Source organism: Abiotrophia sp. (assembly GCF_057275535.1).
Genome location: NZ_DBHIRJ010000003.1, coordinates 139,379 through 229,471 on the forward strand (window position 1 = coordinate 139,379; position 90,093 = coordinate 229,471).

The 90,093-nt window shown below is 47.8% G+C and carries 85 protein-coding genes, 1 pseudogene and 1 other annotated feature (1 of these 87 running past the window's edge); of the genes and pseudogenes, 21 read left to right on the forward strand and 65 right to left on the reverse strand.

What is annotated here, in order from left to right; genetic code table 11:
- The 8 genes from ACO53F_RS03300 to ACO53F_RS03335 form a co-directional block, all read right to left on the reverse strand.
- A protein-coding gene (locus ACO53F_RS03300; protein WP_485137295.1) for an FtsK/SpoIIIE family DNA translocase crosses the window boundary here: on the reverse strand, positions 1-2,646 show its 5' portion. The gene continues 6 nt to the left of window position 1, outside the view; 2,646 of the gene's 2,652 nt are visible here — the first part of the coding sequence; the start codon lies at positions 2,644-2,646; its stop codon lies off the left edge, out of view.
- A gap of 158 nt (positions 2,647-2,804) precedes the next feature.
- Positions 2,805-3,563: a type I methionyl aminopeptidase gene (gene map / locus ACO53F_RS03305; RefSeq protein WP_070755060.1), complete on the reverse strand. Its 759-nt coding sequence runs from the start codon at positions 3,561-3,563 to the stop codon at positions 2,805-2,807.
- Positions 3,564-3,582: 19 nt separating this feature from the next.
- Positions 3,583-4,344, reverse strand: a complete 762-nt coding sequence (locus tag ACO53F_RS03310; RefSeq protein ID WP_485137296.1) for an acyl-ACP thioesterase domain-containing protein — start codon at positions 4,342-4,344, stop codon at positions 3,583-3,585.
- Between the two features lie 12 nt (positions 4,345-4,356).
- A complete protein-coding gene (locus ACO53F_RS03315) occupies positions 4,357-4,605 on the reverse strand; it encodes a hypothetical protein (protein ID WP_023391973.1) in 249 nt (82 codons plus the stop codon).
- 22 nt (positions 4,606-4,627) lie between these two features.
- Positions 4,628-5,980 (reverse strand): glutathione-disulfide reductase, encoded by a 1,353-nt coding sequence (gorA, locus tag ACO53F_RS03320; protein ID WP_485137297.1) that lies wholly within the window; start codon positions 5,978-5,980, stop codon positions 4,628-4,630.
- Positions 5,981-6,085: 105 nt separating this feature from the next.
- The gene (locus ACO53F_RS03325; RefSeq protein WP_485137298.1) at positions 6,086-6,625 is read right to left on the reverse strand and encodes a GNAT family N-acetyltransferase; all 540 of its coding nucleotides are present in this window, start codon (positions 6,623-6,625) and stop codon (positions 6,086-6,088) included.
- A 23-nt stretch (positions 6,626-6,648) separates the two neighbouring features.
- Entirely contained in the window at positions 6,649-8,403 is a 1,755-nt protein-coding gene (locus ACO53F_RS03330) for an ABC transporter ATP-binding protein (protein WP_485137299.1), read from the reverse strand.
- On the reverse strand, positions 8,400-10,145 hold the full coding sequence (locus ACO53F_RS03335; RefSeq protein ID WP_485137300.1) for an ABC transporter ATP-binding protein: 1,746 nt from the start codon (positions 10,143-10,145) through the stop codon (positions 8,400-8,402). Before ACO53F_RS03335 ends, ACO53F_RS03330 begins: the two co-directional genes overlap by 4 nt.
- Positions 10,146-10,585: 440 nt before the next feature.
- Here ACO53F_RS03335 and ACO53F_RS03340 point away from each other — a divergent pair, with 440 nt between their 5' ends.
- Complete coding sequence (locus ACO53F_RS03340; protein WP_485137301.1) at positions 10,586-11,626, forward strand: DUF1189 family protein; 1,041 nt, start codon at positions 10,586-10,588, stop codon at positions 11,624-11,626.
- A gap of 46 nt (positions 11,627-11,672) precedes the next feature.
- Here the strand turns inward: ACO53F_RS03340 and ACO53F_RS03345 are convergent, their stop codons facing one another.
- The 8 genes from ACO53F_RS03345 to gndA form a co-directional block, all read right to left on the reverse strand.
- Positions 11,673-12,539 (reverse strand): ROK family protein, encoded by an 867-nt coding sequence (locus tag ACO53F_RS03345; RefSeq protein ID WP_485137302.1) that lies wholly within the window; start codon positions 12,537-12,539, stop codon positions 11,673-11,675.
- Positions 12,540-12,555: 16 nt separating this feature from the next.
- Entirely contained in the window at positions 12,556-13,842 is a 1,287-nt protein-coding gene (locus ACO53F_RS03350) for a DEAD/DEAH box helicase (RefSeq protein WP_485137303.1), read from the reverse strand.
- The gene (locus ACO53F_RS03355) at positions 13,842-14,912 is read right to left on the reverse strand and encodes a Gfo/Idh/MocA family protein (RefSeq protein WP_485137304.1); all 1,071 of its coding nucleotides are present in this window, start codon (positions 14,910-14,912) and stop codon (positions 13,842-13,844) included. Before ACO53F_RS03355 ends, ACO53F_RS03350 begins: the two co-directional genes overlap by 1 nt.
- Before the next feature lie 22 nt (positions 14,913-14,934).
- On the reverse strand, positions 14,935-16,296 hold the full coding sequence (locus ACO53F_RS03360; RefSeq protein WP_485137305.1) for an MATE family efflux transporter: 1,362 nt from the start codon (positions 16,294-16,296) through the stop codon (positions 14,935-14,937).
- Positions 16,297-16,318: 22 nt separating this feature from the next.
- A complete protein-coding gene (locus ACO53F_RS03365; RefSeq protein ID WP_485137306.1) occupies positions 16,319-18,022 on the reverse strand; it encodes a M3 family oligoendopeptidase in 1,704 nt (567 codons plus the stop codon).
- A 161-nt stretch (positions 18,023-18,183) separates the two neighbouring features.
- Positions 18,184-18,681 (reverse strand): methylated-DNA--[protein]-cysteine S-methyltransferase, encoded by a 498-nt coding sequence (locus ACO53F_RS03370; protein ID WP_485137307.1) that lies wholly within the window; start codon positions 18,679-18,681, stop codon positions 18,184-18,186.
- Between the two features lie 52 nt (positions 18,682-18,733).
- Positions 18,734-20,425: an arginine--tRNA ligase gene (gene argS / locus ACO53F_RS03375; RefSeq protein ID WP_485137308.1), complete on the reverse strand. Its 1,692-nt coding sequence runs from the start codon at positions 20,423-20,425 to the stop codon at positions 18,734-18,736.
- A gap of 352 nt (positions 20,426-20,777) precedes the next feature.
- Positions 20,778-22,223, reverse strand: a complete 1,446-nt coding sequence (gene gndA, locus ACO53F_RS03380) for an NADP-dependent phosphogluconate dehydrogenase (RefSeq protein WP_070755075.1) — start codon at positions 22,221-22,223, stop codon at positions 20,778-20,780.
- 191 nt (positions 22,224-22,414) lie between these two features.
- Between gndA and ACO53F_RS03385 the strand changes: the two genes are divergently transcribed.
- Both ACO53F_RS03385 and ACO53F_RS03390 read left to right on the forward strand, forming a co-directional pair.
- Entirely contained in the window at positions 22,415-22,567 is a 153-nt protein-coding gene (locus ACO53F_RS03385; protein ID WP_143227627.1) for a DUF4044 domain-containing protein, read from the forward strand.
- 23 nt (positions 22,568-22,590) lie between these two features.
- Positions 22,591-22,944: a winged helix-turn-helix transcriptional regulator gene (locus ACO53F_RS03390; protein ID WP_291427665.1), complete on the forward strand. Its 354-nt coding sequence runs from the start codon at positions 22,591-22,593 to the stop codon at positions 22,942-22,944.
- Positions 22,945-23,018: 74 nt separating this feature from the next.
- Here ACO53F_RS03390 and queA read toward each other — a convergent pair whose 3' ends face one another.
- The 20 genes from queA to mreB all read right to left on the reverse strand — a co-directional run bounded on the left by queA (position 23,019) and on the right by mreB (position 40,955).
- Complete coding sequence (gene queA, locus ACO53F_RS03395; RefSeq protein WP_485137309.1) at positions 23,019-24,053, reverse strand: tRNA preQ1(34) S-adenosylmethionine ribosyltransferase-isomerase QueA; 1,035 nt, start codon at positions 24,051-24,053, stop codon at positions 23,019-23,021.
- 8 nt (positions 24,054-24,061) lie between these two features.
- Positions 24,062-25,090, reverse strand: a complete 1,029-nt coding sequence (gene ruvB / locus ACO53F_RS03400; protein ID WP_291453904.1) for a Holliday junction branch migration DNA helicase RuvB — start codon at positions 25,088-25,090, stop codon at positions 24,062-24,064.
- 13 nt (positions 25,091-25,103) lie between these two features.
- On the reverse strand, positions 25,104-25,691 hold the full coding sequence (gene ruvA, locus ACO53F_RS03405; protein WP_485137310.1) for a Holliday junction branch migration protein RuvA: 588 nt from the start codon (positions 25,689-25,691) through the stop codon (positions 25,104-25,106).
- Positions 25,692-25,696: 5 nt separating this feature from the next.
- Positions 25,697-26,134 (reverse strand): peptide-methionine (R)-S-oxide reductase MsrB, encoded by a 438-nt coding sequence (msrB, locus tag ACO53F_RS03410; RefSeq protein WP_485137311.1) that lies wholly within the window; start codon positions 26,132-26,134, stop codon positions 25,697-25,699.
- The gene (gene mutL / locus ACO53F_RS03415; RefSeq protein WP_485137312.1) at positions 26,131-28,113 is read right to left on the reverse strand and encodes a DNA mismatch repair endonuclease MutL; all 1,983 of its coding nucleotides are present in this window, start codon (positions 28,111-28,113) and stop codon (positions 26,131-26,133) included. Before mutL ends, msrB begins: the two co-directional genes overlap by 4 nt.
- A gap of 31 nt (positions 28,114-28,144) precedes the next feature.
- On the reverse strand, positions 28,145-30,727 hold the full coding sequence (gene mutS / locus ACO53F_RS03420) for a DNA mismatch repair protein MutS (protein WP_485137313.1): 2,583 nt from the start codon (positions 30,725-30,727) through the stop codon (positions 28,145-28,147).
- 18 nt (positions 30,728-30,745) lie between these two features.
- Positions 30,746-31,546, reverse strand: coding sequence for a TIGR00282 family metallophosphoesterase (locus ACO53F_RS03425; protein ID WP_485137314.1), 801 nt, complete (start codon positions 31,544-31,546; stop codon positions 30,746-30,748).
- Positions 31,547-31,658: 112 nt separating this feature from the next.
- Positions 31,659-32,168, reverse strand: coding sequence for a pantetheine-phosphate adenylyltransferase (gene coaD / locus ACO53F_RS03430; RefSeq protein ID WP_485137315.1), 510 nt, complete (start codon positions 32,166-32,168; stop codon positions 31,659-31,661).
- A gap of 12 nt (positions 32,169-32,180) precedes the next feature.
- Positions 32,181-32,747 (reverse strand): 16S rRNA (guanine(966)-N(2))-methyltransferase RsmD, encoded by a 567-nt coding sequence (gene rsmD / locus ACO53F_RS03435; protein ID WP_485137316.1) that lies wholly within the window; start codon positions 32,745-32,747, stop codon positions 32,181-32,183.
- Positions 32,744-33,127 (reverse strand): YlbG family protein, encoded by a 384-nt coding sequence (locus ACO53F_RS03440; RefSeq protein ID WP_485137317.1) that lies wholly within the window; start codon positions 33,125-33,127, stop codon positions 32,744-32,746. Before ACO53F_RS03440 ends, rsmD begins: the two co-directional genes overlap by 4 nt.
- Complete coding sequence (locus tag ACO53F_RS03445) at positions 33,117-34,388, reverse strand: FtsW/RodA/SpoVE family cell cycle protein (RefSeq protein ID WP_485137318.1); 1,272 nt, start codon at positions 34,386-34,388, stop codon at positions 33,117-33,119. Before ACO53F_RS03445 ends, ACO53F_RS03440 begins: the two co-directional genes overlap by 11 nt.
- 162 nt (positions 34,389-34,550) lie before the next feature.
- The gene (gene rpmA / locus ACO53F_RS03450; protein ID WP_070755088.1) at positions 34,551-34,841 is read right to left on the reverse strand and encodes a 50S ribosomal protein L27; all 291 of its coding nucleotides are present in this window, start codon (positions 34,839-34,841) and stop codon (positions 34,551-34,553) included.
- Between the two features lie 13 nt (positions 34,842-34,854).
- Positions 34,855-35,199 carry a ribosomal-processing cysteine protease Prp gene (locus ACO53F_RS03455; protein WP_485137319.1) on the reverse strand — a complete coding sequence of 115 codons (345 nt, stop codon included), beginning with the start codon at positions 35,197-35,199 and terminating at the stop codon, positions 34,855-34,857.
- A gap of 5 nt (positions 35,200-35,204) precedes the next feature.
- The gene (gene rplU / locus ACO53F_RS03460) at positions 35,205-35,513 is read right to left on the reverse strand and encodes a 50S ribosomal protein L21 (RefSeq protein WP_023391944.1); all 309 of its coding nucleotides are present in this window, start codon (positions 35,511-35,513) and stop codon (positions 35,205-35,207) included.
- Positions 35,514-35,548: 35 nt separating this feature from the next.
- Positions 35,549-35,620: a sequence feature (ribosomal protein L21 leader region), on the reverse strand.
- Between the two features lie 107 nt (positions 35,621-35,727).
- The gene (locus tag ACO53F_RS03465) at positions 35,728-37,245 is read right to left on the reverse strand and encodes an ABC transporter permease/substrate-binding protein (RefSeq protein ID WP_485137320.1); all 1,518 of its coding nucleotides are present in this window, start codon (positions 37,243-37,245) and stop codon (positions 35,728-35,730) included.
- Positions 37,238-37,969, reverse strand: coding sequence for an ABC transporter ATP-binding protein (locus ACO53F_RS03470; RefSeq protein WP_485137321.1), 732 nt, complete (start codon positions 37,967-37,969; stop codon positions 37,238-37,240). The genes ACO53F_RS03465 and ACO53F_RS03470 overlap by 8 nt, the downstream gene beginning before the upstream one ends.
- Positions 37,966-38,409, reverse strand: a complete 444-nt coding sequence (locus ACO53F_RS03475) for a MarR family winged helix-turn-helix transcriptional regulator (RefSeq protein WP_485137322.1) — start codon at positions 38,407-38,409, stop codon at positions 37,966-37,968. Before ACO53F_RS03475 ends, ACO53F_RS03470 begins: the two co-directional genes overlap by 4 nt.
- A gap of 119 nt (positions 38,410-38,528) precedes the next feature.
- Positions 38,529-39,071 (reverse strand): rod shape-determining protein MreD, encoded by a 543-nt coding sequence (gene mreD, locus ACO53F_RS03480; protein ID WP_298076872.1) that lies wholly within the window; start codon positions 39,069-39,071, stop codon positions 38,529-38,531.
- 2 nt (positions 39,072-39,073) lie between these two features.
- On the reverse strand, positions 39,074-39,910 hold the full coding sequence (mreC, locus tag ACO53F_RS03485) for a rod shape-determining protein MreC (protein WP_023391938.1): 837 nt from the start codon (positions 39,908-39,910) through the stop codon (positions 39,074-39,076).
- Positions 39,911-39,932: 22 nt separating this feature from the next.
- Positions 39,933-40,955, reverse strand: coding sequence for a rod shape-determining protein MreB (gene mreB, locus ACO53F_RS03490; protein ID WP_485137323.1), 1,023 nt, complete (start codon positions 40,953-40,955; stop codon positions 39,933-39,935).
- A gap of 182 nt (positions 40,956-41,137) precedes the next feature.
- On the opposite strand from mreB, the gene radC reads away from it, so the two are divergent.
- Positions 41,138-41,833: a RadC family protein gene (radC, locus tag ACO53F_RS03495; RefSeq protein ID WP_485137324.1), complete on the forward strand. Its 696-nt coding sequence runs from the start codon at positions 41,138-41,140 to the stop codon at positions 41,831-41,833.
- Between the two features lie 211 nt (positions 41,834-42,044).
- On the forward strand, positions 42,045-42,248 hold the full coding sequence (locus ACO53F_RS03500) for a cold-shock protein (RefSeq protein ID WP_023391935.1): 204 nt from the start codon (positions 42,045-42,047) through the stop codon (positions 42,246-42,248).
- Positions 42,249-42,343: 95 nt separating this feature from the next.
- Here the strand turns inward: ACO53F_RS03500 and ACO53F_RS03505 are convergent, their stop codons facing one another.
- From ACO53F_RS03505 to zapA, 15 genes are all read right to left on the reverse strand, one after another.
- On the reverse strand, positions 42,344-43,663 hold the full coding sequence (locus tag ACO53F_RS03505) for a bifunctional folylpolyglutamate synthase/dihydrofolate synthase (RefSeq protein WP_485137325.1): 1,320 nt from the start codon (positions 43,661-43,663) through the stop codon (positions 42,344-42,346).
- A gap of 85 nt (positions 43,664-43,748) precedes the next feature.
- Positions 43,749-46,391: a valine--tRNA ligase gene (locus ACO53F_RS03510; RefSeq protein WP_485137326.1), complete on the reverse strand. Its 2,643-nt coding sequence runs from the start codon at positions 46,389-46,391 to the stop codon at positions 43,749-43,751.
- 338 nt (positions 46,392-46,729) lie between these two features.
- Positions 46,730-47,407: an MgtC/SapB family protein gene (locus ACO53F_RS03515; protein WP_303886048.1), complete on the reverse strand. Its 678-nt coding sequence runs from the start codon at positions 47,405-47,407 to the stop codon at positions 46,730-46,732.
- 110 nt (positions 47,408-47,517) lie between these two features.
- The gene (gene atpC / locus ACO53F_RS03520; RefSeq protein WP_023391930.1) at positions 47,518-47,964 is read right to left on the reverse strand and encodes an ATP synthase F1 subunit epsilon; all 447 of its coding nucleotides are present in this window, start codon (positions 47,962-47,964) and stop codon (positions 47,518-47,520) included.
- A gap of 13 nt (positions 47,965-47,977) precedes the next feature.
- On the reverse strand, positions 47,978-49,435 hold the full coding sequence (gene atpD / locus ACO53F_RS03525) for a F0F1 ATP synthase subunit beta (RefSeq protein ID WP_070755098.1): 1,458 nt from the start codon (positions 49,433-49,435) through the stop codon (positions 47,978-47,980).
- Between the two features lie 3 nt (positions 49,436-49,438).
- Positions 49,439-50,380 carry an ATP synthase F1 subunit gamma gene (gene atpG / locus ACO53F_RS03530; RefSeq protein ID WP_023391928.1) on the reverse strand — a complete coding sequence of 314 codons (942 nt, stop codon included), beginning with the start codon at positions 50,378-50,380 and terminating at the stop codon, positions 49,439-49,441.
- Between the two features lie 22 nt (positions 50,381-50,402).
- On the reverse strand, positions 50,403-51,923 hold the full coding sequence (gene atpA, locus ACO53F_RS03535; protein ID WP_023391927.1) for a F0F1 ATP synthase subunit alpha: 1,521 nt from the start codon (positions 51,921-51,923) through the stop codon (positions 50,403-50,405).
- On the reverse strand, positions 51,924-52,481 hold the full coding sequence (locus ACO53F_RS03540) for a F0F1 ATP synthase subunit delta (RefSeq protein WP_485137327.1): 558 nt from the start codon (positions 52,479-52,481) through the stop codon (positions 51,924-51,926).
- Positions 52,478-52,990 (reverse strand): F0F1 ATP synthase subunit B, encoded by a 513-nt coding sequence (gene atpF / locus ACO53F_RS03545; RefSeq protein ID WP_485137328.1) that lies wholly within the window; start codon positions 52,988-52,990, stop codon positions 52,478-52,480. The genes ACO53F_RS03540 and atpF overlap by 4 nt, the downstream gene beginning before the upstream one ends.
- A gap of 39 nt (positions 52,991-53,029) precedes the next feature.
- Positions 53,030-53,245: a F0F1 ATP synthase subunit C gene (atpE, locus tag ACO53F_RS03550; protein WP_023391924.1), complete on the reverse strand. Its 216-nt coding sequence runs from the start codon at positions 53,243-53,245 to the stop codon at positions 53,030-53,032.
- A gap of 34 nt (positions 53,246-53,279) precedes the next feature.
- Positions 53,280-53,999 (reverse strand): F0F1 ATP synthase subunit A, encoded by a 720-nt coding sequence (atpB, locus tag ACO53F_RS03555; RefSeq protein ID WP_035364204.1) that lies wholly within the window; start codon positions 53,997-53,999, stop codon positions 53,280-53,282.
- A gap of 396 nt (positions 54,000-54,395) precedes the next feature.
- Positions 54,396-54,707 carry a thioredoxin gene (gene trxA / locus ACO53F_RS03560; protein WP_485137329.1) on the reverse strand — a complete coding sequence of 104 codons (312 nt, stop codon included), beginning with the start codon at positions 54,705-54,707 and terminating at the stop codon, positions 54,396-54,398.
- Between the two features lie 74 nt (positions 54,708-54,781).
- Complete coding sequence (locus ACO53F_RS03565; RefSeq protein ID WP_485137330.1) at positions 54,782-57,136, reverse strand: endonuclease MutS2; 2,355 nt, start codon at positions 57,134-57,136, stop codon at positions 54,782-54,784.
- A 20-nt stretch (positions 57,137-57,156) separates the two neighbouring features.
- Positions 57,157-57,720, reverse strand: coding sequence for a CvpA family protein (locus ACO53F_RS03570; RefSeq protein WP_485137331.1), 564 nt, complete (start codon positions 57,718-57,720; stop codon positions 57,157-57,159).
- A 30-nt stretch (positions 57,721-57,750) separates the two neighbouring features.
- Positions 57,751-58,089 (reverse strand): cell division protein ZapA, encoded by a 339-nt coding sequence (gene zapA / locus ACO53F_RS03575; protein WP_485137332.1) that lies wholly within the window; start codon positions 58,087-58,089, stop codon positions 57,751-57,753.
- A gap of 166 nt (positions 58,090-58,255) precedes the next feature.
- Here zapA and ACO53F_RS03580 point away from each other — a divergent pair, with 166 nt between their 5' ends.
- Positions 58,256-59,167, forward strand: coding sequence for a DMT family transporter (locus ACO53F_RS03580; protein ID WP_485137333.1), 912 nt, complete (start codon positions 58,256-58,258; stop codon positions 59,165-59,167).
- A 126-nt stretch (positions 59,168-59,293) separates the two neighbouring features.
- Here the strand turns inward: ACO53F_RS03580 and ACO53F_RS03585 are convergent, their stop codons facing one another.
- From ACO53F_RS03585 to ACO53F_RS03625, 9 genes are all read right to left on the reverse strand, one after another.
- Positions 59,294-62,257 carry a Spy0128 family protein gene (locus ACO53F_RS03585; protein WP_485137334.1) on the reverse strand — a complete coding sequence of 988 codons (2,964 nt, stop codon included), beginning with the start codon at positions 62,255-62,257 and terminating at the stop codon, positions 59,294-59,296.
- A 281-nt stretch (positions 62,258-62,538) separates the two neighbouring features.
- The gene (gene rnhC / locus ACO53F_RS03590; protein WP_485137335.1) at positions 62,539-63,498 is read right to left on the reverse strand and encodes a ribonuclease HIII; all 960 of its coding nucleotides are present in this window, start codon (positions 63,496-63,498) and stop codon (positions 62,539-62,541) included.
- A gap of 168 nt (positions 63,499-63,666) precedes the next feature.
- Positions 63,667-64,410, reverse strand: a complete 744-nt coding sequence (locus ACO53F_RS03595) for a class I SAM-dependent methyltransferase (protein WP_485137336.1) — start codon at positions 64,408-64,410, stop codon at positions 63,667-63,669.
- Positions 64,411-64,521: 111 nt separating this feature from the next.
- Positions 64,522-66,123, reverse strand: a complete 1,602-nt coding sequence (locus ACO53F_RS03600) for an ATP-binding cassette domain-containing protein (protein ID WP_485137337.1) — start codon at positions 66,121-66,123, stop codon at positions 64,522-64,524.
- Entirely contained in the window at positions 66,120-67,718 is a 1,599-nt protein-coding gene (locus ACO53F_RS03605) for an ATP-binding cassette domain-containing protein (RefSeq protein ID WP_485137338.1), read from the reverse strand. Before ACO53F_RS03605 ends, ACO53F_RS03600 begins: the two co-directional genes overlap by 4 nt.
- A 474-nt stretch (positions 67,719-68,192) precedes the next feature.
- Complete coding sequence (gene rpsD / locus ACO53F_RS03610; RefSeq protein ID WP_023391913.1) at positions 68,193-68,801, reverse strand: 30S ribosomal protein S4; 609 nt, start codon at positions 68,799-68,801, stop codon at positions 68,193-68,195.
- 290 nt (positions 68,802-69,091) lie between these two features.
- Positions 69,092-69,793: a 5'-methylthioadenosine/adenosylhomocysteine nucleosidase gene (locus tag ACO53F_RS03615; RefSeq protein WP_485137339.1), complete on the reverse strand. Its 702-nt coding sequence runs from the start codon at positions 69,791-69,793 to the stop codon at positions 69,092-69,094.
- Positions 69,794-69,813: 20 nt separating this feature from the next.
- Positions 69,814-70,311, reverse strand: a complete 498-nt coding sequence (locus ACO53F_RS03620) for a hypothetical protein (RefSeq protein WP_485137340.1) — start codon at positions 70,309-70,311, stop codon at positions 69,814-69,816.
- On the reverse strand, positions 70,304-70,885 hold the full coding sequence (locus ACO53F_RS03625; protein WP_485137341.1) for an NUDIX hydrolase: 582 nt from the start codon (positions 70,883-70,885) through the stop codon (positions 70,304-70,306). The genes ACO53F_RS03620 and ACO53F_RS03625 overlap by 8 nt, the downstream gene beginning before the upstream one ends.
- A 169-nt stretch (positions 70,886-71,054) precedes the next feature.
- On the opposite strand from ACO53F_RS03625, the gene ACO53F_RS03630 reads away from it, so the two are divergent.
- The 8 genes from ACO53F_RS03630 (at position 71,055) to ACO53F_RS03665 (ending at position 77,005) form a co-directional block, all read left to right on the forward strand.
- Positions 71,055-72,086 (forward strand): 5-bromo-4-chloroindolyl phosphate hydrolysis family protein, encoded by a 1,032-nt coding sequence (locus tag ACO53F_RS03630; protein WP_485137342.1) that lies wholly within the window; start codon positions 71,055-71,057, stop codon positions 72,084-72,086.
- The gene (locus ACO53F_RS03635) at positions 72,086-73,324 is read left to right on the forward strand and encodes a toxic anion resistance protein (RefSeq protein WP_485137343.1); all 1,239 of its coding nucleotides are present in this window, start codon (positions 72,086-72,088) and stop codon (positions 73,322-73,324) included. The genes ACO53F_RS03630 and ACO53F_RS03635 overlap by 1 nt, the downstream gene beginning before the upstream one ends.
- A 118-nt stretch (positions 73,325-73,442) precedes the next feature.
- Positions 73,443-74,003: a hypothetical protein gene (locus tag ACO53F_RS03640; RefSeq protein WP_485137344.1), complete on the forward strand. Its 561-nt coding sequence runs from the start codon at positions 73,443-73,445 to the stop codon at positions 74,001-74,003.
- Positions 74,004-74,012: 9 nt separating this feature from the next.
- Positions 74,013-74,276 (forward strand): hypothetical protein, encoded by a 264-nt coding sequence (locus ACO53F_RS03645; RefSeq protein ID WP_035364200.1) that lies wholly within the window; start codon positions 74,013-74,015, stop codon positions 74,274-74,276.
- Between the two features lie 167 nt (positions 74,277-74,443).
- Positions 74,444-75,049, forward strand: coding sequence for a hypothetical protein (locus ACO53F_RS03650; RefSeq protein ID WP_485137345.1), 606 nt, complete (start codon positions 74,444-74,446; stop codon positions 75,047-75,049).
- A gap of 14 nt (positions 75,050-75,063) precedes the next feature.
- Complete coding sequence (locus ACO53F_RS03655) at positions 75,064-75,666, forward strand: hypothetical protein (protein WP_485137346.1); 603 nt, start codon at positions 75,064-75,066, stop codon at positions 75,664-75,666.
- Between the two features lie 20 nt (positions 75,667-75,686).
- Positions 75,687-76,325 carry a hypothetical protein gene (locus ACO53F_RS03660; protein WP_485137347.1) on the forward strand — a complete coding sequence of 213 codons (639 nt, stop codon included), beginning with the start codon at positions 75,687-75,689 and terminating at the stop codon, positions 76,323-76,325.
- A gap of 17 nt (positions 76,326-76,342) precedes the next feature.
- A complete protein-coding gene (locus ACO53F_RS03665) occupies positions 76,343-77,005 on the forward strand; it encodes a hypothetical protein (RefSeq protein WP_485137348.1) in 663 nt (220 codons plus the stop codon).
- Between the two features lie 536 nt (positions 77,006-77,541).
- Here ACO53F_RS03665 and ACO53F_RS03670 read toward each other — a convergent pair.
- The 3 genes and pseudogenes from ACO53F_RS03670 to ACO53F_RS03680 form a co-directional block, all read right to left on the reverse strand.
- Positions 77,542-78,378 (reverse strand): endonuclease/exonuclease/phosphatase family protein, encoded by an 837-nt coding sequence (locus ACO53F_RS03670; protein WP_485137349.1) that lies wholly within the window; start codon positions 78,376-78,378, stop codon positions 77,542-77,544.
- Positions 78,379-78,454: 76 nt separating this feature from the next.
- Positions 78,455-80,086, reverse strand: a pseudogene (locus tag ACO53F_RS03675) (PTS transporter subunit IIBC); the annotation flags it as partial.
- A 273-nt stretch (positions 80,087-80,359) separates the two neighbouring features.
- The gene (locus ACO53F_RS03680; protein ID WP_485137350.1) at positions 80,360-81,553 is read right to left on the reverse strand and encodes an acetate/propionate family kinase; all 1,194 of its coding nucleotides are present in this window, start codon (positions 81,551-81,553) and stop codon (positions 80,360-80,362) included.
- Between the two features lie 194 nt (positions 81,554-81,747).
- Here ACO53F_RS03680 and ACO53F_RS03685 point away from each other — a divergent pair, with 194 nt between their 5' ends.
- Together ACO53F_RS03685 and crcB are read left to right on the forward strand one after the other, a co-directional pair.
- Positions 81,748-82,677, forward strand: coding sequence for a hypothetical protein (locus ACO53F_RS03685; RefSeq protein WP_485137351.1), 930 nt, complete (start codon positions 81,748-81,750; stop codon positions 82,675-82,677).
- Between the two features lie 92 nt (positions 82,678-82,769).
- Positions 82,770-83,132 carry a fluoride efflux transporter CrcB gene (gene crcB / locus ACO53F_RS03690; protein ID WP_485137352.1) on the forward strand — a complete coding sequence of 121 codons (363 nt, stop codon included), beginning with the start codon at positions 82,770-82,772 and terminating at the stop codon, positions 83,130-83,132.
- 50 nt (positions 83,133-83,182) lie between these two features.
- Here the strand turns inward: crcB and ACO53F_RS03695 are convergent, their stop codons facing one another.
- On the reverse strand, positions 83,183-83,383 hold the full coding sequence (locus tag ACO53F_RS03695; RefSeq protein ID WP_298076838.1) for a cold-shock protein: 201 nt from the start codon (positions 83,381-83,383) through the stop codon (positions 83,183-83,185).
- 238 nt (positions 83,384-83,621) lie between these two features.
- Between ACO53F_RS03695 and ACO53F_RS03700 the strand changes: the two genes are divergently transcribed.
- From ACO53F_RS03700 to ACO53F_RS03720, 5 genes are all read left to right on the forward strand, one after another.
- Entirely contained in the window at positions 83,622-84,308 is a 687-nt protein-coding gene (locus tag ACO53F_RS03700; RefSeq protein ID WP_023391893.1) for a response regulator transcription factor, read from the forward strand.
- On the forward strand, positions 84,298-85,290 hold the full coding sequence (locus tag ACO53F_RS03705) for a sensor histidine kinase (RefSeq protein WP_485137353.1): 993 nt from the start codon (positions 84,298-84,300) through the stop codon (positions 85,288-85,290). Before ACO53F_RS03700 ends, ACO53F_RS03705 begins: the two co-directional genes overlap by 11 nt.
- Before the next feature lie 125 nt (positions 85,291-85,415).
- Entirely contained in the window at positions 85,416-86,174 is a 759-nt protein-coding gene (locus ACO53F_RS03710; protein WP_023391891.1) for an ABC transporter ATP-binding protein, read from the forward strand.
- Between the two features lies 1 nt (position 86,175).
- Entirely contained in the window at positions 86,176-88,221 is a 2,046-nt protein-coding gene (locus ACO53F_RS03715; protein WP_485137354.1) for an FtsX-like permease family protein, read from the forward strand.
- Between the two features lie 12 nt (positions 88,222-88,233).
- Positions 88,234-88,422 carry a hypothetical protein gene (locus ACO53F_RS03720; RefSeq protein WP_485137355.1) on the forward strand — a complete coding sequence of 63 codons (189 nt, stop codon included), beginning with the start codon at positions 88,234-88,236 and terminating at the stop codon, positions 88,420-88,422.
- 51 nt (positions 88,423-88,473) lie between these two features.
- Here ACO53F_RS03720 and trpB read toward each other — a convergent pair whose 3' ends face one another.
- Positions 88,474-89,685, reverse strand: a complete 1,212-nt coding sequence (gene trpB, locus ACO53F_RS03725) for a tryptophan synthase subunit beta (RefSeq protein ID WP_314943288.1) — start codon at positions 89,683-89,685, stop codon at positions 88,474-88,476.
- Positions 89,686-90,093: the final 408 nt, after the last annotated feature.

The window sequence follows — 90,093 nt, forward strand, 5'->3', positions numbered from 1 at the left end:
TGCTTGGACAAAAACTTGACGAGGTTTAGACCCGTCTTGTGGCCCGATAAAGCCCTGGGCTTCTAAATCATCAATCAGACGCGCAGCCCGGTTGTAACCTATCCGGAACTTACGTTGCAATTGCGAGATAGAGATGGTCTCAAGACCCCGAATCAGCTCAACTGCCTCACCAAAGTATTCATCATCAGAGGCGCTCGCTGCTCCGCCAGTCTCATCATCGGATACCATCATGGTTTCATCATACTCTGCTTCCTGTTGATTCTTAACAAATTCCGTAATCTTCTCAACTTCAGAGTCAGAGATATAGGCCCCTTGGACCCGAACAGGCTTGTTCTTACCCATAGGCTGGAAGAGCATGTCCCCACGACCAAGTAATTTTTCCGCCCCGTTACTATCCAAAATAGTCCGGGAATCAATACTTGAGGAAACAGCAAAGGCCAAACGGGAGGGCACATTGGCCTTGATAATCCCGGTAATGACATCGACAGAAGGCCGTTGAGTGGCAATTATCATGTGGATGCCGGCCGCCCGCGCCATTTGAGCCAGACGAATAATGGCCGATTCCACTTCATTGCTGGCTACCATCATGAGGTCGGCCAACTCGTCAATGAAGACTACAATCTTAGGCATGGCTTCATAGCCAGTCCCCTGCTCTTTGTTATAGTTGTCTACTTGTTCATTATAACCATCAATGTTCCGCACACCCGTCGCCGCAAAGAGTTCATAACGTCGTTCCATTTCCTGAACCACTTTGTTGAGGGCTTGGGCGGCCTTACGTGGATTGGTCACCACCGGCGCCAACAAATGAGGCACCCCATCGTACATGGTTAATTCAACCTTCTTAGGGTCAATCATGAGGAATTTAACCTCATCTGGCTTAGCCTTCATCAGCAAGGAGGTGATGATGACGTTCATCCCTACCGATTTACCGGAACCCGTTGCCCCGGCAATCAGCAAGTGCGGCATCTTGCTCAAATCAGCCAAACAAACCACGCCTGAAATATCGCGTCCTAGTGGCACTTCCAAAATGTGCTTGCTTTCTAGAGCTGCATCAATGATTTCCCAGAAGGAAACAGGACTAACCTGGGTGTTTGGTACTTCAATCCCAATCAAAGACTTGCCCGGAATTGGGGCTTCCATGCGGACATCGCGAGCCGCCAATGCTAAGGCAATATCATCAGATAAGGAGACAATCTTGCTGACCTTAACCCCGATGGCTGGCTGAATTTCATACTTGGTAACAGACGGGCCTAAGTTGGCCTTAACTACCTTAGCCTGAACGCCGAAACTCTCGAAGGTCCGCTCTAACTTGGCGATGTTTTCATTAATACGGGCGTATTCTTCCGACTGGTCAACAGGCGGTATTTTCTTAAGTAGGTTCTTACCAGGCAATTGATAAGGTTTATGAGCCCGCGCTTTCTTAGCGGCCACTGGCGCCTGAGGGCTTGCTTGTTCCGCCATTTGATCTAATTGGCTGTCCAAGTCATCCCGCGTTAAGTCAGCTCGTTCATGGGCTTGGGCCTGCCAATGGCCGGCAGCGGCATCTGCTGCTGGCGCTAGTGGCTTGCTAGGTTCAAGTTCTGGTTCAACCGACGCTAAATCTGATACTGGAGCTGGCTCTATATCGAAGACATTGTCTTCTGATTCCCAGTCCGCCTCCGCTTGATGCGCGTTGGCTATAACGATTGGCACCGTGTCTTCTTGGGCGCCTTGGCCTTCTAGATAATCTAAATCTAAGACAGGGGCCTGAGCTCTGCTAGGCTCCTCTCCTTCCCAGTTAACCACTGGTCGACGTCTGAGACGATTAGGTAGATTGTAATCCGCACCGTCTAATTCCGGCTCCTGATCTTCCTCTTCGACAAAGCCGAAGAAACGCTCAGATAGTGATAATTTACGACTAGACGACTTGCTTGGCACTTGTGGTGCAGCTTCCCAGACATCTTCTGAATAGGAAACTTGATTAGTTGGCTCTTCCTCGATCCCTTGACTTGGAGGGAAGAGGCGCCGGCTGAGACCTTGAATACCTGTCCTTATACGAGCAAACAAGCCCTGCCAAGCTTGCCATGGCAGATTGAGCAAGAGGGAGAAGCCTGCTAGGAAGAGGATGACAACCAGCAGGTAGGTGCCCCATTTACCAAAGAGGTAACCAAAGGTCGCATAGGTCATGGCACCCAGCATGCCGCCCCCCATTGGGACGCGGACTTGGCCCATCAGGATCTCATTGCGGAAAATCTGGTAGGTCATAGAGAATATAGATTGTGGCAGTGGTTCCTGACCGATAAATTGGTTGACATGCAGTAGGCTAGTTAGAGCCGTCAAGGTCATGGCACCGCCTAGAAAATGCTGGAGCCGGACCACAAAGAGTTGGCCTTTGACTAGCATATAGAGGCCTAAGGCCAAGATGGGCGCTAGTAGTAGCGCATAGGTCTCCCCAACTAGCAGTCGGAAGCCATTAACAATCAGAGCGCCTAGCGCCCCCCATTGAAAGAGCCCTAGCAGAGCTACAAAACTTATCATAATTCCCAGAATCAAATAGGTGGTATGTTCAGAGAGATTTAGGGCATGGTGCTGACGACTTGCTTGGGTCTTCTTACCAGGTCTTGAGCCTGTTTTTTTCTTGGTGGTCGTCTTTTTCTTCGGCGCCATAGGGTCCCCTCCTTCATCAATTAGTAAAAATGTTCATCACCCACTATTATAGCATAAATTCCCTTAAATTTCATGATTGAGCCCGACTTATCTAAGCAAAAAAGAGGGGAAATTAATCCCCTCTTTCCAACTATCTATTAAGCCCCTAAACCAGCAAGTTATCCTTCAGGCACTTGTTGGGTCAGAATACGTGGTCCTTCCTTAGTAATAACTAAGGAATGTTCATACTGGGCACAATTTCCCCCATCGCGGGTACGTGCCGTCCAACCATTATTATCCATCTTCATTTGCCAAGTGCCCGTCGTAATCATTGGCTCAATGGTGATAGTCATGCCTTCCTTGAGGCGCAAGCCCTTGCCCTTGGTCCCGTAATGTGGGATACCTGGTTCTTCGTGGATGGTTGGACCAATGCCGTGGCCGATAAAGTCACGGACTACCCCGTAACCCTTAGCTTCAGCATAAGTTTGAATAGCGTGGCCGATATCCCCAATGCGATTGCCGACTTGAGCCGCTTCAATCCCCTTATAGAGAGCTTCCTTGGTCACTTCCATAAGGGCTTGATTCTCAGGGCTGACCTGACCGACTGCATAGGTCCAGCAAGAATCTGAAATAGCCCCTGCCAAATCCACACAGAAGTCTACTTTGACAATATCGCCGTCCTTAAGCACATAGTTGGATGGGAAACCATGGCAGATTTCGTCATTAACACTGGTACAGGTCGCGTATTTATAACCTTCATAGCCAATTTGAGCGGCTACTGCCCCAGCAGCTTCAATCTTGTCTTGAACAAACTTGTCTACTTGAGCTGTCGTTAGACCTGGTTTAATAAAGTCACGCAACTGGACATGAATGCCCGCCAAAATCTCGCCTGACTTAGCCATAGCATCGATTTCACGCGGTGATTTTAAGGTAATCATGGATTAGATACACTCCTTCTTAGGCTAAGTCCACTGGCTGGTTCCAGACAAACTGAACCAGGCAGGCAACTTTATCCTTACTTAGATTATAAATTTGATGGTCGGTCACCCATTGCTGGTCGCCCAAAGGGACCACCTGGCTTCGAATCTCCACTTGGTCGCTAGGCAGGAGCTCACTGCCGTACTTGATATAACAGCTAGAGTATGGCGCTTGACTAGCTAATTGGTCTAGGGCCCAGCCAATGTAGACCAGATTGTTAACATGACCATTTTCGTCGATGACCTCTGGCGTAATAGCTAAAGGCGACGTCTTACTTTCTTGAACTTGGTCCCCTTGCCATTTTACCGGATCAAAATGAGCTGGCTCTTCTTCTGCTATGACCAAATTGGCCTCTTGGAAAGACTCAATTGGTAAGCGCACAATCCGGCGCTTATCCAAGTCTAAGATGACATATTGGGCTTCCACAATGGCCAGCAGCCGGTCCCCTTCATAGAAACGAAAGCGACGATTACAGAAGAAACGATTGGCTTCGCAGAGCAAGGTCTCTACTCTTAAGTCTTCCTGACCCTGATATCGATCCGCTAGCTCCAATCGGTATTGAGTAACAATCCAAGATTGGGTCTCACTGACAAAGGCATAGTTGAGTTGGGTCCGAACCACTTGGTCATGGGCGCCAGAGGTGATAAGGGCATAACGAATCATGCGCTGGGGTTCAATAATCCCCTGCTTATGGACTATCTCTTGACGTGGGAAAAACTTAGAAAAGCGGGTTTGAACCATCGATACACCTCTTTATTGCTTGCTTGAGACCGTTAAATTAACCAGTAACCAGGCTAGACCTAGGAAGAGCCCTGCCCCCAAGAAACTTGGGATCGGCGCAAATCCGTAGATGGCAGGCCCTAGCTTGAACCAAAAATAATTACCAATCCAGGCACCAATTAGGCCGGCTACCATAAAGCGACTTCTGCTTTCGGGTAACTCATGGTAGAGTAAGGCCATGAGCCAGCCCAGGAAGACGCCAACTAATAAAGATATTACCATTATCTCGCCTCCAGCTCAAGTCTTAACGCATGGTAACAAACTCTTCCGAACCTGTCGGGTGAATAGCGATTGTCGCATCGAAGTCCGCCTTAGTCGCCCCCATCTTAATGGCCACCGCGAAGCCTTGCAACATTTCGTCTACCCCTTCGCCAATGGCGTGAAGGCCGACAATCTTCTCTTCAGGGCCTTGGCAAACCAACTTAAACTTAGAAGGAACATTGAGCCCGGCAGCCCGTTGATACATGGAGTTGAACTGGCTAGTGTAGATTTTGAGGTTGTCTGCCCCGAATTTAGCTTCTGCTTCTTCTTGAGTGTAACCCACTGTGGCGATGGCCGGGTGGGAGAAGACAACTGTTGGAATTTGGCTGTAATCAATGGCAGCTGAGGCTGCCCCATTGAAGAGGTACTCTGCTACGTGACGGCCAGCGCGGATAGCGACTGGCGTCAAGGCTGGGCGACCGATTACATCCCCTACTGCATAAATATGTGGGACGGCTGTCTGATGTTGATCATTGACTTGGATAATGCCACGTTCATTGACTTGAATGTCGGTATTTTCCAAGCCTAGGGCGTCGGAATTAAGGGCCCGACCAATGGCTGCAATGACCCGATCCACTACTAAGACTACTTGACCTTGAGACAAACATTCAATCTTGCCATCCTGGCGACGACGATAGGCGTCAAACTGGGTATGAGCGTGTAAAGTTGGGCCATGTTCTGCCATGGTATCCAACAAGGCTTGGCTAAGCATGGAGTCAAATTTACGTAATGGGCGGTCATAGCGGACGACTAAGTGAGATTCTACCCCCAAAGCATGTAAGACACCGGCCAACTCTACAGCAATATAACCTGCGCCCACAACGGCAACTGATTGAGGCAGGTCTTGCCATTCGAAGAAGGAATCAGACGTATCCAAGAGCTCGTGGCCTGGCACTTGCGGCACCGCTGGACGGCCACCTGTGGCAATCATAAAGTAAGCAGCTGAATAGTTTTGACCGTTAACTTGAACCGTATGATTATCGACGAATTTAGCATAACCCTTGATGTAATCAATGCCATTATTCAATAAACCACGCTCATAGCTAGCGCGGGCATTGGCCACATAGGTATCACGAGCCTTAACAAATTCCTGGTAGTTAAATTGATAGTGAACATCTTGGAAGCCATAGCCTGGCCCTACTTGGTTCATGACATCGGCCATGTGAGCCGCATACCAGGTGATTTTCTTAGGCACACAGCCTTCGTTGACACAGGTTCCTCCTAAGCGTTTGCCTTCAATCAAGGCTACCTTGGCGCCGTACATAGCCGCGCGATTGGCTGTCGCCACACCGCCGCTACCGCCACCAATTACAATTAAATCATAGTTTGCAGTCATGCAAATACCTCCTCATAATCTCTACCCTTCTATACTACACCATTTGATCCAAAATCCCTTCTATAATGCTCAAAAAGCGGGAGACAGGCTCCCGCTTTCTATCAGCTATAAGTCAATCCAATAACGACACAAGAGATTGCCGTCTGGTTCCGTCACCATATTTTCCAAAATCCCGCCATTCTTCTCAATAACACGTGCTGAACCCAGATTGGATTGGTCACAGGTAATCAGTAATCGCCGGAGCCCCTCTTGACGAGCCTTATCTAGAGTTAAGGTCAAGAGTTGGGTGCCATAACCCTGGCCCCAGCAAGCTGGCGCGATTGAGTAACCGACATGACCACCGAACTGACGTAAATAGTCCGTTAATTCAAGCCGCAAATTACTTAGACCAACCAAGCGATCACTGGCACCATCCTGAGTGGTCGGCTCCATCACTAACCATATTTTGGCTGGCGCATAGCCCTCGGGAAGCGTCTCAGGTTTGGTCAGGGCCACTTGTCTTTGATGCCAAGCTGCCATATCGTCATAGTTTTCAAGGTCGCCACAGCCATGGGCGACTAATTTAAGATTTAGATAGGCCTGACGATAGGCTGCTAGTGCCGGATAATCAGCTGGACTAATCTCCTTAAGATATAAGTTACTCATGGTAAGCCTCCTTTTCACCGTTACTAGCCATTTGCTTGTTGCAACTGCATACGATACATTTCAGCATAGCGTCCGCCTTGGGCCAGCAAGGCTTGATGATTGCCACGTTCCACAATCTGGCCTTCATGCAAGACCAAAATTAAATCAGCATCTTGAATGGTCGACAGACGGTGGGCAATGATAAAGGTGGTCCGTCCCTGGCTCACGACCTTCATGGCATGTTGAATGATTTCCTCTGTTTCTGTATCGATATGAGACGTTGCCTCATCCAGAATCAAAATCTTAGGATCCGCTGCCAAGGTCCGGGCAAAACTAATCAGTTGGCGTTCGCCACTGGAATAGGTAGCCCCTTTTTCAAAGACAGGAGCCTGAATCCCTTGAGGCAGGCGGCTGACCATATCCTTGGCCCCAACCCGTTCAAGGGCTTGCCAGACGGCCGCATCATCAATGGTCTCATTCCCCATGGTCACATTAGAAGCGATGGTTCCGGTGAAGAGATAAGGGTCTTGAAGAACAATCCCCATTTCCTTGCGGACACTTTCACGGGAATAATCGCTAATGGCTTGTCCATCAATGAGAATCTGACCTTCTTGAGGATCATAAAAACGGAACAAGAGGTTAATCATGGAACTCTTACCCGACCCCGTATGTCCCACCAGTGCAACGGTCTGACCTGGTTGAGCTAGCAGATTCAAATCCTTCAAGACAGGTTGGCCCGCCACATAGGCAAAATTAACATGCTTGAACTCGACTTGACCTTGAGTCACTACCAAGTCTCGGTCTAGCTCCACTTCCTGCTCCGCATCTAGTAATTCTAGCACCCGTTGGCCGGTTGCTACCGATTGTTGAATCTGGGAGAATTGACGGACAAAGTTATTGAGGTTCATGAAGAGACGATCCAAGTAGTTAATATAGATAAAGAGCTGGCCGACGGTTATGGCCAGAGACTGATTCAAGAATTGATAACCCACCACAGCCAAAATTAAGGCAACAAAGGACCGATTAAGCAATTCACCCAAGCTCCAAGAGACCGTGGAGTCCACGCGAATCCATTTTAGGTCCGCCTGATACATCTGCTCCACCACCGCTTGGAAACGCGATTTGAAGCTAGGCTCAATGTGTGAGAGCTGAATCATAACACTACCATTCATGGTTTCATTGACCTGGGAATTGACCTCACTCTGAGCTTCGAAGAAAACCTTCATGGCCTGGGACATCTGCCGGCTGTAGAGGACATACCAGAAGTAAAAGAGTGGCAAAAGCAATAAGAGGGCCAAGCCAATGTAGAAATTCATGCTGAAGATAAAGGCATAAATAATAAGCACTTGAGCCAAATTGAGAAAGGCCTGGGACATAATCCCCCCATAGAAGTTTTTTCTTAGGGTCTCTGTGTCATTAATAATGCGAGAGGAAATCTTACCGGCTGGCTTGTCATCAAAGTAAGAAACCGGCAGGTTCTGCATAACATCAAAGGCCTTATTACGGATGAACTCGACAACTCGGTTGGCACATGACATCAAAATCACAGTAGCAAAATAGCCGATAATCGAAGCTAAAGCAATTAACCCCACATAAAGACCTAGATGATTGACTAAGGCAGGAAAGTCCAACTCCTTAGCTTGACTGACGACAGGAGTGAGCACCTGGTCAATGACTTTTTGAATTTCTAGCGGCGCATAGTTTTGGATGATGGTAGCCCCGCCTAAAAGGACTAGGCCTAGGACAAAGAGTCGCCATTCCTCTTTGACAAATTTAGCCAATCTTAATGGGATATTCATACCATCACCTCCTCTTCTTTGTCTTCTTCACTTAAGCGTTGGCGCCATGCTTGTTCAGCATACCAACCACCTAAGGCCATGAGGTCTGCTGCGCGCCCCTCTTCTACGATACTGCCTTGATCCAAGACGATAATCCAATCGGCATGCTCCACGGCAGACAGACGATGGCTCGTAATAATATTAGTCTTACCCGCTCGTAGGGTTTGGATATTTTCAATAATAATACGTTCGGTCCTCGCATCAACTGCCGATAAGGCATCGTCTAAGATGAGGAGCTCTGGTTCCTTGATCATAGCGCGGGCAATGGAAATGCGTTGTTTCTGACCGCCCGAGATAGCCACCCCCTTCTCCCCAATCAGGGTATCATAGCCATCCGACATACGTTCTAAGTCTTGGCTAAAGGCCGCAATCGCAACCGCAACATCCACTTGCTTCTGACTTGCAGTCGGTTTACCAAAGAGGATATTCTCTCGGACAGAACGGGAAAAGAGTAAATGTTCTTGGGGCACATAGCCAATTAGGCTCTCAATATCGTGACGGATATAATCGCTAATAGGTCGATCATTGACTTGAAAATCACCCTGGCCAACGGGATACTGGCGTAGGAATTGGCGGACCAAAGTCGTCTTACCACTCCCTGTCTTACCGACAATCCCAAGGGTTTGGCCTTTCTTAAGACGCAGATTAATATGGCTTAAGCTATCTTGATGGGCGCCCTGATAACGGAAACTATAATCCGCTAGGGCTATTTCCTCTAAGTCCCTTAGGGGCTGACGACCATGATTATCCATGTCATCGTCCTCTTGCAACAACTCCTGAATCTTACCGTGGCTGACCTTAGCATCTTGATAGATCACCACTAAGTCCGTTAAAGACCAAAGTGGCTCAGCCAGTGAGACAGAATAAAGTTGTAGCGCAATGATCTGACCCAAGGTCAAATGCCCAGCCGCCATTTCCAGTCCCCCTACACCAATAACTAGGGCAGCAGTCAAGGACATAATGGTAATCGATAGGCGACCAAAAGCTGCCTGATAGTACATTATGCGGTCAGCCTTACTTGCTAAGTCCCGTGTCTTAGCTCTGAAGCCTTGACTAGCCTCTTGCTTATTGCCATAAGCACGTGTGACGCGAATGCCCTCTATTACCTCCAAGACTTCATTACTGAGAGCGGCAACTGCATCACGTTGTTGCGTGACAGCCTCATCTTGTTTCCTGGTTAAGAAAATAAAGGGTAAGATAATGAGACTGGATGGGATAATGGATAGAAGCGTCACCTTCCAAGAAATAGACAGCATAATGGGAATAATAATGAAGTAAGTCCCTGCTGATAACATAAAGCTCATAATACCATAACCCATGAACTCCTCAATGACTTTGACATCAGAAGTGAAGCGAGTCATCATGTCGCCTGAACGGAACTTCTCAAAAAATTGAATTCGCATGCTGATGATCTTCTGGTAGAGATTGAGCTTGACTTCCTTAATATAGAAAGCCGATTGACTAAAGAGTCGACTCATCCATAGGTATTCAGATGTATATTGAGCTACTGCCACCACCAGGATAATACCAACGAAGAGTGCCAGGCTCTGACCCGTCAACGAGTGGTCGGCCATGGCATCAATAATGGCCTGAGTCACGCGCGTAGGAATGACCCACAAGATATAGTTGGCAATGATGGAAAGCAGAATAATCAGGTAAGTCATCGGATAACGTTTAATAAATTGCCACATGGCAGCTAACATAAAAATCCCCCTTAATTTAGACAGATAGATAGGTAAAATCCCCTAATAGACGCACAAAAAAGACCCTAAGATGGACAGTACAAGGCACAGAATCTAGTCCTGGTCCTTGCCACTCCAACTTAGCGTCTTATAGTATTTTATATTCTTGGCTACAAGGCCTAGTAAGGCACTTTATAGCATGACGTCTAAAAGGAGTGGGTGTTGTTTAGCTTGTTTGGTTTTAGCTACTAAGATCATGACACATACTCCTTTCTTTCATTTTTTCTTACTTTTCTAGGATACCACAGGCTTATCGTATTTGTAAAGCCTTTCTTGAAATTATTTTACAAACATCCTTAGTCCTAGGCCCCTTCAGGTAGCTTGGCTTGCAATATGGTGTGGCTTTCGGTAAACTAAGCCTGTATAAAGCAATTTCTAGATTAATATAAAGGATGACCACATTGAAACAATTAATTGCCATTATCTTTTCTTCCTTGCGAATGCCCCAACAAATCTTCGGGCTTTCCAAGGTGCCCTTTAAATTCTTCCGTCGTCTTAGCCGGCTGATTATTCTCTGGCTAACTGTCACCTCTGTCCTGGTGACCCTCAAGCCACTCAATCAACTCTTTGACGATGTCAAAGCCAGCTCATCTAACCTACCCGATTTCCATATTGTCGACGGTAAGCTAGAGCTCGCCCAAGACCAAAAGCCTGTCTACTTCCAATCTCAATCTTTCCAATTGGTTGTCGACGATACCGTAACTGTTAGCGGGCCCCAAGACCAACCTACTATCCCAACGGACATTGCTAGCCGCCTGTCCACTAAGTCCATGGCTAGCTTCTTCCTCTTCAAGGATCGCGCTTTCGGCCAAATAGCCGGTCGTATGATGCAAATCACGGACCTTTACAATGCCAACTTTAACAAGCAAGTCGCCAGCCAAACTTTAAACTCCATTGAAAATTACCGCTGGATCTTTTATTTGTCCCTTGCCATTGTGGCTTGGATTATCTCCTGGTTACTCTATTGGTTTATAGTCCTACTTATTTCTTACTTGGCTCACTTCACTACCCTACGGTCCAAGTCCTTCAAACTCTTTAGCCAAACTATGCGCCTAGTGATTCAAGTGACCTTTGTTCCCTTCCTTATCTATGGCCTCTTACAAATCATTATGCCTCTAGGCTTTGTCTTCTTTGTCTTCTTGGCCCTCTATACAGTGGCCTTCATTTATTACGCCCAACAGCGTTTTATGATGAGTCTCTTCTCGGCCTTCAATAGCCAAGCCTTCAAGGAAGGAATGCAGGACTTACAAGAAGATGCCAATAAGCTAAGTCCTGAGGAAATGAACGAACGTTTCATGTCCTTAATCCAAGAAGCTAGACAAGAGCGTCATGCCCAAGGTGAAGATGGAGATGAATTGGCAGATGTCAATCCTCAAGATCACACACCTCAAGATGACCAGCCGTCACAAGATTCTTCTGACCAAGATCAAGATAATAAATAATAAAAAGCTAGGACCTCAAGTCCTAGCTTTTTATGTCTTAAGTGCTTTACTTGGCTTCTAAGAGTTCCTTAGCCAATTCGTAACAGCCGGTAATGCCGGCATTATCTTCCAAAGCAGGTGGCACGATGAAACCTTCTAATTCTGGCAAGGTCACATAGTTCTTGTTAAGAGCTACCAAATGTTCGCGAATCATTGGGAAGAGTTGGCGTTGCTTCATGACCCCGCCACCCAAGATAAAGCGTTCAGTACTCAAAATCAAATAGTAGTTGTAAAGTGCTTGAGCAATGTAGTAGGCTTCTAAGTTCCATACTTCCATCTCATTGCTGAGTTCAATCCCCTTCTTGCCCCAACGTGCTTCAATCGCTGGCCCAGCAGCCATGCCTTCTAAGCAGTCGTGGTGGAAAGGACATTTACCTTCATAGTGGTCCTCTGGATGACGTTTGAGGCTGATGTGACCTGCTTCAGGATGGGCAAAACCGCTAATAATCTTACCCCCGACTACAACCCCAGCACCCACACCGGTCCCGATGGTGATATACATGCAGTTTTCTACGCCACGTGCTGCCCCTTGCTTCATTTCCCCGTAGGCTGCTGCATTGACGTCAGTGGTCCAAGCCATTGGCACATCAAATTCCTTCTTGAAAGCACCCAAGAAATCAAAATGTTGCCATGGCAATTTAGGCGTATTGGTGATATAACCGTAGTCCTTACCATTAGGGTTAGCCCCGATTGGACCGAAAGAACCAAAACCAAAGGCCTTAATCCCATTATATTTCTTGAAGAAGTTAATCATGCTTGGCATGGATTCAGATGGTGTCTCAGTAGGGACACTCAAACGTTCAATCAAAGTCCCATCCATTTCGAAGACAGCGCAGACACATTTTGTACCGCCTAATTCAATTGCTCCAATCATCTTACACACTCACTTTCTATGCTTTTGCTTTTCTTTTACCCTTGTTCTTACTGTCGCGATGCCGGTCTTTTTTCTTCTTAGGCTTGGTCGCGGCAGCTGCCTTAGCTTTGCGGGCTGGTTTAGCGCCAGTCTTAGGCTTGGCCTTTGGGCCCTCTAGCCTTTGGGCTTCCTGCTGGCCAGAGCGTTCTTGGGGCCCTACTAATTGGCCTTTGAAGGTAATACGCTCTGATAGTTGGTAAGGGCTGGCTGCTAAGAGCCTTTCTAGATCGCGTAATTCCTGTTCATTAACTAAAGACAGAACTGTACCGGATTTACCCATACGACCTGTGCGGCCTGAGCGGTGAACATAGGTATCCAGGCTCTCCACTCGGTTGTAGTGGATGATATAAGGCAGGTTAGGGATATCTAAGCCCCGCGCCGCCATATCGGTAGTCAGCAAGTAAGTCACCTTGCCCTGCTGGACTAGGCGGAAGGCACGCTCGCGCTCTTGCTTGGACAGTTGGCCATGCATGACTGCTACCTTAATGCCTTGAAAGACTAATTTAGCCGCCACCGTTTCTAGGTCATGCACCTGTTCGAAGAAGACCAAGGCCTGCATATCTGCAACTTGGGCTAGACGCTTGAGTTGTTGGACCTTTTGTCGGTCATGCGTCAAGACATAGACATGGTCCACTTGCCCAGACTGGCTGACCTGGTCGCTCTCTACCTGATAGAGGGGAATGCCAGATGCCACCAAGTCAACCAAAGGCTGACCATAGGTAGCACTAATCCAAGCTACTGTCACATCTCGCATAAGGGACTTTCTAATCTGATGAAGGGCCCCTTCATGCTCGGCTTGCAGTAAATAATCTGCCTCATCTAAAATCAAGTAACGGACCTGATGAACCTTAAGTTTACGGGTTTGGTTGGCTAATTCTAGGAAACGACCTGGCGTTGCCACGATAATTTCTGGCTTAGCCTTAAGGGCTTCCTGCTGACGCTTAAAGTTGGCGCCCCCTACCACTAATTGGACTTTTAAATCTAAATGACGTCCCCAAGTTTGGGCCACGCCAGCAATTTGCTTGGCCAGCTCTTGTGATGGCGCCAAAATCAAGGCCTGTAGCCCCTGCCCTGCTTGCAGTTGTCCTAAGACTGGCAAGAGATAGGCCAAGGTCTTACCACTCCCCGTAGGCGAAATAGCCACCAGGGATTGGCCTTGCGCTAAAGGTCCCATAATTAGATTTTGAATCGCGGTGGCTTGTTGATAGCCCGCAGCCTGCCATTCCTGGGCAAGGGCTGGAGCAAGTTCTAGAGTCTCTGACATCAGAGGCTTACCTCACTTTCTTGATAGGCCTCTCCCTCAAAAGGAAAGGCGAGTTGGGCCGATTGTCGCATGGCTTGCATGACTTGGGCCACCTGATAACTTAAGAGGGTCCAGTGGCGATAAAGTTCATTAGCTGGACTCTTTTCTTCTAGGCCCCGATAGCCTCGCAAGACTTGGCCGAAGGCTTCGAGTTCTCCCACCGTATCGTGCTTAGGCTGATATTGACTGATGACTGCTGTCTGCCCCTGGCTATTGGCCAGGCTGACCGTCTGAATACGGGTAATATCCTGAATGGCGATGACCTCATTATCCAGATAGATTTCACTGGCTTGTGTGGAATGTACCGCCTTAGAAACTAGGAGACTGACCTGAAACTGGTCATAATAGAGAATAGCATTACCAAAGAGGTCCACCCCATTGGCTCCTTGAACAGCTGAATACTTAAGGCGCTGAGGCATACCGAAGAGATCCACAATGACATAAAGGGGATAAATCCCCAAGTCCATCAAGCTACCTCCTGCCATAGCCGGATTGAAGATATTAGGAGCCTCCAAGCCCTGAGCCTGACTATCCAAATAGGCCGGATAGCGGCTAGAGTACTGTCCTAGAATAAAATTAGCCCCTAGGAAAGGCTGCTTAGCATCTTGGCGCTTGTTGGCCACCAGTTGCTTAAGCCGTTTATAGTTAGGGTTGTGGATGTGGAGGACCGCCTCAAATAATAAGACGCCATGGGCTCGGGCCAAGGTATGGGCCTCCTGCCACTGATCCACATTAGCAAACATGGGCTTTTCAACCATGACATGTTTGCCAGCTTGGATGGCACGTTTGGTCTGTTCAAAATGGGCCCCATTGGGACTGGCTATATATACCAAATCTAGCTCAGGGTCTGCCCAGAATTCAGCCAAATCATCACAGTAATAGGTCGCACCAAAGCGCTGGGCTAAATCCTTAGCCTTGTTTTTTTGGCGTGAATAGACGCCGTGGAGCTCATAAACCTCTGGTAGCAGACTGAGGGCTTCTAAGAAGCGCTCTGTAATCTGAGAGGTCCCGATGGTGCCAACTCGAATCATGGTGTCCATCCTTTCTATTTTTTTAGACTTGAATTGTTTTCCATTTGCCTTGACGATAGCGCCAGGTAATGAGGAAGGAGCGAATTGTTTGGTCGCCAATTACGGCTATCCAAGCACCTGCCAAACCCCAGTTGGCATAGTTGACCAAGATATAGGACAGGCAGACCCGGATACAGAAGACCGAGAAGCCCGTGGACAGCATAGGAAAGAGGGTATCCCCCACCCCACGCAAGGCCCCCACTTGAACTAATTGAACCAATTGGAAAGGCGTGAGTATCGCCATACAGATAAGTGGAATCGCGACCAAGCTAACAACATCCGCTTGTTGGGTGTAAATCTGGCCCAAGACATCCCGTCCTAGAAAGAAGACGGCACTCATGGCTAAGCCAAAGTAGAGGCCAAATCTGGCAGTCTTACGGCCATAGGCATCGGCTAAGGCCACATCACGCGCTCCTAAGGATTGGCCTACTAGGGTAGAGGCCGCAATCCCCAAGGCCATACCCGGCGTAATGGAGAAAGATAAGATATTAAGGGCAATTTGATGGGCTGCCATGACGACCGTTCCCAGTGAAGCCACAATCTTAGTGTAAAGAATCAAACTAGACCGTAGCAGGACTTGTTCTCCCGCCGACGGAATCCCAAAGCGGAAAATAGCAGCAAAAGTGCTGGCTTCCAATTTCCAATCCTTGAACCAATCAACCTGGATGGCTGACCGGCCACTAGAAATATAAAAGAGCAAACCTAAGCCCGAGCAGACATTGGCCACCAAGGTCGCAATCCCCGCTCCTGTAATGCCCAGTTCTGGTAGTCCAAAATAACCATTGACCAAACTAAAGGCCAAGGTCACATTAATGGCATTGGCTATGACGTTAATCCGCATCGGGATTTGAGTCTCCCCTACCCCTCGAATAGAAGACGATAGGAGGGCCGCCAAACAGTTAAACCAGAGGCCAATCATGACCAAGCGATAGTAGATTAACCCCGCTTCTTGAGTCAGGGCATCTGCTCCCAAAAAATCCATCATGGCTTTCTGGAAAATTAGGACAGAGGCTACGAAGAAGGTCGATAAGGCCAACCCCAACATGAGGTTATGCTTAAGAATACGACCCAGTCGATGGAGCTCCTTAGCGCCATAGGCACGGGCAATTAAGGTTGTCCCCCCTACCCCTAGCGCCTGCACGACAGCAAGGATAAAGAAGAAGGGTTGGTTGGACAGTCCCACAGCCGTTACATTGACATCGACCGGATAGAGTCCGCCCGCATACTGGCCCAAGACCACCATATTAACCATCCCGAACAAGGAGGTAAAGGTGACCTCAAGTAAGATGGGCCAAGATAGGCTGAGGACCTGACGGCTGATCTGCCGATCTTGCGATTGTTCCATTAGAGAACCACCTTTCTAGCGACTAGGCTTGGAAAGCTGATTCCGGAATATCGTCTAGATATTGTTCAATGGCTTGAACCGTTTCGACTAGGCTACCTGGTTCAAATGGTGATTTAAGATTGGCTTCCGCCACAATCTTGAGGAAGGACTTGGTCCCACCGGTCCGGCAGATGTTGAGGTAATCAGTCCATACACTTGGATCATCGTCAATCTGGCTTCGTTTCCAGAATTGGAAGGCGCAGACTTGAGCCAAGGTATAGTCGATGTAATAAAATGGGCTGGCAAAAATGTGGCCCTGACGGAACCAGAAGCCCCCACGATCTAAGAAGGAATCTGCTTCATACTGTTTCCAAGGCACATATTGACGCTCCAAACGACGCCATGTTGCACGGCGCTCAGCAGGAGTCATTTCAGGATGTTCGTAGACTTCATGTTGGAAGTGGTCCACTAAGACACCGTAAGGTAGGAAGATTAAGCCACCAGATAAGTGGGTAAACTTGTATTTGAGGGTTTGTGAGCCGAAGAAGAGTTCCATCCAAGGCCAAGCCAGGAATTCCATGGACATAGAGTGAATCTCACAAGATTCAAAGGTTGGCCAGACGCATTCTGGCGTTTGAATCCAACGGGATTGGAAGACTTGGAAGGCGTGCCCTGCTTCGTGGGTCAAGACATCGACGTCAGCAGCCGTCCCATTGAAGTTAGAGAATATAAATGGTGCTTCATAATCTGGCAAGTAGGTACAGTAACCCCCGCTAGCCTTACCTGGTTTGGTTACCAAGTCTAAGAGCTCGCGATCAACCATAAAGTCAATAAACTCACCTGTTTCTGGCGAAAGTTCATGGTACATCTTAACCCCAGCGGCCAAAATTTCTTCTGGCGTCCCTTGAGGCATGGCATTACCAGTCTTGAATTTATACTCCAAGTCGTAAGGTTTGAGACTTTCTAAGCCTAAACGATCTGCTTGACGTTGGTAGAGTTTGTTTACCACAGGCACCACGTGCTCCAAGATTTCTTGGCGATAAACTTCTACTTGTTGACGGTTATAGTCTAAGCGGTTCATGCGCAAGTAACCTACTTCAACGAAGTCCTTGAAGCCCAAGGTCTTAGCGATTTGGTCGCGAACCTTGACTAATTGATCATAAATACGGTCAAATTCAGCTTCATGGTCATTATAGAAGGCGCTGACCAATTCAGAAGCTTGACGACGGACCTCCCGGTCTGGATCTTGGGCAAACTTAGCCATACCTGGCAAGTTGTAGGTTTGACCTTGGAACTCAATCTCAGCAGAAGCTTGAAGCTTGCTGTATTCGGTGCTGAGCTTGTTCTCTTGTTGCAGTAAAGGAATAATCTCAGGACTAAAGACCTTGAGGCTGTTCTCAGCCATTGGGAAGAAGGTCTCTGGTAGGTAGTTTTCTAATTCACTCCGCCACTTAGAGCCTAAGACCGCCCGGTAATAAGCCGTATCCCATTCACCAATAATTGGAAAATGCTCGTCCCAGAAGGCTGTTTCTTCTTCGTAGAAGCTATCCTTGGTATTGATGCTGTTACGGATGCTTACCAAGGTTGATAAGGTCCCTAAAGTATTTTGGATTTCTTGAATATGTTTGGTGGCTTTGAGGGCAACTTCCGCCTCTTCTGCCTTTTCAATCAGTGAAATTTGATTAAAAAAATCTTCTTTCAGAAGGTCTAGATCAGGACGCTGATACTCCAATTCTGAAAATTTCATGGTATCACTTCTTTCTATTTACAGTTAGCTTCATTATAGCACAAAACCAGCCTTTAGGTCCTATATTTTTGCATAATCAGTGCCAAAATATACACACTCTATGGGCTCAAAACAGAAAAAGCCCAAAAGCGGCTAGCTTCTGGACTTTTAGCTGGACTCATTTATTTCTTAGGCCCAGTCCCTTCTAAGTTCAAGAGATAGGTCTTCATGTCTAATCCACCACGATAGCCTCCCAGACTGCCATCGTGAGCCAAGACCCGGTGACAAGGCAGGAGAATGCTAAGGGGATTCTGGCCCACTGCATTGGCAACGGCCCGCACCGCCTTAGGCCTGCCCAGGGCTTGTGCTAATTCCTTATAGGAACAAGTCTGACCATAGGGAATCTGAGCCAAGGCCCGCCAAACTGCCTGCTGAAAGTCGGTTCCCTTAATAAAGTCATAGGCTAATTCTAGGGGGGCTTGACCACTAAAATACTGATCCAAGGCTAGGCAAATCTCAGGCAGCTCCTGCTCCTGCCATTGGTAGCGACCTTTGGGATCTAAGTCAGCTTGACAGTCCGCCAGAGACTCGCCAAAGGCGCCAATATAGACTAGATGCCCTTGATGGGCAACGACTGGAAGCTGACCTAAGGCATGGTCATAGAGGCAATAGCTTAACATCTTGTCATCCTTTCTGAGCAAAAAGAGGCGACTGGCGCCCCTTTTACTTTGCTTACATTTTGTCTGGCGCGTGAAGGCCTAAGAGATGGAGTCCATCCTTGAGGACTTGAGCCACAGCTGCTACCAGGGCAATCCGGGAAGCAGTGCCGGCATCTTGGTCTAAGATGCGACTATTAGCATAATATTTATTGAATAATTGTGCCAACTGTACTAAATACTTGGCCACGACGGATGGCTCGTAACGGTCACCCGCCTGACGGATAATGCGTGGATAGTCTGCTAATTTCTTAGCTACTTCCCAAGCATAGTCATCCGATAGGTCAAATTCAGCTGACAAGTCGACTTCTTGCCCGTACTTGGACAAGATGCTGCGAGAACGGGCGTGGGTGTATTGAACATATGGTCCAGTTTCCCCTTCAAATTGGACGATTTCTTCCAGGTTGAAGTCGAAGCTATTCATCCGCTCTGTCTTGAGGTCATGGAAGACAACGGCCCCTACCCCTACTTGACGAGCAACTTGGTCCTTGTTTTCCAAACCTGGGTTCTTGAGCTCAATTTGTTGACGAGCTAGGCTAATCGCTTCCTTAAGCACTTCTTCCAAGAGGACAATCTTACCTTTACGGGTAGACAGCTTCTTCCCATTCAAGGTAATCAAGCCAAATGGCACATGGGCCATATCTTTTGCCCACTCATTGCCCATCATCTCTAGGACGGTTTGAAGTTGCTTGAAGTGAACACTTTGCTCGCTCCCCATGACATAGAGGTTCTTAGCAAAGTCATAGGTCCGCTTACGGTAGTAGGCAGTCGCCAAGTCACGTGTCAGGTAGAGGGTCGAACCGTCTGATTTCTTAATCAAAGCAGGTGGCAGCGTCTCATCTTCCAAGTGAACCAAGGTAGCACCATTATCAACCGATAAGAGGCCTTTTTCTTCAAGGAGCTCCACGATTTCATCCATCTTGTCGTTGTAGAAGGCTTCCCCATTATAGGAGTCGAACTCAACTTCTAAGAGGTCATAGACTTTTTGGAATTCCTTGAGGGACTCTTCACGGAACCATTGCCAGAGGGCTAACATTTCTGGGTCGCCATCTTCCAAGCGCTTGAAGATAGCCCGCGCCTGGTCTTCTAATTCAGGTTGGGTTTCAGCTTTTTCGTGGAAATCAACATAGAGCTTAACCAATTCTTTGACTGGGTCGGCCTTAACAGTGGCTTCGTCACCCCAGCCTTGGTAAGCCACAATCAACTTACCGAATTGAGTCCCCCAGTCACCCAAATGATTGACGCGAACTGGTTGGTAACCTAATTTAGCCAAGATAAGCGAAATGGAGTTACCAATAACCGTTGAACGCAAATGGCCCATCGACATTGGCTTGGCGATGTTAGGTGAGGACATGTCGATGACGACGTTACGGCCTTGACCTAGGTCTGACTGGCCGTAGCTAGCGCCCCCTTCTAGGACAGCGTGCAAGGTTTCATTGACCACCGCACCCCGTTTGAGGAAGAAGTTGACATAAGGACCCATGGCAACTACCTTATCAAACTTGCTGGCGTCTACTTGCTCTGCTACTTCTTGGGCGATGGCTTGAGGGGCCTTGCGGAAGACCTTAGCCAGTTGGAATACAGGAAAGGCCAAGTCACCATGCTCAGCATGACTTGGAACTTCAATTAACTGTTCAATTGCTTGCTCGGTCAGGTGCTCAGCCAAGACTGGGCTGAGGGCTGACACGACGGCTGTTTTTTGATTCATTGTGTGCCTCCTATTGTTTGATGAGATGGAAAATTTGAAAAAAGCCTCCAGATATCCCGAAGGGAAATCTAGAGGCGAATTAGTGACTAATTAATACGCGGTACCACTCTACTTCAGTCGCCGGCAGACTGGCGGCAACCCTTATACTTGATAACGGAGTGGGCTCCGACTTAGGCTAGCAGGCCTCTGCCCTTCACCTAAATAGTATCCAAGAGTGCGCTTCATCTGTTGACCTCTACCGGCTCTCAGCATCCCGGCTCGCTGTCTGAGGTTAGGACAGACTACTCTCTCCTGCTTACTGCATATTCTAGTTGGTATTGTATCACAGTCCTATGGACTTGGCTAGACTATTTTAGTCTTCTAATTGCTCCTCACGACCTTGGTTCCAGTGGAAGTGGAAGGTCCCTGGGCGGTCTACGCGTTGATAGGTGTGAGCCCCGAAGAGGTCGCGTTGCGCTTGGATTAGGTTAGCTGGTAAGACTGGTGAACGGTAGGAATCATAGTAGGCCAAAGCACTTGAGAAGGTTGGCACTGGAATCCCTGCTTGAATAGCTAAGGTCACCACGCGACGTACTGCTGCTTGGTTGCTACCTAAGATATTGAGGAAGTAGTCATCCAACATGAGGTTGTCTAAATCAGGGTTCTTGCTGTAGGCATCGGTAATCTTTTGCAAGAATTTAGCACGGATGATACAGCCTGCACGGAAGATTTTGGCAATTTCGCCATAGTTGAGGGTCCAGCCGTATTCTTGGCTCGCTGCCTTCATTTGAGCGAAACCTTGCGCATAGCTGACAATCTTAGAGAAGTAGAGGGCTTGACGCACAGCTTCAATGATGTCTTTTTTATCTGCTTCCGATAGGTTAGCTTGGAAGTCTACCCCAGGAATGACTTGGCTGGCAGCCACACGTTCTTCCTTGAAGGTTGAGATGTAACGGGCGAAGACAGATTCCGTAATCAGAGACAATGGCTCCCCTAAGTCTAAGGCTGATTGAGAAGTCCACTTACCTGTCCCCTTGTTACCTGCCCGGTCCATGATCACATCTACCATTGGCTTGCCAGTTGCTGGGTCGACGGTTGCCAGGATTTGAGTTGAGATTTCCATGAGGAAGCTGTCCAACTCACCCTTGTTCCACTCGCCAAAGATTTGAGAAATCTCAGCCGCAGACAAACCAAGGACGCGGTGTAAGAGGTCGTATGACTCTGCGATTAACTGCATGTCACCATACTCAATCCCGTTGTGAACCATCTTAACATAGTGACCCGCACCATTTTCGCCAATGTAGGTCACACATGGCTCACCATCTTCTGGTGCTTTTGCTGAAATATCGCGCAAGATTGGCGCCACTAATTCATAGGCTGATTGAGGCCCACCCGGCATGATAGAAGGACCATGTAAGGCACCCTCTTCACCACCGGAAACCCCAGTCCCGACAAAGTTAATGCCTAATTCGGCCAAGCGTTCGCTACGGCGAATGGTATCCTTGAAGAAGGTGTTCCCACCATCAATGACAATGTCACCCTTGTCTAAGTGTGGCAAGAGTGCGTCGATGGTAGCGTCCGTTCCTCGGCCAGCTTGAACCATAAGAAGAATCTTACGTGGCGATTCAAGGCTGTTGACGAATTCTTCTACTGTGTAGGTCCCTACTAAGTTCTTACCTGGGTTTTGTTCCAAAACCTCAGTCGTTTTAGAGCCAGTACGGTTATAGAGTGAGACACTGTAGCCACGGCTTTCAATATTTAAGGCAATGTTACGACCCATCACGGCCATACCAACGACACCAATTTGTTGCTTAGTCATTGATCCAATTCCTCCAATTTGTCTTTTTACTTTTAACGGTCTTATTTTAGCATAAATGGACCTACGATTAAAGCTTTGCGCTTAATATGAGCCAGAAATAGCTGATAAATTCTGCTTATAGGTCAAAGGGATTGAAAGTCACCAGTCTTTGGGGTAAAATTAGGGCTGAAATTACAAAAGGAGGCGTCCTAATGTCGTCATTGCATGAGCGGAACTACCCGTCCGCCCCTAAAAAGAAAAAAAGCAAGATGGACCTGCTGGTCCGCGTTACAGCCATTCTCATGGTGCTCTTGATGGTCGGCACCCTAGTCGGCTCAGTCATCCTGTCATTCATTAACCGCTAATTCTATCATGTAAGGAGGTCGCCATGTCGCAAGTAGTCTACTATACGCCAGATTCTGAAATTAAGACGGAATGTGCCAGCGAAGCCTTGGCCCTTCTCCTAGGCAAGAAATGGGTGCCCCGCATCATTGAAATCCTCAGCCAGGGCCCTCAGCGCTTTGGCCAGCTCCACAAGGAATTGGATGGCGCCAGCCCCAAAATGCTCAAGCAACAATTAGCGCTTCTAGAAGCCAATGGCTTGATTATCAATCACAAGGAATCGCAAGCCAATCAAGTTAGCTCCACCTACTGCCTGACGGATACAGGCCAGAGTCTAGTGGCCATCATTAGCGCTATGAAGGACTGGGGCAGCCAACATTTACAATGTGACCATTCCTAAGGTTAGGACTATTTTATCCTAGCCTTTTTTGCTTGCCGTAATATAAAAGCGTCTCCCCAGGGAGACGCTTATTTTTATAGAATTAACATGGAATCACCAAAGCTGAAGAAGCGATACTCTGCCTCCACCGCATGCTCATAGGCTGCTAGGACTGCCTCCCGATTATAGAAGGCTGATACCAGCATGACCAAGGTAGAACATGGCAAATGGAAGTTGGTAATCAAGTGATCAACTACCTTAAATTCAAAGCCCGGCGAGATAAAAATCTGAGTCCAGCCAGAATCTGCTCGAACTTGACCATCAAATTTAGCGGCGATGGTCTCCAGGGTGCGGACACTAGTAGTCCCTACTGCAAAAATCTTGCCACCACGCGCCTGAACGGCCTGAATGGCGTCAGCTGAGGCTTGACTCAGTTGATAATATTCGGCATGCATTTCATGATCTTCAATGCTATCGGCTGAGACTGGACGGAAGGTGCCCAAGCCCACATGTAGGACTAGGGGAATAATTTCCACTCCCTTGGCCTTGATTGCCTCTAACAATTCATCGGTAAAGTGAAGCCCTGCTGTTGGAGCAGCCGCGGAACCATTTTCCTTAGCATAGACGGTCTGGTAACGATCTGCGTCCTCTAGACGTTCCTTAATATATGGTGGCAGGGGCATTTGACCCAGGAATTCTAGGATTTCTAGGAAAACCCCCTCATAGGAAAATTCAATAATCCGCCCCCCATGGTCCCCTTCAGAAACGACAGTGGCAGTCAGGCGACCATCCTCGCCAAAGACAATCTGGGTCCCTGTCTTGGCGCGGCGAGCAGGCTTAATCAAACATTCCCATTGATTGCCCTGGGTGTTGTTAAGAAGTAAAACTTCCAAGTGCCCACCAGTCTCCGGCTTGATACCGAAGAGACGGGCTGGAATAACCCGGGTCTCATTGACCACTAAGGCATCGCCTGGATTGAGAAAATTAATAATTTGGTCAAAGTGCAAATCCTGCTTTTGGCCCGTTTGGCGGTCCAACACCAATAAGCGTGAAGCTGCCCGATCCGCCAATGGCGTTTGGGCGATAAGGCGCTCTGGTAAGTGATAATCAAAATCTTTAGTTGTTAACATTTCTAGCTTTACTCTACTTTCTCTCTATCATCTGGGTTGGAATAGGCATAGCCTAGGTGCTCATAGGCCAAGGCAGTCGCCTGTCTGCCCCGCGGGGTCCGCTGAATGAAGCCATTCTGAACCAAATAAGGTTCGTACATATCTTCCAGGGTTTCGGTATCTTCACCAATATTGACGGCCAAGGTATTAAGCCCTACTGGCCCGCCACCATAAAACTCAATCAGACAGCTGAGAATCTTACGGTCGATAGCATCCAAGCCATATTGGTCGATTTCCAGGACTTCTAAGGCGGTTTGGGCCATCCTTAAGTCGACCACGCCCTGGCCCTTAACTTGGGCAAAGTCGCGCACCCGTTTGAGAATACGGTTGGCAATACGTGGTGTCCCCCGGCTGCGCAAGGAGATTTCCCGCGCCCCCTCAGAATCAATCCGCGTTTCGAAGACATCGGCAGACCGTTCTACAATCAGAGCCAATTCATCCGGTGTATAGAATTGCATGTGGGAGACAATACCGAAGCGATCCCGCAAAGGCTTGGACAGGGAACCCGCCCGTGTGGTCGCCCCAATCAAGGTAAAAGGCGGCAACTCAAAGTGGACTGGGTGAGCCGAAGGTCCCTGGCCAATAATAATATCGACAAAATAATCTTCCATGGCCGAATAAAGGACTTCTTCGATGACCCGAGGCAGACGATGGATTTCATCAATGAAGAGAATATCGCCTGGGCTTAATTCGTTTAGCAAGGCCAATAAATCACCCGACCGCTCAATAGCGGGCCCACTGGTCGTGTGGAGCCCCACCCCCATCTCATTGGCGATGACCATGGCCATGGTGGTCTTACCTAGACCTGGTGGCCCATAAAGCAAGACATGGTCCAAGGCCTCTTCCCTTTGCTTAGCTGCTTGGATATAGATGGCTATTTCGTCTTTGATTTTGGACTGACCAATGTATTCAGACAGGCGACTTGGCCGCAGACTGAGTAGGTTACCCTCGTCTTCCGGCTGCCAGTTACCCGACAGCATACGTTCATCATGAGACATGGTCGCCCCTCCTCTACTTTCTTAATAACTTGAAGGCTGCACTCAGCATTTCCTGAGTTGAAGACAGGCCAGCTTCTTGTAGTGGCTTTTCAACCCTCTTGATTTCCTTAGCCGAATAACCTAAGCCAGCCAAGGCTTCTAGGGCTTCTTCTAAATGTTGTTGGCTGACTGGAGCCACTGCTTGCGTTTGGGCATGAGCTTGGAAATCCAGATTGCCACCTAAGTCTAAGATCATTTGTTGAGCGGTCTTCTTACCCACACCTGGGAACTTGGTCAGGTAGGTAGAGTCCCCTGAATCAATGGCTTGAATTAAGCCCGCATGGTCGTCCAAGGCCAAGATGGATAAGGCACTCTTAGGACCGATACCCGATACCTTAAGCAAGGTATTGAAGAGTTGCTTCTCCTGGTAATCACGGAAACCATAGAGAGTCATAGCGTCTTCCCGGACCACTAATTCCACTGGACAGAGGACTTGCTGGTGCAATTCCCCCTGCCAACGGTAGGGATTTGCACACATCAGGCGATAGCCCACACCATTTGCGCTAATTACAAGATAAAGGGGCTGGATTTGGACCAGCTCCCCTTGGATAAATTCATACATTATTATTACTCCACGTATTGTTTATAGTCGCCATAGCCGGCAGCATCCATTTCTTCGTAAGGGATGAAGCGTAGGGCTGCTGAATTGATGCAGTAGCGTAAGCCACCTAGTTCCTTAGGTCCGTCCCCAAAGACATGGCCTAGATGGGAGTCTGCCTTGGCAGAGCGCACTTCTGTCCGCACCCGAGCCAGAGAGGCATCTTCTTTTTCGACAATTTCAGAGGCTTGGATTGGCTTAGAGAAAGCTGGCCAGCCACAGCCCGCATCATACTTGGCGGCACTTGAGAAGAGCGGCTCGCCACTGACAATATCCACGTAGATGCCCTTCTCATAAAAATCATCGTACTGACCACTAAAAGGACGTTCGGTGGCATTTTCTTGGGTTACTTTATATTGAATTTCATTCAAGCCCTTGATGGCTTCTTGATACTTTTCTTGACTCATAATTGGTGACCTCCTTGGTGTGGATCTTGAATCCGTTTGAATAGTTTTTCCAGGGTCTTGTCGGTAATTTGGACAAAGACTGGCCGGCCATGTGGACAGTGGAATGGATCATCCAAACCATCCAAGGCCTGAATGAGGTAGCTAGCCTGACTGTCGTCTAGGTAGTGGTTGGCCTTAATTGCGCCTCGGCAGGACTGCATAATCAGGGCTGCTTCCTTAATCTGGTTAATACTTAAATCTGGTTGCTTGACCAAGCGTTCGGTCAGATCTCGAACCGTCTGTTCTACCTCATGGGCCTTCAACCAGGTTGGATAAGAAGCCAATTGATAGGTCTTAGGGCCAAAGGCTTCTAAGACAATGCCAAGTTGTGCCAGTCTTGGTAAGACTTGGTCTAATCCTGCTAGCTCAGCTGGGCTAAAGTGGAAGAGATAAGGTAACAAGAGGGTTTGCTGGGTCTTGGTATCCATTTCCTGCTTCATAAAGGCCTCATAGCGAATCCGCTCTTGGGCCGCATGTTGGTCAATCAGGTAGAAGCCTTCTGGACTTTCCGCAATCAAATAAGTGCCATGAATTTGGCCGACATAGCGTAAGTGACCAAAGGATGGACGTAAGTCCTGACTAACACTTGATTGACTTGGTTCTTGGCTGTCAACAGACGCTGGCCCAGCTTCAAGCGGATGACTAGGACTAGGCTCTGAATCCTCAAACTTGCTTACTGGCTCCACTTGGCTATCTTGCCAATCAGGCGCTAGGTTTTCAGCCACCTGGCTGACTGGTACTGATTGAGCTGGCTGACTTGGTCGGCTTGCTTGGCTAGTCCTTAAGTTATCATCTTCATCATAAGCTGAGTCAAATGTCGACTCGCTCCCCTTACCGTCCAAATCTAAAGGCATGACTTGGCTTGCTAGAGGACCTTGAGGGCTGGCTTGCTCTGGTTGATGGAAGGGTCGGCCACCTGCCAGTTCTTGAACCTGGGCATTGGGCACAGGATTGAGACTGGCTAGACTCTCCACCACCGCCTGGGTCAGCAATTGACCTAGTTCGCTTTCCTTGCTGAGCCGAACGGTTTGCTTGGTTGGATGAACATTGACATCTACTAGACGAGGATCTAAGTCAATGGCAATGACGGCCAAAGGATAGCGGCCAATCATAAGTTGGCGCCCATAGGCTCGTAGCAAGAGCTCAGTCAAGGCATAGGAACGAACAGCCCGGCCATTGATCATCCAGTGGATATAGTGCTTGGAAGTCCGGGTCAACTGAGGTGGCGAGATATAGCCTCGAATCTTGAAGTCCAGATTCTCCGCCTCTAAGGCTATGAGCTGACGAGCTAGCGCCGGTTGATAGACATTAGCAATGGTCTGGCGCAAGTCTCCTGTCCCGAAGGACTGGAAGATAGTTTGGCCGTCATTTACCAAGTGGAAGCGAATGTCGGGATAGGCCATGGCGATATCCTGAATAAAGTTCAAGCTGTGCTTGAGCTCCGTCTTCAGACTACTCAAATGCTTAAGACGGGCTGGCGTGTTATAGAAGAGACTATCTACGGTCAAGGTCGTTCCCTTGCGGGCACTGGTCATGCCCTGGGCTTGCACCTGAGAACCGGCAATCTCAATATAGTGACCAGCTTTAGCTCCGGCCTGCATGGATTCTACCCGGACCTTGGCGACAGACCCAATACTGGCTAGGGCTTCACCCCGGAAACCCAGTGATTTGATTTGAAAGAGGTCATGGACATCATAGAGCTTGCTGGTGGCGTGAGGTAGGAAAGCCTTGGCCAAATCTTCAGCATCCATGCCTTCCCCGTCGTCAATGACCTTAACTTGCTGAATTCCTGCTTCCCTCAGTTCCACCCGAATGGTCTGGGCGCCTGCGTCAATGGCATTTTCCACAAGCTCCTTAACGACCGAAGCGGGACGTTCTACGACTTCACCGGCCGCTATCTGGTTGGCTAAGGCTTCTGGCATTTGTTGAATTTTGCCCATGAAATCCCTCCTTTCAATAACTTCTTAGAACTTACTTTAATTGATCTTGCATGTCTGCTAGGGCTTCTAAGGCCTGGAGTGGTGTTAATTGGTTAATGTCCAAATCAGCCAATTGCTTGAGCACTCGCTCTTGGTCTTCTCTCAGAACCTTAGGCGACGGCTTGGGCGCCGGTAGGTCGAAGAGCGAAAGCTGGCCGCCACTTTCTGGTTCTTGGCGTCTCAGCCATTGGCTGTTAGACTCCAATTCCTGCAAGACTTCCTGGCTTTGAACCAATAGAGATTGTGGCAGGCCTGCTAGTTTGGCGACATGAATCCCGTAACTCTTATCAGCAGCCCCTTCCAAAATCTTATGTAGGAAGACCACTTGGCCATTTTGCTCGGTGGCACCCACATGAATATTGCGTAAAACTGGTAATTTAGTCGATAAATCAGTCAATTCATGGTAGTGGGTTGAAAAGACGGTAGCGGCTTGCACTTCTTGAGCCAGATAATAAAGAATGGCTTCGGCAAGGGCCATACCATCGAAGGTGGCAGTCCCCCGCCCAATCTCATCGAAGAGCAGGAGCGAACGTGGTGTTGCTTCACGCAAGGCCACGTTGGTTTCCATCATTTCCACCATGAAGGTCGACTGACCACTGGAAATATCATCAGAAGCCCCAATACGAGTGAAAATCTTATCGACAATTGGCAGCTTGGCCGACTTGGCTGGCACAAAACAACCAATCTGGTTGAGAATGACGCAGAAGGCAATCTGCCGCATATAGGTACTCTTCCCTGACATGTTAGGACCTGTTAAAAGCAGCAGAGGCTGGTCTGGTAAGAGGACAAAGTCATTAGGCACAAAAGCAGCCTTACCGATTAATTTTTCTAAGGCTGGATGGCGACTAGCCTCCAGTTGGAAATGCTTGGCTTCTGCCACCAATTCCGGCTGGCAGTAATCTTCCCGCTCACTTAGACTGGCAAAGTTAGCCAAGACATCTAGGCTGGCAATCTGGCTAGCCAAGGCCTGTAAGTGGCTTGTATAAGCCGCAATGGCTTGGCGTAGTTCGGTAAAGAGTTGGTATTCTAACTGGGTGGCCTTTTCTTGGGCACCCAGGATGGTGGTCTCAAGTTGCTTGAGTTCCTCCGTAATGAAACGCTCCGCATTACTGAGGGTTTGCTTACGGATATAGCGCGGATCATCAAAGTTAGCTGATTGAAGGCGGCTCATTTCAATGTAATAGCCAAAAACCTTGTTGTAGCCAACTTTGAGGGTTTTAAGCCCTGTTCTATCGCGTTCACGTTGTTGCAATTCTGCTAACCATTGGTGGCCATTAGCCAAGGCATCCCGGTATTGGTCCAATTCCTCATGGTAGCCCGGCCGAATGATATTGCCTTCGGTCACTGATATTGGTGGTTCATCCGCTAAAACTGTGTCAATGAGCTGATAGAGCTCCCGAAAATCCGGCAAGCGCTCAAATAGCACCTGATTCTGGCTAGCATTGAGTCCGTCTAAAATCCGGTTAATATGCGGAATCTGACCAAGGGATTGGCGCAGATGGTCCACGTCACGGGCATTGGCAGTCCCCAGACTAATCCGCGTCACCAGACGTTCTAAGTCATAGACAGTCTCAAAGGCCGCAATTAAGTCCAAGCGTTCAAAATAGGCCGACATGAGTTGGGCGACCTGTTGGTGGCGCTGGCGCAAAAGGCCTTCATCAATCAGGGGCTTTTCCAGCCACTGATGCAGCATGCGGCCACCCATGGCCGTCTTGGTGTGGTCAATCAGCCAGAGCAGGCTACCTTTCTTACGCCCCGTTCTCAGAGACTTGGTTAATTCCAACTGACTTTTAGCAAAATGATTCATCTGCAGATAGTCAGCTAAGGCATAACGGACAACAGGCTGCAAATGACCTAGAGCTTGTTTTTGAATGCTGTAAAGATAAGCTAGCAGGAGATTCAAGAGGCTGGCTTCTTGAGGGCTGGCTTGGTCTAGCACCCACTGGGTCCCTACTTCCGTCTGGTCGGTCAGGTCAAAGCTAGACAGATAAATAGCCAATTGCTGGATAATTTGGTCTTTGAGCTCGGTATCCAGACTGCTATCGACTACTATCTCGCTTGGTTTGAGGGCATAGAGCTCGCTAAAGAGCTGGGCTTGTCTTGGTGTCTGGGTGACTTTGATTTCCCCAGTGGAGACATCAATGGCCGCCAGGTAGAAGGTCTGACCTTCCTGGCGCAAGGCTACCAAGTAGTTATTCTCCTTGACCTCAAGGGCTTCTTCTTCAATTAGGGTCCCAGGCGTAATGACTTGAACCACTTCCCGTTTTACCATGCCCTTGGTTAATTTAGGATCTTCCACCTGCTCGCAGATGGCCACCTTATTCCCCGACTCAATCAAACGTTTGATATAGTCTTTGGCGGAGTGATAAGGGACCCCACACATGGGAATGGGATTGTCAGCCTTCTTATTGCGAGAGGTCAAGGTAATTTCCAGTATCTTGGCAGCCTTAAGGGCATCGTCGAAGAACATCTCATAGAAGTCCCCCAAACGATAGAAAAGGAAGGCATCCGGATATTGGGCTTTAATTTCATGATACTGCGCCATCATGGGCGTCATTTTAGCTTCTGCAGCCACGGAGGGTGTCCTCCCTTCTTAATAGTATTTGCTTAGGGACTCCTGGGTCACCTGAATGGGAACAATGGACTTAGCAAGCCCTGTCTTATCATCTAAATCAATCAGACAGGCACTGAGCACCAATGGCCCCTTGCTTTCTTGAACTAGGCGTGTTGGCAACTGACTGGTGAAGCGCTGAATGACTTCCTTGGCCGTAAAGCCCAGGATACTGTCTTGAGCTCCTGTCATGCCAACGTCAGTCAGACTGGCAGTGCCTCCCGCTAAGACCTTGGCATCGTTGGTTTGAACATGGGTATGGGTCCCGACGACAGCCGAAACACGGCCATCTAAATAATGGGCCAGGGCCAACTTTTCGCTAGTCGCTTCCGCATGGCAATCTACAAAGATAAAAGGCGTTTGCTTACGGGCCTGATCTACTAGTTCATCAATCATGAGAAAGGGACTGGTGACTGGGTTCATAAAGACAGTGCCCAGGACATTTATGACCGCCACTTGATGTTGGTTATAGCGCACATAATGGATGCCCTTGCCTGGCGTAGCGGCTGGCAAGTTAGCCGGACGGACCAAAGGCTTGGCTCCTTCGATGAAGTGATAGAGGTCCCGGTTATCAAAGGCGTGGTTACCCAGGGTAATAGCTTCTACACCTAGGCTTAAAATTTGCTTGTAGAGTTTCTCGGTCAAGCCTCGGCCATCGGCGGCATTCTCCGCATTGACGATGGTTACTTGGGGCCGGTGGGTTTGCTTAAGATAAGGCAGATAGCTAGTTAAGGCCTCCATACCCGCAGTGCCCACAATATCGCCAACAAATAATAGCTTCATGGTCTCCCTCTTTCTCTTTTGACATCTCTTTTATTTTACCAATCCTTAGCCCTAAAATAAAGGAAAAAGGCGTCATTGCGCCCATTAGAAAAAAAGCGCTGAATCCCTAGATTCAGTCGCTTTCTTTACTTTGATACTTAGACTGGAGCGGACCAAGAAGGTTAGCAGGCACCAAACTGGTCAAATCGCCGCCATAGCTGGCAATTTCCTTGACCAGGCTAGAGCTAATGTGCTGATAGGCTGGCTGGGCTTGAAGGAAAATAGTCTCCATGTCAGGATTGAGGCCCCGATTGGCTTGGGCAATGGGTAATTCATAGACATAATCCCCTGAATGGCGCAGACCGCGCACTAGGCAAGTGGCCCCAAGTTCTTTGGCTAGGTCGGCCATGAGTTGGCCTTCTAGCACCTGGATTGACACATTAGGTAAATGACCCAAGCAAGCCTGCAAATGACCTAAGCGCTCTTCTAAGCTGAAGAGTGGCTGTTTGAGGGCATTCACTCCCACCACCACATAGAGACGATTGAAAAGGCGACTAGCCCGTTCAATCAAATCCACATGTCCCAAGGTAATGGGATCAAAACTCCCTGCAAAGAGGGCCACGGTTTCTTGTCTGTCGGCCATAGGCCTTCCTCCTTAATCCGCTTCTGGCATCCCGTAAAAATGAATCTGGGTTTGTCCATAGCGTTTGTGTTGATAGCGTTGATAGCCTGCAATAACTTCCGGCAAGTCCGTCACATCATCGGTCTCGCAGACAAGGGTCGTCTCTGTGCCAATTAAGTCTTGGGCTAGCAACCATTCCATATCCTCTACCAGTTTCTGCTTGGCATAAGGTGGATCCAATAAGACTAGGTCAAAAACCAAGTCTGCTTCTGAGACTTTTAGGCTTTGAAGACTCTTGCGATTGTCTCCAGCTAAAACCGTGAAGCGGTCTTCTTCCTTGGTCATGGCGATATTTTGCTTAATAGTCTGCAAGGCCGGACGGTACTTTTCCGTCATGACCGCGCGGTCCATACCGCGAGAGACCGCTTCAATAGCTAGAGCTCCACTCCCCCCATAGAAATCCAGGCAAAGGCCGCCATCAAAAAAGCCACCCAAAGATGAGAAGATGGCTTCCTTAATTTTGTCGGTAGTAGGCCGCGTGTTGAGACCTGGAACAGGCTTAAGTGGACGACTGCCATAACGTCCTGCAACTACTCTCATGCTGGCGCCCCACTCTCAGCGGCCGCCTCGTTCTTATCGAGCGAAGAGGCCAAATCAGATAAGAAATTATCCTTGTGTTGGCCGGCCAAGTTGCCCTTCTCGCTCTCTGGCTTGAGATCTGGGTCCTTGCGGTTAGGAATAGCATCCTTAAAGGTCATGTCGATGTCATCGCGCATGGAACCTTCCACCTTACGTACGAAGTGTAGGCGACTGAGTTGCTGGGTCACTTGGTCTACTTGATTGGCATTAACGTAGAGCACCACATAGCGTAGACGATCACTAATATAGTGGACATGACCATATTTTCGAATGTTCTTGACTTGTTTCAAGGAATAGAGCCAGACAATGAGCTCTTTACGCTTGACCATCTTAAATTCCATGATAGTTCTCCTTTACTTGCGAGACTTGCGCTTCTAAGACCCGCTTTTCTTCAATAATCATGACTTGTAAGACCCCGACCAACATCATGGTCAAGACCATACTGGTCCCCCCATAGGAGACAAAGGGTAAGGTAACCCCGGTCAAGGGCACTAGGCCAGATACCCCGCCGATATTGAGGCTTGATTGAACTAAGAGCAGACAGCCAACCCCGGTGAAGACGGCGCGTCGGAAAGTATCTTGACTCTTGGCCGCCCAACGGAAGCAAAGGAAAATTAAGAACGATAGTAGTAAGACTACCACGACTAGGCCCACTAGGCCTGACTCTTCCCCAATCACCGCCAAAATATAGTCCGTATGACCCGCTGGCAAGCCTTCTTGTTTGGTCAGGGAACGCCCAATCCCCCGACCAAAGAGGCCACCACGGCTGATAGCAATATAGGCGTTAACTAATTGGTAACCCGCTGCCTTGGCATACTTAAAGGGGTTAACAAAGGAACCAAAACGCCGTAATTGATAATGGTCACTGGTCGCTAGCTTATCCGCATTGGTATAAATCCAGGTGATAAGCCCGACACCTACTAATGCAAGTGCTAATAAAACACCTTTCTGGGTCTTGCTATTCATGATTAAGGCTAAGGCTACTAGCAATAAGGTAGCTGAAATAATCATAAACATCCCCATATCAGGCTGGGCGAAAATGAGGACTAAATCCAAGAGCATCAAACCGATGGAAATGACAGATTCATAGTCCATATTGGCAAACCAACGTTCTTTAGTTAGTAGCACTTCACGTCTTGACTTGACACAAAGAATGCCCATCAAGAGAATTAAACCAATCTTAGCCAACTCACCTGGTTGGAAGTTCAAGCCCATGAAGCTGAGCCAACTCTTGGCCCCACCACCGGCAACCCCGATAAAACGCGTCAGTAATATTAAGAAGGCAATCAGGCCATTGGCTACAAAGAGCCAGAAAGGCTCAATATAGAGTCGATAAGGCAGGCAAATAGCTACTGCCGATACCGCTAGCCCTAAGCCAATCCCAAACATTTGACGGCTAAGATAGTGCAAGGGCGTGGGAACTGTTGCCCCATTTTCTAATAAATATTGTGTTGAACTATAGACCATAATCAGGCTATAGACACTCAATAGACCGACAATCAAGAGTATCCACCAATCCATACGGCTGAAGTTATAACGAATCTGGGCCAAGAAGTGCTGTCCTGACTGCTTGGCATGATTCGGATGCTTTGCTTTTTGCATGCTGTGATAGGCCTCCCTACATAGTACACATATTATACCATAGGACTGAGCATGAAGAAACCCATAGCTACTCAAAAGCCCGGCAAATGGGCATAGAGCCAGATTTTACACTTAATAAGAAGCAAAAAAGAGGCTAGGACTAGGTCCTAACCTCTCTCATCATTAAGCTTCAACTGCTACTGGGTAGACAGAAACTTGTTTCTTGTCGCGACCTTTACGTTCGAAACGTACCACGCCGTCCACTAATGCGAACAATGTGTCGTCGCCACCTTTACCAACGTTTACCCCTGGGTGGATTTTAGTACCGCGTTGACGGTATAAGATAGAACCACCAGTGATGGTTTGGCCGTCAGCTGCTTTAGCACCTAAACGTTTTGCACGAGAGTCACGACCGTTAGAAGTCGAACCCCCCCCTTTTTTGTGGGCGAATAATTGTAAGTTTAATTTCAACATTCTCGAGCACCTCCTATTTTGCTTGGTTAATCTTCAAGTGTATAAACTCTGGATAATTGTCAGCAAGGACTTCCAAAGCATACACCAAATGACGCAATAAGACTTGCGCATCATGCTCCTGTTGCTTGTTAGAACAAGCCGGAACCGTCAGCTTCAAGTAGCCACCTGCTACCTCATCGACTTGGACGTCGTAGGGCAACCCGACTAATCGTTCAAGTGAATTCTCTACTGAGATAACCTGGCTTGATACTGCCGCACAGACAATATCCTCGCCATACTCCCCTGCACCGGCATGACCGGACAGTTCAAGTTGACGTATACCGCCTTTAGTATCCACTTGGCCTTTGATCTTAATCATAAGAATTAAGCGTTGATCGCTTCAACAACTAATTTAGTGTAAGGTTGACGGTGACCTTGTTTGCGGTGAGTGTCTTTACGACGTTTGTATTTGAAAGTCACGACTTTCTTAGCACGGCCTTGTTTTTCAACTTTAGCCACTACAGAAGCGCCTTCTACTAATGGAGTCCCAACTTTAGTTGATTCGCCACCTACTAAGACTACTTGGTCAAAGGTAACAGTTTCGCCTGCTTCTGCGTTGAGTTTTTCAACGAAGATTGTTTGACCTACTTCTACTTTTACTTGCTTTCCGCCTGTTTTGATAATTGCGTACATTCAAGCACCTCCTTTATTTTTCTTTCGGGGTTGTCCCCTGCACTTAGACTCGCCATGTTAAGTGGCCAAATGGCACTTAGACTCAACTTGCGCGGTTGCAGATGTGGTGCTACACATAAACAACAGTCATATTATAGACCATCCCGCTAGCAAAGTCAACTGCTAGAAGTGACTTCTTAGAAAAGTCCAAGTCCACATCTTCTAGTTTTTCCCCCTACTTAAGTAGGCCTTGGCGTAATAAGAAGTCATGGGCCACTTCCTTGGCTGATTTGCCTTCCACGTCAACTTGATAGTTCATGGTAGCCATCTCGGTTGCCGTAATCTTCTTATGGAGCTTGTTGAGGATGCCCTCTAACTCAGGATGTTGCTTGAGGGTTTCCTCCCGTAAGAGTGGCGCCCCTTGGTATGGTGGGAAGAGGTGTTTGTCATCTTGCAAGAGCTTGAGGCCATACTTGATAATCTGACTATCCGTCGAATACACTTCGATGATATCCAGCTTATCCAGTTCTAGCGCCTGATAACGTAAGGCCGGTTCCATGGTTTGAATGTTAAGATTTAGACCATATAGGGACTCTAGCCCTTTTTTACCATCAGGACGGTCATTAAACTCTAAGGAAAAACCAGTGCGAGCTGTCGATTCTACCTTCTTCAAGTCCGATATGGTCTCTAAGCCATGCTCCATGGCATAGGCTTCTTTGACCGCGATGGCATAGGTATTTTGGTAAGCCATAGGCTTGAGATAAACGAGCTTGTCCTGTTGGTAAATGCCATCCCGCGCTGCCTCATAGACGGCTTCCTGGTCATTGGTCACCTGCGGTGGATTGCTTAAAAGTGACGCCGTAATGGTCCCGGAGAATTCAGGATAGATATCGATACTGCCGGCCTTAAGGGCTTCATAGAGGAAGGAGGTCTTACCAAAGTTTGGCTTAACTTCGACTTGCAGGTGACTATCCTGTTCAATTAACTCCTTATAGAGATGAATCAAGATGTCAGGTTCTGCCCCTAATTTACCCGCAATAATCAACTTGTTGTTACCCATTGGCAGCAAATAAGGTTGGGCAAAGCTTGCCACCACTAAGATCGCTGTTGTTAAGAAGCTTAAAAGCAAGGTCTTAGGACGCCGCTTTGTCAGAGCGCCCAAAAGTAAGCTAATGACGACTGCCAAGAAGGCCGAGCTAATAGCCCCAATCAAGATTAAGGCTGAATCATGTCGGTCAATCCCTAGCAGAATGAGGCTACCCAAGCCCCCTGCCCCAATCAAGGCCGCCAAAGTGGCAGTCCCGATAATCATGACGGCGGCCGTCCGAATACCAGACATCATGACCGGCATAGCCAGAGCAAGCTGATACTTACGTAGTTTTTCCCAGCGCGTCATACCAAATGCTGTCGCTGCCTCTTCCAATTGAGGGTCTAACTCCCAGAAGGCAGTGATGGTATTTTGCACAATTGGAAAGAGCCCGTAAACCACTAGGGTCACAATGGCCGGCAGGGTTCCAATCCCAATAAAGGGAATCAGTAAGCCCAAGATTGCCAGTGAGGGAATTGTCTGCACAATCCCCGTTAACTGCAGCATCCAAGACGCCAAACGACGATAGTTAACCAGAATAATGGAGAGTGGTACAGCAATCAAAATGGCTAGCAAGAGAGCTGCTAGGGATATTTGCAGATGTTGCCAAATAGCCGTCTGCCAATCACCAAAACGATTAATAAAGACCTCTACTAAGTTATGCATGCTGCTCACCTCCCTTAAAGAATTGGGCGACTGTCTCATTGGCTGGTTCTGCTAGAATAGTGGCAGGAGCCGCCATTTGCAGAATCTGTCCTTCGTGCATGACGCAAATCCGGTCCCCTAATTTAAGAGCTTCCTGCATATCATGGGTGACGAAAACGATAGTCAGGCCTAATTCTTGGTGCAATTGCTTGATTAAATCCTGGAGCTGGGTCTTAGAAAGGGGGTCTAAGGCACTAAAGGGTTCATCCATTAAAAGCAATTGAGGCTGAGAGATGATAGCTCGCAGGATGCCTACCCGCTGCTGTTCCCCACCTGACAGTTGACTTGGATAACGGTCCTTATATTTGTCTGGCGCCAAGCCTACCTTAGTCATTAAGTCCTGGACGGCTTGCTGGCGCTTGGCCTTGGGCCATTTATTCATTTCAGGGATGAGTTCGATATTCTCTTCCACCGTTAAATTTGGAAAGAGCGCCCCCTGCTGGAGGACATAACCTGTATCCAGGCGCAAGCTTCTAAGGTCAAGGTCTTTAATGGCTTGATTATTCCGATAGATTTTGCCCTGACTCGGCTCAATTAGGCGGTTAATCATCTTAAGCGTGGTGGTCTTGCCACTCCCACTTTTACCAACTAAGATGAAAAACTCCCCTGCTTCAATCTCAAAAGTCAAATTATCCAGGGCGCGCGCCCCGTCAAATTCTTTACTCACTGCTTCAAATTTTATCATAAGGTCATCTCCTTCATTTGAGCCTCTAAGGCGGTCACATAGCGTGCGCTTAAGGCAACCAGTTGGTCCAATTCTTGCTCCGAAAAATCTGCCATTGCCGCCTCCTCCATGGCATCTAGGCGGCTGATAATAGGCTCAGCAAAGGCCAAACCCTCTGGCGTCAGGCACACCTTCTTCTGCCGCTTGTCTTTCGTGTTTGAACATAGGCTGACATAACCCTTGGCTAGCCAGCTCTTAATAGTAGCGTGGACTACCTGTTTGGTGGACTGGGTCTTCTCGGCCAGATAACCTTGAGAGCAGCCATTTGTCGAGTGATAGAGCCAGAGCAAGATGACCAGACTCTTACCTTGGAGGCCCACCCGGCGGGCATAGCATTCAAAGAGACACACTTGTTGGTCCCAGAGCCGTATATAGCGGCGATCTAGTGGTGATTTTGTCATGGTCACCCTCCTCCTTCAATTTACCTTATGACTAGCTTAGCATATAAGACAATAGTTAGTCAAAACATTTGACTATATTCGCTCATCAAAAAAACTCCGCGCTAAGCACGGAGTCAGTTTTAAACGATATAGTAATTCTCGTAACCTAACCAAGTCAGAATAGACCGGGTTGGGAAATAGAGGACAAAGGATAGGACCGTATTGAAAATCAAGGTCGGTACCAAGTTCTCCATGATAAAGCGACTCAAGGTCACCTGGGTATAGCCTGTCTCCCGATAGAAGACAAAGATAGCAAAGTCCAAGAGACTGATTAAGACGATAAAGAGCATAAAATGCACCAGCCCACGCTTAGGTAGGTAACGTTTAATTCGGGTCACACAATAGGCGATGAACCAATAGCCAAAGGCGAAAACCCCAATGATGGTCGTGTTATAGCTATCTGCAACCACCCCAAACAAGAGGCTATAGAGGAGGACTTCACGCTCACGGAAATAGAAAGCAAAGGTGATGACCCAATAGAGCATAAGGTGACTGACAATCCGCTGACTATCAGCCAAAAACTCAGCTGGGAAGATAGCTGGCAAGGCGGAATCGATGATAATGGAGAAGAAGAAGACTAGCGGGATAAACCAACGTAATTTGCGTTCTCTAGTTACCTTCATACTTACTCACTCCGTCCCTGACGCTTAATCACCGTCACAAAGCGGATATCTGTCATTTCACCGGCTGGCTTGATCCGAACCGTTTGGAAGAGACCGTAGTCATCCATCTTGGCTTCGGTTACTTCCCCGATTAAGAGTGAAGACGGCGTCACGCCCCCTAAACCAGAGGTCTGAACCAAGTCCCCTGCAGCTACTGAGACAGTAGGATCCACTTGAGTCATCAAGTATTCCTTAGTCTTGCGGTCATAGCCCGAGATAATGCCGTTGGCTGAACCAGACTTAATCTGAATGCTAGCCGCTACCTTACCGTCATTGGATTGTTCATTGGACAGGAGTAGGACCTTAGAGCTGGTTGGGTTGACTTCGATAATGCGGCCAATCAAGCCGTTACCTGACATAACCGACATATTCTTCTGGATTCCTTCGTTAGCCCCTACGTTGATGACCAGGCTCTCCATCCATTGATCTGGGTTACGAGCAATAACGGTCGCATGAACAGTGGTATATTCAGACAAGGACTCGGTCAAATTAAGCTCTTGCTTCATCTTGCCGTTTTCAGCCTCTAAATCGGCTACCCGTACTTGGAGTTCGTAAATCTTGTCGATTTTTTCTTTTAAGTGTTGGTTTTCTTCATGGGTGTTAATCAAGTTATCAACTGAATCCACGAAGCGCACAACCATGGAAACCGGCTCAGAAAAGAGACGGCCACCCCAGGCGGTCGCATCATTAATAGCACTGGTCACCGCATTGTTGGCCCCATTAATCATGGTATATGCGACCACGGATACTACTGCGATGGCAGACAGGAGTATCCAGATTAATTTCTTATTATTTAACATTCAAGTATATCTCCTTTTCTGCCTAACGTGCGTTCCGTTCTTTTTCTTTGGCTTGGTCGGTCATGGTCTTAAGCATTTTGCCCGCACCAATGGCTACAGCATCAATGGGCTGCTGACTCAAGTGAACGGGTACGCCCACGCTATCATGCAAGCGCTCAGGCAGGCGTTTCAAGAGGGCTGCGCCCCCGGTTAAGACAATACCATTCTCGCTAATGTCCGCAGCCAATTCAGGCGGCGTCACTTCTAGGACCTGGCGGATGCCGGTCGCAATTTGGCGAATGACTTCATCTAGGCCTTGGGCCACAACGGCTGCAGTCACTTCCTTGCTGTCAGGAAGACCTGTGCCCGAATTACGGCCTTTGACGACCAGGGTATCTTCTTTGTCATAATCAGCATAAGCGGCATTGCCAATGGATAGCTTCAAGTCTTCAGCTGCCTGGTCCCCAATCACCAAGTGATAATGGGTCCGCACTAATTCCTTAATGGCTTGGTTCATAGCATTGCCTGCTGCGCGTGAGGTTAAGGATTTGACCACTTCGCCATAGGAAATCAGGGCAATATTGGTAGTCCCCGCGCCAATATCGACTAGGAGATGGCCACGTGGTTCATAGATTGGCAAATTAGCCCCTACGGCTGCCGAGAAAGACTCATCGATAATCATGGCCCGGCCAATTCCTAGGTCCTTGAGGGCGTCCACAACGGCACGGCGCTCAACCTTGGAAATATTGCTAGGCACTGAAATGACCACCTCAGGCTTAGACAGACTGCGGTGGAGGGCCTTCTTGATGAAGAAAGCCAAGAGTTGTTTGGTCAAGGAAAAATCTGCGATGACCCCATCTTGGATGGGATGAATGGTTTCATATTTGTCGGACGTACGCCCAACTAAAGCCGCTGCTTCCTTGCCATAAGCCACGACTTCTTTGTTTTCTGAATTGATTGCGATAATAGAAGGTTCTCTTAACGCAATGCCCTTATTCTCAATGTAAATGATGGTATTAGCGGTCCCTAGGTCAATCCCTAAACGTTGCTTGCCGAATAAAGCCATTAAGATGTCCTCCTTCACTAAAATGATAGCTACAATCCATTATAGCAAAAAAGCCCCCTTCATTCTACTCTTGACCGTTGAAATATTTGAAATTTGCCTGACACGCCCCCGCCTTAAAAATCTTGGCCCTAAAAAATGCGAAAGCCACCCCTTTGGGCTATATATATATGAGGAGTGATTTTATGAGAAAAACCGTCAGCTACCTAAGAGAGCTACCTCCCGATAGCCTGCCAAGGGAACGGCTGGTTCATTTTGGTGCTAAGGCCCTATCTAACCAAGAGTTATTGGCCATCCTGCTAGGGACCGGCAGTCAGGACTTGGGAGTCTTAGACTTATCCCTGGCTGTCCTAACCCATTTTCGGGACTTGAGTGAGCTCAAAACAGCTAGCCTAGATCAGTTTGAAGCCATTAAGGGCATCGGACCCGTCAAGGCCATCCAACTTCAAGCCTGCATCGAGCTCGGCCAACGGATCGCCCAGAAGCGACCGCCTAAGTTGGGGACCTTAACCTCCACCAAGGCGGCTGGCCAGTGGTTGCACGATGCCCTCTGCGATATGCAGCAGGAGCACCTCATGGCCCTCTTCCTAAACAGCAAGAATCAGGTCATTCGCCAACAGATTATCTTTATTGGCTCAGTCAATGCTAGCGTGGCTCATCCTCGCGAAATCTTCAAGGAAGCCGTCAAGTATCCGACTGCCCGCCTCATCATCGCCCACAACCATCCCTCTGGGGATCCTGAGCCTTCTCAGGCTGACCTGCACTTCACCCAACGTATGATTCAATGTGGCGATTTGATGGGCATCGAACTGCTAGACCACTTCATTATTGGCCATGATGACTATGTTAGCTTGCGGGAAACGACTAAACTATTCCACTAAATTGTCCGTACAACCAATAAGTTGCGTCAGTATCTTTAAGAGATATGCATAGTATTTCCAATTATTTTTAGTATAACGCTTGCAATTTGTATAGTAAGTGCTATAATAAACTTATATTTTATGTTTAGTAAGATCGCGATGTCCCTATCACCTTCTAACGACGGCTAGAATATAATATAGACTGTGCGACAGCACAAGGAGGAATTGCATAATGGAGCAAGGTAAGGTAAAATGGTTTAACTCAGAAAAAGGTTTCGGTTTTATCGAACGCGAAAACGGCAACGATGTATTCGTTCACTTTTCTGCGATTTTGGGTGAAGGCTATAAAACCTTAGAAGAAGGCCAAGTTGTTAACTTCGAAGTTGAAGAAGGCGCTCGTGGTCCTCAAGCAGCAAATGTTGAAAAATTAGCTTAATGCCAATTAACACACAAAAAGCGATGGAACTTCCATCGCTTTATTTTTTTGACCAATTTCGGTACCGGTTTTTGTAATTTAATTTTATATATAATTTATTTCAAAAATTCCTTAACCTGACTAATAAAATAGAGAGACCCAGTCAAAATCAAGGCTTTTTTCGCTTCCTGCTGGCTAATTTGATAGTCAGCTAGCTTAGGCTGCCAGTCTAGGAAAGGCAAGACTGTTTGCGCCTGCCAATCCGCTTGGGTCATAGCACCAGGATAGTCAAAGGTCGACAGATAGACTGCCATCCCCTCTTCCGCCCACTTATTCAGATAAGCTAGGTGGCTAGCCTGGTCCTTGCGCTTGAGGCCAGCAAAAATTACCGTCACCTGGTAATCTGCCAAATCATGCGTCAGGAAGTCATCCAAGGCTTGGAGCCCTTGACTATTATGAGCACCATCAACCAAAATAAGTGGCGACTGACTTAAGCACTCTAGGCGCCCCTGCCAAATTACTTGCTCTAAAGCGGATAAGGCTAGATCCCAATGGATTTCCTTTTTCTTATTAATCATCCAAGCTTCAAATCCTGCCAAGGCTAGGGCTAGATTATCTCCCTGGTGCTGGCCCAACATGGCAATGGTCACCTGGTCAAAGTGTCGCCCTGATGGCAAAGTCACTTGCCAGCTTCGTTTACTTAGGCCTCTGCCTTCTTGCACAGGAGTAACATGGTAATCCCAGCCTAGTTGCATAAGCTCCCCCTGGAAGTTGAGATTAACCAGCATTTCAGGTAAGACTGCCAAGGCTTCTTGGGGTAGGCGCCCTAGCCCCACTATCTTAGTGCTTGGCTTAATAATGCCAAACTTTTGCTGGGCAATCTCTGCCAGACTATGGCCTAGTCGGTCCTGGTGATCAAAGCCAATGGTGGTAATCAGGGCCATATCAGCCTCCAGCACATTGGTGCAATCCCAGAGCCCCCCTACCCCTACTTCAATCAGGCAGACATCAAGCTGACACTGGCTAAAATAGACTAGCATCATGACGGTATAGAGTTCAAAGCCAGAGAGCGGACCCCAATCTTGGGCTATCAATTCTTCATTAAGCTCAACCATAGTACGGACCAATTCCACTAGTTTCTCATCCTCAATGGGCTGGCCGCTAACCATGAGTCGCTCGTTGAATGCCAAGATATGTGGCGAGGAAAAAGCCCCCACTCTCAGCCCTTGGCTGATAAACAAACCCTGTAAGTAGGCCAAGGTTGAGCCCTTGCCATTGGTACCAGCTAGTTGAATAATGCTTGGTAGAGACGCTTGTGGCTGGCCAAGAATGGTGAGCGCATAACGCATACGGTCAAAACCTGGTCTTAGCTGGTGACTGGTCTGCCGACTGAGCCAATCATGTGCGGCTTCAATACTTGTAATTTCTTGTCCCATGACATCCTCCTCTTAAGTCCTAACTTAAATCAAAGCATAGACGGAAGGCTAGGACTACTGTCCTAGCCTTCTAATAGCACGCTACTTACATTAAGTCTTTGACTTGTTGAATCCGTTCCTTAACGGTCTCTAATTGGCTGAGGTAGCCTTGACGCTTGTTGCGCTCTTCCGCCACCACCTGTTCAGGCGCGCGTGAAACGAATTTCTCGTTAGACAATTTGCCATCAATACGTGCGACTTCTTTCTCTAACTTAGCTTGTTCGCCTTCCAGACGGGCTAACTCATCTTCTAGCTTAATCAAGCCCTTAAGTGGCATTAAAATCTCAGCGAAGCTCAAGACTTGGGTTACCACTTCTTCCGGATGCTCGGGTGCTTGGCTGATTAGCAGCTGCGCTGGGTTACAGAAGCGCTTGATGTAGGCTTGGTTAGCCTCCAAGAGGGCTTGGCCTGCTTCATCTTGGACCTTAATGTAGAGATCTACCGGCTTAGATAATGGCGTATTCATCTCGTTACGGATGGTCCGCACGGCACGAATTAATTCCATTAACTGAGCCATTTGAGCTTCCACTTGGCTATCTTGATATGCCTCCATTACGCGTGGGTAGTCCGCCACCACGATAGACTTGTCTTGACCACCAATTTGTTGCCAGATTTCTTCCGTCACAAATGGCATGATTGGGTGGAGCAGACGGAGGAATTGATCTAAGACAAAGACCAAAATAGATTTGGTGGTTGTATTAGCGGCTTCCTTGTCTTGGAGTTGCTCCTTGGTCATTTCAATGTACCAGTCACAGTAGTCGTCCCAGATGAAGCTATAGAGGATTCGGCCAGCTTCCCCGAACTCGAAGCGTTCAAAGAGACGGGTCACATCTGCAATAGTGGTTTGGAGACGGGCTAGAATCCAACGGTCTGCTAGGGTCAAGTCTTGGCCAATGGACAAGTTATCCAAGGTCAAGTCGCCCACGTTCATGAGCACATAACGGCTGGCATTCCAAATCTTGTTGATGAAGTTCCAAGCTGCATCCATCTTATCAGTCGAGAAGCGGACATCTTGGCCAGGTGCTGAACCATTGGCCAGGAACCAACGCAGGGAGTCTACCCCATACTGCTCGATGACATCCATTGGGTCCACCCCATTCCCCAGGGACTTGGACATCTTGCGACCTTCCGCATCCCGAATCAAACCATGGATGAGGACATTTTGGAAAGGACGACGACCGGTGAATTCCAAACTTTGGAACATCATGCGACTAACCCAGAAGGTCAGGATGTCATAGCCCGTTACCAAGGTGTTGTTAGGGAAGTAGCGTTTGAAGTCAGCTGATTCTTCATCAGGCCAACCCATAGTTGAAAATGGCCAAAGAGCACTTGAGAACCAAGTGTCTAAGACGTCTGGATCTTGGGTCCAGTTTTGGCTATCTGCAGGTGCTTCCATGCCCACATAAACTTCACCTGTCTCATTGTGATACCAGGCTGGGATTTGGTGCCCCCACCATAGTTGACGGGATACTACCCAGTCGTGAATGTTTTCCATCCAACGAATGTAGGCATCGTTAAAGCGCGGTGGGTAGAAGTTAACGGTATTCTCCCCTTGAGCCTTCTGAGCGGCAATGGCTTGCTCAGCCAAAGGCCCCATGCGGACGAACCATTGAGTCGACAGACGAGGTTCTACCACGACACCAGTCCGTTCAGAGTGACCCACAGAGTGAAAGTGTTGTTCAATCTTAATTAAGAGGCCAGCAGCGTCTAAGTCCGCTACCACCGCCTTACGTGCGGCAAAGCGATCCATACCTTGGTACTTGCCTGCTAATTCGTTCATGGTGGCATCATCGTTCATAACATTGATACGTGGCAAGTCATGACGGTTCCCCACTTCAAAGTCGTTAGGGTCGTGAGCTGGCGTAATTTTAACTACCCCAGTCCCAAAGTCTTGCTCAACATATTCATCAGCAATCACTGGAATTTCGCGGTTAACTAATGGCAAGATCACCTTTTTGCCAATCAAGGCTTGATAGCGTTCATCGTCCGGGTGAACCGCCACGGCCGTATCCCCTAAGAGGGTTTCAGGACGGGTAGTCGCCACTTCTAAGTAGCCAGAACCGTCTGCCAAAGGATACTTCATATGGTAGAAAGCACCTTCTACATCCTTATGGATGACTTCGATATCAGATAAGGAAGTCTTAGCTGCTGGGTCCCAGTTGATAATATATTCGCCACGGTAGAGCAAGTCCTTCTCATAGAGGGTTACGAAAACCTTCTTAACAGCTTCTGACAAGCCCTCATCCAGAGTAAAGCGTTCGCGGCTGTAGTCGACAGAAATCCCCATCTTAGCCCATTGTTGGCGAATGTGGCCGGCATATTCTTCCTTCCAAGCCCAGGTTTGTTCCAGGAATTTCTCCCGACCTAGGTCATAACGAGACAGGCCTTGGCCACGTAATTTTTCTTCAACCTTGGCTTGGGTGGCAATCCCAGCATGGTCCATCCCAGGTAACCAGAGGGTATCAAAGCCTTGCATCCGTTTCTGACGGATAATCATATCTTGCAAGGTTACGTCCCAGGCATGGCCCAGGTGTAGTTTACCGGTCACGTTTGGTGGTGGAATGACAATAGAATAAGGTTCTGCTTCTGGGTCTTCCGATGGCTTAAAGACGCCACGTTCTAACCACTCTTCGTATTTCCCGGCTTCAATGGCCTGGGGATTATACTTGGTTGATAGTTCTTTGGTCATAAGAATCCTCCTGATAGTTGATGATGGGTTTACTTTGATTGATGAAGTCTCGGGGGCAAAATAAAAATCGCCCTAGTCAGCACAAGGCTGCCTAGGGCGAGCTAAGTCGCGGTACCACCTAAGTTTATCACTCGTCTGTTGCTATCGGAGTGTCTCCTCCGTCAGGGACTACTGGACAGCGGGCTGTCGTTGGCACCTGATACTCTGAGCTACTTGGTTCATCCTGTGGAAGCTTTCAGCCTGAGGCTTCCTCTCTGGATTAGGCGGTTGAACCCCTTCTCTTCATCGTCTCTTATGTGAATACACTAAGTGTAGCAGAAAAGTTCAGTCATGACAAGCTATTCATTAATTGAGACTAGGCGAACTTTCATAATATCTGGATTGGTGGATAATTCTTCGATTAATTGGACGTGAGTTAGGTCCTTAGGCAAGTGGATGGTAAAGGTATTGCGGTAAATCTTCTTGCCGTCTACATTGGTTACATCGAATTGAACATCGGTCAGTTCAATGTGATGCGTCTTGAAGAAGTCGGCAAAGAATTCCTTGGTAGCCACCCGGTGCACATATTGAATTTCCAGACGCCGAACATCGGGGATACGGACGATAAAGCGAATGACCGTTAGGGAGAAAATAACCCCTAAGAAAGTCAAACCAGCAATTTCATAGTAACCCATACCGAGGGCTATCCCCAGCGCCGCAGTTGTCCAGAGGGAAGCAGCCGTGGTCAGGCCGGCTACCCTTTGCTTGGTGACCACAATGGTCCCGGCACCAAGGAAACCAATCCCGCTGACAATAGGCGCTAGCAAACGCACTTGGTCCACTTCGATTTCAGGGAAGCCGTGCATTTTTTGATAGAAGACAGCCGATTGAATCATGGAAATGGCAGTGGCCCCGATACAAACTAAAATATGGGTACGCAGACCAGCCGGCCGGTTCTTGCGTTGGCGGTCATATCCGATGACCCCAGCGAAGAGGATGGCCAGACAGAGTCTGACTAAAATAACATAAGCTGACATGAGCTCTTCCTTTCTCACTTTAATAACAGTTCATTATAGCCCATCCCACTTAAAAATGCGAGTTAATTGCCCCTAAGGCATGAAAAAAGGGCTGATATTCAGCCCTTTTCCTAGAGGCCCCGCTTGCGGCGGAAGGCCGTAATCTTGTTCATTGCCCGGTCCAATTCAATCTTAGCCTTGACAAAGGCCTTGTTATCCTTGTTGGCAATGGCTTCTTGCATATTAATCTCGGCTTCTTGTTGTTCCACACTTACTTGAGCTTCATCAATGTCTTTCCCACGAATTGCATAGTTAGAGATAATCTCTACTTCATTGTTGCGCATTTCCAAGACGCCACCATTAATGGCGATAAAGTCATCGGTAAAGCCTTCATGCACCCGTACCACCTTGACAACGCTAAGTTCTAGCGGTGCCAAAATTGGCGTATGGTTAGGTAGAACGGTTAGGCCACCATCTACTGCCCGTACGCTGCAGGACAGGGCTTGGTGATCATAGATAACCCCTTGAGGCGAGTAAATGCGTACCCGCATGGTATGCTGGTCCTTTGGATTGGCCATAGTGGTCACCTTCTTAATCTAAGCCTGCTGGCAAGTCAACGCCCATTTTACGTGCCTTCTCAATGGCTTGGCTAATTGGCCCCACATTACGGAAGGCTTCTTCAGGTAAGGCATCGTACTTACCGTCCACAATTCCTTCAAAGCCATGAAGGGTTTCTTCAATTGGCACGAAGGAACCAGGAATCCCGGTAAAGGCTTCGGCTACGTGGAAGTTTTGCGATAGGAAGAATTGCAGACGACGTGCACGTTTAACCACGATTTTCTCTTCGTCAGATAATTCTTCAATCCCCAGAATGGCAATGATATCTTGCAGCTCACGATAGCGTTGCAGAATCTTCTGTACCTTAAGGGCAATGCTGTAGTGGCGTTGGCCGACAATTTCTTCTGCCAAGGCACTTGAAGTGGAAGCCAGTGGATCCACCGCTGGGTAAATCCCTTGCTCGGTCAAGCGACGTTCCAAGTTGGTGGTCGCATCCAAGTGAGCGAAGGTGGTAGCTGGCGCCGGGTCCGTATAGTCATCGGCAGGCACATAGACGGCCTGGATAGAGGTAATGGACCCATTCTTAGTTGAGGTAATCCGTTCTTGCATGGCCCCCATTTCTGAAGCCAAGGTTGGTTGGTAACCCACGGCAGAAGGCATCCGGCCCAGTAAGGCAGAGACTTCTGAACCCGCTTGGGTGAAACGGAAGATGTTGTCGATGAAGAGCAGCACGTCTTGTTTGAGCTCATCACGGAAGTATTCGGCCATGGTCAAACCAGTTAAGACAACCCGCATACGGGCACCAGGTGGCTCGTTCATTTGGCCGAAGACCATGGCAGTCTTCTTGTTAACCCCGGATTCACGCATTTCGAAAACCAAGTCGTTCCCTTCACGCGTCCGTTCGCCGACCCCAGTGAAGACCGAAATCCCCCCTAATTGCTCGGCAATGTTATGAATTAATTCTTGAATGAGGACCGTCTTCCCTACCCCGGCACCGCCGAAGAGGCCGATTTTACCCCCTTTGATATAAGGGGCTAAGAGGTCGATGACCTTAATCCCGGTCTCAAGAATGGTATAACTAGAACTTAATTCTTCAAAAGTTGGTGCTGGACGGTGAATCCCTCGCACCTCATGGTCACCATCAAGGCGACCCATATCATCAATTGGTTGACCTAAGACATTGAATACCCGGCCCAGGGTCACTTCCCCTACCGGCACTTCAATCAAACGGTCTGTATCCAGTACGGCTAGCCCACGCTGGAGCCCGTCGGTAGATTCCATGGCGATGGTCCGCACCACCCCATCCCCTAAGTCTAAGGCAACTTCTAGGGTAATGGATTGGGACAGGTCTACATCTGACAAGTCCATTGCTTCACTGACGGGTTGACGGGTGACCACCAAGGCATGGTGAATATCAGGCACCCCATTTTCAACCGGAAAAGCCACATCGACAACTGGGCCGATGACTTGCTCAATTCGTCCAATCCGCATGGTCTAATCCTCCTTCTTCTTATTATCATTCAGGGCATTGGCCCCATTGATAATCTCTAAAATTTCATTGGTTACTCGTAATTGACGTTCTTGGTTGAATTGTTGCTTCAAGGCGTCAATCATCTCATTGGCTGCGTCTGTCGCACTGCGCATAGCATTCATACGACTGCCGTGTTCAGCCGTCTTGGCATCGACAATGGCCCCATAGATCTGACTCTCTGCAAACTGTGGCAGGAGCACGTCCAGCAAGGCCCCTTGAGAGGGCTCTACTAGATAGTCAACATTGGCCATATCATCCTCGTCCTCATCTAAGACATCTAAATCAGTCAAAGGCAAGACCTGGTCAGCCCGGAATTGGGAACTAACCGCGTTAATATGGTGATTGTAGCAGACATAGAGGGCATCGAAGGCCTGCTCCTTGAAGAGCTTGACCGCCCGTTTGACGATGGCTTGCACCTCGCCGAAGGTTGGTCGGTCAGAAATGTCATGCATTTCCTTGGCAACATAGTAGCCGTTCTCCCGGCAAAACTTGGCAATCGGCTCCCCAATCGCCAAGACCACAATCTCACTCTTGTCGGCATGGTCTTCTTCAAACATCTGTTGGACCGCCTTGATAATGGAGGAGTTGTAGCTCCCCGCCAAACCACGGTCAGAGGAAATAATCAGATAGCCGGTCTTCTTAACGGGACGCTCTAAGAGCATATCGTGAAAGTCGATATAGTTGAGCCCGTCTTGACGAATGGGCACCCCATCGTCTAAGAGCTCCAACTGGGACTTCGCCACATGGGAGACCATCTTGCGCACTTTCTCGGCATAGAGGAAGTAATCCTTGGCGTCTTGGGCCATCTTGTTATACTTGGCAGCCGACACCATCCGCATGGCATTGGTGATTTGGGCAGTCTTTTTAGTGGACTCAATCCGCTTTTTAATTTCATTTAAAGCCATTTATGTCCGCCCCTCCTCAGGCTTAGTCAGCGACCAAAGGCCGCGCACTTAATGGTTGGAAGCGTTGGCCGAATTCAGCCAAGATGCTATCCATGAGTTGTTGATCAGGTAGAACCTTCTTAGTCACAATCTCATGCAAGATGACATCGTAGTTATCTCGGAAGAAGGTCATAAGCTGGTCTTGATAGTCTTCAATCATTTCCAATGGCACAGAATCCATATAGCCATGAATCAAGGCATAGAGGATGACCACTTGTTCTTCAACTGGCAAGGTCTTGTGCAGCTTCTGCTTGAGCACCGCTACGGTCCGTTTCCCACGGTTGAGCTTGTGTTGCGTAGCCGCATCTAGGTCTGAACCGAACTGAGTGAAGGCTTCTAATTCACGGTAGCTGGCTAAGTCAATCCGCAAGGTCCCAGAGACCTGTTTCATCGGTTTGAGCTGAGCTGCCCCCCCTACCCGGGAAACTGACAGACCAGCGTTAATAGCAGGTCGAATACCCGAGAAGAAGAGGTCACTTTCCAGGAAGATTTGACCGTCGGTAATGGAAATGACGTTAGTTGGAATGTAGGCTGAAATGTCACCAGCCTGGGTTTCCACGATTGGCAGTGAGGTCAAGGACCCACCACCTAAGGCGTCACTGAGTTTGGCACTACGCTCTAAGAGGCGTGAGTGCAAGTAGAAGACGTCCCCTGGATAGGCTTCACGACCTGGTGGGCGCTTGAGCAGGAGGGACATTTCACGGTAGGCCGCAGCTTGCTTAGATAGGTCATCATAGACCACCAAGACATGCTGACCATTATACATGAATTCTTCCCCAATCGCGGTCCCTGAATAAGGCGCTAGGTAAAGTAAAGGCGCAGGTTGTGAGGCAGAAGCTGTCACGACTACGGTATAGTCCATGGCCCCATATTGTTCTAAGGTGTTAACTAGGTTCTTAACGGTGGATTCCTTCTGACCAATGGCCACGTAGATACAGATAACATCCTTACCCTTTTGGTTGATAATGGCATCAACCGCTAAGGAAGTCTTCCCTGTCTTACGGTCCCCGATAATCAGTTCCCGTTGACCACGACCAATTGGTACTAGGGCGTCAACTGCCTTAATCCCTGTTTGCATTGGTTCATTCACACTCTGGCGGTCCATGATACCAGGCGCAGGTGTCTCAACTGGACGGGTCCGGTTGCTGTCAATCCGACCTAAGCCATCCAATGGACGACCCAGCGGATCCACAACACGCCCCAATAGGCCAGGACCTACTGGGACTTCCATGATTTTACCCAGACGGCGGACTAAGTCACCCTCGTGGATATTCTCGTACTTACCGAAAATGATAATCCCGACATCATTGGATTCTAGGTTTTGCACCATGCCGATGGAGCCATTGGCGAACTCGACCATCTCACCTGACATGACATTCTCTAGCCCAATAACACGGGCAATCCCGTCACCGATAAAGGTGACCGTCCCGATTTCTTCTAAATTGTCTTGCGATCTAAAGCGGCGGATCTGTTGACGTAAACGATCTTCTAAACGCTCTGTCATCTACGATTCATCTCCTTGTAACCAGCCTTTTTCTAAGAAGGCACGTATTTCTCTTAATTTCTTCTGCCCTGTCACTTCATAGTAGAAGGTCTCTGACTGTAGACGCACCCCAGTAATCAAGCTAGGGTCGACCACCGTCGTAATGCGACGCAGAGGCTTCTTAGTAATTTCCATGAATTTACGGGTCATCTTTTCCTTCTCATCTTCAGTCAAAGGCACGGCACTGGTAATCATCAAGGTCTCAGAACGGACTTGGCGGCGACGTTCATCATGGTTTTCATAACCACTAGAAATTTGCGCCATGAGCTTGTCTAAGAGACGGTCCTCATACTGGGTCCGGTTTTCGTCCCGAACCTGATCGGAATCAGACGACTCCCTTGTTTGATTACTAGCCGCAGCCTGGGCGACCTCACCATGATAGGTTTCCAGGTATTCTTGTTGCATCTTGCGCAACAATTTATCTTCGAAGGTTTTCTCCCGCTTCTTCTTAGCCTCTTCCATATCAGCAATTTGAGGACGCTTGAGAGAGACAGAGGCTTGCTTTACTTCTTCTGTCATGATAAATCATCCATTCCTTCAATAAAGTCGTCCACTAAACGGTGATAGTCTTCTGGTTTGATTTCCCGTTGGATAATCTTCTCAGCAATCTCAATGGAGATGTCAGTCAATTCTGCCCGTAAGTCACTTAACATACGGCGACGTTCCAAGGCAATATCCTTCTGAGCGGTCTCCCTCATGCGGATAACCTCTTCTTTGGCTTCCTTGAGCATGGTGTCTTGAACTTGCAGGCTTTGTTTCTTAGCTTGCAAGATAATTTGAGTTGCTTCCGCCCGTGCGTCACGCAAGGCTAATTGCGCATCACGGTTGGCGTCTTGGGCAGCTGCCTTCTCAGAAGCAGCCGTCTGAATGTCGTGGTCAATGACCTGTTTGCGCTCTGACAAAATCTTAGTCAGCGGGCCCCAGGCAAAGTGTTTCACGATGAGAAGCAAAATCACGAAGGCCACCAAGGTAACAATGGTATGGCCCAACGAGGTATTGATACTTGTATTTAATAACAGCGTGTTCATATATAGCCTCCCGAATTTGACCTTCAAGTGTCAGCTGGCTTATTTGAAGGCGAAAAGTAATGCGATAACGACCGCAATGATTGGCACGGCTTCAATCAGACCGACACCCAAGAACATGGTCATCCGTAATTTACCTTCCAATTCTGGTTGGCGAGCGATTGATTCGATGGTCTTAGAAATAACCATCCCGTTCCCGATTGATGCCCCTAATGCAGCGAAGGCAACAGCGATTGCAGCAGCGATTGCGTAATCCATAATATATCTCCTTTAATCAATAAATATAGTCAGTTTATTCGTGTTCCGTCTCAACCTTATGGGACATGTAAACCATGGTTAAGGTGACGAAGATGTAGGCTTGAATGGAACCTACAAAGAGTGAGAATCCTTGCCAAATAATTTGGATCAGAATCCCGACAGGCCAAGTGACTAGACCGGCAGAGGTTGCCAAGTTAGCAATCAAGCCCAGTAGGACTTCACCCGCGAAGATGTTCCCGTAGAGCCGTAAGGCCAGGGTAATCGTGTTGGTGAACTCTTCAATGATTTTCAACGGAATCATGGCCTTCATTGGCTTGGTATAGCCGTTAATCAGATAACCCTTGAAACCTTGTTTCTCAACCCCAATATAGTGGGAGAGCAGAATCATTAAGGCTGCCATGGACAAGCAGACGATTGGGTCAGCCGTTGGGCTACGCCAATAGGAATGTTCGCCATAGTTAAGCATGAATGGTAAGCCTAGCATGTTAGCCACGAAAACAAACAAGAACAATGTCAGCCCAAGTAGTTGGTACATTTGGGCATTGGGATCCGTAATGGCCCCACCCACGATACCGCGGACAAAGTCGATGATGGTTTCTAGGAACAATTGCGGTTTACCTGGTTGGTCAACCGACAGTTTACGCGTACACCAAACGCACAAGCCCCATATCAGGAGCACTGTCGCAATGGTCGCCAGCACTGTATTCCAACTGAAGGCTAAGCCAAAGAGTTCAAATATGCGTGATTCTTCCACACGTCTTCCCTTCTTTCCTCCATTGTATTTTTTGTGCGTTCGTAAGAGATTGACTACAATTCCATAGAAAAGCACACATTATTACTCTACTATATCACTTTCAAATCTGCTTGACAATTCAAGTGACCGCTTCCAATTAACGAATTTTAGAGTTTGAATTTTTTATAAAATATTTGTTCGTTTAACATTTCGATACTAGGTGTCTCAAGACCTGATATAATGACCTCAGGCCCTATAAAAAGACACTAAAAATACATTTGCTCCCAGGGCCTCTTATCTATAGTTTTTTCTTATAGATAGGGGCTAATGCCCTCCTATTTGGACGACCAAAAAAGGCGAACTCACCAGGGAGTCGCCTCTTGGTTTCTAAGCCGGCTAGCTCACAGGCTAATTGGCTTATAAGTATTGTGCTAGAATAGCTTCTAACTTAGCTTGGTCATGGTAGCCGATGAGTTTTTCAACGGGCTGACCATCTTTCTTAATCAAGAGTGTTGGAATGGACATAACGCCAAACTCTTGAGCTACTTTTTGCTCTTCATCTACGTTCATCTTGAAAAATTCTACTTGACCGTCATATTTCTCGCTGAGCGCATCGATAACTGGCCCTTGCATACGACAAGGTCCACACCATGGTGCCCAAAAGTCAACAACGGTTACGCCTTCTGCAGTTGAAGTTAAAAATTCAGCATCTGTTAAATGTTTTGTCATAATACAGACTCCCCTTTTGCTTGTGATACTCCTATTGTATCACTGGACTGTGAGGACGCCTATTTTTTTGCTCACTACTTGAAATAAACGATGGTCGAACCATTACCACCTGCATTGGCTGGCGAATATTCGAAGCGGTCAACCTGAGGATGTTTGGCTAGGACTTCCTTAACTCCTTGTCTCAGCGCCCCGGTCCCCTTACCATGAATAATGGTGACCATAGGATGGTTAGACAGTAGCGCCGCATCCAGGTATTGGCGCAGACGATAGAGGGCTTGCTCATAGCGTTCGCCCCGTAGGTCCAAGCTAGTCTGAACCTTAGGTCCTGCTTGACGGTGAACATTGACCTTGGTCTTGGTCTCCACTTGATTGAGCGGCTCTAGTTCTTCCTGATCAAACTTCATCTTAAGAATCCCCATTTGGACAATGTATTCCTTGCCCTTGACTTCTATAATAGTCCCGCGTTGGCCATAGCTTAAGACCTCCACATCGTCCCCTACCTTGAGTTGACGGTTGTTCTTAGCCTTCTTAAGGACCTTATTCTTCTTGAGATTTTCGGGTTGCTTGAGTTGCTCGAAGCCAGCTCGTTTCTCAATCAAGACATGTTCCTTGATGGTCTGATTCTGGCCTTGTTCTAACTGCAAGTCACGAATCTCTTGAATCAAGGCTTCGGCTTGGGCCTGAGCCTGGGCCACCTTGGCATTGGCTTCTTGCTTGGCCTTGTCTTGGAGGCGTTCCTTGGCTTCTAGCCAGCGATTGTATTCATGTCGCAAATCGGCATGTAGCTGTTGGGCCTCTTCCAGCAATTCTTGGGCTGCTTCATGGTCTAACTCAGCTTGACGCCGCTCTTCTTCTAGTTTAGCCACCATGTCATTAAGGGCCTGACTATCTTCCTTAATCCCTTGACGGGCTTCTTCCAAAATACTTGGATCCAAACCCAAACGCCCTGAAATATCAAAGGCGTTAGACCGGCCCGGCACCCCTAGCAAGAGGCGATAGGTTGGTGACAGGGTCTGGGCATCGAATTCCATGCTGGCATTGAGGGTATTAGCGGTCTCATGGGCATAGAGCTTGAGCTCAGGATAGTGAGTGGTTGCCATGACTAGGGTCCCAATTTTACGCAAATGGTTGAGGATGGCCATAGCCAGGAGGGCCCCTTCTTGAGGGTCCGTCCCCGAACCCAGCTCGTCAAAGAGAACCAAGGACCGGTCGGTCACCTGATTCAAGATACTGACAATATTGGTCATGTGGGAACTAAAGGTGGACAGGTTCTGCTCAATGGACTGCTCATCTCCGATGTCGGCATAGACGGCATCAAAAATGCCCAGGCGGCTCCCCGCCTCAGCCGGGATATGGAGACCCGACTGGCCCATCAACTGTAAGAGACCCAGCGTCTTAAGCAAAATGGTCTTCCCACCTGTGTTAGGACCGGTAATGATTAGGGCCTGATAGTGCTCACCCAGAATAATATCGTTGGGCACAATCTTATCTGCTGCAATCAGGGGATGACGGGCTTGGTAGATGGCCACGATTTGCTGATCGGAGAATTTTGGTCGAGTGGCCTCTAGTGACTTTGCATAGTGGGCGCGGGCTTGGATATAGTCCAAATGAGCCACAACCCACTCGTTACGCTTGAGTTCTTCTTGATAAGGCATGAGAGCTTCAGACAGGGCCATTAAAATCCGTTCAATTTCTTGGCGTTCGGCTCGTTGCAATTCAGCTCGCTTGTTGTTAAGCTCCATAACAGCCTGGGGCTCAATATAGAGTGTCTGCCCCGTTGAAGACTGGTCGTGAACCGTCCCGCCAAATTGGTGTTTGTACTCGGCCTTGACCGGCAAAACATAACGGTCATTCCGCATGGTGACCAAAGCATCAGACAATTGGCTGGCCTTAGACTTAAGCAATTGGTTAAGTTGCAGACGGATTTGCTGCTCCATCTGACCTTGTTGGCGACGGATGCTGGCTAAGAGAACCGAAGCCGATGAGAGGACCGAACCATCTTCATCAATGGCTTGGGCCAGTTCTGCTTCAATTTCTGGCAAGGTCACCACTTGGTAGACCCAGGCCGTAAGGGCTGGATAGGTCTTCTCTTCGGCTGCCAACTGGTCGAAGAACTTCATGAGTTGGTGGATGGTCGATAGGAGCTTGGCAATGCCGGCCAGTTCCTGACCATTAAGACTGGCGCCTAATTCCAAGCGTTTAAGCGCCATGTCGATATTGACTAGGCGTGGAATCGGTAATACTTTTCCTTGCATCAAAATACCGAGCGCTTGCTCGGTTTCTGACTGCCATGTTTGAATGATATCCAGCTGGTCGCTAGGCGCCATGGCTTGAACCAGGCGCTCAGCCGACTCGGTCTGGAGATAATGTTGCACGGCTTGTTTGATTTTACCGAATTCCAAGGTGCTAAAAATCTTCTGATTCGTCACCTTGAATTCCTCCTTTAATATTAACGATTGTTGTTATTGTTGGGATTGGCCTGGAGCCAGAGGCGGTTGGCCATATCAGATAAGACAGGTGTCTGAGACACGACCCGATAAGCAATCGGGTTATTAACGAATTGTTGTTGGATGCCTTCTAGCGGTACCAAGGATAAGGTAAAGAGCGAGAAGAAAATCCAGATATAGGCGATGAGGACACTAATTAGCCCGCCCCCAATGTGGTTAGCCCATTTGAAAACTTCATAGAAGGCTAGCTTACGGAAGAAGAGACTAATAAACTCGGTCACTAACCAACCTACCACCACAATGGCAACATAGGCCACCACCCGATAGAAGGCCTGGTCGATGACGAAGCTAGTGGCTTGGTCATAGAAGGTCATTTGGGTATTCTGTTGAACCGATGGGAAAGGAATAAAGTTAGAGATAAAACGTGCCAATGGTTGATAGTGGCGATTGGCGATGGTCATAGCAATGACAAAGCCAATCAGACGCACCACTTGCATAACCAAGCCACGGCGATAACCGCGGTAGAAGGCATACAAGAGAATCAAAAGCATGAGTAAGGTTAACATGAAGGATTTCCTCCTTAATTACATTCTGTATTACTTTCTGGTAAAGGGAACCTGAGGGCTGGCCTTCTTAGGCTCGGCTACTGGAGACTTAGGAGCCTGAGCTTGAGAGCTGCCCTTGGCTTGCAGGCTTTGGAGCTGAGCTTCCAATTCCGCAATGCGTTGTTCCTTAACTAGTTGATCAGATAAGGCATTGACCGACATGAGGATGGCCCGATCGCGTGCCGACATATCAGGGGCTAACTCGGCTAACTGAGCCAATTGGCTGTTAACTAATTCTACCACCTGATTGAGGTGAGTCGCTGAGCGATTTCCCACAATCGTATATTCGGTACCTTCAATTACGGCGCGGAAACGTCGTTTATTTTCCATGAGCAGTCACTCCTTAGCTTGATTAACCTTAGTGTATCAAAAAATAAGTACAAAAGAAACTAAAAGCAATTCTGCCAATAAGTCTCTCTCACTGGGCAAAAGGGTCATGACAAGGACTGAGAAATTGTGTATACTGATAAGCGTTGAAAACAAGGAGGAAGAGACCATGACGGCATTATGGAAAGGACGACTTTATACGATTTTGGGGGCAGCCTCTTGGGGCCTATCGGGAGTCTGCGGTCAGTACTTGATGCAGACCGCCCAAATTCCGGCTCGGATTGTCGTCTCAATCCGAATGTTACTAGCAGGCCTCATTATGACGACCTATCTCTTGATGTGTCAACGGCCCCAGCTCAAAGCCATGAGCCAAGATAAGCGCAGCCTAGTCCAACTGCTTATCTTCGCTATCTTTGGGATTGTGCTCTGTCAGCTTACCTATCTGGAAGCCATTGGCGCCTCCAATGCCGGGACTGCCACCGTCCTTCAATATACCAGCCCGATTCTGGTCATCGCCTATGTCAGCCTCAAGACTCGCCAAGTTCCAACTGGCCAACTGCTAGCTGCCATTGGCTTAGCCATTCTGGGCACAGCTCTGATTGCTACTCATGGCGACATCACCAGCCTGAGCCTAACACCGGCTGGCCTAAGTTGGGGCTTAGTGGCTGCTGTCGGCTACGCCCTCTACACGGTCTTGCCAGCTGACCTCTTACAGCGTCATAATGCCACCTTGGTGACCGGCTTGGGCTTACTGCTAGGCGGTGCTAGCCTCTTCCTGGCTAACCAGACCTGGACCTATCCAATTGACTGGCAGCCTCTGACAATTCTTGCCATGGCAGGCTTAGTGGTGGTCGGCACCCTCTTGGCCTACTCCCTCTTCCTTAAGGGGGTAGCCTTGGTGGGGCCTATGGAAGCCTCTCTCCTAGGGGCTTCAGAGCCCATCTCTGCTGTCTTCTTTGCCTTCTTATTGATGAGCGAGCACTTCTACCTGATTGATTTATTGGGCATGGTCCTGATCATTGCGGCCGTTGTCTGGGTCTCCCTTCATCCTAAGGCGGCGCCCCATCCAGTTAATAACTAGTAACTATCAAAAGAGGAGAGAAAATGTTTCTCTCCTCTTTTGATCTCTAACTTCACCAAGAAAAAAGGAACTAGGTTTATATCCTAGTTCCTTTTTGGCCTTTCAGCCTGATTAGACGTGCCCTTATTAGTTTTTAACTTGCTCACGTCTCACTACGAGTCCTGCCGCAATCGCTAATACAAAGCCTAAGCCAATCAAAAGGATTGAGCTAGCTTCACCTGTTTTCGGTAATTTCTTCTCTTCCTTCTTGCCTGGGTCTTTGCCAGGATCTTCAGTCTGACTTGTCTCTGCTAGACGGTTAACGAAGACTACACCCGTTGCATTTTCTGCTTGGACAAGTAATTGACCTTGACCGTTGTCAGTCACGGTGACTTTGACTGTGTAAGTCTTGTCATCATAAGTCATGCCTGCTTCAGAACCTTTTACTTGACGAAGTGTATAAGTATATTCGCCCGCTGCATCAAATGTTAGGGCCGGGAAGACCACTTTACCATTTTCGTCGTTCTTAAGTGCGTGAAGCACCTTACCGTCCTTATCTACTAATTCAAGAGTGAATTGGTCCTTCTTGACTGGTACGTCTTCTTCTTTAGGGCCTTGTTTGATGACTGTCTTAGCATCCACTACTAAGCTAGCTGCTCCAGCCTTGTAGCTGTTAGAGAATTCTGCTGGCTTAGCATAGCTAGCCTTGGCTTCTAATTGACCTTGACCATTGTCAGTTACAGCGACCGCTACATCAAATTCACTTGCGTCATAAGTGTAGCCTGCTGCGCCTTCATTCTTCTCACGAATCTTGAAGTCGTAGTTACCTGCTGCATCGAAGCTTACTGCTGCGAATTCAACAGTACCATCTGCTTTGTTCTTAGCAGTGCCAACTACTTGGCCAGTTGCTTTGTCCACTAATTCGAAAGTGAATTGGTCCGCTGCTAAAGTGGCACCTGCCAATTTCTTGCTTGCTTTCACTACAACGCTTGCTGCTGCTGCCTTGTAAGTGTTAGAGAAAGCTGCTTCTTTAGCGTAAGTTGCTTTTGCTTCTAATTGACCTTTACCATTGTCTGTAACTGCTACTGCTACATCAAATTCGGTTGAGTCATAAGTGTAGCCTGCTGCACCTTCATTCTTCTCACGAATCTTGAAGCTGTAATCGCCTGCCGCATCGAAGCTTAGAGCTGGGAAATCAACAGAACCGTCTGCCTTGTTCTTAGCGGTGCCAACTACTTTACCGTCTTTGTCCACTAATTCGAAAGTGAATTGGTCCGCTGCTAAAGTTGCACCTGCCAATTTCTTGCTTGCTTTGACAACTAGGCTGGTTGCTGCTGCCTTATAAGTGTTGGTGAAACCTTCTTCAGAAGAGTAGGTGGCATTGGCAGCTAACTGACCTTGTCCGTTGTCGGTAACGGCTACCGTCACTTCTACTTCTTTAACGTCGTAGGTGTAACCTGCTGCCCCTTCATTTTTCTCACGAATCGTGTAAGTGTGGTTACCTGCAACATCGTAGTTTAGTGCCGGGAACTCAACAGAGCCATCTGCCTTGTTTTTAGCTGTACCAACTACTTGGCCAGTTGCTTTGTCCACTAACTCGAAAGTGAATTGATCCGCTGCTAAAGTTGCACCTGCCAATTTCTTGCTTGCTTTGACTACTAGGCTGGTTGCTGCTGCCTTATAAGTGTTGGTGAAGGCTTCGCGATCATAAGTCACTTGAGCCGTCTTAACACCTGCCTTGTTGGTTACTTTAACAGTCGCTGTAATTTCATTTTCGTCATAAGTCACACCTGGCAAGTCGCCTTTGACTTCGCGAATCTTGTAAGTAAATTCCCCTTCTGTCTTGAACTTAACTTTCTTGAATTTAACAAGGCCGTTTTCGTCGTTCTTGGCAGTCGCCACGACAGAATTGTCGGCAGCTTTCACTAATTGGAACTCGAATTCTTGGGCCTTTATTTGGCGACCTTCCAATTTCTTATTCACTTGGAAAACCACCACGTCTGAACGAGCACCCGTCCCGACACCATCCGTCGTTTTTAATGGCGCAAAGCCATCAAATTCTTGCTTATCTGTGTCAGAAGTGAAACTTACATGGTTGGTTGCCCGTTTGGTGACAGGGTCAACCGGTTCAGTAATACGCGTTTGGTAGATTAGGTAGAGACCACGTCCGTCTAAGCTACCGCCCTTGTTAGGAATCACTGTGAAGTTATTGTCATCTTCATTGGTGATCGTTGTACCAGCAAAGGAGTCTACCCGAGTCCCATTTTCCCAGTCAGTGAAATAATACCCTGTCATCTCGCCAACAAATTCTTGGCCTTCTGGGATGGCGTCTTTAATCACTGCATTGGTCACGCCTGCCTTAGCATATCGGTTAACGCGAATCCGCCAGTCGATTAATTCTGGGTTATCTTTGTTTTGCACCCCCCACTTGGTGTAACCAGTTGGGTCTTCATCGACCACAATACGTGTCAGAGCATAATCACCAGCGCCTGGCATGGTAAAGTTCTGCACTACATTCTTAGGCACGCTATCTGCCCAAACCGCCGTAAAGGACATGGTTAGTGTCTTCTCTTCATTGAGTTTAGCAAAATAGGCTTCGTTAGTAATGGTTAAAGTTGCAGTATTAGTTGCTGGATCTACCACCACATTCCCAACAACTTCGCCACCAGCCGAAACTTCTGTTACGCCGGTTGCCTCAACGTGGAATACATTAGGTACTGTATAGGTAAGGGTATCCCCATTCTTTAAGGTCACCTTGTTAGGAATCTTGTAGGTTGGGGCAATGTAGAATTTCCCTTCCCCGTATTTCCCATTTTTTTGTACCGGATATGTATTGATGGTGAAGTTGGTGGTCATCTCATATTGTGATGGCTGAACCTGCGCTTGCGGAAAATGCCCAGCTTGTGCGTCTACTTCTGCATCTCCCTCTTGAGCAGTATCTTCCTTGCCTTCCTCACCGTTTGCAGCATTCTCAGTAGCTGGCTGAACTGCTTCTGTTGCTGGTGCTGCCGGTGTCCCTGCTTCTTGCGCTAAGGCCACAAGAGGGCTGGCGAAGACTTGCAGAACCATCAGCAAAACAATCAGAAGACTGTGTAGCTTATGTTTTTTCAAATAATCACTCCTATCCCCATATTACACACTCTCTAGCGGCGGTTTTCTAGCGAGTTAGTGTCTTTTGGAATGTTTGATGGTAGTATCTACCAATCTCATTCTACCAAAACCGTCAAGATTTGTATATAAATTTTGTGTATTCTAGAACCATTCGTAAATCGCTTGCATAAGCGCTCTAATTCAAACTTTTCGATAGACTCACGACTAAAAAAACACGATAAAAACAAAAAAGCACCTGCTTACTTGACTAGTAAACAGGTCGCTATTCTTTTGCCTCTGGCCTACTTAAGCTTGCGCGCTAGGGCAAGGGCCTTTTCCGTATTCTTGAAGTGGAGCTTGGCTGTTTCTCTTAAGACATCAGGACCGAACTTTTTAATGAGCTTGGCCGCAAAAGCATCCACATTGGCACCCGCCCCTGATGGCAGGACCACATCATAAGGCGCCCCGAAGGTGGTCAGGGACTCCAGGAACCAGGCCCGGGCGATAATAGAGGCGCAGGCTACTGCCAAGTGGGCACTCTCCCCTTTCTCGGCGAAATAGAGGCCCTTGGTCAGGGGATGAGCTTCCTTCTTAAGGTAGTTAAAATAGTTCTGAGGGCTGGTAAACTCATCAATCAGAACCCCTTGCAGGGCCAACTTCTGGCGGGCTGACAACTTAGCCAAGAGCTTCTGAATGGTGAAGTTATGGAGGCTAACCTTAATGGCATTGGCATTGCGGGTCTTGTTGGCCTCGTTATACTTGGCTGGCGAGCAAATAGTCAGCTCATGGGTCAGAACTTGACGTAACTTAGGGGCTAGTTCCAGAATCTGGGCATCCGACAAGAGCTTAGAATCCTTAACACCCAAGCCTTCGATCTTTGCCCGATCTCCGGCATCTAGGTAGACGGCGCAGACCGTCAATGCCCCAAAGTAGGAGCCGTTGCCCACCTCGTCGCTGCCGATAATGGTCCAGTTAGCGAAGTCATCAGGCAAGTGTTCGTGATTGGCTGCTTTGGCCTGGCTTGAGCCAGAACTCGTTTTGCTAGTCGGCGCAGAAGTCGCCTGCCCCTGCCAGCGGGCTACCTGAGCTTCCACATCCTTGCCCTGGAAGAGGACCTTACCACTGGCATAGGCCGTAATGGTGACGCCGTCGACTTGGGCGCGGAATTCACTATGAGGCACCGGATCTAGCAGGTAGTCGGCGTAGCTTGCTTTCATTTGGGCGCGGGTGGCTGCGTCCAGTTGGAGAGTGACAGAGGCCATGGGCAGGCTCCTTTCTGATTCATTGCATTCTCGCTTTTATTGTAACCGAGCAACCAATATGCCGTCAACCGACGCCTTGTTTCGTGTTCACTGTAAGTGAGTGTGACATAGTCGCGCTGATACAGACCGCACTAATACTTCATCTAAGACCGTGAAAGGATTTGGCCTTCACCCTTCCCTGACCGCCCGAATTACGAGAAAATCCGGCCGATGACGTGTGTCTTCATATCGGTGGTATTGTGCACGTAGGGCAGGACTGCCATGTGGTTCCACGATTTGTTGGAGACGAAAGCCCTTGTCCAAGAGGGTGTTAATCAAGGTTTCGAAGGTACGGTGGTACTTGATCACCTGGTCGACCAACCAGTCCGTCTGACGCTGTCCCTCCTGGCTATAGTGGGCAATGTTGGCATAGCGCTTCTGCCCATCCTTATCATACGTCCAGCGCTCGCCTGTCTCATGGCAGGTCACCAGCGGATGTTCCTGAGAGAAGACCAGCACGCCACCGGGAGCTAACAATTGGTAGATGTCCGCCACCAGCGCAGGGTAGTCAGCCACATAATGGAAGGCCAAAGAACTGACCACCACATCGAAAGGCCCCTGCAACTGGCTTATATCTTCCATGGCTAGACGTTGATAGCGAATAGCGGGGTGGGCATGCTGATGTTGGGCCAAGGACAGCATCTTCTCGGAGAGGTCAACGCCTAGCACGTGTGCTGCTCCACGCTCAATGAACAGCTGGCAATGATCACCCGCGCCACAGCCGAGATCCAAGAGGCGTTTGTCAGTTAGATCAGGCAATAACTGCATGAGCGCAGGAGTCTCGATTAAGTCATTGGCATTATCCTGACGCTGGCGTATCTGCTGGTAGCCAGCGAAGAAATCCGGTTGATCATAGATGTTTTGTCGCGACATAATAAGGCTCCTTTCTATATTGGGTTATTTCTTCTAGTATTGTACCTAGCAAAAAACACGCCGTCAACCGGCGTGTTTTCTATTAGCAGGGAATCTCATATAATTCCTGCCTTAATTAACGGGTATGCGGACGAAGTCAGATGGTAAACTGGTGTCCCGGTGAGTGGCAACAATTACTCCCTGATCGGTCTTTTGATAATAATCAACCAGCACCTGCTCGAGTTCTACATCTAATGACGCAGTCGGTTCGTCTAACAACAAGAAACTCGCCTCTTTAACTAGGGCACGCGCGAAACCAATCCGCTGAATCTCTCCTTCCGATAAGTTCTGATTAGCACCAGAGATTACCAAAGTGTCCAAACCATCATCGAGTCGTTTAAGAAGTGATGTCAAACCAGACACCTCGATAATATGGTTAAGGTCCGCATCCGAAAGCTGTCTACCCAGAAGAATATTCTCTCTAATCGTATCTTCGATCACTACATTATCTTGTGGCACATAGCTTACTATCGCACTCAATGTATCACTAGTAACACTGTTGCCGTCCAACTCAATAGTCCCACTATAGCTAGGGTAAATACCTGCTAATAGCTTCAGGACTGTGCTCTTGCCAGAACCACTTGCTCCCATCAAGGCGTATTGTGTTCCCTTTTCAAATTTGGTTGTTAGATGTTCCAACACCGGATGGTCGCTATATGCAAAACCCAAATCTACTAGAGATAATACGCTAGCTTGGTGAATTCCTCCCACCTCCGGCTGGCTATAGTGTTCCTTCTTGAAAGTCATAATCCGTTCAGCACAGACTTTAGCCATCAGGTACTCACTGTAGAGACTAGGAAGGTTGAAGAATACCCAGGTAAAATACCGATCAATAATCATAAAACTAAATAATTGACCGAGCGTTAATTCACCTCGAACCATCAGGATAAAAGCCAAAGAAATCCAGCTAGTCGTCATCACAAAACCTAATCCAATACTTAAAGATTCGAGTAAGGCACGATGTCTCTGCCGCTGATATTGCTGCTTTCTATAATGAGCGTGATATTCCTCAAATAGTTCTTCTGTATAGTGCTCGGCTCGGTGCGCTCTAATCAGGGGAATTTGCGACAAAATCTGGACCATAAGGGGTTGAAGGTCCTCTTCCGCTGCTTGCTCGTCCTCCTTAGCTGCTTGTAACCTAGGGCCGATTCCCTTCATCAACAAACCACCTATGAATGATACGCAAAGGATCCCTAGCGTCAATTGCCAGTTAGTACCCATTCCATAGACCACAGCAAGAAGAAAACTCGCTAATCCAATCACTATCTCGAACAGAGTGGTCGACAAGAAGTAACTACATTCTTTTATGTCATCCATTAACAGTGTCAACCAGGGACCCATGCCACTTTTATCAATTGCAAGACCATCCGTTTGCTCCAGATGTCTAATGAAGTAGCCAGTCATTTGGCCTTCCAAATACAAATTGCTTTTTACTTTGACACGTTGCGTTAGGCCAATCCCGATTGCCAAGAGAATATTCAAGGCAATCACCCAAAAGCATAGTTGCCAGTTAAATTGATAAGGAGGATTCGTTGCTGCACTGACAAGTGGATCATACAAATAACCAGCGACAATCCTCATGATTGCCACTCCAACACTTAAGGCTAAGGATACAAACAACAAGCTTAAGCTCTTAATCTTAGTTTGCTTTAGTAAATGACTGAATTGTTTCATAAGCTTTGCACCTCAATCACTCGATCATTGGCTTGAATCATATCTGAAGTATGCGTCACAATTATAAATGAATGATTTCTTAATTCTCGCAAACAAGTCATTAAGTAACCCTGATTTTCTCGATCTAGATCTGAGAAGGGCTCATCGAGTAATATCCAATGCGCACCTGAAAGCAAAGCACGCGCAACAGCTAAGCGCCGTATTTGCCCATTCGATAACTTAATGTCCTCACCGTAAACAGTATCCAGCCCCTTAGGGAGTTGTTGAATGACCTCCCAAATATTCAGTGCGGTACACACTTCTTTAATTTGCTGATCACTGACTGTCCGCCCCATTAGCAAATTAGATCGCAGACTGGTGTTAAAGAAAGTCACTTTTTGTGGCACATAACCTATCGTCTCTTGCCCTAGCACTTCATTAGCTTGGTCAAATACAATACGTCCCTCATGAGGCACATAGACACCGAGAATTAAATTTAAGAGTGTAGACTTACCTGACCCGCTAGGCCCCACTAAGAAATGAATACCCTTAGGTTCAAACCTAAAGTTAACCTGATTAAATACTGGCTTATCCTGGTAGGAGAAACTGACATTTTCTAATGTGATGCCTTTCCCTGCCATCTCCGGATGTTCTTCCCTTGTTTGTGCTTGCCCAGAGGCTTGGTCGTCTAACCATTTTGTTGATACTCGCTTAGCAGAGGATCTGTATTGGACAAAATAGTTCCATAAGGAAGGTAAGTCTGATAAAGGATAGATGATTGATCCTAATCCGGCATTCCAGATACCCAACAAGACTGCCATTTCTAACTGTCCAGCAATTACTAGATATAAACCTACCGCTAATGAAATAATCTCAAAGGTAATCACGCCACCTTCTGTTAAACTTAGACTATTGGCATAGTAGCCATTGTATTGATTAAAGTGCTTTTCACGACTAGAAAAGAACTTCACCTGCTTCCGGTGTAACCAGTCACTTATCTTAAAAATTTTAACAATCGGCATAATCCGGAAGACTTGCTCATAAAAATTATAGTTTTGGTCAGCCGCAACCATATAGTCCTCGTAGGCCATCTCCATTTTCGATGTGAGCAGATAGTTGCCTAAGCCGATAAGCAAACCGCCCAATATGAAGACAGAGCCAATCACTTGGTTCATCGACATGACATAGACGACGCCAACAAGCAGGGATAGACTGGTATCCAAAAGAGGCAGCAAGCCACTCGATAGAAAGAGCGAGATATTGGTAGCATCTGTATGAATTAAATTAACCGCCTCTCCCTCTGTTGTTTGTTCTTGACTATCTCGCTTGTTGATAAAGGATTGGACTAGCTTCTGAACAATGAATTGACTTGTTTCCTGAAAGACCTTAGCCAGATTAAGGCTATAGACGTAATAGAAGAAGATATAAAGCAAGGCCCCACCTATCATATAAGCTGCAACCTGAAACAATGTCCCCTGAGCGCCCTCCTCTATGGTTCCCAGTCCTAACTGACTTAAGTATGAGAATAGGACATTAAAGCCACTGAGATAAAGCCTACATAGTAATAAGAGGAGTAATTTTGACTTGGCGATATTAGACAGTACCAACCTAAACATAGGTTTCAACCTCCTTTAGCGGATTCTATATTGGCAACCATAACTGAAATCGAGCGCATTGACTGGAGCAAGTTCAAGTAACTTATTAGATAAAAATAAATCAAGCTAGTCACTACATCATCTCCAACAATCCCAAAAGAGAAATAGCTAGTTGTAAAGTTTTATGCCACTAATTTATCATTTAAAGCAAGTCGAGTCAACATTAAATTCTAATCTTTTTTTAATTTTAATCCGGAAGTTATTGCTCTGAATAAAACTAATGATTAATTGCTATCATTTAAATAGATTAATTTTCAAACTTGTCCCTAGCTATTAGATAGGATTTCGATAAATTGCATCATGTTTTCATTAATTTATCTTACCTAACAATCTCACTCTCCAAAGCAAATAGATGTCTTGCTAGTCCCCTTCCCTTTCAATCTGATAGAACAAAAAAACACGCCGTCAACCGGCGTGTTTTCTTAAAGGCTAGGCTTAGCCTAATTTGTTGTAGTATTCAACGACGAGGGCTTCGTCGATTTCAGCGTTAAGTTCGCTACGTTCTGGTAAGCGAGTCAAAGTCCCTTCGAAAGCAGCTGCATCGTAAGAAACGAAGTCTAAACGAGAAACAGTGTTTTCCAAAGCTTCCTTGATGATTGCTAAGTCGCGAGAAGATTCACGCAAACCAATCACTTGACCTGGTGTTACCAAGTAAGAAGGAATGTCCACACGCTTGCCGTCAACAGTCACGTGACCGTGGTTTACTAATTGACGAGCTTGACGACGAGTGGTAGCAAAACCTAAACGGTATACCAAGTTGTCCAAACGAGTTTCCAATAAAGCCATGAAGTTTTCACCGTGTTTACCGGTTTTGATCTTACCAGCTTTGCGGAACAAGGTCGCGAATTGACGCTCGTTCATGCCGTAAGTGTGGCGTAATTTTTGTTTTTCTTGTAATTGCAAACCATACTCAGAGATTTTCTTACGTTGGTTGCCGTGTTGACCTGGTGCGTAGTTGCGACGTGCTAACTCTTTACCAGTTTCAGATAATGAGATGCCTAAGCGGCGAGATAATTTCCAAGATGGACCTGTGTAACGAGACATTCTTGAATTCCTCCAATAAAATAGATTTTTGTTTGGAGTAAAATAATCCTAAAAAACCGAATGCGTGCAGGTGATGTGAGGCGTTCGCTTTTCTGCAGCCGCAGTTACTAACCTACCCCAAGGGGGCAATCAACTGTTGACGCGCTTTCCTTTTTTATGCTGCATTATTTTACACTCTTACGATTATAGCAAATTCTTTTGGCCCTGACAAGTCTTGTCGTGCAAATATTTTAGCCTAGTCACTCCTACTTAAAGTCACAGGACTCTAGGTGGTCATTTACATCGTTTCATTAACTAGCTTCCCCCATACGCTCCAAGAGTTCCATGACCAAGTTAGCAGATTCCTTACCAGCTAAGAGAATAAACTCATCGAAAGTGATGTTAGCTTGGTCATCGGCAGAGTCCGAGATAGCCCGAATGACCACACAAGGAATCCCTAGCACATAAGCGGCTTGCGCAATGGCGGCCGACTCCATTTCACAGGCTAAGGCCTGAGGGAAATTGGCCTTGATTGGAGCCTGTTGACTTGGCCCCGCCACGAAGGCATCGCCTGAGACAATCAGGCCACGATAGACTTGCTTGCCCTTGGCTTGGTAGAGTTGGGCTGCCAAGTCTGATAAGGCTGAGTGGGTCTCATAAGCTACTGGCATACCGGCCATTTGACCGATTTGATAGCCAAAGGCTGTCACATCCGCATCATGATGGCGCAGTTGGTCCGCTACCACCACGTCCCCTACCTTGAGGCCGTGGCCCAGGGCGCCGGCGCTCCCGGTGTTGATGACCAGGTCCACATCAAAAAGCTGCTTGAGCAAGGTCACCGTCATGGCGGCATTAACCTTCCCAATCCCGGATTGGACCAAGACGACGTCCTGGCCAGAAAGTTGACCTTGGTAGAAGGTATAGCCGGCCACAACTTGCTCTGATTCTTGCTGGAGGGCTTGCTTAAGTAGGCGGATTTCTTCTTCCATGGCGCCAATAAGTCCGATTTTCATAGATTAACTCCTTTTTCTAATTAAAATACAAACATAATCACCATGACAATGAGCAGCAAGACAGCTACCAGTATCAGGGCATTATTAAGGAAACGATCCAGTCGCAAGCTATAAGGTCCCTTGACTTTGGTGGGCTTGCTAGCAGGCGCGGGCTCTTCATCATATTCGTCATATTCTTCATATTCGTTATAAGCCACATAGGCCTGATGCTCATCATAGTCGTAGTCCTCATCCTGGTAGGTCTCAGTCCCATAAGATGAATCTTCATAAGCTGAATAGTCTTGGTGATGGGACGCTTGCGGGATTTCCTCCACTTCATGATAGGCATAGGGATCTTCTTGCCAATTCTTACTAGAGTAGACCTGAGTTTGGCCTAAGTCCTGGTCTTGGTCTTCTAGGCTTGGCCAATCCGCTTGCTTGCTTTCTTGGCTGGCGCCTCCCTTGACATAGTCTTCATATTCCCGTCGGTGCTTGTCCTTGCCGTGGTAGCGGGACATGCGCGTTTCGGTCTCAGGCATGCAAGCCACCTCCTCCTAACCAGAGTTGGAGGGCGTAGAGGGTCTTAAGGTCAATAATTTGGCCTTGGTCCAGTAGCTCTTGGACTTGCTGACGAGTCATTTCAAAGAGTTCAATGCCCTCATCATCATCCTGAGGCAGTGGATTTTCGACTGAGACCAGACCATGGGCATAATAGAGGGTTAACTTCTCGTCTAGGAAGCCTGGTGAGGCATAGAAGTCGCCCAGATTCTGCCAGTTGGCTGCCTGATAGGTGGTTTCTTCCTCCAACTCACGCTTGGCACCTTCTAGGGGCTGGTCCTGATCGCCTTTATCCAGAATCCCAGCTGGAATTTCATAGGTATCAGAGTCGATTGCCGCCCGGTACTGCTTGACTAAGAGGACCTTGTCTTCAGGCGTAACGGCTAGAATAGCTACCGCCGGTTTCTTATGGATAAGCTCACGCTCGACCACCTGGCCTTGGTCCAATCTTACCTGATTAAGGTAGGTTTGCAGAATGACGCCATCAAAGATTAACTGGGTCGACACCATGCGGGATGATTGATTAAAGCTGACTTCATTGGCTGCAATTTTCATAGAGCAGACCTCCTTTTACTACTTGACTCTAGCATAGCCTCTCCCCTGTCATAAAGCAAGAAAAAGGCCACGGCTTAAGTCTTACTTAAAAATAGGCCTCAAGTCCGATACACAAGTCCAGGTCCTGTGCTACAATAGAGACAGTAAAACGAATAAGGAGGTTTTGAATATGTGGTTACCAGGTCAATTAATAATTGTCAGTCCTTTGATTGTCACTTCCCTTGTCCTCCACTTAGCTTATCGAAACTTAGATTTCTCCAGCCGTTTGGCAGCATATAAAAAAAGTATTCAACGTCGTGCCGGTCTTGGCATCGGCCTATTCTTCATCTTGAATTTCCTATTCAAGAACTTATTTGCTGGAGGCTATGGCTTAGCCACACGTCTAGTCCTGGCTTTCGTCCTCTATGGACTGGGCCTTCTGATCCTAGCCACTGGCTTCCAGCAGATTAATAAGCTCAAACCTGCTGACTGGGTCCGTTACTTCTTCTATATTGGCATTGCCTGCACCATTCTGGCTGTCAATGCCATTGTCTCAGGCAACCATTTAGACTTTGAATGGATCATCGCTCTCATCTTCCTAGAGCTATTCGGCTTGGCTTGTGTGACCGGCTTGGTGGTTCTAGTCAAGTTTGCCGGTCCTAGCGAAGAAAACCCCTATAAGACTTTTGTTGCTCACACAAGCAGCAACAAGGTCCAACACTACCGCCAAGCAGGTCTGTCGGACCAAGAAATTCAATTCCTACGTGAGCAACTGGCTACTGCCAAGCCTCAAATCCAAAGCATCGAGCGCGAATTCAACCAAAACGCTAAGCTCCGTACCCTAGAGGTCCGCTACAATACCGTCAAGGTCTGCCAAAACTACTTCAAGGACATCGTCAACCAGCCAAAACGCCTGGTCGAAGCCAGTGACTTCCTCTATAAGTACCTGCCTTCCCTAGAAGATATTCTTAAGAAGTATAACGAAATTAACGGCCACGTTGCCAAGAACAAGCAAACCTACATGATTTTGGAAAAATCTGCGGCCACTATTGAGAAGCTCTGTCAATCCATTAACGATGCCTATGTCCACTTCCACCAGGAAGATCTCAAGGCCATGGAAGATGAACTCTATGTAGCCAATCGCACCCTTAAGAGCCAAGAAGCGCTCCAATCAGACGAAAGTGTTGAAGATATCATTAACCTCGGAAAGGATGAAGCCTAATGTCACAACGTCCCGATTTATTTGAAGAAATGCAAGCCCAAACACCTAAAACCAGTACGGTAGAAGACTTGCTGGATAATCCCTTCGACCTAGAACAAACGCCTAGCCCTGCCTCCCCTCACAATGACCTAGTGGATGCCGAAATGATGGCTAAGCGGGCCGTTACCACTGAAAAGCTGATTGACCGCCTGCCAGAACATCGCCAGCAACAGGCCTATGATTTGGCTAAGCAAATTGACGAGCAGAATATGAGTGCCGTCATCGCCTACGGCTCCAATGCCCAGAAGAAACTAAGTGAGTTCTCCCATGGCATGCTCAACAAGGTCCAACTCAAGGATACAGGTGAAATTGCCGACGTCCTAACCGACCTCATGCACCAACTGGAATCTTCTAACCCGCGTGACTTAACGGCCTCTCCTAATATCTTCCAAAAATTCTTTGGTAAGATTAAGGCTTCCATTGCCGAAACACAAGCCCGCTACCAGAAGATTGGCACTTCCATTGACCGCGTGGCCATCCGCCTAGAACGCGAGAAGAATGAGTTACTCAACGACAACCTCATGTTGGAACAACTCTATCAGAAGAACAAGGACTACTTCGAAGCCCTCAACATCTACATCGCAGCCGGCGAGCTTAAGATGCAGGAATTGCAAGAAGAGATTATCCCTGCGGCTATCGAAAAGGCCAAGGCTTCCGGTGACCAAATGGACGTCCAAACCGTCAACGACCTCAACCAATTCCTAGACCGCTTGGACAAACGGACCCACGACCTGCGCTTAACCCGCCAAATGACGGTCCAACAAGCGCCACAAATCCGCATGATCCAAAACACCAACCAGGCCCTAGCTGAGAAGATCCAAGTCTCCGTCCACACGGCCATTCCGCTTTGGGAGAACCAAGTCATGATTGCCTTGACCCTACTCCGCCAGCAAAATGCCGCGGTTAGCCAACGCCAAGTCTCACAAACCACTAACGACTTGCTCAAACGTAATGCCGACATGCTCAAACAATCAGCAATTGATACAGCCCGCGAATCCGAACGAGGTGTTATTGATATCGAGACCTTACAACATACTCAAAACAGTTTGATTGAAACCATCGAACAAACTCTGGAAATCCAACGCGAAGGACGTCGTCAACGTCAAATCGCCGAACAGGAACTCCAGCTCATGGAAGGTCAGTTGCGTGATAAGCTCATGGCGATCTCTAACGAACAACAAGCCTACCTAGAAGAATAATTTAGATTCCCCCCGGACAGGAAGTCAGCTTCCTGTCCTTTTTCTATTCCTTGCCCTCTTGTAAGAAAATAAAAAGGGGCATATAATAGAAGTAGAGAGAGAGGAAAGGACTCGCTATATGTTTAATGAATTATTTAATGACAAGCAACAAGCCCTCTATTTATTTGACGCCCAGCGTCAGGCCTTTGCCTTAATTCCAGAGCAAAAGCGCCCCATTTATCTAGCCTGCCATCATCGTAACTTCTTGATTCTGGTTGTCTTCGCCATGATTTCGCTAGCGCCCGATAGCTCTATCTGGCTCAATTTAGCCATTTGCGCCGGACTCTATGGGCTCATGACCTGGTACTACTTGACCAAGTTGACGCCAAAAGCTGATTGGCAAAGTCTGACTACTGACCTAGCTGTCTATCCGACCTTCTACAAGCGTTTTGACTTATCCAAGCTCAAGGTCAACATCAGCCTCTTCGTCTTTGTCTTATTGGCCGTTCTGATTGGGATCAGCCAACGGGTGAGCCAATCCCTAGTCCTCGAAATTCTGCTAGCTCTGGCCATCGCCTATGAAGCCCTGCGTCAGATTCTGATCTTCCTGGCCTTACGCCAGAGCCCCCTGCCCCCAATTTCAAGCAAGCAAGTCAGTCCAAGACTCAAAAGCCAAGTGCTCAAGAAAAAGAAAAAGTAGGTGATTCTCATGTCTGCCCTATTCAGCCTTATTCCCATCTGTCTGCTGATTTTTGCCGGCTATCTCTACTGGTTCCGCGACCACATTGTCACACTCTTAGAATTAAGTTCCCATCGGGAGATTGTTGTTCTGAGCGTAGCCTATGCCAGTCTGGCTCTCTTGGGGCTAGTCTTAGTAGTGCTCAAGCAATTTGAATGGTTGCTGGGTCTCCTCATTCTAGTCTCCGTCCTCAGTGCCATCTTAAGCTTGGTTCTGACTCGCTTTATGAAATAATTTCGATAGATAGCCCACCTAAGTGCTTGACTTGAGGTGGGCTATTTTTGTCGGCATTTGCCTTATAGGACATGATTTGAAGCCCTTTTCAAAGAGTGGTATAATAGTTGCATAGTCAAGTGTCATTTTCAGAATGATTTGCACTTGCTAGAGAAAGGAAGATGATTATGAGTCATACATGGCTCCGGAAACTTCTACTATCCGGACTTAGTCTCTGCCTCCTAACAGCTGGTCTCCCAGGGACAGCTCATGCCCAAGAGAGCAATTCACCCCCACCAACTGCCGAAGACAAAAATGTTTTCGGTGAAAAAACGGCGGTTTACGGTAATGAAGATGCCGGCTATCTGCAAATTCCTCTTCGCTTCATGCCAGTCGAAGGCCAAAGCAAGGACGAACAAGCCTACCGCTTCCGCGATGAAGCCAGCGGCCAAGAAATCGTCTGGGGCATTCGCGATGTCAAGGCGCCGACCGACGACAAAATTCCTCAAGACTTCAAAGACCTGTCACCCGTCTATTGGATTGGCTTCCTCAATTTGCGCGAGCGGATTGGACAAGGTGGCACCAACAATATGGGAGAATTTGCGACCGTCAATAATTTGACCTTCTACCATGTCGCGACCACCCTACCTGACCGGTCCGAATCTACTTTCTACTATCTCCGCCTTAACAATAAGGAAGATGTCATTCTACTGACCATCACCGGACCTGACCGGGCTGCCTTAGATAAATTAGCCCCTATTATGTTTACCTGGTCCCCAACCAAGTATGAATAGAAAGGAGCCTGATCATGAAACTTAGAAAAAAATTCTGGCGTGGCCTCCTGATTAGCTTGACCTTGGTCTTAATAGGACTGGCTGGCCTGACGCCAAGCAGTGTAGACGCCCAAGATAATAAAACGCCTGTGGCTCCAACCCTCAATATGGACCAAACCCAACGCGTGGGAACGGACACCATGGGCTATGTCACCATTCCGGCTGACTTTAGCCAGACCAAGGACGAAGAAAAATACAAGGAATGGGCCAATGCCGACGGTAGCATTACGGTCATCTTGCGTTCCCTGGATCCTCATCAGCCAGTAGCAGATGCTCCTGACAACTCAGACGTCTACCTCTATACCATGGGCTATCTGGGTGAGGAAATGGGCAAGCGCAATGCCGGCTATGTCGCTGTCGACCGAATCAAGGCCGATGATCCTAAGGCAGGTATGACGCTCACGGCGACCATCCTACTTGAAATGGATGGCAAAAAAGTCCCTACCCTCATGAATTACAATGTAGCCCCTGCTAGCACAGGCGCCAAATTGCTTTTGATTCGCGTCTACAACTTTAATAACGACAGCATCGACAAGTTACTACCAAGCCTCACTAAAACTTGGTCTGATACCAAGTAAGTCAACGAAAGGAGTTTCCAATGAAACGATCTATCCCTCTATTGGCTTTGGCTAGCTTAGCCTTGGCCGGTCATTTAGCCTTAACTACAGTAGCTCAAGCCACTGAATCAAGTGCTACAAGTAGCACCAGCCAAGAATCTGCCAAGGAGTCAAGCAAAGACTCATTTTTCAAAAAATCTAACGAATCCCAAGCTAAATCAGTCCAAGTAGGCCTTCCTAATGCCGGCTACTTCAACCTTCCTGGTAATTTCCAAGAACAAAAAGGCGATACCTCGGATACCAGCATTCACTACCTGGATAAAGACAATCAAGAAGAACTCTACATCGATATCCAAGACGTCAAGGAAGGCGACCTGCCTGAAGCATTCAAAAAACTCAAGCCACTGGACTATATGGCCCACAATGACATGTCCGTCTACGCCTTCAAAGCCCATGGCAAAAAGGTGACGACTGTCCCTGTTAACCTAGGCAAACCTTTGGGTTATGTTTATCAAATTGATGTGACCAAATCAGATGATAGCCGGTCCGTCATCATTGACTTCGCCCATCCTGATGATGCCAACCGTATCGTGCGCTTGACCTTCTTCAGCTCTAATGAAGAATCCCTTAAAAACTTAGTTAAGCACTTAGAAAAATGGCAAGCTAAGCCAGCCAACTAGTAGAAAGGATGAATCACATGACTAAAAAATTATTGAAAAGCGTCCTCTTAAGTTTGGCTTTGGCTACTAGCTTAGCGCCAACTGCTATCTTAGCCGAAGAACAAAGTCAGCAGGACAACGCTTCTTCCGTTGAGTCTATCTCTAAGCTACGCGAAGAAGCCAAGAAAGAAGTTTACAATGAAGGCAAATCCCAACGTGTTGGGAGCGATCTAACAGGTTGGGTCAATGTGCCAGAAGATTTTAAAGAGTTGACTAAATACAAGGAGGAATATGAAGGTAGACTGCTTCAATATGACCGCAATAACGAAGATGTCGTGGTCACCCTTGAGAAACTAGATACCTATCCACGCGAAAAACTGCCTGAATTCATGAAAAAGGCTACTGATCTTGAACTACACGCAAAGGATAAGGTATTCCATGTCAACTCTACCTTGACCCCTTACTTTATCGAGATCACGAAGACTAAGTTGCCTTTTGCTGATGAAGCCATCAGGATTCAGGCAAAATACGGGCCAAACGATAATCCCGACTTATCTAGCCAAATCGTCTACTATGTCTTCTCACCAAATGACCAAAAAGATCAATACTATGTCGTATCAGTCGTATCTTATATCACGGATGATGCCTTCATCAAAAACCAAGCAGAACCAGTCATCAAGACCTGGTCTCCTACTAAATAAGTCATAAGCGACCGGCAACGCCGGCCGCTTTTTTGTTGGGTGAAGTTTCTGGCTTTTTCTCAGTTTCTGACTGAGCTAGTGGGCCAGTGGCTCGCGGTTTTTTCCCGGTTTTCAGGCATTATCCCCGTTTCCAGCCGAGCTAGTGGTTCACTCTTTAAAGTGGTCCACTAGCTCCTGACTTTCTCTCTGTTTTCCGCCCTTTTCCCGGTTTCTGGCCGAGCTAGTGGTCCACTCGACGGAGTGGACCACTGGCTCCTAGCTTTCTCTCTGTTTTTGGACATTTCCCCCAGTTTCTGACCCAGCTAGTGGTCCACTCTCCAGAGTGGGCCACTGGCTCCTGGCTTTCCCACGGTTTTCCGCCCTTTTCCCCGGTTTCTGACCCAGCCAGTGGTCCACTCTTCAAAGTGGGCCACTGGCTCGCGGCTTTTTCCCGATTTTCCGCCCTTTTCCCGGTTTCTGGCCGATCTCTTGGCTTTTCCTTGTTAATAAAACAAAGAAGAGGCCGGATTCATAGAATCTCAGCCTCTCTCTTATTTTTATGCCCAGTGAGCAATGATTTCTAAGCCAAAGTGGTCGCTGACGACGGGACCGCGCTTGCCGTCTAAGACAACTCGGTAGCTATCCACCACAAAGTCTTGGCTCAAAAAGGCCAAGTCAATTCGCAGTTGGTCCACATTGCCTTCCCAGCCGTCAATGGCTTTCTCGACAGTGAACTCGCCCTCTTTTTCCTTAGCCACTAGGAAAGCATCCTGGAGCTTAAGGTCACTGGCAGCAATCAAATCATAGCCTTCCTGGCGCTTGCCAGCCGGATTGTTGAAGTCACCCATCAAAATCAATGGCAACTCAGCATGTCCACGTAGGATGGTTTCCGTCTTCTTCCATTCATAGCCAAAGCTAATATCACTGTCAGGATCCCACCAGGAGAAATGGCCGCTGGCTACTTGCAGAGCTCGCTCGCCAATATGAGTCTGTGCCCGTAAGAGGACTCGGGTGTGATAGTCTGTCCGGTCTTGGATGGCAGAGACCCAGTAAGCTTCTGGCTGCATTGGCTCTTTAGACAAGATGGCCACACCCTCATCATAGCGATCAAAGCCAATGTGGGCATCTGCCCAGGCCCAGTAGTAGGCCTTGCCAGCTTGTCGCAATCCTTCTACTAAGAGGCGGGCAAAGTTATCTTCCTTAATGGAACGTTGCTTAGCCACCGGACAGAAGTAAGCATCTGGCTCCCAGAGAGGCGCCGTCATGGTTTGGTTGACTTCTTGGAGGGTAATCAGGTCATAGTCGCCTGCCAGAATAAAGTCAATCAACTCCTGAAGCTTACGCTCCTGCTCCACTTCAATCCAACTATGGGTATTGAGGTCCAATAATTTCATAATTTACCTCCTATGAAAAAAAGGTCAAAGAGTGGTGCGAGCCACTCTTTCAACCTTTTTGTAATGATTAATGACTTAAAGCGTCTTGGATGTCTGATTTGAGGACATCGGCTTTAGGACCGTAGATAGCTTGTACCCCAGTGTCTTTGAGGACTAAGCCCATAGCACCGGCTTTCTTCCAAGCTTCTTCAGAACCAACCTTGCTTTGATCCTTAACAGAGACACGTAGACGGGTCATGCAGGCGTCAACATCCACGATGTTTTCGCGACCACCTAAGAGTTCAATGATGGTGGTTACTTGTTCATCAGCTGGTTTTGCTTCACCTGAATCTTTGCTGTCAGTTGTACCGGAATCGTAGTTACCGTTACGGCCTGGAGTTGCAAAGTTAAACTTCTTAATCATGAAGTCAGCGATGAAGTACATAATCACAGCGAAGGCTACAGTCGTGATGACAAAGCGAACTAAGTCCATCGCCAAACCTGCTTGAATAGTCATTGGTGTACGAGTTAAGAGCTCGATAGAACCGAAGGAGTGAACACGTAATGGCCAGATATCTGCCATAGCGAAGGATGCCCCTTGAACCACTGAATATACCAAGTATAATGGCATAGCCGCGAACATGAAGAGGAACTCGATTGGCTCGGTAACCCCTGTTAAGAAGACAGCCAAGCAGATAGAGATAAACATGGTGCGGTATTCAGCCAATTTATCCTTATCCACATTGCGGTACATAGCGTAAGCCAAGCCCATGAGGGTCCCCATAGAACCAATCATTTGACCTACTTTGAAACGAGCTGGAGTCCAGTTCTTCAAGATGTGGTCGACTTGAGACATGTCGCCAATGTTGCGGAAGTGAGCTAAGTCAGATGCCCATGCTAACCAGAGTGGGTCTTGACCGCGAACGATTTCACCAATCTTGTCACCAGACAGGATTTGGTAAACCCCACCTAAGTCGGTGTAGTTGATTGGGATTGTTAACATGTGGTGAAGACCGAATGGTAAGAGCAGACGCTCCAAGGTCCCGAAGACAAATGGTGAAACAATTGGTGCAGAGTCTTGCGAAGTTGCAATCCAGAGACCAAAGTTGTTAATCCCGATTTGGATAAATGGCCATACAACTGCCATTACTAAAGAAGTAATCACTGACCATAAGATAATAACAAACGGTACGAAACGTTTCCCGTTGAAGAAGGCCAAGGCATCAGGCAACTTACGGAAGTTGTAGTACTTGTTGTAGGCGTTAGCCCCTAAGAAACCTGAGATAATCCCAACGAATACCCCCATGTTAAGTGCAGGTGCACCCAACACGCTGGTGAAGAAACCTTTAACCATGATTGGGGTACCAAACAAGGTATGGGTGGTAGAAGCTTCATCTAAGAGCATCTTGTCGCTCACGTTGAAGACTGCACCCGTAATACGGTTAATGAGGATGAAGGCCAAACCTGCTGCGAAGGCACCGCCCGCACGGTCCTTAGCCCAGTTCCCCCCGATCGCAAGCGCGAAGAGAATGTGCAAGTTAACAATGATTGCCCAACCGATGTTTTCTAAGACACCACCGGTAGTAACTAAAAATGGAATAGACCCAAAGCTAATCGCTAAGGTTTTCCCGATACTGATCATAAGACCAGCTGCTGGCATAACGGCAATAACGACCATGAGGGCTTTACCGAACTTTTGCCAGAACTCAAAACTCAAGAATTTTTTCATCTTGTGTCTCCTTTCTATAAGTGCTAATTGTCTCTCTACCCTTCGCACATGTTGTCGGAATCTCAAGTTGGCAAAGTGACAATCAATAATAATGACATGAAGATTCCAACACGTACTTACACTTATATATTAGCGTTTTCAAGTCTAAAAGTAAAGCTCATAAAGGGAAAGATTTACGATTGATATCGGTATCATAAAAACTGACAAATTGCCTACTGATATGGTGACAAAAAAAGGACTGGGCAAGCTGTCCCAGTCCTTGTCATGCGCTTATTAAGCTTGTTTTAGGCGCTCAACTTCGCGAGCGATTTCCATTTCTTCGTTAGTAGGTACGTTAAGGACGGTAACCTTAGCACCTTCTGGTGAGATGATGGCTTCTTTACGCGTGTTGTTACGTTCAGTATCAATGTCACAGCCGAAAGCAGTGATGCCCTTGATGACTTCCTCACGGATTTGGATAGAATTCTCCCCAATCCCAGCAGTGAAGACAATGGCATCTACCCCGTTCATAACCGCAATGTATTGACCAATGTATTTTTGGATACGGTTGACGAAGATATCGTGAGCTAATTGGGCACGTTCGTTGCCTTCACCAGCTGCTGATAAGATGTCACGCATATCGCTTGATACGCCAGAAATCCCCAAGAGACCTGACTTCTTGTTAAGGATGTTAACCATTTCAGCTACATCGCTGATGCCTAATTTTTGCATAACGAAGGCTACTAAAGAGGCATCGATATCCCCAGTACGAGTCCCCATGGTTAAGCCTGCTAATGGTGTGAAGCCCATAGAAGTATCAACAGAGATTCCGCCGTCTACAGCGGTGATAGAAGCCCCGTTCCCTAAGTGGCAGGTAATGATCTTGAGGTCTTTGATGTCTTTGCCCATCATTTCAGCTGCACGACGTGCTACGTAGTGGTGGCTAGTCCCGTGAGCCCCGTATTTACGAGCCTTGAATTTTTCATAGTACTCGTATGGTAAGCTGTAGAGGTAGTTAACCGCTGGCATAGTTGTATGGAAAGAAGTATCGAAGACAGCTGCCATGGTGATTTCTGGTAAACGTTCCTTGAAGGCGCGCATTACCGCAGCTTCCGCTGGGTTGTGGAGCGGTGCAAATTCGCCTAAGTCGGCAACTTGTTGGATGACCTCATCATTGATTAAGGCAGATTCCTTGAAGAGTTCGCCCCCTGCTACGACACGGTGACCTGCCCCGGTGATTTCGTGGTAGTCTTTGACAATCCCTAATTCGGTTAAGTGTTCGAATAAGAGTTCAACTGCCCGGTCGTGGGTCGCAATCTCTTCTACAAGTTCAAATTTTTGGTCGTCGCCGTATTCGATCGCAAAGATTGAGTTATCCAAACCAATCCGCTCTACCAAACCTTTTGCAACTACCGTTTCTTGTGGCATTTCAATTAATTGGAACTTCAAGCTTGAAGAACCAGCGTTAATCGCCATTGTTTTTGACATGGTCTTAATCGCTCCATTCTGAGTTTTAAATAATCGATACTCCTATTATAGCACCCTTAGCAAGCCTTTGCATAGAAAAGACATTAGAAAAACGCAAAAAAGTCATCTTTTTTTCCTTGAATCTATTTGCCTAGAAATTTATAATAAGAACATAAAGTAAACATGTTGCCATTCGCATCAAGGAGGTTATGATAATGCGACGATTTATTAAGCTTATTTTGGCATTAGGATTGGTGCTGGGATTAGCCCTACCCCTCAGCCAAGCATCCGCCCAAGATGATTACATCTATGGGGTGCCAGTAGAGAACTTAGGCAATCGTACCTATGGACGTCCAGCCGTTGATTTAGGTTACAACCCTGATTCCTTCCAGCTAGACGCTGATAGCAAAACCCTCTATACCCAAGGGATTTCCTATTCTGTCAATTTTGAACAAATCCCTACCCAAACCATCCAACTTCAGTCTGCCTACCCTGAAGAAGGAACGCGGACAATTTATGTTAACACTCGGGTAACGGTAACAAGCGACCCAAGCAATGGCCTAGCCATTCGCGGTCACCAGTTCTACCTCTTCTACAACAAATTTGGGACCATCTCCCTGGCTTTCCCTAAATTAGCTTCCAATACCCTTCAAAAACCAGATCCAGCTACTCCTTATGTCGAGTATGTGGAATCTGGTACCAAAAAACCTGACTACAATACCATCCAAGCCGTACCAGCAGATCAAGCCCCTTACCGGGTGGACACCAAAAACTTAAGCCCGTTGACCTATCACATGAACACAGTCAATGCGCCAAGTGATTACAGCCTAGAATTCACCAACTATACCATGTCCTTCAACTACCTCAACGATAGCAAGCAAAACACCTATCGTTTCCAAGTAGTCGACGGCCCAACCAAAGAAATTCGGGTCTACTCGGCTGATGGTTCTGGTATCCGGACAGTTAAGGTCAACACCCGCCTCATTCCACAAGCCATTGTCAATGGTAATGAGCGCCAATTCGGTTATGCCTACTATCTCTTCCACAACAAGAATGGCACCATTTCCTTAGTCACACCTAACTTCGCCGGCAACTACGGCCAAGGTGAAGAAGATGTCATGACGGAATATGTGGTCAATCCATAAGATCTTTAGCAGACTGGGACTAGCTCCCAGTCTTTTTTTACACTTTCCTCTGGTCCGACAGTCTGTTATACTGTTAGCCATGAGGTGATGACATGGAATTTTTATTAGTAGGTATCGGTGGCGCCTTGGGGGCTATTTTACGCTATTTGCTAGGGCTATTGCCTTATCAAGGCAGCTTTCCACTTAAGACTTGGGCCATCAACTTAGTCGGTAGTTTCTTGATTGGCTGGTTGAGCGCGCGTTTAGGGCGTCAAGCCTGGTTCCCGGGCGATCAGTTGTTGCTTATCACCGGTCTCTGTGGTGGCTTTACCACCTTCTCCACCTTCAGCTTGGAGAATCTCAAACTCCTGCAGGCAGGTCACTATCTCCAAGCCCTGCTTTATATGACCAGCAGTCTAGTCCTAGGCTTAGCCTGTGTCGCCCTAGGCTACTTATTAGGCCAAGGCAAGCTATAAAATACCAAAAGGCTAGAAGCTAATGAGCTTCCAGCCTTTTCTTATATCAATTAGATAGCAACCACATTAATGGCCTGCAAACCGCGCGAAGTTTCTTGGACGTCATAGGAGACCGCTTGGCCTTCATTCAAGGTCTTGAAACCTTCCGCTTGGATATTCGAGAAATGTACAAAAACATCGACCCCGTCTTGCCCTGAGATGAAGCCAAAGCCCTTATCGACGTTAAAGAATTTCACTGTACCGTTTAACATGACTTTCCTCCTTATTTTTTTATGGATTACATCATTCAAATAATCAAGAAGAAAGCAAAGCATCTTAATCATTTTCTTAATTAATCTACCACTCTGATACTATAATGGAACAAGTTCCAAAAGTAAAGTCTTTTTGCCTATTTATTTTAGGATTTGGCAAATTTCTCCTTGTCCCCCTTGAGACTTGGCGCTTATGGCGTCCTATGCTACACTATAATAGAAGCAAAGGAGGGCTCCCATGTATAAGATTCTACTGGTCGAAGACGACCCTATTATCGCCCAATCCATCCAAAATATCCTCGCCACCTGGCACTATGAGGTCATCCTAGTCCAGGAATTTGACAAGGTTTTGGACCTCTATCTGCAAACCTCACCCCAGTTAGTCATTCTAGACATTACCCTACCCCTCTTTAACGGCTACTACTGGTGCCAGGAAATCCGCAAAGTCTCCAATGTCCCTATTCTCTTCCTGTCCTCTCATGACCAAGCTACCGAGATCGTCATGTCCATCAATATGGGGGCAGACGATTATATTACCAAGCCCTTTGACAGCATGGTCCTGGTAGCCAAAATCCAAGGCCTCATGCGTCGGGCCTATGAGCTGACCGCCGAGACAGAGTTTTCCGAGTATCACGGGGCCATGCTCAATCTCAAGACCACCCAACTCCACTACCAGGGCAACTTGGTCGATTTAACTAAGAACGAATTCCAGATTCTGCGGGTTCTCTTCGCCTCAGCTGGCCACTATGTCAGCCGCGACCAACTCATGCAGGAACTCTGGTCCAGTGAAGTCTTCATCGACGACAACACCCTCAGTGTTAACATGGCCCGTCTCCGTAAGAAATTAGAAGGCGTGGGCCTGGAGGACTTCATCCACACCAAGAAAGGAATTGGCTACGGCCTGGTGACTGCTCATGAAGCCTAATTTTTTCTTATCCTGGCTGCGCAACCGCCGCTGGCTACTAGTCAGCAGCCTCTTGCAAGACGGTCTACTGCTGATTTCGGCCTTTGCCTTTGCCCAATACCAAGACCTTGCCCTCTATATCTTGACCCTAAGCCTGGTCTTACAAGTGACCCTGGCAGGCCTAGATGCCTGGAAGGAATGGCGCCACACTCAACGGGTTGAGCTACAGCTGACCAATCACCAGCACCATCTTAAGGACTCCAATTCCACTTTGGCTGAGCAGACTATCTGGCAGGGCCTGCAAGAAGCTCACCACCAACTGATCCAAGCCCAGCAAGCCTATCAAGCCAACTACCATGAACAGTTAGATTACTATACCCTCTGGGCCCACCAGGTCAAAACACCCCTGTCGGCTGCCCAACTCCTAGTCGAGCAACTGGATCCAACGGGTCCCCTCCGGCCCCTTCTGCAACAGGAACTCTTCAAGATTAGCCAATATGTCGACCTGGTCTTACACTATCTGCGTATGGATACCTTCCACCAAGATTTGCAGATAGAATCGGTCAAGATTCAGGACCTGGTTAATCAAGTGGTCAAAAAATACGCGAGCTTCTTTATCCATAAGCCCCTGACCCTGGAATTGGAAGGTCTGGACTATGTCTATGTGACCGACCGCAAGTGGCTGGAGCTCATTCTGGAGCAACTCCTGTCTAATGCTATCAAATACACCCCGCAAGGGACCATTAAGATTAGTATCCAAGAGGGTATCTTGACTATTGCCGACACAGGCATTGGCATCCAAGCCCAGGATATTCCTCGGGTCTTTGAGCGTGGCTTTACAGGCTTTAACGGCCGGGTTTCCCAGCAATCCTCTGGCTTGGGCCTCTACCTCTGCAAGGCCATCGCCGCCAATCTAGGTATTGGTCTAAACCTTCAATCCCAAGTGGGCCAAGGCACTCAAGTTCAATTGGACTTGAATCAAGCACAATTAGCCCAAGATTAAGTCAGTCACTGCCAAAGTGACAATAATGTAAGATTAAACCGGAAATTGCAAGCCAAAGCTAAGGTAAGGCAATTTCCGGTTTTATATAATGAAACTATCAAATAACTCAAGAAGGAGTGACTGACATGACTTTACTAGATGTTCAACACGTACAAAAAACATATCATACACGATTTGGCGGCCAAGCCGTCCAAGCTCTTAAGGATATTCACTTTTCGATCGAAGCAGGTGAATATGTGGCCATTATGGGGGAATCAGGTTCTGGTAAGACCACCCTACTCAATATCTTGGCCCTTTTAGATCAGCCAACTAAGGGCCTGGTCTATCTCAACGGTCAAGACACCACTACCATTAAGCAAGCCGATGTGGCAGCCTTTCGCCGTAATGAGCTGGGCTTCGTCTTCCAAGACTTCAACCTCTTAGACACCCTATCCGTTAAGGACAACATGATCCTGCCCTTGGTCCTCTCCAACCAACCTGCCAAGCAAATGGATAGCCGGGTTAAGCCGGTCGCTAACCTACTAGGCATTGGCGACCTCTTAGATAAGTTCCCCTATGAATTATCAGGCGGGCAACAACAACGGGTAGCCATTGGCCGGGCCATTATTACCCAACCTTCCCTCTTATTAGCCGACGAACCAACAGGGGCCTTAGACTCCAAGTCCTCGGCCATGATTCTGGACCAGTTCGAAGCCATTAACCGCCAGGGCCAAACCATCCTCATGGTCACCCACTCAACAACTGCTGCCAGCAAGGCTAAGCGGGTCCTCTTCATTCGCGACGGTATTCTCTACCACCAACTCTTCCGCGGGGACAAGACCGACACCGCCTTCTTCCAACAAATTAGTGACACCCTGACCGCCATGGCAAGTCGAGGTGAGTAAGATGAGCAAAGTACTCTTTCCCTTAGCGCTAGCCAACCTGCGCAAGAATTACCGTCTCTATGGGCCCTTCGCCCTAGCCTTCGTGACCTCGGTGGCCCTCCTCTATAACTTCATCACCCTGGCCTTTAATCCTAGCCTGTCTAGCCTGCGGGGAGGTCCTTCCATCGTGACCGTTCTGGCTCTGGGCATGATTATCCTGGCCATTACCGGGGCCGCTATTATCTGGTATGCTAACGGCTTCGTCTTCAAGCAAAGAACCAAGGAATACGGCCTCTACGGCATCCTAGGCCTTGAGCGCCGCCACCTACTCTCCCTCATGTGGATTGAAATCACCGTCTTCAGTGGCCTTTCGGCCCTAGTTGGGATTGCCAGTGGTGCCCTGGTCAACCGCCTGATTCTTGCCCTCTATCAACGGATTATGGATTTGAGCCTAGAATTGGATACCAAGTTCCAGCCCCAATACTTGTGGACCTGCCTGACTTTAATCCTCCTACTCTACTTAAGCCTAATTATCATTAATAGTTGGCGGATTTTCCGTCTCAAGCCCCTGCAGTTAGTTCGCGAAAGTCGACGCGGGGAGAAGAAGGGCCGCTTTACCTGGCTCAGCGCCTTAATTGGCTTAGGCCTCATGGGCTATGGCTACTACTTGGCCTTAAGCATTGAAAATGCCCTGGCTGCCATCATGGTATTCTTCCTGGCGGTCCTCTTAGTGACAGCTGGGACCTACCTGCTCTTCCAGGCAGGCTCCATTACCCTGCTCAAGTTCCTCAAAGGCCGCAAGTCCTACTACTATAAGCCAGAGAACTTTATTTCCACCTCTAACCTGATCTTCCGTATGCGTAAAAATGGGGTCGGACTGGCAACCATCTGCCTACTCTCCACCATGGCGCTGGTGACCTTATCAGCGGGGATTTCCCTCTTCCTAGGGACCGAATCAGCCATTAACCGTTTCTATCCTACTGACTATAGTCTCAGCCTCAACTACTCCTATCAGCTTCCTCGTGTGGATGCTAGCAAGACGCTAGAAGAGCAATTAAGTCAATTTGGTCAGAAATATCAATTAGACCTAGTAGATATGGATCATACCCACTACATCCAGGTCATGGGTAAATTCCATGGCCATGATTTTACCGGTCAAGAAGTTCATGTCGATAGCGAGACTGGCATGGTCAAACATGATAATCCGGACAAGGAAAGTGCCACCCTCAATATTATCAGCCTAGCCGACTATAATCACTTAAGTGGCCAAAACTATCAATTGGCAGCCAACCAAGTGCTCTGGTTCGACAATCAAGCCAGCGCGGCCGATCGCAAGAATCAAGAAATCCAAGTGGCAGGCCAAAGCTTCCAGATTCAAGAACACCTGACCTCTAACCTCTTAGAGACCAAGGCGCCAGACTTCACGATGAACTTCGTTGACCACCGGACCCTCTTAGTCGTGTCGGACCTGTCCGTCATCCAAGATAAGCTGGCAGGCACCAACTTCATAAGCCGTTACACGGTCTATGCCAATAGCCAGGCCAGTCACGACCAACAACTAGCTTCTGCCGAGCATCTTGAAGAAGTGCTGAAAACAGTGCATGTTGATGAAGGCATTCCCGTTAATGCTTCCTTCCTGGTTAAGGCGGAAATCCGCGACTCCTACATGCAGATGATTGGTTCTATCTTCTTCATCGGTATCTTCCTAGCAGCTATCTTCCTACTGGGCCTAGCCTTGACCATCTACTACAAGCAAATTTCTGAAGGCCTGGAAGACGCGGATCGCTTTGAAATCCTTCAAAAGGTCGGTCTGACCAAGCAAGCCATCCACAAGACCATCCGCAAGCAAATCACTGTGGTCTTCTTCGCCCCAATTATCTTGGCCCTCTGCCACCTGGCGGGCGCCTATCACATGATGAGTCTGATCCTGCGCTTGATTTCTGCTATGCGCCTAGAAGATATCTTGATTCCAACTATTGGCACCGCCCTGGCCATCACCCTCTTCTACTTCCTAGTCTTCTTGATTACCTCACGCAGCTACGAGAAGATTGTCTCCAGCAAGAGTTAGGAGGTCCTAACCATGAGCCGCTTGCTCCAAATTCCGCGCGCCATCAAGCTACTAGCCCTCTGCCTCCTCTCGCTAGTCCTGGGCTTGCTAGTCTTTGTCAAGCTCAGCCTCCACATCTGGCTGGCCCACTTAGGCGGCAAAGTGGCCCTGATGACAGCCGGACTCCTAGCTCTAGGCCTAGCCCATCTCCTCTTGAATTAATCGCACTAGAGCAAAAGAGACAGACCTTCTAAGAGGTCTGTCTCTTTTAGCTTATAATTTGAGTTCTGGATGAGCTTGCAAGTAGTCGGCAATGGCCGCCACGTCCTTGTCCCCACGACCGGATACATTGACGATAATGATTTGATCAGGTGACATCTGAGGGGCACGTTTAATGACTTCCGCTAGAGCGTGAGAGCTCTCAATAGCTGGAATAATGCCTTCCAGACGGGTTAAGAGCAAGAGGGCCTGAACAGCTTCGGCATCTGTTGCTGGCACATATTGAGCTCGGCCTGCATCTTTGAGATAGGCATGTTCTGGCCCTACCCCAGGATAGTCCAGCCCTGGCGAGATGGAATAGACTGGCATCACTGAGCCATCTTCATTGAAGAGCGCGTAGGTCTTCATACCATCCACAACCCCGACAGTGCCCAGAGTTAAGGTCGCTGCATGACGGTCGGTCTGGAGCCCATGGCCAGCTGCTTCAACCCCCACTAAGGCTACCTGGCTATCAGGTAAGAATTCAGCAAAGGCCCCGATGGCATTGGAGCCGCCACCCACACAGGCAATGACCATGTCAGGCAGGCGCCCTTCTTTTTCCAGAATCTGACGACGAGCTTCTTGGCTAATGACCTTCTGGAAGTCCTTGACCATGGAAGGATAAGGGTGAGGGCCAACAGCCGAACCTAGAACGTAGAAGGTGTCCTCAATGCCTTGAATCCATGCTCCAAAGGCTGCGTCAACGGCTTCCTTGAGGGTTCGTTCCCCTTCTTGCACGGCATGGACGGTGGCCCCCAGCATTTCCATGCGGAAGACATTGAGACGCTGACGCTCTACGTCTAGGGCGCCCATGTAGATGTCACAAGACATACCGAACTTTGCCGCCGCAGCCGCAGTCGCCACCCCGTGTTGACCAGCCCCAGTTTCAGCAATGACCTTCTTCTTGCCCATGCGCTTAGCCAATAGGATTTGCCCGATGACATTGTTGAGTTTGTGGGCCCCCAAGTGATTGAGGTCTTCACGCTTGAGGTAAATCTTAGCCCCACCCAAATGTTGGGTCAAACTCTCCGCATAGTAGAGCGGGGTCTCACGACCTGAGTAGTCCTTGAGATAATGGTGGTATTCAGCCAGAAATTCTGGGTCATCCTTGTAGCGGTCATAGGCTTCCGCTAATTGGTCCAAGGCCTCTTGAACAACTGGTGGCACATAGCTACCGCCAAATTCTCCAAAAAATCCTGTTGGTGTTTGTCTTAATTCTTGTGTCATAAGGGGTTCCTCCTCTAATTTTGCTTATCTATCTGATTAAAAGTCAAAGCTAGCTAAGATACAAAAAGAGCCACATAGTAGCGACTATGCGGCTCTTAATCTCCTGATCGGGAACAAATTCGCCAACATAGATGCATCTTAGACCACGCTAAAAGTTGCATCTATGTTCCAGAACATACACACAACTTATCTATGCCAGCTTTGCCAACTTTGAGTTGCAGTAAATGTCATGGCGAATGCCCTCCTTCTCTCTCATTTGATTCTCATTATACACCTTTTTTCTCAGAATGCAAGCCTAAAATTCAAAATAAGAAGCCCCAGCTCTCAAATCGAAAGCTGGGGCTTGTCTTATCTGACTAGGCTTTAGTCTTCATCTGTCGCTTGGCGTTTGCGCGTCGCAACTAGGCC

Bases quoted from the DNA above. Each gene is read 5' to 3' on its own strand.
- coaD (WP_485137315.1), bottom strand. From the start codon at position 32,168: ATGGCCGACAGACAAGAAACCGTGGCCCTCTTTGCAGGGAGTTTTGAT.
- ACO53F_RS03680 (WP_485137350.1), bottom strand. From the start codon at position 81,553: ATGTCAAAAACAATGGCGATTAACGCTGGTTCTTCAAGCTTGAAGTTC.
- ACO53F_RS03570 (WP_485137331.1), bottom strand. From the start codon at position 57,720: ATGTTAACCTTACTCATGCTTTTGATTCTCTTGTATGCCTTCTACCGC.
- ACO53F_RS03510 (WP_485137326.1), bottom strand. From the start codon at position 46,391: ATGACCAAAGAACTATCAACCAAGTATAATCCCCAGGCCATTGAAGCC.
- ACO53F_RS03615 (WP_485137339.1), bottom strand. From the start codon at position 69,793: ATGAAAATCGGACTTATTGGCGCCATGGAAGAAGAAATCCGCCTACTT.
- ACO53F_RS03470 (WP_485137321.1), bottom strand. From the start codon at position 37,969: ATGATAAAATTTGAAGCAGTGAGTAAAGAATTTGACGGGGCGCGCGCC.
- map (WP_070755060.1), bottom strand. From the start codon at position 3,563: ATGATTACCTTAAAATCACCGCGTGAAATCGATGCTATGGCTAAGTCA.
- ACO53F_RS03695 (WP_298076838.1), bottom strand. From the start codon at position 83,383: ATGTTAAACGGTACAGTGAAATTCTTTAACGTCGATAAGGGCTTTGGC.
- ACO53F_RS03580 (WP_485137333.1), top strand. From the start codon at position 58,256: ATGACGGCATTATGGAAAGGACGACTTTATACGATTTTGGGGGCAGCC.
- ACO53F_RS03440 (WP_485137317.1), bottom strand. From the start codon at position 33,127: ATGGAATTTAAGATGGTCAAGCGTAAAGAGCTCATTGTCTGGCTCTAT.
- atpC (WP_023391930.1), bottom strand. From the start codon at position 47,964: ATGGCCAATCCAAAGGACCAGCATACCATGCGGGTACGCATTTACTCG.
- trxA (WP_485137329.1), bottom strand. From the start codon at position 54,707: ATGACAAAACATTTAACAGATGCTGAATTTTTAACTTCAACTGCAGAA.
- atpE (WP_023391924.1), bottom strand. From the start codon at position 53,245: ATGGATTACGCAATCGCTGCTGCAATCGCTGTTGCCTTCGCTGCATTA.
- queA (WP_485137309.1), bottom strand. From the start codon at position 24,053: ATGTTAACAACTAAAGATTTTGATTATCACTTACCAGAGCGCCTTATC.
- ACO53F_RS03655 (WP_485137346.1), top strand. From the start codon at position 75,064: ATGAAACTTAGAAAAAAATTCTGGCGTGGCCTCCTGATTAGCTTGACC.
- radC (WP_485137324.1), top strand. From the start codon at position 41,138: ATGAGAAAAACCGTCAGCTACCTAAGAGAGCTACCTCCCGATAGCCTG.
- ACO53F_RS03500 (WP_023391935.1), top strand. From the start codon at position 42,045: ATGGAGCAAGGTAAGGTAAAATGGTTTAACTCAGAAAAAGGTTTCGGT.
- atpA (WP_023391927.1), bottom strand. From the start codon at position 51,923: ATGACAGAGCGTTTAGAAGATCGTTTACGTCAACAGATCCGCCGCTTT.
- rpmA (WP_070755088.1), bottom strand. From the start codon at position 34,841: ATGTTGAAATTAAACTTACAATTATTCGCCCACAAAAAAGGGGGGGGT.
- ACO53F_RS03335 (WP_485137300.1), bottom strand. From the start codon at position 10,145: ATGTTAGCTGCCATGTGGCAATTTATTAAACGTTATCCGATGACTTAC.
- ACO53F_RS03595 (WP_485137336.1), bottom strand. From the start codon at position 64,410: ATGTCGCGACAAAACATCTATGATCAACCGGATTTCTTCGCTGGCTAC.
- ACO53F_RS03620 (WP_485137340.1), bottom strand. From the start codon at position 70,311: ATGCCTGAGACCGAAACGCGCATGTCCCGCTACCACGGCAAGGACAAG.
- rnhC (WP_485137335.1), bottom strand. From the start codon at position 63,498: ATGGCCTCTGTCACTCTCCAACTGGACGCAGCCACCCGCGCCCAAATG.
- mreC (WP_023391938.1), bottom strand. From the start codon at position 39,910: ATGTTAAATAATAAGAAATTAATCTGGATACTCCTGTCTGCCATCGCA.
- ACO53F_RS03365 (WP_485137306.1), bottom strand. From the start codon at position 18,022: ATGAAATTTTCAGAATTGGAGTATCAGCGTCCTGATCTAGACCTTCTG.
- ACO53F_RS03370 (WP_485137307.1), bottom strand. From the start codon at position 18,681: ATGTTAAGCTATTGCCTCTATGACCATGCCTTAGGTCAGCTTCCAGTC.
- gndA (WP_070755075.1), bottom strand. From the start codon at position 22,223: ATGACTAAGCAACAAATTGGTGTCGTTGGTATGGCCGTGATGGGTCGT.
- ACO53F_RS03350 (WP_485137303.1), bottom strand. From the start codon at position 13,842: ATGTCAGAGACTCTAGAACTTGCTCCAGCCCTTGCCCAGGAATGGCAG.
- ACO53F_RS03715 (WP_485137354.1), top strand. From the start codon at position 86,176: ATGAGCAAAGTACTCTTTCCCTTAGCGCTAGCCAACCTGCGCAAGAAT.
- zapA (WP_485137332.1), bottom strand. From the start codon at position 58,089: ATGGAAAATAAACGACGTTTCCGCGCCGTAATTGAAGGTACCGAATAT.
- ACO53F_RS03325 (WP_485137298.1), bottom strand. From the start codon at position 6,625: ATGAGTAACTTATATCTTAAGGAGATTAGTCCAGCTGATTATCCGGCA.
- ACO53F_RS03390 (WP_291427665.1), top strand. From the start codon at position 22,591: ATGTCGCAAGTAGTCTACTATACGCCAGATTCTGAAATTAAGACGGAA.
- ACO53F_RS03670 (WP_485137349.1), bottom strand. From the start codon at position 78,378: ATGAAATTATTGGACCTCAATACCCATAGTTGGATTGAAGTGGAGCAG.
- atpG (WP_023391928.1), bottom strand. From the start codon at position 50,380: ATGGCTTTAAATGAAATTAAAAAGCGGATTGAGTCCACTAAAAAGACT.
- ACO53F_RS03330 (WP_485137299.1), bottom strand. From the start codon at position 8,403: ATGAATATCCCATTAAGATTGGCTAAATTTGTCAAAGAGGAATGGCGA.
- ACO53F_RS03710 (WP_023391891.1), top strand. From the start codon at position 85,416: ATGACTTTACTAGATGTTCAACACGTACAAAAAACATATCATACACGA.
- ACO53F_RS03605 (WP_485137338.1), bottom strand. From the start codon at position 67,718: ATGTTTAGGTTGGTACTGTCTAATATCGCCAAGTCAAAATTACTCCTC.
- ACO53F_RS03640 (WP_485137344.1), top strand. From the start codon at position 73,443: ATGTTTAATGAATTATTTAATGACAAGCAACAAGCCCTCTATTTATTT.
- ACO53F_RS03455 (WP_485137319.1), bottom strand. From the start codon at position 35,199: ATGATTAAGATCAAAGGCCAAGTGGATACTAAAGGCGGTATACGTCAA.
- rsmD (WP_485137316.1), bottom strand. From the start codon at position 32,747: ATGAGAGTAGTTGCAGGACGTTATGGCAGTCGTCCACTTAAGCCTGTT.
- ACO53F_RS03540 (WP_485137327.1), bottom strand. From the start codon at position 52,481: ATGACAGAAGAAGTAAAGCAAGCCTCTGTCTCTCTCAAGCGTCCTCAA.
- ACO53F_RS03360 (WP_485137305.1), bottom strand. From the start codon at position 16,296: ATGGAACAATCGCAAGATCGGCAGATCAGCCGTCAGGTCCTCAGCCTA.
- ACO53F_RS03705 (WP_485137353.1), top strand. From the start codon at position 84,298: ATGAAGCCTAATTTTTTCTTATCCTGGCTGCGCAACCGCCGCTGGCTA.
- rplU (WP_023391944.1), bottom strand. From the start codon at position 35,513: ATGTACGCAATTATCAAAACAGGCGGAAAGCAAGTAAAAGTAGAAGTA.
- ACO53F_RS03660 (WP_485137347.1), top strand. From the start codon at position 75,687: ATGAAACGATCTATCCCTCTATTGGCTTTGGCTAGCTTAGCCTTGGCC.
- ruvB (WP_291453904.1), bottom strand. From the start codon at position 25,090: ATGTCTCATGATGAACGTATGCTGTCGGGTAACTGGCAGCCGGAAGAC.
- argS (WP_485137308.1), bottom strand. From the start codon at position 20,425: ATGAATCAAAAAACAGCCGTCGTGTCAGCCCTCAGCCCAGTCTTGGCT.
- ACO53F_RS03465 (WP_485137320.1), bottom strand. From the start codon at position 37,245: ATGCATAACTTAGTAGAGGTCTTTATTAATCGTTTTGGTGATTGGCAG.
- ACO53F_RS03445 (WP_485137318.1), bottom strand. From the start codon at position 34,388: ATGCAAAAAGCAAAGCATCCGAATCATGCCAAGCAGTCAGGACAGCAC.
- ACO53F_RS03665 (WP_485137348.1), top strand. From the start codon at position 76,343: ATGACTAAAAAATTATTGAAAAGCGTCCTCTTAAGTTTGGCTTTGGCT.
- ACO53F_RS03700 (WP_023391893.1), top strand. From the start codon at position 83,622: ATGTATAAGATTCTACTGGTCGAAGACGACCCTATTATCGCCCAATCC.
- ACO53F_RS03345 (WP_485137302.1), bottom strand. From the start codon at position 12,539: ATGATTGGAGCAATTGAATTAGGCGGTACAAAATGTGTCTGCGCTGTC.
- mreB (WP_485137323.1), bottom strand. From the start codon at position 40,955: ATGGCTTTATTCGGCAAGCAACGTTTAGGGATTGACCTAGGGACCGCT.
- rpsD (WP_023391913.1), bottom strand. From the start codon at position 68,801: ATGTCTCGTTACACAGGTCCATCTTGGAAATTATCTCGCCGCTTAGGC.
- ruvA (WP_485137310.1), bottom strand. From the start codon at position 25,691: ATGTATGAATTTATCCAAGGGGAGCTGGTCCAAATCCAGCCCCTTTAT.
- ACO53F_RS03315 (WP_023391973.1), bottom strand. From the start codon at position 4,605: ATGGTAATATCTTTATTAGTTGGCGTCTTCCTGGGCTGGCTCATGGCC.
- mreD (WP_298076872.1), bottom strand. From the start codon at position 39,071: ATGAAGGTAACTAGAGAACGCAAATTACGTTGGTTTATCCCGCTAGTC.
- ACO53F_RS03625 (WP_485137341.1), bottom strand. From the start codon at position 70,885: ATGAAAATTGCAGCCAATGAAGTCAGCTTTAATCAATCATCCCGCATG.
- trpB (WP_314943288.1), bottom strand. From the start codon at position 89,685: ATGACACAAGAATTAAGACAAACACCAACAGGATTTTTTGGAGAATTT.
- msrB (WP_485137311.1), bottom strand. From the start codon at position 26,134: ATGAGTCAAGAAAAGTATCAAGAAGCCATCAAGGGCTTGAATGAAATT.
- atpF (WP_485137328.1), bottom strand. From the start codon at position 52,990: ATGAACACGCTGTTATTAAATACAAGTATCAATACCTCGTTGGGCCAT.
- ACO53F_RS03425 (WP_485137314.1), bottom strand. From the start codon at position 31,546: ATGAAGCTATTATTTGTTGGCGATATTGTGGGCACTGCGGGTATGGAG.
- crcB (WP_485137352.1), top strand. From the start codon at position 82,770: ATGGAATTTTTATTAGTAGGTATCGGTGGCGCCTTGGGGGCTATTTTA.
- ACO53F_RS03650 (WP_485137345.1), top strand. From the start codon at position 74,444: ATGAGTCATACATGGCTCCGGAAACTTCTACTATCCGGACTTAGTCTC.
- ACO53F_RS03515 (WP_303886048.1), bottom strand. From the start codon at position 47,407: ATGTCAGCTTATGTTATTTTAGTCAGACTCTGTCTGGCCATCCTCTTC.
- ACO53F_RS03685 (WP_485137351.1), top strand. From the start codon at position 81,748: ATGCGACGATTTATTAAGCTTATTTTGGCATTAGGATTGGTGCTGGGA.
- ACO53F_RS03600 (WP_485137337.1), bottom strand. From the start codon at position 66,123: ATGAAACAATTCAGTCATTTACTAAAGCAAACTAAGATTAAGAGCTTA.
- ACO53F_RS03720 (WP_485137355.1), top strand. From the start codon at position 88,234: ATGAGCCGCTTGCTCCAAATTCCGCGCGCCATCAAGCTACTAGCCCTC.
- ACO53F_RS03630 (WP_485137342.1), top strand. From the start codon at position 71,055: ATGTGGTTACCAGGTCAATTAATAATTGTCAGTCCTTTGATTGTCACT.
- mutL (WP_485137312.1), bottom strand. From the start codon at position 28,113: ATGGGCAAAATTCAACAAATGCCAGAAGCCTTAGCCAACCAGATAGCG.
- ACO53F_RS03385 (WP_143227627.1), top strand. From the start codon at position 22,415: ATGTCGTCATTGCATGAGCGGAACTACCCGTCCGCCCCTAAAAAGAAA.
- ACO53F_RS03505 (WP_485137325.1), bottom strand. From the start codon at position 43,663: ATGGGACAAGAAATTACAAGTATTGAAGCCGCACATGATTGGCTCAGT.
- atpD (WP_070755098.1), bottom strand. From the start codon at position 49,435: ATGCGGATTGGACGAATTGAGCAAGTCATCGGCCCAGTTGTCGATGTG.
- ACO53F_RS03355 (WP_485137304.1), bottom strand. From the start codon at position 14,912: ATGATTCGAGTTGGCACCATCGGGACCTCTCAGATTACAGAGCGCTTC.
- ACO53F_RS03310 (WP_485137296.1), bottom strand. From the start codon at position 4,344: ATGGTTCAAACCCGCTTTTCTAAGTTTTTCCCACGTCAAGAGATAGTC.
- gorA (WP_485137297.1), bottom strand. From the start codon at position 5,980: ATGACTGCAAACTATGATTTAATTGTAATTGGTGGCGGTAGCGGCGGT.
- ACO53F_RS03635 (WP_485137343.1), top strand. From the start codon at position 72,086: ATGTCACAACGTCCCGATTTATTTGAAGAAATGCAAGCCCAAACACCT.
- ACO53F_RS03475 (WP_485137322.1), bottom strand. From the start codon at position 38,409: ATGACAAAATCACCACTAGATCGCCGCTATATACGGCTCTGGGACCAA.
- ACO53F_RS03645 (WP_035364200.1), top strand. From the start codon at position 74,013: ATGTCTGCCCTATTCAGCCTTATTCCCATCTGTCTGCTGATTTTTGCC.